The sequence below is a fragment of the Mesorhizobium sp. M0208 genome, assembly GCF_040322015.1.
Lineage (GTDB): Bacteria > Pseudomonadota > Alphaproteobacteria > Rhizobiales > Rhizobiaceae > Mesorhizobium.
Map to the genome: position 1 here is coordinate 109119 of NZ_JAMYSP010000006.1, position 115343 is coordinate 224461.

Sequence of the window (115343 nt, forward strand, 5' to 3'; positions counted from 1 at the left end):
GGCCCAGCGCCAGGACGAGAATTCGGTCATGACCGCGCCGAGCACCGGCCCGCTGAAAGCGGCGACACCCCAGATCGCCGACATGACGCCGAAAAGCTGCGGCCAGATCGCGCGGGCAAACAGCCGCTCGACCGAGACGAAGGCCAGCGACACCAGCGCGCCGCCACCGAGCCCTTCGATCAGGCGGCCGCAGAGGAACAGCGGCATCGAAGGCGCGGTGGCGCAGACCAGCGCGCCGGCGGCATAGAGCATTGCGGCGACCATCATGTTGGTACGCAGCGCGACATAGCTCACCAGCCGTCCGGCGGCCGCACCGGCAACGATGGCGCCGAGCTCGTAGATCGCCAGCGACCAGCCGACCAGTTGCACGCCGGCAAGTTCGCCGACCATGGCCGGCATGACCGTTGCTACCATGGTTTCGTTGGTGGCGTGCAGCAGAATGCCGAGGCTGATGAAGCAGAAGCGCGCCAGATCGCCGCTCGCCCACAGCGCGCGCCAATCGACCCCGTTTGTGCTTGTTTTGGTCATCCAGTCCCCCAGGCTTTCTCAGACGCTGGTCTAAAGTATTGGAGCGTTCTTCACGTCCAAATGAGTACATGCCGCAGTATGGGAGGACTTCTAGAACCTCAACCGGAGTTGAGATCAAGCGGTTTTGATCGCCGTTGACGTGGCGGATTTCAAATTGCGCGATGGGGGACGATCACGAGGCGTTGAGATTCTGGTCAGACCGAAGACAAGCAATATTGGATCGCCGCAATCTTCGGTCACGGTAACGGCATGAACACAGTTGCCATGCCGTGATCTTCGAGCGCCGCAACTTTGAACATCAGGGCGGCCCATCCTCTGCGGAGTGGGCCTGCCGGAATCTATGAACCTTCGGCAGCTATTCGCAGGCCGACACCTACGCTCCCCGCCGCTCGGGAGCCATGCCGCGCCGCTATTTGAACGAATGGATCAGGTCCAGCGAGGTGACGGCGACCGCCAGGTTGACGCCCGTCTGTGCCTGGACACTGAGCGGCTGCAGCGAAAAGGCGCTGTCGAGGCCGCCGACCAGGAGATTGGCGCCGCCACCGGTGACCACGCTGGCCTCGGCGTTCACGCCATAGTAGCTGCCGGCAAGGTCGCCTTCATCGTGATTGCGGGTCGCCGCCAGAACCGCCCATACCAGCTGGCCCTGATGCGTCCGGCCGACATCGACGCCGAGCTTGGAAATCACCCCGGTATAGACTTCGGAGGGGCCGCCACGATGTGGACGAAAGACACAGGAAACACCCTTGTTGGAGGTGACGAGATAGGCCGTGCCGCCGTCGATGGTGCAGTCGAGCACGCCGAGCTGGAGCTTGCTGGCGCTGGCGGGAGCGGCAACGACGGTCGTCGCGAAAGCGGCGGCACAAGCGAGTTTCTTGATCATGGCAGGGTCCTTTCGAAATTGCCTTGTACAAACGGCTGAGCACGCCGAGCGTTCCGCCGACAACTTGGCGCCAGCAAGGCAAGGGTAAACGCAGGGTTGTCGGGGCGCGGAAAGGGCCGCCCGATTAACCGGCCGCTCAGCCGGTGCTGGTGCGGGCCAGGCCGTCCTTGGCCGGCTGGTAGGTCGGATTGAGGTGCACGGCCTCGCGGTATGATTTCGCGGCCCTGACCTTGTCGCCGCGCCGCTCGTAGATCAGCGCCTGGTTGGACCACGCCTCGGCGTTCTTACCGTCGAGCTTGATGGCCATATTGAAGTCGGCGAAGGCATTGTCCTCGTCGTTCATGGCCAGGTAGGAGAGGCCGCGTCCATTGTAGGGCTCGGAGGCGTCCGGCGCCAGCGAAATGGCGGTCGAGAAATCCTCGATGGCAAAGGCGTGCTGGCCCTGGCTCTGGTAGATCAGGCCGCGATTGTGATAGGCGCGCGCGTCGGTCGTGTCGAGCTGGATGGCCTTCTGGAAATCGTTGAAGGCTTCCTGCACCCGGCCCGCCCTGCGGTAGAGATTGCCGCGGCCGATATAGGCGGCGTCATAGTTGGGATTGATCTGGATCGAGCGGTTGTAGTCGGCAAGCGCGCTCGCCTGGTCGCCGAGGAAGCGCTGGATGAGCGCGCGGTTCGAATAGGCCTGGTAAAAATTCGGATTGAGCTGGATGGCGGTGTTGAAGTCCTTCAGCGCCGCCTGGTACTGGCCGCCGCGGCCATAGGCCGAGCCGCGCACATTGTAGGCTTCCGGATCCTGGGGGTTGCGCTGGATCACCGCCGACAGCGAGGAGATGTTCTCGCTCGAGGCTTGCGCCTTGTCGATGTTGTTGAACTCGCCGGTCGGAACGCTCTGGCAGCTGGCAAGCGCCATCCCGGAAAGCAGGGCTGCCGTCAGGGCGAGGCCGCGCCACGCGGTTCTGCGCTCTACGGTAATTGCGTCCATGTCTGCCCTGTCCTTACTGCGCCGTCTGGTCCGTTCCCCCTCCGAACCGGCATCTCTCCCAACCGGTCCTTTCGAACCGGGTCTACATCACAACAAAAAGGTGGCGGCGATTCCGCATCGCGCCACCCTGGATATCCTTGGAAAAGGACGAAAAATTGGCGTCAGAACCGCGGCGGACGCGGGGCACCGGCACCGGCAGCACCGGCCGCGACCGGACGCGGCGTCATCGGCAGCAGGCCTTCGCGCTGGGCACGCTTGCGGGCCAGCTTGCGGGCACGGCGCACGGCTTCCGCCTTTTCACGGGCGCGCTTCTCGGAGGGCTTCTCGTAATGTCCGCGCATCTTCATTTCGCGGAAGATGCCTTCGCGCTGCATCTTTTTCTTGAGCGCGCGAAGCGCCTGATCAACATTGTTGTCGCGGACGAGTACCTGCACGGGCAATCCTGTCTTTTCGGGTTTGAAATCAATAGGCAAGCGGCCATAGCCACAAGCCTCCGCGGCGCGTTACACCACGAATTGGGGCGGCTGATAGCAGAATCAAGGCGCTCTGTCCACTGCCGATTGAGAGGCGGTGCCGACCTCGAAACGAAAAAACCCGCCTCAGCGGCGGGTCGTTGGTGTGAATCAGCACCATATTGAGATTAGTAGCATAGCTGCCGGCACAAAGCAAGAACAAAATTCGCCGTGGGCCAGATAGGCGTCGCTACACCGTGGCCAGGTGGAGCTGCTCGAAACCTTCGAAGAACTCGCCGTAGTCGCAGGTTATCTCCTCGCCGGCGGCGATGTCGCGGGTCGCAGTGGCCCCGCCATATTGCGAAAAGTCGGTGTTCGGCTTGTCGGCGTGGTTCATGAAACGGCCATTGTCGACCTCATAGACCATGAAGCCCGGCCGGTCCGGACTGGGATAGGCATATCTGTCGAGCAATTCCTTGAGGTGCGGCGGCGCCGTCTCGTATCTTTCCACCGGGATCAGCCGGTCGAAGTCCGGATCGAGCCGCCAGATCTGCGCCCCTTTCCGGATCGGCTCGGCGGCGAACACACCGACGCCTTCGATTGCGCTTGCAGCGATATAGGTCCTGATCAGCAGCATGTTTCCAACCCGTTTTCGAGGAGAAGACGGAATCGTCAAATCGCCGGGAAAAGCAAGACCGGTTTTCAGGCATTGCGGCTTGCGGGCCTAGGCCGACCGCGAAACGCTTCACGTGCGGGTGATCGAGACGCCGCCGTCGGCGAACAACGCCGTGCCGGTGGTGAAGCTCGATGCATCGGAAGCCAGATAGAGCGCCGAGCGGGCGATCTCGTCAGGCTCGGCGACGCGCTTCAAGGCATGCAGGTTTTCGACGAAGGCTCGCGATTCAGGTGTCTTGAACGTTGCCGAGGGCGTGTCGGTGCCGCCCGGCAGCAGCGCGTTGACCCGCACGCCCCTAGCGCCATATTCGGCGGCCAGCACCTGCGTCAATCCGATCAGTCCGGCCTTGCTCGCGGCATAGCTGGTCATGCCGGGCATGCCGACCGTGTGGCCGACAAAGGTGGAGGTGAAGATCAGCGATCCGCCGCCGCGGTCGACCATCGCCGGCACCTGATATTTTGCGCCGAGAAAGGCGCTGGTCAGGTTGGTGTCGAGCGTCTCGCGCCAGCCCTCCAGCGACAGCTCCGAAACCGGCCCGGTCTTGCCGACCGAACCGGCATTGTTGAAGGCGATGTCCAGCCCGCCGAATTTCTCGACCGCCAGGTCGACCAGGGCCTTCGCGTAGGCTTCGTCGCGGACATCGCCGGCAAGGGCGATGGCGGTGCCGTCGGCGTCTTCGATTTCGGCAACGAGCGCGTCAAGCTCCGCCTTGCGGCGGGCAGCGACGACCACCTTGGCGCCTTCCTCCGCAAACAGCTTGGCCGTGGCGCGGCCTATGCCGGAACTGGCGCCAGTGACGATGGCGATCTTGTTGGCAAGTGCGAGCATTTTTTTTTGCATCCTTTTTTCGCGCCGGCATTTTGCCGGCAATTGGATGCTTGGTCGCAAATGGGGTTGGTCGGAGCCACCCGATACGTGCAAGGTGCTTCAGATGTGGTTTGATCGCTCCATCACGTCGCATGCCTCTTTTTCATCACGGCGCAAAACGGCAAGCGCCGTCGCAAACAGTGCAAGGCTGGCAGCGCCGTTTCGCTAGTGATACAAGCTCGCGCGCCGGGGTTGGCTGATCTGCCCGGCCGTCATTTGCGAGGCCTGCGACGTTGAAGAAATACTCGGTATTCGCCATCGCCCGCGAGGCCATGCGCGGCCACAAGGGTTGGGAGGAACAGTGGTCCTCGCCGGAGCCGAAGAAGGAGTACGACGTCATCATCGTCGGCGCCGGCGGCCACGGCCTGGCCACCGCCTATTATCTCGCCACCGTGCACGGCATCACCAACGTCGCGGTATTGGAAAAAGGCTGGCTCGGCGGCGGCAATACCGGCCGCAACACCACCATTATCCGCTCGAACTATCTCTACGACGAGAGCGCCGGAATCTACGATCACGCGCTGAAGCTGTGGGACGGGCTCAGCCAGGAGCTCAACTACAACGTCATGTATTCGCCGCGCGGCGTCATGATGCTGGCCCATAACATCCACGACATCCAGGTGCTGCAGCGCCACGTCCATGCCAACCGGCTGAACGGCATCGACAACGAATGGCTGACGCCGGAGCAGGCCAAGGAATTCTGCCCGCCGCTCAACATTTCGCGCAATGCGCGCTATCCGGTGATGGGCGCCTCCCTGCAGCGCCGCGGCGGCACGGCGCGTCACGATGCGGTCGCCTGGGGCTATGCGCGCGGCGCCTCGGCGCGCGGCGTCCACATCATCCAGAATTGCGAGGTCACCGGCGTCAAACGGGCGCCGAACGGCGCGGTCACGGGCGTCGAGACGACGCGCGGCTTCATCGGCGCCAGGAAGATCGGCGTGGTCGCCGCCGGCCACTCCTCGGTGATCATGAACATGGCCGGCGTGCGTATGCCGCTGGAAAGCTATCCGCTGCAGGCGCTGGTGTCGGAGCCGGTCAAGCCGGTGGTGCCCTGCGTAGTCATGTCGAACACGGTGCATGCCTATATCTCGCAGTCCGACAAGGGCGAACTGGTCATCGGCGCCGGCACCGACCAGTATGTCTCCTATTCGCAGACCGGCGGGCTGCACATTTTGCAACATACGCTCGATGCGATCTGCGAGATGTTCCCGATCTTCACCCGTATGAAGATGCTGCGCTCATGGGGCGGCATCGTCGACGTGACGCCGGACCGTTCGCCGATCCTGGCCAAGACGCCAGTGCCCGGCCTCTATGTCAATTGCGGTTGGGGCACGGGCGGTTTCAAGGCGACGCCGGGTTCGGGCCATGTCTTTGCCCATACCATCGCCAGGGACGATCCGCACCCGATCAACGCGCCCTTCACCATCGAGCGCTTCCGCACCGGCCGCCTCATCGACGAGGCGGCGGCGGCAGCGGTGGCGCACTGATGATGACCGAGATGGCCGTCGCCATGCCGCTGATGCTCGCCGGCGAGCAAGGCCTGTTCCATTTTCCGTCGCCGGACGAGGTGCGCACGCAGCCGATCAGCCGCGCCGAAAACGAGACCGAATGGCCGTTTTCCGTCGACGACGGCATTCTGGCCTGCGTCTGGAGCGGCGGACAAAGGGTCGTCTCGTTTCTTGAAGGCCGGCCGGCGGATCTGGACGACGACGAGCCGTTCGAACCGCGCGTCGTCATCGTCACGGTCGATCCGGTCCTGCTGACGATCGGCAACATGGCCAACCGCGACCTCTTCAGCCCTGCGGCAAGCATCGAGGAGCGCATCCGGCTCGTCGCGCCCTTCGTGACCTTGGGCCAGAGGCTTTGCGACCAACCGGCCGGCGCCCGCCTCGGCCACGGCGAATTGTAGGACCAACCATGCTTCTCATCCGCTGCCCCTATTGCGAGGAAGAGCGTCCGGAGCTCGAGTTCCGCAACGCCGGCGAGGCGCATATTGCGCGTTCCCTTAACATCGCCGGCGAGAGCGACGACGATTTCGAAAAGTTCTTCTTCATCCGCTCAAATCCCAAAGGCATCATCTATGAGCGCTGGCGGCACATGCATGGCTGCGCGCGGTTCTTCAACGCCGTGCGCGACACCGTCAGCGACAGGTTCCTGATGACCTACAAGGCCGGCGAGCCGAAGCCCGTAAAGCTGCCGGGAGCCGCAAAATGAGCGCGACATTCCGCATTGCCGGCGCCGGACGGCTCAAACAGGCAAAGATAGCTGGCTTCAGCTTCGATGGCCGTCCCTATACCGGTATCGAGGGCGACACGCTGGCCTCGGCGCTGCTTGCCAATGGCGTCCATCTTGTCGGCCGGTCGTTCAAGTACCACCGGCCGCGCGGCTTTCTGTCGGCCGGCGCCGAAGAGCCGAACGCGCTGGTCGAGATCAAACGCGACGCGGCACGCAAGACGCCGAACGTCCGAGCTACGGTGCAAGAGCTCTATGACGGGCTGACCGCACAGTCACAGAACCGCTGGCCGTCGCTCGCCTTCGACGTCGGCGCCGTCAGCAGTATCGCCTCGCCGATGCTTTCGGCCGGCTTCTACTACAAGACCTTCATGTGGCCGAAGACTGCATGGAAAAACCTCTACGAACCCAAGATTAGGGCCGCCGCCGGCCTTGGCGTCGCTCCCGACCAGCCGGACCCCGACCATTATTCGGCGCGCTTCGCCCACTGCGAGGTGCTGGTGCTGGGCGGCGGTGCCGCGGGTATCGCCGCGGCATTGGCCGCGGCTGAAACCGGGGCGCGTGTCATCCTTGCCGACGAGCAGGCGGAATTCGGCGGCAGCCTTCATTTCGAGAGCGGCGCCAGGATCGATGGCCAGGATGGTTTTGCCTGGGCGCAGTCCGCCGTCGCCAAGTTGAAGTCGATGGACAATATGCGCGTGCTGCCGCGCACCACGGCGTTCGGCTATTACGCGCAGAATTTCGTCGGGCTGGTCGAGCGCGTCAGCGACCATCTGCAGAACCCCGGACGCGACCTGCCGCGCGAGCGGCTGTGGCAGGTTCGTGCCAAACGCGTGGTGCTGGCGACCGGCGCCATCGAGCGGCACATGGTGTTTGCCGAAAACGACCGCCCCGGCATCATGCTGGCGTCGGCGGCGCGCACCTATCTCAACCATTACGGCGTCGCCGTCGGCAGGAATGTCGGCGTCTATACGGCGAACGATTCCGCCTACGCGGCGGCGATCGATCTGAAGAAGGCCGGCATCAACGTGGCGGCGATCGTCGATCTGCGCGACAACCCGACCGGGCCGGTGATCGACGAGGCGAGGGCGCTCGGCATCGAGGTCAATTTCGGTCGCGCGGTGATCCGCGCCGGCGGCAAATTGCGGGTGTCGTCGATGACCGTGCAGCCGAAGAACGGCGGCGGCGAGCGCACCATTCCGGTCGACGCGATCCTGATGTCGGCGGGCTGGACGCCATCGGTGCATCTGTTCTCGCAATCACGCGGCAAGGTCGCCTTCAACGACGAGACCAAGCGCTTTGTGCCCGGAATTTATGCGCAGGACTGCGTCTCGGTCGGCGCCTGCAACGGCACCGACGGGCTGTCGGCGACCATCGACGAAGCTTACGCCGCCGGCGCCAAGGCGGCCAAAGATGTCGGCGGCAAGCCCGCCAAGAGCGCCAAGCCGAAGGTCGATGCCGGCGAAAGCTGGTCGCGCGGCATGCTGGGTGCAGCACCCGGTGCCGGCGCGGACACGACGGTGAAGGCGTTCGTCGACTTCCAGAACGACGTCACCGCCAAGGACATCCGCCAGGCAGTGCATGAGGGCATGCGCTCGATCGAGCACGTCAAGCGCTTCACTACCAATGGCATGGCGACCGACCAGGGCAAGACCTCCAACATGCACGGCCTGGCGATTGCCGCCGAGACGTTGGGCAAGCCGATCCCGCAGGTCGGGCTGACGACGTTCCGGGCGCCCTACACGCCGGTGACATTCGGCTCGATCGTCGGGCACGCACGGGGTCCCCTGTTCGACCCGACCCGCAAGACGGCGATCCATCCCTGGGCCGAGCGCCAGGGCGCTGTATTCGAGGATGTCGGTCAGTGGAAGCGCGCCTGGTATTTCCCGAAGCCGGGCGAGGACATACATGCCGCCGTCGACCGCGAATGCGTCACGGTGCGCAAGACAGCCGGCCTGTTCGACGCCTCGACGCTGGGCAAGATCGAGGTGGTCGGGCCGGATGCGGCCAAATTCATGGAACTGCTCTACACCAATCCATGGGAAAAGCTCGAGCCCGGCCGCTGCCGTTACGGCATCATGCTGCGCGAGGACGGCTTCATCTATGACGACGGTGTCGTCGGCAGGCTTGCACCCGACCGTTTCCACGTGACGACGACGACCGGCGGCGCGCCGCGGGTCATGAACCATATGGAAGACTATCTCCAGACCGAGTTCCCGCATCTCAATGTCTGGCTGACCTCGATTACCGAGCAATGGGCGGTAATTGCCGTGCAGGGACCGAAGTCTCGCGACATCATTGCGCCGCTGGTCGAGGGCATCGACATGTCGGATGAGGCGCTGCCGCATATGTCGGTGCGCGAAGGCCGGATTTGCGGCGTGCCGACCAGGCTGTTTCGCATGTCGTTCAGCGGTGAGCGCGGCTTCGAGGTCAACGTGCCGGCCGACTACGGCGAAGCGGTCTGGGAAGCGTTGTGGGCCGAGGGCCAGAAGCATGGCGCCTGTGCCTATGGCACAGAGTCTATGCATGTGCTGCGCGCCGAAAAGGGCTACATCATCGTCGGCCAGGATACCGACGGCACGGTGACGCCGAACGACGCCGGGCTCGACTGGGCGGTCGGCAAGAAGAAGACCGACTTCGTCGGCATCCGCGGCATGGCGCGGCCGGATCTGGTCGCCAAGGGCCGCAAGCAGCTTGTCGGCCTGAAGACCAGGGATCCCAAGGTGGTGCTGGAGGAGGGCGCACAGATCGTCGCGAACCCGAAGCAGGCAATCCCGATGAAGATGATTGGCCATGTCACGTCGAGCTATTGGTCGCAAAATTGCGGCCGCTCGATCGCGCTGGGGCTGGTCGCCGGCGGCCGCGATCGCACGGGCGAGACGCTCTATGTGCCGATGCCGAACGGGGTGATCGAGGTGGAGGTCACCGGCATGGTGTTCTTCGACGAGAAGGGGGAGCGCCTCAATGGCTAAGGCCGCCGTGAAAACCGGCGCCGCCGGACCCTCAGTCGAACGCCGTCCGGCTCTCGCCGGCCAGTCGCTTTCCGCCGCCGGCGTTACACTTGCCGTGCTGCCGCCGGCCGAGCGCATATCGCTGCGCGCGCCGGAAGCCTCGATTGCGGCACTTTCGAAAGCGCTCGGTGTCGTCCTGCCGCAAAGGCCGAAGACCTCGGCGGTAAAGGCCGGACGCACGGCCTTGTGGCTCGGGCCGGACGAATGGCTGGTCATCGACGAGAACGGAAAAGATCCGCTCGCCGACTGCGCCAGCATTTCCGTACTGCATTCGGCGGTCGGCATCTCGCACCGCAACGTCGCCATATCGGTTATCGGTCCGGCTGCCGCGGCGACGATCAATGCCGGCTGCCCGCAGGATCTGTCGCTCGACGCCTTTCCGGTCGGGGCGGCGTCGCGTAGCATTCTCGGCAAGGTCGAAATTGTGCTGTTGCGCACGGCGGCCGACGCGTTCCGCGTCGAATGCTGGCGTTCCTTTTCCGATTATGTCTTTACTTTTCTGTCCGAGGCAGCGCGCGACGCGGCAGCATAGGCATGTTCGCCGCGCCTGACCGTTCTGCGACAGCGAGCCGAGGGAGAATGCAAATGCCGCCGAACTCCGCGCCGAAGTCGCCGGTCAAGACGCCGGCCGTGCGCTCTTTTGAAGACGAGCAGCGCACTGGGACGGATATCGAAGAGGAACTCGAGGAAGGCCTCGAGGATACATTCCCGGCCAGCGATCCGGTGTCGATCACCGGAACGGCCATTCCCGGCGCACCGGCAAGACCCGGCAAGCGTAAAAACGTGGCGGGACAGAAGCGTAAGAAGTGATCTGCACGCCGCGATAAAGCAGGGCTGAAGCAGACAAGATCGGCGGCCGGAAATTCCTGCCGCCCTTTCGGTTCCTCACCGCGTATTGTCGCCCGACCGGCTCAGAAGCTGCTTGGCACGATCCACGGGTCGATGCCGATGCCGAGCCTCGGGCCCTTGCTGCCGGCCTTGTGGGCCGCGGCGTCCGCCTTTTCAAGCGATCCGGTCGGCGCGCAATCGAGCTTAGCACCGGTCTTGGTGTCGATGCAGGCCGCTTCTTGCTTGGCTGGCTGACTGCTGCCGGCAAATGCGGCGCCAGAGAGCGCCAGCAGGGCGGCGAGCGTGAGGACTGCCTTCTTCATCGTCGGTCTCCGGTTCAGCTATTGAATTTCTCGTACGTGTACGGAACTGCGTACAGATACGCCCTTGACTCCCGGTGTTCAAGCAAAATCGTACGCGTACGGAGAATTGCCGAACGCTCGGCGCCGCAGCGCAGAACGTTTGGAGAAGATCCTGCAGATCGGGAGGAGCGCCGCTCTTCAGCAGTTGACCGGCGTGAGCGGCGCAATCTCGTGCGCGGCGATGGCTTCGAGCATGATGTCGCCGATCCGTGTGATGAACGTCGTCTGGTCGCCGAACGGGTAGAACGGGAAGGTGATCAGCAGCGAGATGGCGCCGTGGCCGACCGCCCACAGCATGGTGGCGATGGCGCGTGGATCGCCTCTGAGCCTGCCGGCGGCAACGCAGGCTTCGACCCTCGCGATCAGCACTTTCATCGCCGGGTTGCCGCTCTCCATTTCGGCGAAGGTCTTTCCGGCTGGCGGCCTGACTTTTTCGGTCATGAAGACGGTGCGGTATTCGTTGGGATTTTCCAGCCCAAAGGCGGCGTATTCGACAAGCACCGCCTTGAGCGCCTCGATCGGGTCGTCGGCCGTATGGTTTGCGATGCGCCTGGCCAAGGTCTCGAAGGCATCCTCGGCCAGCGCGAACAGGATGTCCTGCTTGTCGGCGAAATAGGAATAGACCGACATCGGCGCATAGCCAACGCGCTTGGCGAGCTTGCGGATGGTGAGGCCGCCATAGCCTTCTTCCTGGACAAGCTTGTGCGCGGCGTCGACAAGTTCGGAACGCAGTTCGGCCTTTTGTTTTTCGCGGCGCTCCTGGACGCTTAGCTGCAACTTTCTACTGCCTTATGACCGATGGCTGGATGCAGCATATATACGCTGTACGGCGTCGGGCAAGGGTGGCACCAAGCAGAAGGTTGACTGTCGCAATACCCATGTAACCCGGCAATAAAGACGGCAACATCGGACTGTTACAGACAAAGACTAATTCGCGGCTCTGCAAGAATTTCGTTTCGAGAGGCGTTATGACCGGAACTGAGCTTTCGTCCGGCGTGCCGGACGTGGACCCGCTTTCCCATCGCGCCAGGATGGCGCTCAGGCGCGTCGTCATGGTCGCATGGCTGGCGATCGCGCTCGGCTTTGCCATGGAAGCTCTCATTCTGACCGTCAGATTTGCGGCAGGTGCCTACCCCGCGACGACGCAGGTTCTGATCGAACTGGCGCAAGGCGTGACCTGGTCGTTCTTCGTCTGCGCCGGCGTCAGCCTCGGCACGGCACTCACCAAGGTGCGAGCCTCGCTCGGCGGCTTGATCAGCGCGATTTCAGCGCCACTGGCGATGGGCATCGCCAAAGGGACGCAAAAGGTCATGGTCAGCGCGCTGGACGCGGCGGCAAAGCCGGCCATCCTGTCGCTCACGACCCTGGGTGTGCTGCGGGCGATCGAATACGGGCTGCTCGGCTGGACACTGGCGTCGCTGGCATCGAAGGAAGAACCGCGTCCGCTCCATTTCGCGCTGGCGGGCGCCCTGATAGGCGCGGTATTCGGCGGCGGGATCACGGTGCTGACCATCGAGACGGCCGCGGCAAACGACGCTGCTCTCGCACTGCCGCAGGCTATCGCAACCGGCCTCAACGAGATCGTGTTTCCAATCGGTTGCTCACTGGTCGTCTACATTGCGCTGCAGGTCAGCCGCCATATGAAGTATGTCGCGGCCGAAGCCAAACAGATTTAGGTCCCCAGGCGTTGGATACCTCAAACCGCTTCCGGTTGGCGTTCGATCAGCGTCAGCGTCAGCCAGCGCGCGGTCAGCGCCGGTTTTTTCGAGCCCTCGATCTCGATCGTCACGTCGTGCGCCGTCTGCACCCAGCCGGACGGCCTGACCTTGACGTCGGCCAGCACGAAACGGGTGCGGATGCGCGAGCCGGTCTTCACCGGCGCCAGGAAGCGCAGCGAATCGAAGCCATGATTGACGCCCATCTTGCTGTTTTCCAGCGGCGGCATGGTTTCGAAGGTCATCGCCGACAACAGCGAAAGCGACAGGAAGCCATGCGCGATGGTGCCGCCGAACGGCGTTTCGCGGCTGGCGCGTTCCGGATCGCAATGGATGAACTGATGATCGTCGGTGGCATCGGCGAACTGGTCGATCATGCGCTGGGTGACGACCCGCCATGGCGACACGCCGACTTCCTTGCCGACGTTGGCCAGAAGCACATCGAGACTGATCGGTTCCACGCTGATGTCCTCCATCTTCACCCCCGGCATTTCACTCGCCGGATGGCGTGCGTCTCATTCCTTGAATAATGTCAGCCCGTGTTGCACCGACTGCGCGCCATCGATCGGCAGGATAGCGCCGGTGACATAGCTGCCGGCACGGCTGCACAAATAGAGCGTTGCGCCGGCAATGTCATCCGGTGCGCCGATGCGGCCGATCGGAACATGGTTGCCGACATGTCTTGCCTGGTCTTCGGTGCCGGTGGCGAAGGCCGTCATCCGGCTCCGGAAAGGGCCAGGCGCAAAGGCGTTGACGGTGATGCGGCGGCCGGCGAATTCGATCGCCAGGATGCGCGTCAGGTGGTGAACCGCGGCCTTCGAGGCCGAGTAGGAGTAGGCATCTTCGGCCAAAGGCTGCGTGCCCATCACCGATCCGAGGTTGATCACCCGGGCCGGGTCGGCATCGCTGGCGGCGGCCTCGAGCAGAGGCAGCAATTCGCGCGTCAGGTGGAAGACCGCGGTGACATTGACGCCGAACACCTTGGCCCAGGCATGGTAGGGAAAGCTTTCCAGCGGCGCCCCCCAGGAGATGCCGGCATTGTTGACCAGGATATGCAGCCGCTCGGTCCGCGCCCTGACCTCGGCCACAAGCGCCGCAATGCCGGCCTCGCTGGAGACGTCGCCGGCAAAACCTTCCGCCCTGCTGGGCGCGCCAAGGCCGTTCAACTCGCCGGCTACCCCGACGCAATCCTCGCCCTTGCGCGAGGCGATCATCACGGTGGCGCCGGCCTTGACCAGAGCGGTCGCCGCCATGCGGCCGATGCCAGTCGCGGCGCCGGTGACCAGCGCCGTCTTGCCGGCGACTGAGAACAGCTCGTCCAGATAGCTCATCGATTTCCTCCGCGCAGTTCACCGCTGTTTGACTGATGGTTCAAGGAGCGGCTTCGCATCGACAAGGCTAGCCGAACTACGATTATCCTTGCCACGCCAAAAGTATCCGGACTGCGGCGATGGCACGGTTTGCGGCTGAAATGGTTAAGCCCGAACGGCAAGGTGGTCATTCGGCCGTGACATGGTTCGGATGAATGATGCAGCCGTCCCTCCAAGCGAGCACCTTGGCCCCAGCGGTTCATTTCGCGCGTGAAGCAAGTCGTCATTACTCCTCCGCCAAGCCGCAGGCGGGTCTTGATGACGTGGGACGGTGGTTGAGCGATAGGGCAGGACTGACATTCGTCGTCGTGGACGGGAGCTATGCTTCCCCGGGGGAGCTGTGGGTAAGAAACAACGCATCGTCCTGCTGGCAGCTGTTTTGGCGTCTGCCTTTGGCGTTTTGTTGCTGATCCTGATCCTGCAGATGGTCAGTTTTTTGGTTGACTAGGCGCGGCCAGGAGCGTGCTTTTCCAAAAGCCTGCGCTACCGCAGGCTTTCCAGCTCGCGGATGCGTTTGGCGCCGTCGGCCTCGAGCTGCCTTGTGACGGCGCCGATCAGCGCTTCGGCAACGACGAAAAGGGCGGCGGATGAGTCCCAGGCCGAAGGCACGGCGGTGCGCCCGGCGATGACATGGCGGGCAAAGCGGGCGATCGGCGACAGCCACTGGTCGGTAAACAGCACGATCTGCACGCCGCGCTGGTTGGCGGTCTCGGCAAAGCGGACGAGGCTGTCCTGATAGCGCCTGATGTCGAAGATCACCAGCACGTCGCGCTTGCCCATGTCGATCAGCCGGTCGCGCCAGACGCTTTCCTGGCCGGCGAGATGGAAGACGTTGGGTTTGATGATAGCAAGGTGGGCCGCCATGTAGCGCGCCAGCGGGTCGGTGAAGCGGCCGCCGATCAGGAATGTCTTGCCGCGCCGGTCGGCAAGCTTGGCGACGATGTCGGCAAGCTGCTTGTCCGAGAGATGCCGGAATGTCTCGCGCATATTGTCGAGCGTCGCCTCCAGCATCGGCGAGACGGCGCTGCCCTGCGATGGCGGATTGAGCGTGCGCGAGGCCGGCGACTGCAATTGCGCCGCCAGTTCGTCTTGCAGCGCCGACTGGAATTCCGGATAGTTCTGGAAGCCGAGCCGGGCGACGAAACGCAGGATCGTCGGCGACGATACGCCGGCGGCAGCCGAGAATTCGGCGACCGTCTTCAGCCCGATCAGCGGATAGCTGGCGATCAGCGTTTGCGCTGCGCGCCGCTCGCCGGCCGGCATGGTGCCGATGCGGTCGGAGATCAGTTCGGCAATGCTGGAAACCATGTTTTTCCCCACCCTGGCCGGGCCGTTACCGCATTATCGAAATCGCGTTTGACAAAGCCGGCCAAACTGTATGAAATCATCCATAGGGACGCAATGAGGCAAAATACGTAACATACGGTACAGCGCTCCCCGGGGACGGCAGACAATGGAGACAGCACGGCCCGCCAGCCTTGCATCGCCTGAAACCGTAAGGGTGACGAACCCCGGCGGATTGAGCCCTTTCGTGCTGACCTGCGACCACGCCTCCAATTTCCTGCCGCCGGAATTCGGAACGCTCGGACTTGCCGCCGAGGAGCTTTCCCGCCACATCGCCTGGGATCCCGGCGCCTTGCCGGTGGCGCGCCGCATGGCCGAGGCACTCGATGCGACGCTGGTCGAGACCTGCATTTCGCGGCTCGTCATCGACTGCAACCGCCCGCTCGATGCACCGGACCTGATAGTGACGGTCAGCGCCAGCGAAAAAACCGTGGTCCCGGCCAATCAGGGGCTTTCGGCCGATCAGCGGGAGGCGCGCATCGCGCTCGCTTGGCGGCCGTTCCACGACCGGATCGCGACGATCATCGACGAGCGCCTGGCGGCCGGACGGGAGACGCGGCTGGTCTCGGTCCATTCTTTCACCCCGGTCTACAAGGGCAGCAGCCGGCCCTGGCATATCGGCGTTATCCACGACGAGGACCGCCGGCTGGCGGCGCCGCTGATCGCGGCGCTGCAGCGGGTCGCCGGCGTCACCGTCGGCGTCAACGAACCCTATTCGCCGGCCGACCGCGTCTATTTCACGCTGGAACGCCATGCCCGCTCGCGCGGGCTGCCCTGCGCAATGATCGAAATCCGCAACGACGAGATCTCCGGCGCAGCCGGGCAGCGGAAATGGGCGGATCTGCTCGCGAGTATTTTTCTCAATCTGGAGCCCGAGGCGGCCAAGGCCTCCAGACCAAGCGCAGTCGGAAAGTCAGTTCAATCGGCCAGCTAAGAAACCAAAAGGGGACTAAAAATGGCAGCATCGGGCTACACTGAAGTTGACAAGGCGGAGGACGTAAAGGTCCTCCACAATATGGGCTATGCCCAGGAACTGGAGCGGCGCCTCAGTCGCTTTTCAAATTTCGCGGTCTCCTTTTCGATCATCTGCATCCTGTCCGGCGGCATCAACTCGCTGGCGCAGGCAACCTCCGGCTCCGGCGGTATCGGCATCGGCATTGGCTGGCTGGTCGGCTGTTTCGTTTCGCTGACCTTCGCTGTAGCGATGTCGCAGATCAGCTCGGCCTATCCGACCGCCGGCGGCCTCTATCATTGGGGCTCGATCCTCGGCAATCGCGGCACCGGCTGGGTGACGGCCTGGCTCAACCTGCTCGGGCTGATCACCGTGCTCGGCGCCATCAATGTCGGCACTTGGACGTTTTTCCTCGGCGCCTTCGGACCGGCGCTCGGCATCGAGGGTACGCTGACCAACCAGATGATCTTCCTGGTCATCATCACGGGCGCCCAGGCACTGATCAACCACCTCGGCATCAAGCTGACGGCCAAGCTGACCGACTTCTCGGGCTATCTGATCTTCTTCGGCTCGATCCTCATCGCGGTCGTCTGCCTGATCTCGGCCGAAACCTGGGATTTCAGCCGGCTGTTCACCTTCCACAATTATTCCGGCGATGCCGGCGCCGGTGTGTGGCCGTCGGTATCCAATGCCTGGGTGTTCGCGCTTGGCCTGCTGCTGCCGATCTATACGATCACCGGCTACGATGCGTCGGCGCATACTTCCGAGGAGACCATCAAGGCGGCGAGCTCCGTGCCGCGCGCCATGGTCATGTCGGTGATCTGGTCGGCCGTCTTCGGTTATCTGTTCCTCGCAGCCTTCGTGCTGATGATCCCGAACATGGACGATGCGGCCAAGCAGGGCTGGAACGTGTTCTTCTGGGCCTTCGACCAGCGCGTCAGCCCGGGCGTCAAGGAGTTCGTCTACCTCGTCGTCTTCCTGGCACAGCTGCTTTGCGGCCTCGCCACCGTCACCTCCGCTTCGCGTATGATCTTTGCCTTCTCGCGGGACGGCGGCCTGCCGGGTTCCTCGGCACTGGCCAAGGTCAGCCCGACCTACCGCACGCCGGTGGCGGCGATCTGGACGGCGTCGATCCTGTCCGTCCTGTTCGTCTGGGGCTCGACGCTGGTTTCAGTCGCAGGCACCTCGGCCTACACCATCGTCGTGTCGTGCACCGTCATCTTCCTGTTCCTCTCCTTCACCGTGCCGATCGTGCTCGGCATGCTGGCCTGGGGAACGCCGAAATGGGACAAGATGGGGCCGTGGAACATGGGGCGCGCCATTTTCATGCTGTTCGGCGTGCTTTCGATCCTGTCGATGCTCCTGATCTTCGTCATCGGCATCCAGCCGCCGAACGACTGGGCGCTCTACATCACCGTCGGCTTCTTCATCCTGACGGCGATCGTCTGGTTTGCCTTCGAGCGCAACCGCTTCCAGGGCCCGCCGCTCGGCGACATCATCGCGGCGCGCCAGGCAGCGATCAAGGCTGCGGAACAGGCCGTCGGCGAAACCGGCCACTGAGGCAAGTCCTCCAACTATGGCCGGCGCTTTGCCGGCCATAGCTTCCCACATCTTCAAAGTGGCCTTTACAGGCCCGAAACGACAAGCGCTGGAGTGCCAAAGGAATGGCCGGAAATTTCTCCTTCGATCAGTTGAAGCAAGCGGTCTCCAGCGGAGAGGTCGACACCGTGCTGGCCTGCATCGTCGACATGCAGGGGCGGCTTGCGGGAAAGCGGTTCCTGGCCCGGTATTTCGTCGATTCCGCGCATGACGAGACGCATGGCTGCAACTACCTGCTGGCCGCCGACATCGATATGGAACCGGTGCCGGGCTACAAGGCGGCGAGCTGGTCGAAGGGCTATGGCGATTTCGTCATGAAGCCGGACCTTGCGACGCTGCGGCGCGTTCCGTGGCTGGAAAAGACGGCGCTGGTGATCTGCGACGTGCTCGACCACCATACCCATGACGACCTGGCGCATTCGCCGCGCGCCATGCTGAAGAAGCAGGTCAAGCGGCTGCAGGATCGCGGCTATATCGGCTATTTCGCTTCCGAGCTCGAATTCTATCTGTTCAGTGAAACCTACGATTCGGCCCGCAAGAAGCACTGGCAGGGCCTCGAGACGGCATCGCCCTATATCGGCGATTACCAGATCGGCATCACCACCAAGGAAGAAGGCGTCATGCGCCGGCTTCGCAACGAGATGGAAGCGGCCGGCATCCCGATCGAGAATTCGAAGGGCGAGTGGGGGCCAGGCCAGGAAGAGATCAATGTCCGCTACGCCGAGGCGCTCGACATGGCCGACCGCCACGTGATCCTGAAGAACGGCGCCAAGGAAATCGCCGAGTCCGAAGGCAAGGCGATCTCGTTCATGGCCAAGTACAATTACGGGCTGGCCGGCAATTCCAGCCACATCCATAATTCGCTGTGGAGCGCCGACGGCAAGACACCATTGTTCTACGACAAAAATGCCGAGTGGACGCTGTCGACACTCGGCCAGCAATGGGCGGCCGGCCAGCTCAAATATGCCAAGGAATTCACCTGGTTCCTGGCGCCCTACATCAACTCGTACAAGCGCTTCCAGGCCGGCACGTTTGCGCCGACCAAGATCATGTGGAGCGAGGACAACCGCACCGCCGGTTTCCGTCTTTGCGGCGAGGGCACCAAGGGCATCCGCATGGAATGCCGCATCGGCGGCGCCGACCTCAATCCTTATCTCGCCTTCGCGGCACTGATCGCAGCGGGCCTTGCCGGCATCGATGAAAAGCTTGAACTGCAGAAGCCCTTCGTCGGCGACGCCTACCAGGCCTCGCAGCTGCCGGAAATTCCAAAGACACTGCGCGACGCCACCGCAACGCTGGCGGAATCGAAGATGCTGAGGCACGCGCTCGGCGACGATGTGCTGGAGCATTACATCCACACGGCACACTGGGAACAGTTCGAGTACGACCGCCGGATTACGGACTGGGAACTGCACAGGGGGTTCGAGCGGTATTGAATGGCTGGCAATGTCGGCGCCGCCCGCCCCTCACCTTTACCCTCTTGTGAAGAACGGGGAGAGGGGGTCGCCAGCGCTGGAGCTTGTCCCTTCTCCGTCACTATAGGCGGAAAGGTGCCGGCAGGCGGATGAGGGCGGCGTGACCAACGATAATTATTGTAGAATGCGAGGACCCAAGGCATGACCGAAACGGTCAAGATAAAATCCCCTGTCGACGGTTCGATCTATGCCGAACGGCCTCTTGCCACCGACCAGGCGATCGGTGCCGCGGTCGAACGTGCCAAGGCGGCGCAAGAGAAGTGGGCTGAGACGCCGGTCGTCGAGCGCGGCAAATACATGCTTGCCATGCTGGAAGCGCTGGTCGCCATGACCGGCGAGATCGTGCCGGAGATCGCCTGGCAGATGGGCAGGCCGGTGCGCTATGGCGGCGAGTTCGGCGGCGTCAGGGAACGTGTCAGCTACATGGTCGAGATCGCCGAGGCGGCCTTGAAGCCGGTCATGGCCTCCAACCCGAAGGACGGCTTTCGCCGTTATGTGAAGAAGGTGCCACTCGGCGTGGTCATGGTGATCGCGCCTTGGAACTATCCCTATCTCACCGCCGTCAACACCATCGTCCCGGCGCTGATGGCCGGAAGCGCCGTCATCCTCAAGCACGCGGCGCAGACGCTGCTGGTCGGCGAACGTTTTCAGCAGGCGTTTGACACAGCAGGCCTGCCCAAGGGCCTGTTCCAGAACCTTGTCATGAACCACGCGCAGACCGAAAGGCTGCTCGGCTCCGGCAAGATCGACCATGTCAACTTCACCGGCTCGGTCGCCGGCGGCCGCGCCATTGAAAAGGCCGCCGCGGGCACCTTCATGACGCTCGGCCTCGAACTCGGCGGCAAGGATCCGGCCTATGTGCTGCCGGACGCCAAGATGGACCATGCGGTTGCCAATCTGGTCGACGGCGCCTTCTACAATTCCGGCCAGTGCTGCTGCGGCATCGAGCGCGTCTATGTCCACGAGAAGGTCTACGATGAATTCGTCGAGGGCTTCATTGCCGAGACCAGGAACTACGTCGTCGGCAATCCGCTCGACCAGGCGACCACCATGGGGCCGATGGCGCAGGCGCGCTTCGCCGACCTGATCCGCGAGCAGAAGGCCGAGGCGTTGCGCAAGGGCGCCAGGGCACACATCAACATGAAGGTGGCCAACGACAGGCAAGGTTCGCCCTATCTGGCGCCGGAAGTGCTGACCCAGGTCGACCACCAGATGAGCGTCATGCGCGAGGAAAGCTTTGGCCCAATCGTCGGCATCATGAAGGTGCGCAACGACGAGGAAGCGATCGCGCTGATGAACGACAGCCCCTATGGGCTGACGGCCTCTATCTGGACGCGCGACATTGAGCATGCGGCGGCGATCGGCGATCGTGTCGAGACCGGCACCGTGTTCATGAACCGCTGCGACTATCTCGACCCGGCGCTGGTCTGGACCGGTGTCAAGGACACCGGCAAGGGCGCGGCACTGTCGGCCATCGGCTACGACAATCTGACCAGGCCGAAATCATACCATCTGCGCGAAGCCATCTGACTTTTCGAAAGACAAAAATGACAAAACTCGTTTCCAAATGGAATTACCCGACGACCGTCCGCTTCGGCGCCGGACGCATCAAGGAGCTGCCGGAGGTGCTGGCGGCGACCGGCATCAAGCGGCCGCTGTTCGTTACCGACCCGGGACTGGCCAAACTGCCGGTGGTGGCTTCGACGCTGAAAATACTGGACGATGCCAAGGTGCCGTATGGCGTGTTTTCCGAGGTCAAGCCGAACCCGGTCGATTCCAACCTGACCGCCGGCATCGCTGTGTTCAAGCAGGGCAAGCATGACGGCGTCATCGCCTTTGGCGGCGGCTCGGCGCTCGACCTCGGCAAGCTCATCGCCTTTCAGGCCGGCCAGACCCGGCCGGTCTGGGATTTCGAGGATGTCGGCGACTGGTGGACGCGCGCCGATGCCGATGCGATCGCGCCGATCATCGCGGTGCCGACCACCGCCGGCACCGGCTCGGAGGTCGGGCGCGCCGGCGTCATCACCAATGAGGCGACCCACACCAAAAAGGTCATCTTCCATCCCAAACTCTTGCCGGCGATCGTCATTGCCGATCCGGAGCTGTCGGTGGGCATGCCCGGTTTCATCACCGCCGGCACCGGCATGGATGCGCTTGCCCATTGCCTCGAAGCCTATTGTGCGCCGGGCTATCACCCGATGGCCGACGGCATCGCGGTGGAAGGCATCAGGCTGGTCTTCGAAAACCTGCCGAAAGCCTATGCCAACGGCAAGGATCTAGTCGCCCGCGCCAACATGATGAGCGCGGCCGCCATGGGGGCCGCCGCCTTCCAGAAAGGGCTTGGCGCGATTCATTCGCTGTCGCATCCGATCGGCGCGCTCTACGACACCCACCACGGCATGACCAACGCCGTGTTCATGCCTTATGTGCTGGCCTTCAACCGCGAGGCGATTGAGCCGCGCATAGCCCGGCTCGCCGCCTATTGCGGCATCAAGGGCGGCTTCGACGGTTTTGCGAAGGCGATCATCAAGCTGCGCAAGGAGCTCAAGGTGCCGCACGCGCTGCCCGGCCTGATCAAGGGGCTCGACATGGACAAGAAGCGCAAGGGCCTGATCGCCGACATGGCGATGGTCGACCCGACCGCCGGCGGCAACCCGGTCAAGCTGACCAAGAAGGCGGCGCTGACGCTGCTGGAAAATGCCATCGCCGGCGCCGTCTGAGACAACTTCCGCATTGGAAATCCACTTTGGAAAAGAGGCGAAGAAAGGGGGAAAGGATGAACGGCAAGGTCGAAACTAGTTAGCCGGAAAAATAGCCGCGTAGCGATTGCTACAGCCGGTTAAAAAGAGTTTACTTTTTCGTACTGCAGGGCATCGCTTTCACAAAGCTTTCATCTGGCTGTCACACGAAAACGATACCGCATCGCAGGCGTCCAACGGCGTCAGTTCAACGGAGAGAACACATGTTCAAATTCACGGGAAAACTGCTTTCCCTTACGGCCGTCGCCCTGATGGCGACCTCTGCCATCTCGTCGGCCCAGTCCATGGATGAACTGGTCGCCGCAGCCAAGGCTGAAGGCCAGCTCACCACCATCGCGCTGCCGCATGACTGGTGCGGCTACGGCGCGGTCATCGACGGCTTCAAGGCAAAATATCCGGGCATCACCGTCAACGAGCTCAATCCCGATGCCGGCTCCGGCGACGAGGTCGAAGCGATCAAGGCCAACAAGGACAACAAGGGCCCGCAGGCGCCTGACGTCATCGACGTCGGCCTGAGCTTCGGCCCGACCGCAAAGAAGGATGGCCTGATCCAGGCTTATAAAGTATCGACCTGGGACTCGATCCCGGACAGCGCCAAGGATGCCGAAGGCTTTTGGACCGGCGACTACTACGGCGTGCTTTCGTTTCTGGTGAACAAGGACCTGGTCAAGGAAGCGCCGGCCGACTGGGCCGACCTGCTGAAGCCGGAATTTGCCAATACCGTGGCGCTCGCCGGTGACCCGCGTGCTTCGAATCAGGCCATCCAGGCCGTCTATGCCGCCGGCCTTTCCAGCGGTGCGGCCGCCGGCGAAGCCGCCGGCACGGCTGGTCTCGACTTCTTCAAGAAGCTCAATGCCGCCGGCAATTTCGTGCCGGTCATTGGCAAGCCCGCGACGCTTGCCCAAGGCCAGACGCCAATCCTGGTGACCTGGGATTATAACGCGCTTGCCGGCCGCGACACGCTGAAGGGCAATCCGCCGGTCGACGTCGTCGTGCCGAAGACCGGTGTCGTCGCCGGCGTCTATGTTCAGGCGATCAGCGCCTACGCGCCGCATCCCAATGCTGCCAAGCTATGGCTGGAATATCTCTATTCCGACGAAGGCCAGATCGGCTGGCTGAAGGGCTATTGTCACCCGATCCGCTTCAACGACCTCGCCAAGAATGGCAAGCTCCCGGCTGACGTGATGGCCAAGCTGCCGCCGGCCGAGTCCTATGCAGCCGCGGTGTTCCCGACGCTCGACGAGCAGGGCAAGGCCAAGGAAGCCATCACCAAGAACTGGGATGCCGTCGTCGGCGCCAACGTCAAGTAAGACTTGAGATCAGCCGGGCGGCTTAGATCGCCGCCCGGCATACCTCCAGGACGGTAGCCGGCGCATGACCGATATCTCGTTGTCCGATCACGCTGTTGCCGGGAAGACCGCGCCTCCTGCCGACGCCCGCAGTATGAGGCTGCCGACACAATGGCTTGGCGTTGCGCCTTTCTTCATCTTCGCCATCATGTTCCTGATCCTGCCCACGCTCTATCTGATGCTGGGCGCATTCCGGAACGATGCCGGCGAATTCACTTTCGAAAACATAGCGGCCTTGGCGCAGCCGTCGATCGTTGCCGCCTACTGGATCTCAATCAAGGTCAGCCTCGCCTCGTCGCTGATCGGTGCTTTCGCGGGGCTTGCCATTGCCATCGCCATCGTGCGCGGCGGACTGCCGGAATGGATACGCTCGGCGACACTGACCTTCTCCGGCGTGGCCTCCAATTTTGCCGGCGTGCCGCTGGCCTTCGCCTTTCTCGCGACGCTCGGCCGGCTCGGGCTCGCCACGGTGCTGCTCAACGTCTTGGTCGGCTTCAACATTTATGCCCATGGTTTCAACATTCTGTCGTTCTGGGGCCTGACACTGACCTATGTCTATTTCCAGATCCCGCTGATGGTGGTGATCATCGTGCCAGCGATCGACGGGCTGAAGAAGGAATGGGGCGAAGCGGCAGCAACGCTTGGCGCGACCCAGGCGCAGTTCTGGCGTATGGTCGTCATTCCGGTGATCTGGCCAAGCTTCCTCGGCACCGTCATCCTCTTGTTCGCCAACGCCTTCGGTGCCATCGCCACCGCTTACGCTCTGACCGGCTCCTCGCTTAACATCGTCCCTATCCTGCTCTACGCGCAGATCCGCGGTGACGTGCTGCACAATGCCCATCTCGGCTATGCCATTGCCTTCGGTATGATCGTCATCACCGGGCTTGCCAATGTCTTCTACATCTGGTTCCGGACGCGCTCGGAAAGGTGGCTTAAATGAAGAGCGGACGTTTCTGGGCCTGGGTCGTCTTCGCGCTGGGCGCTGCCTACTTCTTCATTCCGCTTATCGCGACGGTGGAATTTTCCATGCGCATGCGGCGCGGCGCCTATTCCTTCGATGCGTACAAAGTCGTGTTTGGCGACCCCCGTTTCCAGGCGACCTTCGGCTATTCCGTACTCGCTGCTGTTTTCACCATCATTCTCGGCGTGCTGATCGTGGTGCCTACCGCTTATTGGATCCGCCTGCGGGTGCCGCAGCTCAGGCCCGTCGTCGAGTTCATCACGCTGCTGCCGCTGGTCATTCCCGCCATCGTCATCGTCTTCGGCTACATTAGAATGTACGGGTCGAACTCACCGCTGCCGTTCCTGGGCAGCGAGACAGGAGCCAATGCCTTGCTGGTCATCGGTTATGCGACACTAGCACTGCCCTACATGTATCGCGCCGTCGACACCGGACTTCGCACGATCGACGTGCGGACACTGACCGAGGCGGCGCAGATTCTCGGCGCCGGCTGGGGCACGATCATCACCCGGGTCATCCTGCCCAATGTGCTGATCGCGGTGCTGTCGGGCGCCTTCCTGACCTTCGCCATCGTGATAGGCGAATTCACCATGGCTAGCCTGCTCAACCGGCCTGCCTTCGGACCCTATCTGCAGAACGTCGGCGCTAACCGAGCCTACGAGCCGGCGGCGCTTGCCATCATCGCCTTCGCCATCACCTGGGGCTGCATGTCGCTGATCCAGATCCTGTCGCGTTTCGCGCCGCGATCGGCGAACCGTCCGAACTGACCCGAAGGAAAAAGCCATGACCGAGCCCTTCCTCTCAATCCAGCATGTGCGAAAATCCTTCGGCCCCATCACCGTGGTGCAGGATTTCAACCTCGACGTCGAGCCGGGCGAATTCGTCTCTTTCCTTGGGCCATCGGGCTGCGGCAAGACGACGGTGCTGCGCATGGTCGCTGGTTTCGAAGAGCCGTCCGCCGGCAAGATCGTCGTGGCCGGCAAGGACATCACCCGGCTGAAGCCCAATCAGCGCAATGTCGGCATGGTGTTCCAGGCCTATGCGCTGTTTCCGAACCTCACCGTGGCGCAGAATATCGGCTTCGGGCTGAAGGTCGCCGGCATGCCAAAGGCCGATGCCGACAGGCGCATTGCCGAAATGCTCGATATCATCAAGCTGCCGCAGATGGGCGACCGCTATCCCTACCAGCTTTCCGGCGGCCAGCAGCAGCGCATCGCGCTGGCGCGGGCGATTGCGCCGAAGCCGAAGCTGTTGCTGCTCGACGAGCCGCTGTCGGCGCTCGACGCGAAGGTGCGCGTGTCGCTGCGCGAGGAAATCCGTTCGATCCAGAAGAAGCTCGGCATCACCACCATCTTCGTCACCCACGACCAGGAAGAGGCGCTGTCGATCTCCGACCGCATTGCTGTCATGTATGGCGGCAAGGCCGAGCAAGTAGGCACGCCGTTCGAGATCTACAACCGACCGGCAACCAAATTCGTTGCCAATTTCGTCGGCACGCTGAACGTGCTTGAAGGCACGGTCACCGACGCGGCTTCGGGCAAGGTGCGCGTCAATTCGCAAGAGGTTTCGCTCAAGGGCAAGCTCAACGGCTCGAAATCCGGCGACACGCTGTCGTTGGCACTGCGTCCGGAAGCGATTTCGCTGGGGCGCCACCCCGGCCGCGACTCCAGCCTTTCGGGCGAAATCGCCGAAGTGCATTTCCTCGGCTCGGTCATCCGCGTGCGCGTCGGCATCGGCGGCGCCACGGTCTCGCTCGACACGTTCAACAGCCCGGCCACGCCGCCGCCGGCCGTCGGCGAAAAGGCCGAAATTTCGTTCTCGTCGGGCGACATGCTGGTGCTGCATTAGGGGAAGAGGGAATAGTGAATAGTGAGAATGCGCTTTACGCGCCAAATTCCTCTACACGCAGCCATTCACCATTCACGAGCAGCCAAAGCCGTTGCCGTTTTTGCAGTGCCAATCGCCCGGCTTCACCGCTACGATAAGGCATGGCGCTTTTTGAACTCACCCTTGTCCTGCTTCTCATCGCGGTCGTCCTGACCGCGCTGTCGCGGCGTCTGCAGATTCCCTATCCTTCATTGTTGGCGCTGGCCGGCGCTGGCATCGCCTTCCTGCCGTTTGCCCCGACCATCGAGATCGACCCGGAGCTGGCGCTCGCTCTGTTCATCGCGCCGGTTCTGCTCGACGCGGCCTACGACACGTCGCTGCGCGATCTCAACCGCTACAAGGTTTCGCTCATCCTGCTGGCGCTTGGCGCCGTCATCTTCACCACGGTGGCGGTCGCTCTGGTGGGCTGGACGATGGCAGGCCTGCCCGTCGCCGCCGCCATAGCGCTTGGCGCGATTGTGGCGCCGCCCGATGCGGTGGCAGCGGCGGCCGTGCTCGGGCAGTTCAAGGTACCGCACCGCATCACCGCCATCCTGGAAGGCGAGAGCCTTCTCAATGACGCGACGGCACTGCTGATCTACCGAATGTCGGTTTCCGCAGCCGCCGGCTCCATCCTGTTGAGCAGTGCCGTACCAATGATCCTGCTGTCGACGGTCGGCAGCCTTGCCGCAGGCTATGTGCTCGGCCGGTTGTCTCTCGCCATACTCGGCCGTATCGACGACCCGGCGAGCGGCACCGTGGTGCAATTCGCCTCAACCTTTGGCGTCTGGATCCTGGCCGACAGGATAGGGCTGTCCGCCATCATCACGATCGTCGTCTATGCCATGACGATCGCCCGTACATCGCCGCGCCGCATGCCGGCAAGGAATCGTGTCAGTTCCTACTCGGTCTGGGAGACGGCGGTGTTCGTGCTCAACGTCCTGGCCTTCGTCCTGATGGGCCTGCAAGCGCGATCGATTGTCGGTCGACTTGCCGAGCAAGGACAAAGCGAGGCGTTCGTCTTTGCCCTGGCGGTGCTGGCCATTGTCATCGTATCGCGGCTCGTCTGGGTGCTGGGCTGCGGCGCGATCCTCAGAGCGCTGGCACGTCTGGGCGACGAGGACAGGCGGAAGGACGCACCGACATTGCGCGGCGGCGTGCTCATCGGCTGGTGCGGCATGCGTGGCCTGGTGACGCTTGCGGCAGCCTTCGCCTTGCCGGCCGACTTTCCGGGCCGTGATCCGATCGTGCTCGCCGCCTTCACGGTCGTGCTCGGCACATTGGTGCTGCAAGGCGTCAGCCTGAAACCGTTGCTGCTTCTGCTCAATCTCGACCTCGACCGGACGGTCGACCGGGAGGTGGCGCAGGCGCGCGTCGCCATCATGCAGGCGGCGCTGGACGTGCTCAGCGGCAAGACATCGAGCGCGGCCGGGGCGGTGCGAGAGCAATATGCCGCCCAGCGCGCCATCGCCGAAAACCCGGAGGATGCCCAGGCGGCGACCGAGTATGACAGATTGCGTCTTTACGCCATCAAGAGCCAGCGTGATGCGCTGGAGCGTTTGCGCATCGACGGGACGATCGGCGACGAAGCCTACCACCGCCTTGAGGAAGAAATCGACTGGTCGGAACTGGCAGCATCCCCGCCCGGTCGGTTCCAGCCGCTGACCACTTAGCATCTGGCCCAAGCTCCCTCCGCCCGGCTGCACATTGCAAGGCTGTCAGCGAACGGCTACTGCCAGCAGGAAACTGAGCCGGATAAGCAATGAAGCTGGTCAGCTATAACATCCAGTACGGCTTCGGCAGCGATGGCCGCTACGACCTGGCGCGTTGTGCCAAGGTCGTGGCCGGCGCCGACATCGTCGCCTTGCAGGAGGTGGAACGGCACTGGTTGCGCAGCAACGAGGACGACCAGCCGGAACTTCTTTCGCAATTGCTGCCCGACTATCATTGGGTCTACGGGCCGGCCTTCGACATGGATGCCAGCCACCGGCGTGAAGGCCACATCGTCAACCGGCGGCGGCAATTCGGCACCATGGTTCTGTCGAAGCTTCCGATCGTCTGGTCGCGGCTGCATACGCTGCCGCTCAGGCGCACGCTGCGGCCGCTCAACACCCGCAATGCCGCACTCGAATGCATGATCCGCGCCCCTGCCGGTCCGGTGCGGGTGCTGTCGTTGCATCTGGCGCATATCGCGGCCGAGGAGCGGCTGGAGCAGATCGACTATTTGCTCGCCGAGCATCGCAGCGCGCCGTCCGAGGGCGGTCCATGGAGCGGCGCCGACGACGAGCCGGCGCGCAACTGGAGCAATGGCGAACAGGAGCCAGAAAACCCCGTAGCGGCGATCTGGTTGGGCGACTTCAACATGGAGCCGGATAGCGCCGAGTACCGGCGCATTGTCGGCAGCGCGCCCTATCATCGCGGTGCCGCCTATCTCGACGGTTTTGTCGATGCCGCCGCCGTCGCAATGGAACCGACAGCGGATTTCCACACCCATGTGAAGACTATCGATGGCAGGCTGGCAAAGCGCCGGCTCGACCATTGCTTCGTCGGCGGCATGTTTGCCGGGCGCGTGCGCTCGGTCAGCGCCGATATCGGCCAAATCGCTTCCGACCATTTTCCGCTCTGGGTCGATATCGACCTGGAGACGCCGATCGTCATCGGGACGGGCGGCGGATGAACCGCCGATGAGCCTGTTTGTCTTTTTCGCGGTGCTCGCCGCCGCATCCATGCATGCGATCTGGAACGCGCTGGTCAAGGTCCATCTCGACCGTTTCCTGTCGATCACACTGATGACGCTCGGCATGGGTGCCGCTGCGCTGGTGACGTTGCCTTTCGTCGAGGTGCCGAAGCCGGAAGTGTGGCCATACATCCTCGCCTCGGTTGTCTTCCACATGGGCTACAGGACGTTCCTGATCGGCGCCTACAAGGCCGGCGATTTCGCCCAGACCTATCCGCTGGCGCGCGGCACCGCGCCATTGCTGGCCGCTTTGGGGGGCGTTGTGGTGGTTGCCGAGATGCCGGCGCCGCTCGCCATTCTCGGCATCCTCTTGTTGTCGGCGGGCACGCTGGTGCTGTCGTTTCGCGGCGGCGCGCATCTGGAGAAATTGAACCTGCGCGCCGTCGGCTTCGCGCTGGGCACATCGATCTTCATCGCCAGCTACACGCTGTCGGACGGCAGCGGCGCGCGGCTGGCCGCCACCGCGTCGAGTTATGCCGCCTGGCTGTTCGTCTGCGATGCGCTGTGGGCGCTGGTGCTATGCGTCGTCTTTCGCGGACCACAGGCGCTGCCGGTGCTGGCGCGCGACTGGAAGCCCGGAATCTATACCGGCGTGCTCAGCGGCGGCGCCTACTGGATCGTGATGTGGGCGATGACCAAGGCGCCGATCGCCTCGGTGGCGTCGCTGCGCGAAACATCGATCCTGTTCGCCATGATGATCTCGGTGTTCGCGCTCGGCGAGAAGATGACGGCATGGCGAGGTGCCGCGGTGCTTAGCATCGTTGCCGGCGTCGTTGCGCTGAGAATGGGATAGTCACGCGATCTCCAGATCAAACACCATCAGCCCGTCGGTGCCGCCTTCGAGCGCCGCGACCAGTTTTGCGCCGGCTCGCTGATGCGCTTCATGCTCCAGATAGGCATCGCGTGCCGCAGCGTCGCGAAAGTCGATGGTGAAGCCGTGCGTGAATCCGCGGGCGAAGGGTTCCGGGCTGGTATTGGCGCTGAATTCGACCTTGCCCATGCCGTCGATCACCGCCCGCAACGCTTCGAGATCGGCATGGATTGCCGCGCGGTCGGCGTCGGCGACATCGTTGCGAAATCTGACGAAGACACAGTGCCTGATCATTCTTTGTCCCTCATGCCGCTTGGTTGGTGGAAAACACCGCCGGCGGCAGCGGCTCGCGGCCAAGGATCAGATCGGCGCCTTTTTCGCCAACCATGATCGTCGGGGCATTGGTGTTGGAGGAGGGGATGCGCGGCATCACCGAGGCGTCGCAGACGCGCAGGCCCTCGATACCGCGCAGCCTGAGATCTGGCGTTACCACGCTCATCGCATCGTGGCCCATGCGGCACGTGCCGACCGGGTGGTGGTCGGTCTTGGAACTGCGGCAGGCGTAGTCGAACAGCTCGTCGCCGCTCTGCAGGTCGGGTCCCGGCAATACCTCGCGCAGCACATAGGGCTGCAGCGCCTTCTGCCGCATGATCTCGCGCGCCAGCCTCAGCCCCTTGATCGACATATCGCGGTCATAGGGATCGGACCAATAGTTCGGATCGATCAACGGGCGGTCGGCCGGATCGGCGCTGTTCAGCCGCACCGTGCCGCGCGAGTGCGGACGCAGGAAGGCCGAGTTCAATGTCACGCCCGGATTGTTCAGCTTCTCGACGCCGGCCTCGATGCCGGAGCCGAGGCCGAGATGCAGCTGGATGTCGGGAGAGGCGGCGGTCGGATCGGCGTACCAGAAGCCGCCGGTCTCGAACAGGCTGGAAGCCACCGGGCCTTTCTTCAGGAGCAGATACTGCAGGCCGGCCCAAGCCGTCCAGTGCAGCTTGGCGTAGTTGTCGTAGGTGTGATCGCCGGTGCATTCGGCGATGACGAACAGGTCGAGATGATCCTGCAGGTTGGAGCCGACGCCGGGCAGATCGTGCACCGGTGTCACGCCGACCGCCTTCAGATGGTCGGCCGGGCCGATGCCCGACTGCATCAGAAGCTTCGGCGAGCCGATAGCGCCGGACGAGACGATCACCTCGCGCTCGGCGCGCAGGATCGTTGGCTGGCCGCCCGGCCTGTCGACGATCTCGACGCCGACGGCGCGGCCCTTGTCGACGACGATGCGTGTCACCAGAACGCCGGTCCTGACGGTGAGATTCTTTCGCTCGCGGATCGGCCGGAGGTAGGCGACAGAGGCGGAGGAGCGCTTCGCGTCCTTCTGCGTCAGCTGATAGTAACCGACGCCCTCCTGGGCTACCCCGTTGAAGTCGGGATTGAAGGGGATGCCCATCTCCTGTCCGGCACGGAAATAGGCCTCGCAGATCGGCAGCGGCGCGATCGGGTTCGACACGCCGAGCGGGCCCTGGTCGCCGTGAAAATCGTTGGCATAACGCTGATTGTTCTCGGCGCGTTTGAAATAGGGCAGCACGTCGCGATAGCCCCAGCCGGCAAGACCTTCTTCCTTCTCCCAGGCGTCGTAGTCGCGGGCGTTGCCGCGCGTGTAGATCTGCGCGTTGATCGACGAGCCGCCGCCGATCACCTTGGCCTGCGTGTATCGGAAGACACGGTCCTGCATGTGCTTTTGCGGCACCGTCGACCAGCCCCAGGCGGCGATGCCCTTGGTCATCTTGGCGAAACCGGCCGGCATGTGGATCAGCGGATGCCAGTCCTTGCCGCCGGCTTCGAGCAGCAGCACCTGATGCGACGGATCTTCGCTCAGCCGGTTGGCGAGTACGCAGCCGGCCGGGCCAGCGCCGACGATGATGTAGTCGGTCATGGCGTCACCTGTTCATAGCCTCGGCACCGACAGCGCGCCGTCGACATTGATGACCGAGCCGGTCGAAAAGCCGAACTTGCCACCGGCGAGTGCTGCCACGGCTGCACCGATATCTTCGCTCTTGCCCCAGCGCATCGCCGGCACCAGCCCGCCGTCGATCAGCCCGTCATATTTGGCGGTCACACCGGCGGTCATGTCGGTGCGGATGATGCCCGGGCGCACCTCGAACACGGCGATGTTTTCGGCGGCAAGCCGCAGTGCCAGGTTCTTCACCCACATCGAAAGCCCGGCCTTGGAGATGCAGTAATCAGCACGTTCCGGCGAGGCCATGGCGGCACTGACCGAGGTGATGGTGATGATCGATCTCGCACCATCGCTCGGCAGGCCGAGCATCGCTTTGGCGACGTGCTGGCTGAGGAACACCGTGCCGCGCAGATTGATGCCGAGCACCCGGTCGAAATTTTCCGGCTTGAGCTCGAGCAGATCGCCGCGCAGGACGGCGCCGATGCCGGCATTGTTGACCAGGCAGTCGATGCGGCCGAAGGCGCTTGTCGCGGCCTCGATCAGCGCTGCATGGCCGTCGAGGTCGGCGATGTCGCAACTGACATAGGCGAATTTCGCGCCGCGCCCGGTGATGTCGGCGGCGAGCCCGTCGGCGGCTTCGTCGGCAAGGTCTGAGACGAGGATGTCGAAGCCTGCATCGGCCAGCGCCTCGGCGCAAGCAAGGCCGATGCCGCGCGCGCCGCCGGTGACGATCGCTGCGGGGCGGCTCATGTTGCAAGCTCCGTCTTGCGGATATGATCGGCGACGCGCAGCGCCTGTGCGGCGATCGACAGCGCCGGATTGACGGCGGCCGAATTCGGCAGGAAGCCGGCATCGACGACGAACAAATTGCTGTGGTCGAAGGAGCGGCAGAACGGGTCGAGCGGCGAGGTCGCTGGATCGTTGCCCATCTTCACCGTGCCGCACTGATGCGAGGGCGTGCGCTTGTCAAACGGCCGCGACAGCACGATCGGATAGCCGCAGGCGCGGAAATTCTCGCGCATCACCTTGGTCAGTCCGTCGAGCGACTGCATGTTGGAGCGCCGCCACTGCATGACGATGTCCTTGCCGTCGACCATGATGCGGCTCTCGGGATCGGGCAGGTCCTCGCACATCAGATACCAGTCGACGGCGCGGCCAGCCATGAAATCGAGCGCGAATTTGGGCGCGCGCCTGACATTGGCCTTGAGGATGTTGCCGTCGATCTTGCCGAGGAGCTGGACATTGCCGAGCGGCTTGCCGCCCTTGCCGTCGGACAGATAATAATCGTTCAGCATCAGCGTCTTCTGGTAGACGGATTTGTTCCGGCGGCGTGGATCGATCGCCAGCATGGCGCTCGAATTGTGGTTCATGAAGTTGCGGCCGACCTGGTCGGAGCGGTTGGCCAGGCCTTTGCCACCGCCTCTGCCCTGAGGGGTGGGCGAGCGCAGCAGGATGGCGGCGGAATTGACTGCGCCGGCCGATAGGATGACCAGCTTCGGCGCGACTTTCTTCAGCGTACCGTTCTGTCGATAATGGACGGCGATGATCGTCCTCGCATCCGGCGATGCCTCGAGATATTCGACATGGGCGCCGGTCTCGAGCTTGATCTTCTGGTCGGTAAGGGCGGCGGCCAGCGGTCCCGTTTGGGCGTCGACCTTGCCGGTCCCGGTGTTGGGAAACGCGTCCCACGGCGTGCTGCCGTCTTTCAGCCAGGCTTCGATGTCGACGCCGAGCGGCAGCGATGCCGGGTGCAGGCCGAGGCTCCTGAGCTCGGCGCGGGCGCGCGCGATCGGCGGCTCGTCGGGTATCGGCCCGAAAGGGTAGGGCATCGAGTGGAATGGCTCGGTCGGGTCTTCGCCGAGTGCACCGCGCACGCGGAACAGCTGCTCGGCCCTGGAATACCAGGGTTCGAATTCCTCATAGGAAAACGGCCAGGCCGGCGAGATGCCGCCATAGTGCTCCATCTCCGAAAAGTCTTCCCTGCGGTAGCGGATCAGCACCGCGCCGTAGAATTTCGAATTGCCGCCGACATAGTAGTAATTGCCCGGGTTGAAAGGCGCTCCGCCGGCCTCGAGCCACAGCTCCTTCGGCCGATAATGGCCGTCGACGAAGATCGCGTGGGTGTCGCGTGTGTGCGGCGTTGCTGGCAGTGGTTCGCCGCGCTCCAGCATCAGGATCGAGGCGCCACCGCCGGCAAGGCCGGAGGCGATCGTGGCGCCGCCTATGCCGGAGCCGATGATGACGATGTCGGGATTTGTCATGGCCGTTAGACGATGCGTTTCTCGGTCGCCGGATCGAAGAACACCGCCTTAGTCAGGTTGAAGGCGAGCGGCGTAACCGTGCCGGGCTGGATTTTGGCATCGGCGCGCAGCCGCGCCACCACGGCCTTGCCGCCGAGATTGGTGACCGCGAACGTATCCGAGCCGGCCGGCTCGATGACCTCGATGTGACAGTCGGCGCGGGCGATGTTCGCGGCGTTGCGTTCGGCACCCTCGGGATCGGTCAGTGCTTCCGGGCGGACGCCGAAGATGATCGGTTTTCCCTGGAATGCCGACAGGCCGGCCGGCGCATTGCCCAGCGGCAGCGAGATCGGCTGGCGCGCCTCGCGCTCCATGACGACGGAGAAGCCGCTGCCGTTGCTGCCGATCGTCGCCGGGATCAGGTTCATCGCCGGCGAGCCCATGAAGTCGGCAACAAACAGGTTGACCGGATTGTTATAGATTTCGGCTGGCGTGCCGAACTGCTGCACCTCGCCGTCGCGCATCACCGCGATCTTGGTGGCCAGCGTCATCGCCTCGATCTGGTCGTGGGTGACGTAGACGATGGTGGTGCCGGTGGTGGCGTGCAGGCGCTTGATCTCGATGCGCATGTCGACACGCAGCTTGGCATCGAGATTGGACAAAGGCTCGTCGAACAGGAACAGCTTTGGATCGCGCACCAGCGCCCGGCCCATGGCGACGCGCTGGCGCTGGCCGCCGGAGAGCTGGCTTGGCTTGCGCTTCAGCAAATGGCCGATCTGCAGGACCTTCGCCACCTTGTCGATCGCCTTCTGGCGCTCGCCGGCCGGCACGCCGCGCATCTCCATGCCGAAGGCAATATTCCCGGCCACCGTCATGTTCGGATAGAGCGCGTAGCTCTGGAACACCATGGCGATGTCGCGCTTGGAGGGGTGAAGATCGTTGATCGTGCGTCCGTCGACGCGGATTTCCCCTTCGGTGATGGTTTCCAGGCCGGCAATGGTGTTGAGCAGCGTGGACTTGCCGCAACCGGAAGGCCCGACCAGCACGAGGAAGCCGCCCTTTTCCAGGTCGAGGTCGATGCCTTTCAGGATCTCGACCGCTCCGAAACGCTTCTTCAGCCCGTCAATTTCCAGAAAAGCCATGCGATTATCCTTTGACGGCGCCGGCCATAAGGCCGCGCACGAAATAGCGGCCGGCGAGCACATAGACGAGGAGCGTCGGCAGCGCGGCGATCATCGCAGCCGCCATATTGACGTTGTATTCGACGACGCCGGTCGAGGTGTTGACGACGTTGTTCAGCGCCACCGTCATCGGCATCACGTCGCCTGAGCCGGCATATGCGGAGGCGAAGAGGAAGTCGTTCCAGATGTTGGTGAACTGGTAGATCACCGTCACCACGATGATCGGCAGCGAGTTGGGCAGCATGATGCGCCGGAAGATCTGGAAGAAGCTGGCGCCGTCGATCTGCGCCGCCTTCACCAGCTCGTTCGGAAACGCTTCGTAATAATTGCGGAAGAACAGGGTGGTGAAGCCGATGCCGTAGACGACGTGAACGAACACCAGGTTCACGGTTGGATTGCCGAAGCCGAAGGTGAAGCCGGTCGCGTTCTGCAGCTTGACACCGAACCGGCCGAGGCTGCCGAGGATCGTTGCCATCGGCAAGAGCACGGACTGGAACGGGATGAAGCAGGCAAACAGCATCAGCCCGAACACCAGCGTCGCCCCGCGAAAGCGCCACTTCGTCAGCACATAGCCGTTGAGCGCGCCGAGCAGGGTCGAGATAATGACCGCCGGAACCACCATCTTGATCGAGTTCCAGAAATAACCCTTCATGCCGACGCAGGTGAGACCCGAGCAGACTTCGCTCCATGCCCTTATCCAAGGGGCGAAGGTCGGCGCCTGCGGCAGCGCCAGCATGTTGCCGTTCTGGATCTCGTCCATGGTCTTGAACGAGGTCACCAGCATGACGAACAGCGGCATCAGATAGAACAGCGCAAACAGCGCCAGCAGCCCGTAGATGACGATACGGTTGACCGTCCTGGCGCTGATACCGCCTGTGCTCTGGCGAGCAGGAGTGGCTATGGCGCTCATCGCGGCTTCTCCCGAAGCTCGGAATAGAGATAGGGAACGATGATCGCGGTGATAGTCATCAGCATGTTCACGGCGCTGGCCGAGCCGACGGCCATTTCGTTGCGCTTGAAGGTGTACTCATACATGAAGTTCGACGGCAGCCAGGCCGAGCCGCCCGGCCCGCCGCTGGTCAGCGCGACGACCAGATCGTAGGACTTGATGGCGAGATGCGCGAGGACGATCAAGGCGGACAGGAAGATCGGCCGCAGCAGCGGGATGACGATGCGACGGTAGAGCTGGAAGGTGGTGGCACCGTCGATCTGCGCCGCCTTCAGGATCTCGCCGTCGATGCCGCGCAGGCCGGCCAGGAACATCGCCATGATGAAGCCTGACGCCTGCCAGACACCGGCGATGACCACAGTGTAGATGACGAAGTCCTTGTTCTTGATCCAGTCGAAATGGAAGCTCGTCCAGCCCCATTGGTGCAGCGTCTGCTCGAGGCCGAGGCCGGGGTCGAGAAACCATTTCCAGGCAACGCCGGTGACGATGAAGGACAGTGCCATCGGGTAGAGATAGATCGGCCGCAACAGGCCTTCGCCGCGGATCTTCTGGTCAAGCAGGATCGCCAGGAACAGGCCGAGCGCCAGGCAGATGGAAATATAGAGGAAGCCGAAAACCCCCATATTGGTGATCGAGGTGTACCAGGAGGACGGCGGATCGCTTTCGAAAGTCCAGCGCCACAGCCGCTGATAGGCGCGTGGCCCGGTGATCGCATAGGAGGGAAAGGTCTTGGAATTGGTGAAGGACAGATAGATCGTCCACAGGATGAAGCCGTAGACGAAGACGATGGTGGCGGCGAAGCTCGGCGCCAGCACGAGCTTCGGCAGCGCATCCTGCAGGCGCGAGCGCACCGAAGCGCCCGGACGGGCACCGTGCTCCGGCGTCAGCGTGATACTGGTTTCAGCAACTATGCTCATCGATCCATTCCGTATCGCGGGTCCGGAATTCTGTCGTCGCGGCCTCTGCGGCACGAAGCGTGCCGGTCAGCGCAACCGCAAAACCCCTCCGCAGGGAATCTCCCCGGCTTGCGCCGGGGAGATCGTTCACATGGGCGCGTGCTTACTTGGCGTCTTCGATCGCACTGACCAGTTGGGTCACCGCCTCGTCCGAGGTCTTGATCTGGCCGTGGACGAACTTCGAGACGACATCCTTGTAGGCGTTGGCAACCGCCGGAGGGGCGCCGTAGCCTTGCGCCAGCGAGCCGAACAGCGTGCCGCCTTCATTGGCGGCCTTCAAATCGGCCATGCCCTTCTTGCCGCATGCGTCGAAGTCGGTGTCCGGCACGTCGGTGCGGGCCGGAACCGAACCCTTGACGACGTTGAAGGCCGACTGGAAGCTCTTCGACAGAGTGGCGGTGGCCAGGGCGACCTGGGCGGCCTTGCGGTCGTCCGGCACGTTGAACATGCCGAACATGTCGGAGTTGTAGACGACGCTGCCGTCGGTGCCCGGGAAACGGTAGCACAGGAAGTCGGTGCCCGGGACCTTCTTGGCGGCGTTGAATTCGCCCTTGGCCCAGTCGCCCATCACCTGCACCAGCGCATCGCCCTTGATGACCATGGCGGTGGCGAGGTTCCAGTCGCGGCCCGAGAAGTTCGGGTCGACATAGGTGACGAGCTTGGCGAGGTTGTCGAACGACTTTTTCATCGTGTCGGACTTGAGGGATTCCTCGTCGAGGTCGTTGAAGGCCTTCTTGTAGAACTCGGGCCCCCCGGTCGACAGCACGACCGAGTCGAACATGGTCGCTTCCTGCCAGTTCTGGCCGCCCAGCGCGAGCGGGATGACGCCCGCCGCCTTGGCCTTGTCGAGCAGCGCGATGAAGTCGTCGAAGGTCTTGGGCTCGGTGCCGCCGATCTTGTCCATCACCGCCTTGTTGATCCACAGCCAGTTGACCGAGTGGACGTTGACCGGAGCCGCGACCCACTTGCCGTCATAGACCGAGAATTTCTGCAGGGCCGCGGGAACGGACTTGTCCCAGCCTTCCTTTATCGCCGTCTCGGTCAGGTCGCCCATGACGCCGGCCGCGGCGTAGTCGAGCACGGTATAGCCGAGCATCTGCGAGGCGGTCGGGTAGTTGCCGGCCGCCACCATCGCCTTCAGCGCGGTCATGGCGGCGTCGCCGCCGCCGCCGGCCACCGGCACGTCCTTCCAGGCAAAGCCTTCCTTGGCCAGATCCTGCTTGAGCACGTTCAGAGCGGCAGCTTCGCCGCCCGACGTCCACCAATGCAGCATCTGCACTTCCTTGACGTCCTCGGCATGGGCCGCGAACGCAACGCCCGATGCGAGAGCCGTCCCGATAAGCAGTTTGCGCAACATGTACTTCCTCCCTTGTTGAACTTACACGACCGGCGGATGCCCACCGGGTTCTTCCCAACTCAGCCGACCCACCATCCGGTGCGCTGGCCGCGATGAAACTGGATTGTCTTTTCCTCGGTATAATCCTCGACGGCGCGCTTGCCGAGTTCGCGTCCGAGACCGGACTGCTTGTAGCCGCCGAAAGGCAGTTCGGGATAACCCTCCATGAACGTGTTCACCCAAACGGTTCCCGAACGCACATTCCGCGCCACCGACATGCAGGTATCGATGCTGGCGCTCCACACGCCCGCCGACAGACCATAGGGCGTGTCGTTGGCGATGTGCAACGCCCTTTCAATCGATTCAAAGGTGAGCACCGAGAGCACCGGACCGAACACTTCCTCGCGGGCAATGGCCATGTCTCCGGTGACGTCGCGAATGATGGTCGGATCAAGATACTGGCCGGCGCTCGAAGCAAGCTGCTTGCCGCCGCTGTGAATCCGGCCGCCGTCGTTTTCCGCTGCCATCACGTAGCCGGTGACCTTGGCCAGATGGTCGGCGGAGATCATCGCGCCGACCTTGGTGCGATCGTCGAGCGGGTCGCCGACGGTCACCTTGGCGGTGAGGGCCTTCACGGCTGCGAGGAACTCTTCGGCGATCGCCTCATGGACGATCAGCCGGCTGCCGGCATTGCAGCATTCGCCGGCATTGAAGAAGCCGCCGAACACCGCCGCGTCGGCGGCGGCTTCGAGGTCGGCATCGGGAAAGACGATCTGGCCGTTCTTGCCGCCGAGCTCCATCGAGACTTTCTTCAGCGAGTTGGCGGCCGACGCCATGGTCATCTTGCCGACGCGGGTGGAGCCGGTGAACGACACCATCTCCACCAGCGGATGGCTGACCATCGGTGCGCCGACATCGGCGCCCAGCCCGGCAAGGATGTTGACGACACCGTCCGGCAGGCCGGCCTGCATCAGGATCTCGCCAAGCACGAAGGTCGAGGCCGAGGTCATCTCGCTCGGCTTGACCACCGCCGTGCAGCCGGCGGCAAGCGCGAAGGGCAGTTTCTGGCTGACGATAAGGAACGGGAAGTTCCACGGCGTGATGATCGAGACGACGCCGATCGGTTCGCGCAGCACGACGCCCAGCATGGCATCGCCGAGATTGGCGTAGCTTTCGCCGTGAAGCGTGCGGGCCAGTGCCGCGGCATAGCGCCAGATGTCAACGGCGCCGCCGATCTCGCCACGCGCCTGGGCAATCGGCTTGCCGGATTCCAGCGCGTCGAGCCGGGCGATCTCCTCGAGCCGCGCCTCGATCAGGTCTGCCGCCTTGAGCAGGATCGCGGCGCGCTCGCCGGCCTTCATGCGCGGCCACGGGCCCGTCTCGAAGGCCTTGTGCGCTGCCTTTACCGCCGCCTCGATGTCCGCCGGGCCGGCCTGTGCATAGCGCGAGACGGTGAAGCCGTGGCCGGGGCTGCTGCGCTCCAGCGTGCGGCCGTCCTGGGCATCGACGAACTTGCCGTCGATCAGCAACCGATAGCTTTTCGGCGCTGCGGCTACCTCGGCCGGCATAGCAATGTTGAGGGGCGCGTTCATGTGATTTCCAGCTTCCGCTCGCATTTTATGATCTTGAGAACGCCGGCTTCTGCTTGGCTTTGAAAGCCTCGACGCCGGCCCTGAGATCGCTTGTCAGCGCAATGAAGCCGCTGGCCAGCGCTTCGGTCGCGGCAGCACTCTCTTCGCCTTCGGCAATGGCAATCATCAGCTTGGCGGCCTCGGTCGCCAGCGGCCCGCGCTCGGCGATGTTGCCGGCCCAGGCCTCGGCTTCGGCGAACGCCCCACCGGTCTCAACCACCCGGTCGACAATTCCCAGAGCAAGAGCCTCGGTAGCCAGAAACACTTCGCCGCCGAGCGCCATCCGCCGCACTGCCTGCGCACCGAAGCGGCGCACGGCGCGCTGGGTGCCGGACCAGCCGGGAACGACGCCGATCGAGGTTTCGGGGAACCCCAACTTCACCTGTGTTTCCGCCACGCGAAAGTCGCAAGCCGCCGCCAGTTCCAGCCCGCCGCCCAGCGCATGGCCGGCAAGAACGGCGATTGTGGGCTGCCGCAGCCGCGCCAGCCGATCAAAGACGCGGTGGCCGTAGCGCACCCATTGCACCTGGAAATCGGCAGCGCTCATTTCTGCCCAAGCCTCGACGTCGCCGCCGGCGCAAAAGCCCTTGCCTTCGCCGCAGACCAGCACGACGCGGACGCCGTCCGCCGCCTCGGCTTCGTCGAGTGCTGCTTCCAGCGCCCGCAGCATCGGAATATCGAGCGCGTTGAATTTCTCTGGCCGGCGCAGCGTGACAATGCCGATGGGGCCGTCGGTTTCAAAGGTTACCAGACGCTCAGCCATGTGCACCTCCAAGCGATGCGCCGCCGTTGAGCGACAGGCCGATCGGCCGGTCCCGGTAGAGCGCATCCGGCGTCACTTTCAGGTCGTTGGCGACGGCGAGCGGGATCTCGGCCTGCGCCAGCACATCGCGCTCAAGGTCGATGCCCGGCGCCAGCTCGGTCACCATCAGCCCTGCCGGCGTCAGCTTCATCACGCAGCGCTCGGTGACATAAGTGATGTCTTGTCCCTGCGCGACGGCACGCTTGCCCGAGAAGGAGATATGCTCGACCTCGTCGACGACTTTCTTGACCTTGCCCTCCTGGTCGATGCGGATGCCGCCACCGGCAAGCGACAGCTTGGCGCCGGCGTTGAAGAAACCGGAAAAGACGATCTTCTTCGCCCGCGCGGTGATGTCGACGAAGCCGCCGGCGCCGGCGGTGACATGCGGCCGCGCCGAAAGCTTCGAGACATTGACCGAGCCGTGCCGGTCGATCTGCAGGAAGGACAGCAGCGAGGCGTCGAAGCCGCCGGCCTGGAAATAGATGAACTGGTGCGGCGAAGGCATGAAGGCGTCGGCGTTCGACGAGCAGCCGAACTTGAAATCGAGCAGCGGCACGCCGCCGACCGCGCCCTGTTCGATGACCCAGGTGACCTTGCCGTGCTGGCCTTCCTCGAGCAGGATGCGCGGCACATTGGCCGAGATGCCGAAGCCGATATTGACGGCCATGCCGTCGGCAAGCTCCATGGCGACGCGGCGGGCGATGATCTTCTGGACGTTCATCTCGGCGTTGCGAAAGCTCGACAGCGGCCGGAAAATCTCGCCGGAGATGGCCGGATCGTAGGGCGTCAGCGTCGTCTGCAACTGGTCGGGCGCCACCACGATATGATCGACCAGCACGCCGGGCACGCGCACATCGTGCGGCTTCAGCGTGCCGTTCTCGACGACGCGCTTGACCTGCGCGATGACGATGCCGCCATTGTTGCGGGCGGCCAGCGCCTGTTCGAGGCCGCCGAGATAGGCACCCTCATGCTCATAGGTAAGGTTGCCGCGCTCGTCCGCCGTGGTGGCGCGGATGATCGCGACCTGCGGTACGATCGAGCGGAAATAGAGCCATTCCTCGCCGTCGAACTGCTGCACCGAAACGATCGGCTCGCTGGCGGCAGCATTCATGGCGCAACCCTGATGGCGCGGGTCGGCAAAGGTATCGAGCCCGACCTTGGTCAGCACGCCGGGGCGCTTGGCCGCGGCCTCGCGATGCATGTCGAACAGGATGCCGGACGGCACGTTATAGGCGGCGACCGAATTGTCGCCGATCATCTTCCAGATCTGCGGCGGTTCCGACGATGACGGCCCGGACGGATAGGAGCCGCACAAAGTGCGCTTCAACAGGCCGGGCTTGGCTAGATGGTCGATGCCCTTGATGCCGTACATATCGCCGGCGGCGATCGGGTGCAGCGTCGTGATGTCCTTGGGATGGCCTTCGGCGTCGAAGCGCTCGCCGATCGCGGCAAGCACCGCATCCGGGCAGCCGAGGCCGCTCGACGACGACACGGAAACGACCACGCCATCCCTGATCAGGCCGGCAGCCTCAGCCGCGGAAACGAGCTTGCTCATCCAGCACTCCCGAGCTTCGGGTCGAGGGCAACGGCCTTGCCGGACCTGGCCGACTGCAATGCCGCTTCGGCTGATGTCAGCGACCAGACGCCGTCTTCGCCGGTGGCGGAAGGCTGGCCCTCGCCACGGATCGCCGCGTGGAATTGGCGCAGCGAACGGGCATAGAGATCTTCGCGGTCGAAGCTCAATTCCTCCTCGCCCTGTGCCGTGCGCAGCAACACCGAGCCGACCGGCTTCTGCGTCATCACATCCCTGGCGATCAGCGAGCCTTCGCTGCCATGCACCTCGAAGCCGGTGCCGGCGAATCTGGTGGTGAAGCCCTCATGCGACTGGGCGATGACGCCCGATGCGAAGCGCCAGAGGCACATGGCGCCGTCTTCCAGCCCGCAGGCGGCCATGCCAGCCGATTGCGTGAACGCCGAGATCTCGACGGGATCGTCGCCGAGCACGAAGCGCAGCGTGTCGGCATCGTGGACGGTGATGTCGAGCACCACGCCGCCGCCGGCGTCCGGCCTGGTGATGCGCCAGCCCTGCAGGTTTTCCGGCAGATAGACGGAGTGGAAGACGCGCGCGGCGATCGGTCTGCCGATGCGGCCGGCAGCGATCGCTTCGCGCATCGCCCGATGCGAGCCCGCATTGCGCAGATGGTGATTGGTGCCGAGCACGACGCCGGCGGCCCTGGCCGCTGCGACCATCTTGCGGGCGTCGGCGCTGGTCAGCGCCAGCGGCTTTTCGCAAAGCACATGCTTTCCCGCCTCAATGGCGGCGAGTGCCTGTTCGAGATGCAATTCGTTGGTGGTCGAGATGTAGACGGCGTCGATGTCGGAGCCGAGCAATTCATCAAGCGTCGAGACCGCCGCCGGAATGCGGTTTTCCCGAGCATAGGCGGTAGCCCGCTCCGGGCTGGAGCTCATCACTGCGGCGATCTCGCCGTCCGGCTGCGCGCGGATGGCGCCGATCATGAACTGTCTTGCGATCGTGCTGGCGCCGATCAGCCCCCAACTGACGGTCATGCCGCGTCTCCCATTCCTGCGCAGCCATGCTCCTTGCGATCGGGACCGCAGCTTTCCCTGACCACGAGGTTGACGGCGCCGATATGATCCTCGGCGCGCGTGGTGCGCGATTGGATCATCTTCAGCACGACATGGGCGGCGCGCTCGCCGAGGCCGGCGGTGTTCACCGCGACGCTGGTCAGCGCCGGCATGTAGTGCTCGGCCTCGGCGACGTCGTCGAAGCCGACGACGGCAAAGTCCGCGCCGGGCTCAAGGCCGCGCTTGCGCAGCGCCAGCAAGACGCCGAAGGCGACCGCATCGTTGAAGCAAAGGGCCGCGGTCGGCGGTGAGGCCATGGCAAGGGCGGTTTCCAGGCAGGCAATGCCGCCCTTGCGGCTGGTTTCGCCCTCGAAGACCAGCCTGTCGGCTGGTGCGATGCCGAGCGCTTCACAGGCCTCGCGAAAGCCGCCCAGCCGCTCGTGATAGACGACGAGATCGGACGAACCGCCGAAGAAGGCCAGCCGGCGGTGGCCCTTGCCGATCAGATGGGCGGTGGCAAGATAGGCGCCGCGATGATTGTCGGGCGTGATCACCGGGATGCGGCTTTCGGGGAGGCGGCGCATGACGAAGACGACCGGAACGCCTGCGGTCTCAAGGCGGCGGAACGCGCCCGGCGTGGTGCCGCGCGCCGGCGACACGACGAGCCCGGCGACACCCTGCTCCATCAGCGATTTCAGAACCTCTTCCTGGCGCACCGGGCTCTCCGCCGTGTTGGCGATGAAAGGCACGATCCCGGCCGACTGGAAGACGCGCTCCATGCCGACCGCCATCTCGGCGAAAAACGGATTGGTAAGATCGTTGATGACCATGCCGATGACGTTGGAGTGGGCCTTGCGCAGATTGGCGGCGCCGCGGTTGTAGACATACCCGACATCCTCGATCGCCTTGCGCACCTTGAGCGCGGTCTCAGGCCGGATCAGCCGGCTGCCTTGCAACACCAGCGATACCGTCGATTTGGACACGCCCGCCTCACGGGCGATGTCGAGTATCGTTGCCTTGGCCCGGCTGGCCATCCAGATCTGTCCTCCCGGAGGTTTCTTATGCGATTTTATTGGAACGATCTAATCTCTGCGAGGCATTTGAGTCAATCGTGTTTTTGCGAACCCGAGAAAAATGCGGCTCAGTGGGCGCAATCCTCTGGCAGGCATGGCTTTCGCCTGCTGCGATGCAGCAATTTTGAGCTGCACGAGGCAGGCGGTCAAAATATCTTGATTTATTGGAACGTTCCATTTAATAGGCGCGGGCAAGGGAGAGAGCCATGGACATCACCTTGCCCGGGGAAGGCGGCGGCCGTATCCGCTACAGGCTTGTCGGCCAGCCGGTGCAGCCTGTGGCCGGCGCGCGGTTCTCGCGCATCGCCTACGCCGCCGCCCATGTCGTTGCCGATCCCCTCGCCATGACCGATCCGTGGTCGAGGCCCGCGGTCGACTGGGAGAAGACGATGGCGTTTCGCCGTCACCTTTGGCGGCTTGGCTTCCGTGTCGCCGAAGCGATGGACACCTCGCAGCGCAGTATGGGTTTCGATTGGGCAAACGCCAGGGAATTGATCCGCCGCTCGATCGCTGAGGCGCGCAGCGTCGACGGCGCCGATCTTGCGTCGGGCGCCGGCACCGACCATCTGGCGCCGGGGGCCGCCAGCACGCTCGACGATGTCATCGCGGCCTATGAAGAACAGCTCGGCTTCATCGAAGGGCTTGGCGGCAAGGCGATCATGATGGCCAGCCGCACGCTGGCGGCGATCGCCAAAGGCCCCGACGATTATGTCGGCGTCTACGACCGCATCCTGTCCCAGGCGTCCGGCAAGGTCATCCTGCACTGGCTGGGCGACATGTTCGACCCGACGCTGAAAGGCTACTGGGGCAGCAGCGATTTCGAAACCGCGCTGGAGACGGTGATCGCGATCATCGAACGCCATGCCGGCAAGGTCGAGGGCATAAAGATCTCGCTGCTCGATGCCGGCAAGGAGATTGCCCTCAGGGACCGGCTGCCCGAGGGCGTGGTGATGTTCACCGGCGACGACTTCAATTACCCCGAGCTGATCGCCGGCGACGGCGACAGACATTCGCACGCGCTGCTCGGCATCTTCGATGCGATCGCGCCGGTCGCCAATGCAGCGCTGGCAAAGCTGGCCGCCGGCGACCGCGCCGGCTATGACGCGCTGATGGCCCCGACAGTGCCGCTGTCGCGCAAAATCTTCGAGGTGCCGACCGAATATTACAAGGCCGGCATCGTCTTCATGGCATGGCTGAACGGCCACCAGGAGCATTTTTCGATGATCGGCGGCATGCAATCGGCGCGCGGCATCCGCCACTATTCCGATGTCTTTCGCCTTGCCGACCAGGCAGGGTTGCTGGCCGACCCCAAGCTTGCCATTGCCAGAATGACAAGCCTCTGCGCGGTAGCGGGCGTCTGATCGCGAGCGCTACAGCGTCCGATCCAAAGGTTGCTTCGCGTGGCTTTGCGATTTGCCTTGTCTGGGCAAATCTGTATGCGGTATGCGTCCGGCAACAGAGAAGCCGATCCGGCGCTCCGCCGGCCAACTGGCATAGCTGCCGTTCTGCATTGGGGTAAGCTGATGACCTTCGACCTTCAGGGCAAGCGCGTTTTCGTGGCCGGACATCGCGGCATGGTCGGCTCGGCCATCCTGCGCCGATTGGCCGACGAGGATTGCGAGCTCCTGACCGCCTCGCGCGCCGAGCTCGATCTTCTCGACCAGTCCGGCGTGCGGCACTGGATGGCCGACCGCAAGCCGGATGCAGTGGTGATGGCGGCGGCCAAGGTTGGCGGTATCCTGGCCAACAACAGGCTTCCGGTCGATTTTCTGCAGGACAATCTCGTCATGCAGAACAATGTCATCGACAGCGCCTTCCGCAACGAGGTGCAGAAGCTGCTGTTTCTCGGTTCATCCTGCATCTATCCCAAATTCGCGGCGCAGCCGATCTCCGAGGACGCCTTGCTGACCGGGCCGCTCGAGCCCACCAACGAATGGTATGCGATCGCCAAGATCGCCGGGCTGAAACTGTGTCAGGCCTATCGGCGCCAGTACGGCGTCGACTACATCTCGGCGATGCCGACCAATCTCTACGGTCCGGGCGACAATTTCGACCTCAATTCCAGCCATGTCGTGCCCGCTCTGATGCGCAAGGCGCACGAGGCCAAGCGCGCCGGGCGCAAGAGCCTGGAGGTGTGGGGATCAGGCACGCCTAGGCGTGAATTCCTGCATGTCGACGACGCCGCTGACGCGCTGGTCTGGCTGCTGAAGAATTATTCGGGCGACAGCCACATCAATGTCGGCTCGGGGGAAGACATCACCATTGCCGACCTTGCCCGCACCATCGTGTCGGTCGCCGGCGCCGATGCCGCAATAACATTCGATGCGACGAAGCCGGACGGCACGCCGCGCAAGCTGATGGACGTATCGCGTCTGTTCGCCACCGGCTGGCGCCCGCGCTACTCGCTGCGCAGCGGATTGGAACAGACCTATTCGTGGTTTCTCCAGCACGTCGAGACCGGCGATCTCCGCCTCGGCGCGGCCTGAAGCTGAATTGGCGAGCTCGGCATCAGGATTGGATGAGGCTGAGAACGACAGCCGATGAAAATACCGACGGCCAATCGAGGGATTGTCTGGATGGTGGGCGTGACAGGGATTGAACCTGTGACCCCTGCAATGTCAATGCAGTGCTCTCCCGCTGAGCTACACGCCCATCCGAAGCCGCGCATACACCATTTTTGGTTCGGCACGTCAATAGCGGGAAAGGGGAAAGAATGGCTGGCTTGCGGCGTCGGTCAAGACGCGACAAAAGCGCGTCAGGCGGCCTGCAGCATCTTTTCGACTTCGTTGACGAGGTCGCGCAGGTGGAACGGCTTCGATAGCACCTTGGCGTCTTTCGGCGCCTTGGAGTCAGGGTTCAGGGCGACGGCGGCGAAGCCGGTGATGAACATCACCTTGAGGTCAGGATCGATCTCGGTGGCGCGACGGGCGAGCTCGATGCCATCCATCTCGGGCATGACGATGTCGGTCAAAAGCAGCGAAAAAGGCTCCTCGCGCAGCCGCTCATAGGCACTGGCGCCATTGTCGAAATCGCTGACCTGATAACCGGCGCGCTCCAGCGCCTTGACGAGGAACCGGCGCATGTCGTCGTCGTCTTCCGCCAGCAGAATGCGTGCCATCTTGTCCCGTCCGAATCACCCAACCGACAATGCCGTGCGGCAAGCCCGTTAACCATGCTGTATATGAGGAGGTGACGGTAAACATCAAGTGAACGTTGGGCGCACAATCCTGATTTGGCTGGCGCTTCGGCGGCTGGACATGCGAGCGGCGAGGTGGCACTTTCCTATCATGATGCATTGGTATTCCCGGGTTCGTTCAAATTGAAAACGGCAGCCGAGGATTTTTCGGTCGTTCCACCCTTCGAAATCCGATCGGGCGCCGAACAGCGCGTTCCCTTCCTCTTCAACTCGCCGCATAGCGGCCGCTACTATCCGGACCGGTTCATGGCGATGGCCAAGCTGGACCGCAACGCGATCCGTCGCTCCGAGGACTGCTATGTCGAGGAATTGTTCGGCGGTGCCGTCGCGCTAGGGGCGCCGATGCTGGCGGCAAACTTCCCGCGTGCCTATCTCGACGTCAACCGGGAGCCGTGGGAACTCGACCCGCGCATGTTCGCCGAACCGGTGCCGTCATTCTGCAACATCCGCTCAGCGCGGGTGGCCGGCGGACTCGGCACCGTGCCCAAGCTTGTAGGCGAGGGGCTCGACATCTATTCCGGCCGCTTGCCGCTGGCGGAAGCCGTGGCGCGCATCGAAGCGGTCTACAAGCCCTATCACGAGACGCTGAAACGGCTCTTGACCAGAACCCATGCGCGCTTCGGCTATGCCGTGCTGATTGACTGCCACTCGATGCCGGCAAGCATAAGGGTCGGCGACAGCGGATTGCGGCCGGATTTCATCGTCGGCGACCGTTTCGGCATCTCGGCCGCGGCGGCGTTGACCGAAACCGCGATCGGCCTGCTCACCGGCATGGGCTACAGCGTCGCCCACAACAAGCCCTATGCCGGAGGCTTCATCACGGAGCACTATGGCCGCCCAGTGCGCCATCTGCATGCGCTGCAGATCGAGGTCAATCGGGGGCTCTACATGAATGAGCGGACGTTCCAGAGATCATCTGGTTTCGACGCCCTGGCGGACGATCTGGCGCGGTTTTCAGCCGAACTGATGGCGATGCCCGATCACAATTTCATGGATCTGCCTCTGGCCGCAGAATAGCGCCGGAATCGCGGCACTCGCCGCTCATGCGGCGGCACAAAAAAAGACCGCATCGTTTGCACGACACGGTCGAAGTCTAGGGAGGAAACGCCCAAGGAGGGCATGGACAGGAACCCTGTCCGAGAACAAACGTATTGTGCGCTGCACAAATGTCAAGGCGCGTTCCGGGTTTTTTAATTCACTGTGAAGTGGAAATTGCATTTCCACGATGATTGCGTTGCATTCGAGCAACAGTTAGCGTCCAGCGAAAGGCTCCGAACGCCCTTGTTTCGGCATAAAACCGAGGGCTAACGGGCATCTCAAACATGCTGGAGCGGGAGAATCAGTTGGACGTCAGCATCGAGTTCATGCGGCGCGTTGCGCATGCCGCCGCAGCCGAGACCTTGCCGCGCTTCCGCAATCAGGGCGCGGTCACCAACAAGGAGCGCGGCAGCTTCGACCCCGTCACCGAGGCCGACCGCGAGGCCGAGCGGGCCATCCGGGCGCTGATCAACGCGCAATACCCCGATCACGGCATCCTCGGCGAGGAGCATGGCAGCGAAAACATCTCCAGCCGGCATGTCTGGGTGATCGATCCGATCGATGGAACACGCGCCTTCATCTCCGGCCTGCCGGTATGGGGAACACTGGTCGGGCTGACGGTCGACGGCGATGCCGTCGCCGGCATGATGTCGCAGCCCTTCACCGGCGAGCTGTTCTACGCCAATGCCTCCGGCTCGCATTATGAAGGTCCGGGTGGCCCGCGAAAACTCGCGACGCGCAAGACGACGAATCTCGCCGAGGCGACGCTGTTCACTACCACGCCGGCGCTGTTCAAGGGAGACGCGCGCCTGCGCTATGACGTATTCGAGAAGCAGGTCCAGCTCGCCCGTTACGGCACCGACTGCTATGCCTTCGCCATGGTGGCCGCGGGCAGCGTCGATATCGTCGCCGATCCCGGATTGAAACCCTACGACATCGTCGCACTGATCCCGATCATCGAGAAGGCAGGCGGCGTCGTCACCACTTTCGAGGGCGGACCGGCGGAAAAGGGCGGCGACATCCTGGCGGCGGCGACACCGGAACTGCACGCGGCGGCGATGGCGGCGCTGCGCGGCTAGGCATCCGGTGCACCCGCGCGTCTGGTTTTGCGCAAATCCGACGGAAACCGCGGTACGGTTCCAAAGTGCGTCGCGCGTTGAATGGGGGCGCGCTCGCATTTTTTGTATGTCGTTATCGTACAACCGCTGCGCACCTTCGACATGCATTAGCTATCGGCAGGCCAAGCGTCCGAGAGACGCAGGCCCCACAAAATGAGCGCGAAAGAGATAAGGCCGGTCGGCGCGGACGAATACGCCACACCTTTGATCACAGCTTCCTGAAAGGCGCTTCCGTGGAAGGCTCCGGCCGCTAACGGCATAGTCTCGTTGCCGGCCGCGCAGGCGCTGGCGATCACGTAGGCGGCCAGGATCGCCAAAGCCGAATAGATCAGCAGCCAGAATGCAATCCGCGACGTCGCCGCGCCGAGATTGAGCCTAGACCATGTGAGGCCTAGCGCCAGCAAGAGAACGCCCTCCAGGGCGCTGAGCGTGTGCGCGGACAGTCCGAGCCGCGGTGCGGCGAGATACGGTATTGCAAACCCTTGGAATGACGAAAACAGCAGCAGCGCGACGCCAATCTGCAGTAGCCGATGCCCCTGACGTGACAGCGTGTTTGATGCGTTCATGGTCGTTTTTCTCCCGGCGAATGGCCTCCAACCTCTTTGGCAGCAAGCTAGCGCTCGATGCCTGAACGGGAATAAGGGGGCACGCTGCGCCGGACAAGCGACCCGTGCGGGCTTTGTTGGCGGGCGCCGCGAAGCGGTCAAACAGCGTCGCCGGTTCCGGGGATGAAGGCATCGAATGCCGCAAGCAACTGCTCGCGATAGAGGTCGGCTTCCTGGAGGATCTCATGGCGGGCGCCGTCGATCATCACTAGCGAGCCGACGCGCAGACGTCTCGCATAGGCTTCGACTGCCCTGGTCGAGACAACTTGGTCGGCGCCGGCGGCGATCATCAGCAAGGGCACCTGGATCTTGGCCATGAAATCCGGGTCGCTGACGATCAAGGATGCCTCCGTGGCCGCCTTCAGCCAGCGGATCGTCGGTCCGCCGAGCGCCAGCTGCGGATAGGTTTCGTAGATCAGCGTGTTGCGCCGATAGCGCGCCGGGTCGCTGGTCAGCTTGTTCATGGCGAAGGGCACCGATTCCTTCGGCCGCGGCCCCCATGCGGCATAGAGCCGGCCGAGGCCGAGAAGGCAGAACAGCGAACAGATGCGGCGAACGGTTATTACCGAAACCGGCAGGTCGGGCACTGTGAAGAACGGTGCGATCAGCACCATGCGGCGCACGCGGTTCGCCATCGAGGGCGCGGCGAGCAGCGCAATCACCGCGCCAGCCGAATGGGCCAGTATGTAGTAGGGTCCTCGGCAATCGGGCAGCACGATCTCTTCGAAGAACTGCTCCAGATCGCCGGTGTAGTCGAAGAAGCTCTGGACGTAGCCGCGCTGTCGGTTGCCGATCATCCGGTCGGAAGCGCCCTGGCCGCGCCAGTCGAGGGTTGCCACGCCAAAGCCCCGGTCGGCAAGGTTGCGAATGGTCTCGAAATACTTCTCGATGCACTCGTTGCGGCCGGTCAGGACGACGACGGTGCCCTTCATGGGGCGGGCAACCGCGGCAAACAGCCCATAGCGGATCTTCTTGCCGTCGCGCGTGGTGAAGAAGCCACCGGCTGCGTTTTCCGGCAGCGGATTGCCCGGAGTTTCATGGAAGACGGGGGTCTGGTGGAAAAGATCGGTCATACGGTGTTTGGCTGGTGTCGGGGCCGACGGGCGCAAGTCAGGCATAAACGCCCATGCGCCAAAAGCAAAGGAATTCGGGACGCCGGGGAGCTCGACAGGCAGCGAAGAAATAAGGCCGGAAGCAGCCTTGGGCGTACTCCCGGCCTCTGTCGACCCGGGAGGAAGGGACGTTGCACCCGGTTCGGCCTCGTCGTGTCGCCTTTTTCGCGACCTGTTCGTTATCTCGAGAACAGTTTTAATGCCGCTTGGCTGAACGCTCGCCGAAGCCACGGTTCATCTGCCGTTCATCGGCATCGGGACGTCGGCCGGGACCGGTCCTGTTTGGACGCGGGAAAATCTTGAAATGCCGTCGTCCGCTTCCCAAATTTGTCATTCGGTCGCCAATGTCGGGGCCGCTGGCCCATCCGGAACGCTGTTACGGGTTTCGCACCGGCCATACGCAACCTTGTTGCTCAACAGGAGAACACATCATGCGTCACGTTGATTTTTCCCCGCTCTACCGTTCGACCGTCGGTTTCGACCGGCTGTTCACCATGCTCGATTCGCTTGCGCAGCCGGAAGGCCAGACGTATCCGCCTTACAACATCGAGCGCACGGGCGAGGATGCCTATCGCATCTCGATGGCTGTGGCCGGCTTCTCGGAAGATGAGATTTCGATCGAAGCTCACCGCAATGTGCTGACCGTCAAGGGTGAGCGCAAGGAGGAAGGCAATGGCGAAGGCTCCGAACTGCTCTATCGCGGTATCGCCAGCCGAGCCTTCGAGCGCCGCTTCCAGCTTGCCGATCACGTCGAGGTTGTCGGCGCCGCGCTGAAGAACGGGCTGCTCTCCGTCGACCTCAAGCGCAACATCCCCGAAGAGCTGAAGCCGCGCAAGATCGCGATCACCTCGGCTCCGGCCAAGGCCAAGCAGATCGAGGCCAAGACTGCCGCCTAAGCCAGGCAGCTACGTTCTCCGGGGACGCCAACTCCCCGGGAAGAAAGGGCGGTGCAGCAATGCGCCGCTCTTTTTGCTGGGTAAGGCTTGCTATCCGGCGAGCAGGTAGCCGAAACGGTCGACCTCGTCGGGCGTGGTCGCGAAGCTGGTGACGAAGCGGTAGAGCGCTTCGTCCTCGCCGATGTGGCCGTCGTAGCCGAGCGGCCTGTGCCAGTCGTGGAAGGCCGCGCCTGCCGCTTGCATGCTTTCGGCCTCGGCCTTTTTCATGACCGCGAAGACCTCGTTCGCCTGCGGCAGCCAGGCCAGCCGGGCGGAAGGGGAATCTTCTATCGCCGCGGCAAGCCGTGCCGCCATCGCATTGGCGTGCCGTGCCGTATCGAGCCATAGCCCACCCCTGAAATAAGCATCGAATTGCGCGGCGATGAAACGCGATTTCGAGAACAGCTGGGCCGCGCGCTTGCGCAAAAAGGCCAATTCCTTGGCTCGCTCGAGGTCGAACAGCACGATCGCCTCGGCGCACCAACAGCCATTCTTGGTGCCGCCGAAGGAGAGGATGTCGATACCGTGCTTCCAGGTCATTTCGGCCGGCGTCGTTTCCAGCGCGACGAGCGCATTGGCAAAGCGGGCCCCGTCCATGTGCAGCGGCAGTCCATGCTGCTTTGCGATCGCCGAAATCCTGGCGATTTCGTTCAGCGTGTAGACGGTTCCGACCTCGGTCGACTGAGTGATCGAAACGGCAACCGGCCGCCCGGAATGGACGTTTTCGGGTGCGAAACGGTCCACCGCCCGTTCCAGATTGCCGGCATCGATTTTGCCGAGCGCGCCTTCGACTGTATAAAGCCGCGAACCGCCGGTGAAATATTCCGGTGCACCGCATTCGTCCTCGATGACGTGCGATTCGCGATGGCAGAAGGAAATGCCGCCTGGCTTGTTATAGGTAGTCAGCGACAGCGAATTGGCAGCGGTGCCGGTGGCGACGAAAAACACCGCGACTTCGCATTCGAAGATCTCATTGAAGCGCTGGTAAACTGCCTTGTCGAGGACGCCGTCGCCATAAGCGGTGGAGAAGCCCTCGGCATGGGCCGAGAGGCCGGCAGCGATACGGGGATGGGCGCCTGCCCAATTGTCGGAAGCGAAAATCATGCGTCTGCCTATGCTGGGGAAATCGGGGCGAGCTTGGCCGCTTTCGCATGCCGGCCGCAAGGGGCAGACACCGAAAATCCGCTAAAGCCAGCGAAACGCATGAGCGTACATGCAGCGACGAAAGGTTACGCTGATACCGCGTTCCGCGCAATTTTCTGTGGCGAAAGCTTCAAGAATTTTGTGAATCGGTCTTGTGTGCATCCAAAATTTCTGTCATAAAAATTTAGGACAGTAGTGCTGTCTTATTTTGTCGCACAAAACTGCCCGCATTGGCATTATGATTGCGCCTCTGCGGCCATTGCCGCGAGCGACAGCTAGACAGCCTGGCTCTGGCCTGTACGAATACCATATGCGAACGATGCGGAAAGCCGCACGGTCGGCAAGAATTTCGCAAGACGTGCCGCAAGATTGAAAGGGGAGCCACGCGCTTCCCGACGGAAACCAGCGCCCGAAGGGGACGGAACGGAGGACAGGACGATGACGGACATGACGCCATCTGCGACGAAGGCCGCGCAGACGAAAGCGGCAGCCGTCAAAAATCCGTCTCTGACCAATATTTGGCGAACCAACACCGGCTATGCCGCGCGCGGCCTCTACGATCCGCGCAACGAGCATGATGCCTGCGGCGTCGGCTTCATCGTCAACATGAAGGGCGTGAAGTCGCACCAGATCGTCGAGGACGGCCTTGCCGTGCTCGAAAACCTGACGCATCGCGGCGCGGTCGGCGCCGATCCGCTGATGGGCGACGGCGCCGGCGTGCTGGTGCAACTGCCGGACCGCTTCTTCCGTGAGGAGATGGCCAAGCAAGGGGTCGAACTGCCGAAGCCCGGCCACTATGCCGTCGGCCAGGTGTTCATGCCGCGCGACCCGGAGCTGCAGGCGCATATCGAAGGCATCATCGCCGAGGTGGCGCAACTCGAGGGCCAGCCGCTGCTCGGCTTTCGCGACGTGCCGGTCGACAATTCGTCGCTGTCCAAGGCGCCCGACATCGCCGCTTCCGAGCCGGTGCACCGGCAGGTGTTCCTGGGCCGCGGCGCCGAGATCGAGAACGACGACGATTACGAGCGGCGGCTCTACATCCTGCGCAAGGTCATTTCCGGACGTATCCACGAGGAGACCAAAGGCGTCGACAACGGCTTCTATGTCGTCTCGATGTCGTCGCGGACCATCGTCTACAAGGGCATGTTCCTGGCCTATCAGGTCGGAGCCTACTACAAGGACCTCACCGACCCGCGTTTCGAGACGGCGCTGATCCTGGTCCACCAGCGCTTCTCGACCAACACGTTCCCGTCGTGGAAGCTGGCGCATCCCTACCGCATGGTCGCCCACAATGGCGAGATCAACACGTTGCGCGGCAACGTCAACTGGATGGCGGCGCGCCAAGCTTCGGTCGATTCCGAACTGTTCGGCAACGACATCTCGAAACTGTGGCCGATCTCCTACGAAGGGCAGTCGGACACCGCCTGCTTCGACAATGCGCTCGAATTCCTGACGCAGGGCGGCTATTCGCTCGCCCACGCCATGATGATGCTGATCCCGGAAGCCTGGGCCGGCAACAAGCTGATGGGTCAGGACCGCAAAGCCTTCTATGAGTATCACGCAGCCCTGATGGAGCCGTGGGACGGGCCGGCGGCGGTTGCCTTCACCGACGGCCGCCAGATCGGTGCCACGCTCGACCGCAACGGGCTGCGGCCGGCGCGCTACATCGTTACCGATGACGACCGCGTCATCATGGCCTCGGAAGCCGGCGTGCTGCCGGTGCCGGAGGAAAGGATCGTCAAGAAGTGGCGGCTGCAGCCCGGCCGCATGCTGCTGATCGACCTGGACAAGGGCCGCATCGTTTCCGACGAGGAGATCAAGTCGGAGATCGCGACCAGGCACCCCTACAAGAGCTGGCTCGCCAACACCCAGCTCATCCTCGAAGATTTGAAGCCGGTCGAGCCGCGCGCCCTGCGCAGGGACGTCAGCCTGCTCGACCGCCAGCAGGCGTTCGGCTACACCCAGGAAGACACCAAGCTGCTGATGTCGCCGATGGCGACCACCGGCCAGGAAGCAGTCGGCTCGATGGGCACCGACACGCCGATTTCGGCGATGTCGGACAGATCGAAGCTGCTCTACACCTATTTCAAGCAGAATTTCGCCCAGGTCACCAACCCGCCGATCGACCCGATCCGCGAGGAACTGGTGATGAGCCTGGTGTCCTTCATCGGGCCGCGGCCCAACATCTTCGACCTGGTCGGCAATTCGCGCCGCAAGCGGCTCGAAGTGCGCCAGCCAATCCTGACCAATGGCGATCTCGAAAAGATCCGCTCCATCGGTCACACCGAGGACCGTTTCGACACCAAGACGATCGACATCACCTATGCTTCGAATGAAGGCGCGGCCGGCATGCAGGGCGCTATAGACCGGCTATGCGAGCGCGCCGAGGCGGCGGTCGCCGGCGGCTACAACATCATCATACTGTCGGACCGTCAGCTCGGCCCGGACCGCATCGCCATTCCGGCGCTGCTGGCAACGGCGGCCGTGCATCATCATTTGATCCGCAAGGGATTGCGCACCTCGGTCGGGCTCGTCGTGGAATCCGGCGAGCCGCGCGAGGTGCATCATTTCTGCTGTCTCGCCGGCTACGGCGCCGAGGCGATCAATCCCTATCTCGCTTTCGACACGCTGCTCGACATGCACAAGCGTGGCGAATTGCCAGCGGAGGTCGATGCCTACGAGGTCGTCTCCCGCTACATCAAGTCGATCGGCAAGGGCATCCTGAAGGTGATGTCCAAGATGGGCATCTCGACTTATCAGTCCTATTGCGGCGCGCAGATCTTCGATGCCATTGGGCTGAAGTCGGAGTTCGTGCACAAGTACTTCACCGGTACGGCGACGCTGATCGAAGGCGTCGGGCTGGACGAGATCGCCGCCGAAACGGTCAGCCGTCACACCGACGGCTTCGGCAACGACCCGGTGCTGCGCAACAGCCTCGAGGTCGGCGGCGAATACATGTTCCGCATGCGCGGCGAGGCCCATATCTGGTCGCCCGACGCAGTGGCGACCTTGCAGCACGCTGTGCGCCAGGGCTCGTGGGAGACGTTCAAGGACTATTCCGCCCAGATCGACAGCGAGACGGCGCAGGCGCAGACCATTCGCGGCATGTTCAAGATCAAGCTTGCGCAAGAGACCGGGCGCAAGAAGGTCGAACTCGACGAGGTGATGCCGGCGGCCGATATCGTCAAGCGCTTCTCGACCGGGGCGATGTCCTTCGGCTCGATCTCCAGGGAAGCGCACACGACGCTGGCGCGCGCCATGAACGCCATCGGCGGCAAGTCGAATACCGGCGAGGGCGGCGAAGAGGCCGACCGCTATCTGCCACTGCCGGGCGGCGGCAAGAACCCCGAACGCTCGGCGATCAAGCAGGTCGCTTCGGGACGCTTTGGCGTCACTGCCGAATATCTGGTCAATTCCGACATGATGCAGATCAAGGTCGCGCAAGGGGCAAAGCCCGGCGAGGGCGGCCAGCTGCCGGGCCACAAGGTCGACGCAACCATAGCCAAGGTCAGGCATTCGACGCCGGGCGTCGGCCTGATCTCGCCGCCGCCGCATCATGACATCTATTCGATCGAGGATCTGGCGCAGCTCATCTACGACCTGAAGAACGTCAATCCGGCGGCCGACGTATCGGTCAAGCTGGTCTCGGAAGTCGGCGTCGGCACGGTTGCGGCCGGCGTCGCCAAGGCGCGTGCCGACCACATCACCATATCAGGCTATGACGGCGGCACCGGCGCTTCGCCGCTGACCTCGCTCAAGCATGCCGGCAGCCCGTGGGAGATGGGCCTTGCCGAGACGCACCAGACGCTGGTGCTCAACGGCCTCAGGTCGCGCGTCGCGCTGCAGGTCGATGGCGGCCTGCGCACAGGGCGTGACGTCATCATCGGCGCGCTGCTCGGCGCCGACGAGTTCGGCTTCTCGACCGCGCCACTGATCGCGGCCGGCTGCATCATGATGCGCAAGTGCCATCTCAACACCTGCCCGGTCGGCGTCGCGACGCAGGACCCGGTGCTGCGCAAGCGCTTCAAGGGCACGCCCGAGCACGTCATCAACTTCTTCTTCTATGTGGCGGAAGAGGTGCGGGCGCTGCTTGCCGAGATGGGCTACACCCATCTCGACCAGATCATCGGCGACACCGACCTTCTGGAAAAGCGCGAGCTGATCCAGCACTGGAAGGCGCGCGGACTCGACTTCAGCAAGATGTTCTACAAGCCCGATGCGCCACACGAGGCGGTGCACTGGACCGAGCGGCAGAAGCATCCGATCGACGACGTGCTCGATCGCAAGCTGATCGAACTGGCAAAGCCGGCGCTTGAAGCCAGGCAGCCGGTCGGCATCGAACTGCCGATCCGCAACGTCGACCGTTCGACCGGCGCCATGCTGTCGGGCGAGGTGGCAAAGCGCTTCAAGCACAAGGGCCTGCGCGAGGACACGATCTCGGTGAAGCTCACCGGCACGGCCGGCCAATCCTTTGGGGCCTTTCTGGCGCGCGGGATTTCGTTCGAACTGGTGGGCGCTGCCAATGACTATGTCGGCAAGGGTCTGTCGGGCGGCCGCATCGTCATCCGCCCGCCGGAGAACACGAAAATCGTTGCTGCCGAGTCCATTATTGTCGGCAATACCGTGCTCTACGGCGCAACCGAGGGCCAGGCCTATTTCTGCGGCGTTGCCGGAGAGCGTTTTGCTGTGCGCAATTCGGGTGTCGCCGCGGTCGTTGAAGGCGTCGGCGACCACGGTTGCGAATACATGACCGGCGGTATCGTCGTCGTCATCGGCCAGACCGGCCGCAACTTCGCCGCCGGCATGTCGGGCGGCGTCGCCTATGTGCTCGACGAGGCGGGCGATTTCGCCGAACGCTGCAACATGGCGATGGTCGAGCTGGAGCCGGTTCCGGAAGAGGACGACCTGATGGAAAAGCTGCTCCACCATGGCGGCGATCTCGACCATAAGGGCCGTGTCGACGTATCGGGCGATATGACCAGCCACGACGAGGAGCGGCTCTACCAGCTGATCTCCAACCACGTCCACTACACGGGCTCGGTACGAGGTCGCGAAATCCTCGACGATTGGGCGACTTTCCGGCCGAAATTCCGGAAGATCATGCCGGTCGAATACCGCCGCGCGCTGATCGAGATGGAGCGGATGCGCATGAACGTGGCGGCGGAATAGATTTGGAAATTGCCGGGGGCCCATGCGTCCTGGCAACCATCTTCATCAACAATCCTGACCTCGGACTGAAGGTTGCCACGGCTGCCTTATGAGGTTAACGGGTGCGTCGCCAGGCGTACCTTCCGGACAGCAGGGACTGGACTATGGGCAAGGTAACAGGGTTTCTCGAGATCGACCGGCAGGTGCACAAGTACCAGCCGGCTTCCGACCGCATCCGGCATTTCCGTGAGTTCACGCTGCCGATGTCGGACAAGGAGGTCGAGAAACAGGCTGCGCGCTGCATGGATTGCGGCATTCCGTATTGCCATGGACCGACCGGCTGCCCGATCCACAACCAGATCCCCGACTGGAACGACCTCGTCTACAATGGCGACTGGGAAAACGCGATCCGCAACCTGCATTCGACCAACAATTTTCCGGAGTTTACCGGCCGCATCTGCCCCGCACCTTGCGAGGAAGCCTGCACGCTGAACCTCGAGGATATTCCGGTCGCCATAAAGACGATCGAGCAGGCGATTGCCGACAAAGCCTATGAAACCGGCCATATCCGGCCCTATCCGCCGGAACGGAAGACCGGCAAGCGCGTCGCGATCATCGGCTCGGGGCCGGCGGGAATGGCGGCTGCCCAGCAACTCGGCCGCGCCGGCCATGACGTTCACGTCTATGAGCGCGAGAGCCGGCCGGGCGGGCTGATGCGCTACGGTATCCCCGACTTCAAGATCGAGAAGCATTATATCGACCGGCGCATCGAGCAGATGCAGGGCGAAGGTGTCAGCTTCCATTGTGGCGTCAATGTCGGCGTCGACAAGCCGGTAGCCGAACTGCTCGCCGAATATGACGCGGTCCTCTATTGCGGCGGTTCCGAAACACCGCGTCCGGCCAACATCCCTGGCGACGATCTCGACGGCGTGCACGACGCGATGCCGTATCTGGTTCAGCAGAACAAGCGTATCGGCGGCGAGCCGATCCAGTCGGTGGCATGGCCGTCGCGCCCGATCGTCGCCGGCGGCCAGCACGTCGTCGTCGTCGGCGGCGGCGACACTGCCTCCGACTGCGTCGGTACCGCCTTCCGCCAGGGCGCGGTGCGCGTCACCCAGCTCGACATCCGGCCGCAGCCGCCGGAAAAGGAGGACAAGCTGTCGGTCTGGCCCTACTGGGCGACCAAGATGCGCACGTCGTCCTCGCAGGCCGAAGGCGCCGAGCGCGAATTCCAGGTGGCGACGCTTGAATTCATTGGCGAAGACGGCCAGCTGACCGGGGTAAAATGCTGCGAAGTCGACGAAAAGCGCAAGCCGATCGCGGGCACGGAATTCGTCATCCGCGCCGATCTCGCTTTCATCGCCATCGGCTTTGCCGGGCCAGCCGCTCGCGGGCCGGTCTCGGAACTCGACGGGCAGATGAAGATCGTCACCGACAGCCGCCGCTCGAAGAATGTCGAGGCCAATGACCGGGACTACAGGACCAGCGTCGAAAAGCTCTATGCGGCGGGCGACGTGCGGCGCGGCCAGTCGCTGGTCGTCTGGGCGATCCGCGAGGGCCGCCAGGCGGCGCGTGCAATCGACGAGGCGCTGATGGGATCGAGCGTGCTGCCGCGCTGAGCCCGTTCCGAAACTCTACAGAAAGAGGCGCCAGCTTTACTGCCGGATCGCCGTCGTCGTATCGGATGCGGCCGCCGTCGCAGGCTGTGTCTTGGGCGGCCAGGAGAAATCGTCAGCGCGGCCCGGTGAGGCGTCGGGCGCCTTGCCCTCGACGATCAGCCTTTCCCCCGGCAAATTCTTGTCAGCTTTTGCCGGCGGGGCGGCGCCGAGAAGTTCCGAACCGCCGTCCAGCGCCGGATCGCTGAGCAGCATCGGCACGGTGCGATCGACAGCTATCGGCGCGGCAGCAGGTGCCGGCGCCTCGACGGGAGCGCCGGCCGGGGCAGAAGCCGTCACCACGCTTCCCGGCGCGGCCAGCCCCAGGATCTTCATCAGCGGCTTTTCGGTATAGAAGGCGAGCTTGCGCTTGCCGGCCTTCGACATGTTGATGCCGTCGTCGGAGCGCAGGCGCACCGATTGGCCGTTGATGTCCGGTCCGCTGGTGATGAAGGCGCCGTTCTCGTCGACAAACCCGTCCCAGACGTCGACGAATTCGCCGCCGTGGCTTTCGGCGGACGAGCGGAAGATATCGTTGAAGGCCAGCATGTCGGAGGTCATTTTCGAGACCCGGAAGGCCGGCATGCCAACCCACAAATACGGCACCTTGGTTGCGGCGATGGCCTTGCCGAACGCATCGGTCCGGCGCTCGTATTCCTTGGTCCAGTTCTCGGATCGCGGCTGCTCGCGCACATCGCCGACGCGCATCTGCTGCCGGTCGTTGGATCCGAGCATGACGACGACGGCTGCCGGTTTTTCGGCAGCGATCAGCGACTTGACCTGTTCTGGCCAGTTGTAGACATCGTCACGCACGAAGCCGGACGATCCGTTGGCACGGACGACGATCCTGACGCCGGTGTTTTCGGCAAAGGCGGCGTCGAGCCCCTCAGCCAGCCCAGACGCCATGAAATCGCCGACCACCAGAACGACGCGTGCATCCGGCGCCTTCTCGGCCACTGGGGTTGTCGGCTCGGCCGGCGGCGGCCGGCGAACTGACCGGGGCTTTCTCAGCTTGGGCCTAGGCTTTGTTCTCTGGAATTCTCTCTGGAATTCGGGCGGCGGCTGCTCAAACCGCTCGCTTCTGCGCGGAAACAACAGGTCGCGCAGCGACCAGCCACGACTTTCCGGCTCCTGCGCCATGGCCGAGGTATGAAAGGCACTGGCGGCGCCGACTGCCAGAACGGCGATCGCCAGAACCAGAATCGGCACGCGACGAACAATTAACCGGATGCGCGCAGCCGAAACCAATCACCCTCTCCATCCCGTAACCGGCTCTAGTTCTGCCTGAGCCATTTGAGCACTTCCTTGCTAGGATACCCGTCCTGGGTCAAGCCGGCCTTTGCCTGGAAGGCCATGATGGCGGTTTTCGATCCGTCACCGATCTTGCCGTCGAACTTGCCGTCGTAAAAGCCGTGCTCGGAAAGTCGCTTCTGAAGCTCCTGCCTTTCCTCGAAGGAGAGCTTGGTAAACGGTCGCTTCCAGTCCTGCACAAGCCCGCCATAGCCGGCGATTTCGTCGGCAAGAAGGCCCACGGCGAGCGCATATTTGTCAGCATTGTTGTAACGCTTGATGACCGAGAAATTCGTGATCATCAGGAAAGCCGGCCCGCCGCGGCCGCCGGGCAGCTTCAACGTCGCCTTGTCGGCACCGTTCTTGAACGGCTTGCCGTTGGCACGGGTGACGCCCAGCGCCTGCCATTGCGACAGCGACTTCGAGCCTCCGGGCAGCTTCTTGCCGTCCGGAAGGCTGACTTCATAGCCCCAGGTCTTGCCTGCCTGCCAGCCGTTCTTCCGCAGCAAATTGGCGGCTGTCGCCAGTGCGTCGGGAATAGAATTCCAGATGTCGCGCTTGCCGTTGCCGTCCATATCGACCGCATAGGACAGGTAGCTGGTAGGGATGAACTGGGTATGGCCCATCGCGCCGGCCCATGAGCCGCTGAGATGGCTTTCGTCGATGTCGCCGGTTTGCAGGATCTTCAGCGCCGCGATCAGCTGGGTGCGGGCAAATTTCGCTCGCTTGGGGTCCGCATAACCAAGCGTCGCCAGCGAGCGCACGACATTGCGCATGATATCATCGCGCTTGAGGGTTTCGCCGTAGTTCGATTCCATCGACCAGATGGCCAGCAGGATGTAGCGGTCGACGCCGTATCTTGCCTCGATCCTGTCCAGCCAAGGCTTCCATTTCCTTGCCATTTGCTGGCCGACGGCGACCGACTGGTCATGGACGCGGTTGTCGAAATAATCCCAGGCGGGTGCGGTGAATTCGGGCTGAGTACGAGCCTTTTCCAGCACCACCGGGTCAGCATCGTTGATGCCCTTGAATGCCTGGTCGTAGACGGAGCCGGAAACGCCGCTCGCCACGGCGGTAGCACGGAAGCTGGCGACCCATTGGCGGAAGCCGGCATCGGCAAAAGCCGGCCCGCTGGGCATGAGCAAAGCAAGCGAGAGGCTGGCGGCCGTCAGGACGCTGGTGAAGCGCCTTGCGGCGTTGCGAACGGACATCTTTTCCTCCTTCTTCATCTCAGGAAGACTATTCATCGCCGAACCCGGTTAGCATTTGGTTTACCATAGGTGCCGTGCGGGGTGAAAAGATGCGTCAATGCTTTACCAGCTGAGATTTATGACCCACCGTTCAGTAATCCTCGATTTCGGCATGAAAATGTCTCGAATCGGGATTGCCGAACAGGCATGCAAATGGATAATTGGCACATGAAGAGAGTTCGCAAGGCAGTGTTCCCGGTTGCCGGTCTCGGCACGCGCTTTCTCCCTGCTACCAAGGCCATTCCCAAGGAAATGCTGACGGTCGTCGACAGGCCGGTCATCCAGTATGTGGTCGATGAGGCGCGCGATGCCGGGATCGAGCATTTCATCTTCGTGACCGGCCGCAACAAGGCGGTCATCGAGGATCACTTCGATGTCCAGTTCGAGCTCTACGACACGCTTGCGCAGCGCGGCAAGGACGACCAGCTCGCCCGCCTGCAGCGGCTGCAGCCGGCGCCGGGGCAGACCAGCTTCACCCGCCAGCAGGTACCACTCGGCCTTGGTCACGCCGTCTGGTGCGCGCGCGAGCTTGTCGGCGACGAGCCCTTTGCGCTGCTGTTACCCGACATGATCATGCAGTCGGAAAAAAGCTGCATGAAGGATATGGTCGAGCTTTACGCCGAGACCGGCAACAACATCGTCGCCGTGCAGGAATGCGATCCGGCCGAGGCGCACAAATACGGCATTGTCGGCCGCGGCGATGACGCACATCACGGTTTCCGCATCACCGGCATGGTGGAAAAGCCGAAGACCGGCACGGCGCCGTCGAACCTCTACATCAACGGACGCTACATCCTGCAGCCTGAGATATTCAAGATACTCGAAGGCCAGGAAAAAGGCGCCGGCAACGAGATCCAGCTCACCGATGCAATGCTGAAACTGCAGAAACAACAGCCCTTCTACGGCTATCATTATCGCGGGCGCACGTTCGACTGCGGCTCGCCCGAAGGCTTCGTCGAGGCCAACGTTGCCTTCGCGCTGTGGCGCAGCGACATGAATGCAAGCATGGCCGGTGTCATTCGCACACTTCTCGACGAACTCGCGCCGTCAGAGCGCCGCGGCCTAGCCTTATAGTGTCAGCACCGGTTGCCGCGCTGGTCGGCGAAAGCGCGCCGCGTTCGATCGGCCTCATGCGACGCGCTTAGGCTCTTGTTTTATGCCAGTCGTTATCGCAAAACCGCTGCACACCTTTGCGCGACATGCATTTAGCGCTGCAACTTCACGCCAACGAAAATGCTATTGGCCGTGTAGTCGCGCCCAACCAGGTTGCTGGTCAGTTTTTCAGTCCTGGCGCGGGTGGTTAGCCCGGTGTAGCGGTTCAGCCACCACGTCAGCCCTGCCTCGGCGCTCAGCGTCAAATCATGATCGTCGGAGCCGGTATAGTCGCGCCATTCAAGGCCGAGAGCGGCATTTCCGGTCAGGTTGGCGCGGATCTGCCGCTCGCCCGTGAGGCTGCCGGAATAGAGCATGGAGCCGCTTTCGCCCGCATTCGTCGTGTTCTCGGCGGTCGTCTGTGCGGTGAGCCCGATCGTGGTGCCGCGTTCCGGCGACCATTTGAGATCGGCATTGACCGTCGCGCCCGAAATCGCCGGCAGGGCGTCGTCGTCGATGGCTTCGCGCAGCCATCCGACCGAGAACTCGCCGGTAAGCTTCTCGCGGAGATCGAGCTCGACGCCGGCCCGTGCGCCAAGCCTGGTCGAGGAGCGCTGGAAGCCGTTTGGATCGACGCGCAAATCATAAGCGCGCCGGCCGATCTCGATTTCGGTGAACGGCGTGATGGCAGGCGAGATCTCGTAACCAGTGCGCAAAATGGCCGTGTAGAGCGTCGAGTCGCGGCCCTTCTGCGACAGTGATCCGCCCGACGAAAGCTTAGCGTCGCCAAAGATGTCGTGCTCGACCGCGCCGGTCAGCGCGAAGCGCATCTTGCCGGCATCCTTCTCGACGGCGAGACTGCCGTTCACTGTCTGGCGCACCGGCTGGCCAACGGCGCCGACGACTGCGTCCGGCGCCGAGGCCGATTCGGGCACGGCCTCATAGCCCAGCTTGGCGATGGCGCGCAGATCATTGTCGAGATCGATGTTGAGTGTGCCGTCGACGTGGCCTTGCGCCTCGTGAATGTCATAGCCGGACAAGGTTTCGCGGAAGATGCCATAGCCCTCAACCGTCGCTGAATTCTCCTGCCAATCGGAGACGGCGTTGAAGCGCAGCGTCGTTTCCGACAGCAGGGCCGGCTTGCCGAGGCTGCTCGAATCGGCGTTTGTCGAAGACGTCAGGCCTTGCTCGAGCGTCGGCCGGATCACGAACGAGCCGAGCTTGATGCCGGTGGCGGCGAACGGGTCGTCCTCGTTCTTTTTGTTCTGGCCTTCGATGGCTTCGGTGCGCTCGGCGCCGGGGTCGAGCCTGAGCCTTTCGGCGGAATCGATGGTCACCGCACGGCGGTTAGCCGTATCCTGCTCGTCTATGGCGGCGGTATCGGTGTCCTTGGTCGTCGCTGCAGTCGCGGTTCTCTTGCTCGTATGGCTGTCCGTGGTCTCGGCTTCGGCGTTGGCGGCGTTGGCGGCGCGCGTCGCGCTTGGCCGCCGTCGCGGCGGCGGAGCTGGGTTGTCGGGAAATGGGTCGCCGCTGGCCGCCGGCGGATCGAAAGTGCCGCCGGTTGCGGCCGCTTCGCCCGTGCCGTCGTCAGGCAACGCCCCCTGGCTGGTCGGACGATAGGTAGGCAGCGGCGTATTGTCGTTGGGGGTTGCAGCCGCCTGGGCGGCTTGGGTTCCAGCCATGCTCGTTTGCCTGATCTTGTACTGCTGGTCGTCCAGGTTTGGCGAATCCGAAACCTCGCCGCGCAGCTCGGTTTCCTGGGCGCAAAGCAGTGTCGGACGCGACAACGCAAAGACAGTGGTTGCCAGCAGCAATGCGCGAACCGCCTTGCCCTTTCGTCCCATTTTGTTTTGAGGCTGAAACCCGGACATCGGCACCACTGCTTGCGCGGCGCACGCGCGCCATACTTACGAAACCGTAAATGGGGATGGTTAACGGAGCGTTGAGGGATGGCCCGTCAGGGTGTTCGGAGCGGCAATTCCGTTGGACAGGCGCGTGCCGAAGCGCTAATCGCATCGTCCATGGACGTGAAATCCCCAGACAGGAAGCGGCACGACGGGCAGGCCGCGATTGCCTCGGCGCTGAGAACGGTGGCGACAGAGCAGGCCGGCGTCGCGGCATTGGCCGACGCGCTCGAAAACGGGCTGGCCGAGCCGTTCGCACGGGCCGTCGACATGGTGTCGCAGATCGATGGCCGCGTCATCGTCACCGGGGTCGGCAAAAGCGGCCATATCGGCTCGAAGATTGCCGCAACGCTCGCCTCGACCGGCACGCCGGCCTTCTTCGTTCACCCTGCCGAAGCCAATCACGGCGACCTCGGCATGATCGCCAGGAACGACGCCATCATCGCCCTGTCGTGGTCGGGGGAAAGCCTCGAGCTCAAGGGCATCATCGCCTATTCGAGGCGCTTCTCGATCCCGCTGGTCGCGGTCACCGCGGGCGAAAAATCGGCGCTGGCGCGTGCGGCCGACGTGGTGCTTCTGCTGCCGCGAGCACCGGAAGCCTGCCCGCACGGCCTTGCGCCGACGACCTCGACGCTGCTGCAAATGGTGATGGGCGATGCGCTGGCCATCGCGCTGCTCGAGGCACGCGGCTTCACCCCGGACCATTTCCGCACGTTCCATCCCGGCGGCCAGCTCGGAGCCAACCTGACTCAGATCCGCGAGATCATGCATGTCGGTGACAGGCTGCCGCTGGTGTCGTCCGGCACCGGCATGCGCGAGGCAATCCTCGAATTGTCGCGCAAGGGGTTTGGCTGCGTGGCGGTGACTGCGGCGGACGGCAAGCTGATCGGCATCATCACCGATGGCGACATCAGGCGCCATATCGGCAGCGATCTCTTGGCCATGAGCGTCGATCAGGTGATGACCAGAGAGCCAAAAATGGCCGCGCCCGACACGCTGGTGGCGACGGCGCTGCAGACGATCAACGACTCGGCCATTACCAGCCTGATGGTGGTCGAAGGCAGGCGGCCGATCGGGCTCGTCCATCTGCACGACCTGCTGCGTATCGGTGCTGCCTAGTCTGGCGAGTTTTCTAGACCGCCTCGACCGTCAGTTCCAGATCGGTATCAGCGGCACCCGTCACGCGCACCTGCGTGCCGGCCGGGAGGTCGGGGCCGGAGACACGCCACAACGTGTCGCCCAGCTTGATGCGGCCGCGCCCATTCTTGATCGGCTCGGCAAGGGTCGCCGTCCGGCCGACCATCTGTGCGCCGCGGCGGTTGAGCAGAGGCTGGTCGGTCTCATCGTGGCGTCCGCCCACCAGCCGCTTGCCGACATAAGCCGAGACCAGCGACAGCACGAGGAAGGCGACGACCTGGACCTGCCAGGTCCAGAAACCGGCGTCCCAGATGAGCAGCGAGACGACGCCGATCAACAGCGCGGCAATGCCGATCCACAGCATGAAAATGCCGGGCGCGATGACCTCCATCACCAGCAGGATGAGGCCGAGGACCATCCAGCTCCACGGGCCGAGTTCGGAAACAATGCGGTCGAACATGGCCTCAGGTCTCGCTGGGACGAACCACGGGCGGGCGGGCCTGTCGTGCTGGACCGGCGGTGCCTTCGCCCTTGAAAACTTCCCTGGCGATTTCGCCAATGCCGCCAAGCGTGCCGATCAGTGAGGAAGCCTCTATCGGCATCAGCACGAGTTTACTGTTTGTCGCGGAGCCGATCCTGGTCAGCGCTTCCGTGTATTTCAGCGCGACGAAGTAGTTGAGCGCCTGCACGTCACCCTTGGAAATCGCCTCCGACACCACCTGCGTGGCGCGTGCTTCAGCCTCGGCCGATCGCTCGCGCGCCTCGGCGTCGCGGAAGGCGGCTTCCTTGCGCCCCTCGGCCTCCAGAATCTGCGACTGCTTGAGGCCCTCGGCGGCGAGGATCTGGGCGCGCTTATTGCGCTCGGCCATCATCTGGCGGCCCATCGATTCGACGAGATTGGCCGGCGGGTTGATGTCCTTGATCTCGACACGGGTGATCTTGATGCCCCAGGGATGCGCGGCCTCGTCGACGACGCGCAGCAGGCGCTCGTTGATGGCGTCCCGGTTCGACAACAGCTCGTCGAGGTCCATCGAGCCCATGACGGTGCGGATGTTGGTCATCGTCAAATTGAGGATAGCGTTCTGCAGGCCGGCGACCTGGTAGGCGGCCTGCGCCGCGTTGAGCACCTGATAAAAGGCGACGCCGTCGACGGCAACGGTGGCGTTGTCGCGCGTGATGATCTCCTGCGTCGGGACGTCGAGCACCTGCTCCATCATGTTCATCTTGGCGCCGATACGATCGACGAAGGGCACGATGAGGTTGAGGCCCGGGCTCAATGTCTTGGTGTAACGGCCGAAGCGTTCGACGGTATAATTATAGCCTTGCGGAATTGTCCGGATGCCTTTGAAAAGCACCAGCACGACAAGGGCGACAAGAACAAGAAGCGCGATATCGAAACCACTGAAACCCATTTGGCTCTCCCCTCAAAGGCCGGCCATGCCGGACAGTTCCACGCGGCCGGCTTGATCAAACACTTAAGTGTGTTTCAGCAACGTTACAATCAGGTGATTATGGATTGCCGGTGAATAGACGGGTGATCTGTTCAGGCCCAGCCGGACAGCTCGCGCCGTACCATTGCCTCGATCACCGCCATGCCCTCGGCACTGTCGTTGAGGCAAGGGATGTGTGTGAACTTTTCACCGCCGGCATGGTGGAAGGTCTCGGCCGCTTCCCTGCCGATCTCGTCCAGCGTCTCGATGCAGTCGACGGAAAAGCCCGGGTTGACGATGGCGATCGATTTCACGCCTTCGCGCCCTAGTCTTTCGACCGTCTTGTCGGTGTAGGGCTGCAGCCATTCCTGCGCGCCGAAGCGCGACTGAAAGGTGGTGATCAGCTTCTTTTCATCCCAGCCGAGCTTTTCGCGCAGCAGCCGCGTCGTCTCGAGGCAATGGGCTTGGTAGGGATCGCCCTTGTCGGAATAGGGTTTCGGAATGCCGTGATAGGAAGCGATGACAATTTCCGGTTCGAAGTCGAGGCTCGCCAGATGCTTTTCGATCGAACGGGCGAGCGCCTCGATATAGGCCGGCTCGTTGTAATAGGGCGGCACGCTGCGAATGGCCGGGGCGCGGCGCATCTTCATTAGCGCGCGAAACAGCTGGTCGTTGGCAGTCGCAGTCGTCGTCGCCGAATATTGCGGATAGAGCGGGAAAGACAGGATGCGGTCGCAGCCTTGCTCGACCAGTCTCTCGGCCACGCTCGCGGTCGAAGGGTTGCCGTAGCGCATCGCCCAGTCGACAACGACATTGGGTAGGTCGCCGAGCGCGAGCCCGAGCTTCTCGGCCTGGGCGCGGGTGTAGGTGCGCAGCGGCGACTCGTTGCGCTCCCGGTTCCATATCCTGGCATAGTTGGCGCCCGACTTCTTCGGCCGGGTGGTGAGGACCACGCCGTAGAGGATCGGATACCAGATCGCCTTGTTTAGCTCGATGACGCGTGGATCGGACAGAAACTCCCGGAGGTAGCGCCACATCGGCTTGAAGCCGGTGCCGTCGGGGGTGCCGAGATTGATCAGCATGACACCGACCTTGCCGGTCCTGACCGGAGGGCGCCCTGCCGACGGCGAGGCGGCGGTCTTCTCGGCTTTGATTTCAGCAGGGTTGGCAAGCGTCATGAGGTTCTCCAACACCGCGAACCAACGGTGCCGCGGCGAAATTAGCGATGCCGCGCCGGTTTTCAAATGCTGCGTCTGGCCGCACCTTATCCCAGAAATGCAACACCCGCCCGGTCTGCCGGGCGGGTGCATTGCGTTCCTGCGGCCGGATTACTTCGACGCCGCCGGGATCGTCAAAGTTGCGCCGACCGGCAGCCGGCGTGGCTCGTAGGCTTTGTTGGCATCGGAAATCATTTTCCATTTGGTGCCGTCGCCATAGGCCTTCACCGCGAGATCCCAGTAGGTATCGCCGGCGACGATTACATGGCTGCCTTCGGCCGGTGCCGGCTCAGCCGGCTTGGCGGGCTCGGCAGGTTTTGCCGGCTCGGTTGGCGCCGGTTCACTTGGGGCCGGCTGACTCGGGGCCGGCGCTGTCTCGGCGGGCTCGGCCGGAGCAGGGGTCGCCGGAGCCGGTGTGACCGGAGCCGCAGGTGCCGCCGGCTGGGCCGGCTCGGCGGGTGCGGGTGCCGCCGGCGCGGTTTCCGCCGGGACGGCCGGCGGTGTCTTGGAAATGTCGCCTGAGCCGGCCGGCATTTCGGGCATTGCCGGTTCAGCAGGCTTTACCGGCGCAGCCTCAGCAGGTTTTGGCGGTTCGGCAGGCTTGGCCGGTTCCGCGGCCGGGGTCACGGTCGCGGCGATCTCGGTGATGCGGCCGTCGAGCTTGGGCGTATAGGGCCGGTGCGCGCCGAGGTAGTCGGCGACGACCTGTTCCAGCCCGGGGCCGTAATCATAGGCGTTCTTGGCCTTCTCGGCGAACACCTTATAGCCGTCGCCGCCCTGGCGGACATAGTTGTTGGTGGCGACAAGGTAATCCTTGTCCGGCTTGATCGGCGTCCAGACGCCGCCTTCCATGACCTCGACCGATTTGACGCGTCCGTTAGGCGGTGCCGATCTGTCGAACGCATATTTCAGGCCGGCAACCTGCGGGAAGCGCCCGGCGCCGTCCTCGACCTGGCTGAGGCCGCTTTCGAGGCCGGCAACCAGATCCTTGCCGGAGATATGGAAGGTCGCCAGCGTGTTCTGAAACGGCAGAACGGTGAGAATCTCACCCATAGTGACGGTGCCCTGGTCGATCGAGGCGCGCAAGCCGCCGCCATTCGAGATGACGATCTCGACACCCTGGCCCCTGACCCGGTCGAGGACGGCGTCGGAGACCAGATTGCCCATCTCGCATTCGCGGGCGCGGCAGTTTTCCCGACTGCCGTCGATCGCCTTGGTGGTCTCGGCGACTTCCTTGTTCTTCAAAGCCTCGATCGGCGCGCCGAGTTCCTTGATGCGGGCAAGCACGGCGGGGTCGGGCGTGATCGATTTGTCGAGATGTATGGGATCGCCGCTCGCCTCTTTGACAACGCCGTTGTCGTCGAACACGACCTTGAGCTCGCCGAGATATTTCGAATAGGACGCCGCCTGGACGACCGGCACTTTGTAGCCGTCCGGATTGTCGACCATCGTCGGATAAGGGCCTTCCGCCTTGGGGTCGGTGTTGGAGAGCAGCGAATGGCTGTGGCCGCCGACCACCACGTCGACGCCCGGGATCTTGGCGATCACGTCGCGCTCGCGCTTGTAGCCGATATGGGTGACCGCGATGATTTTGTTGACGCCCTCTCCCTTCAGTTTCTCGACCTCGGCGGTGATCGACTTGACGTCGTCTTCGATGGCGATGTTCGGGCCAGGCGAGGCAAGCTCCGGCGTGTCGTTGGTGACCGCACCGACGATGCCGATCTTCTGGCCGCCGACCTCGACCACGATCGATGGCTTGACGCGGTCGCCGAGCTTGGATTGCGCATTGGCCTTCACGTTGGCGCCGAGCACCGGAAACTGGATCATGTCGAGAAACGGCGCCAGCGCCGACTCGCCATCGTCGAACTCATGGTTGCCGAGAGCCTCGGCATCGAACTTCATCTGGTTGAGGAATTCGCCTTCTGTCTTGCCCTTGTAGGTCGTGTAGAAGAGTGAGCCCTGGAAATTGTCGCCGGCGCTGAGCAGCAGCACGTTCTGGCCTTCCAGCTTCTTGCGCTCCTGCGCGATCGCTGTGACGAGGCGGGCGGCGCCGCCGACGCATTCACCCTTGGTCTCCTCCTCGGCCGAGCAGGTCGATTCGTACTTGTTGTTGCTCTCGATGCGGCTGTGCCAGTCGTTGATGTGCAGGATGTTCAGCGTGTAGTCGGCAAAGGATGCCCCTGCCGACAGGCCAAGCGCCGATGCCGACAGCGCGGCGATGGCAGCGATCTTCTTCATTCTCGTCTCCCGGATGACTCGAGTACAGCGCCGCGCGTCATTTGGGACGCGCAAAGGACGCTGTACCATTTTTATTTTGCGCATGATCCTTTCCGAAAATCGACTCCGATTTTCGGGGTCATGCGCAGACGCGTTTAACGCTCTTGTTTGACTTGGATGTAACAGCCTCTCGGGCCATGTTCACATCGCGTTTCAGTCGATGCAAGCGGAAATCGGCATCAGCTTTGCCGGCGCAAGAAAACGGCGGCTTGAAGCCGCCGCCTTGTGCAAAGTCAATTCGGAATCGAACTTCAGGTGCGCCTGGTCAGCACAAAATTCTGTCCGCTCGCGCTGGTGCAATTGAGCTGGCTGGTCGAGACCATCAAGCAGTTGAAGCTGATCGGCGTCTGGCGGATCAGCGAAGTGCCATGGATCTCGACCGAGGTGCCGCCGGTCATGGTGTAGCTGCCATCGGCAAGCTTCTGACCGGTATCGGTGGCGACGGTCGCGAAGCTGCCGCCCTTGAAGGTGGATAAGCCGGTGCCCTGCGCGTCGATCCAGGAGCCTTCGACCCCTTTGGCGGTGATCACCGGTGGCTCGCCCGGGCCGGTGGTGGTGCAGGCCGCCAACGTGACGGCAGCGGCCGCGGCAATGCCAGCCGAAAGCAGTCTTTGCGCAATCGTCATCATCAAGATCCTCTCCTCTCGCATCGGCTCGAAAATCGATCCGATTTTCGGAAAGCACGATGCGCACATTCAAAGTGCTGGAGCGTACTTTGTGCGTCCAAATGGACGCACGTCGCTCTAGGCCGCCCCTCTTCAATCGCCCGATTTCCGGGCGATTGCAAGCTGGCGGAGTGTCGAGGCAACGCTGCTATCGAACGAGGATGTTGCGGAATTGCCACGGGTCTTTGGTGTCGAGGTCCTCGGGAAACAGACCAGGCCGATTGTCGAGCGGTGTCCAGTCCGTATAATAGCTCCTGACCGGCCCCAGATAGGGGTTCTGCACGTCGAGGCAGCGCTTGTAATCCATCTCGTCGGCTTCGACGATGCCGGCCTCCGGATTTTCCAGCGCCCAGACCATGCCCGCCAGCACCGCCGACGTGACCTGCATGCCGGTGGCGTTCTGATAGGGCGCCAGCTTGCGCGCCTCGGCCAGCGACAGCTGCGAGCCGTACCAGTAGGCGTTCTTGGCGTGGCCGTAGAGCAGCACGCCGAGTTCGTCGATGCCATCGACCAATTCGTTTTCGTCGAGCACGTGATGCACGGGCTGAGCCTTGCCGGCGGCACCGAACATCTCGTGCAGCGACAGCACGGCGTCGTTGCAGGGATGATAGGCGTAATGGCAGGTCGGCCGGTACTGCACCTTGCCCTTCTTGCCATGCAAGGTGAAGAAATCGGCAATCGAAATCGCCTCATTATGCGTCACCAGGAAGCCGTATTGCGGACCGGCCGTCGGGCACCATGTGCGCACGCGCGTGTTGGCGCCGGGCTGCTCCAGAAAGATAGCGGCCTTCGAGCCGTTCTTGTGCTTTTTGGCGTTCTTCGGCATCCACGCCTCGTGCGTGCCCCAACCGAGCTCGGCCGGCTGCAGGCCTTCCGAAATGAAGCCTTCGACCGACCAGGTGTTCCAGAACACGTTCATCGGCTTGGGTTTCTTGGTGCGCTGGGTGTCGCGCTCGGCGATATGGATGCCCTTGACGCCGGCCTTCTTCATCAGCTTGGCCCAGCCTTCGCGATCGTGCTGCGCGGGTTCCGCGAAGTCGAGGCCAAGATCTGTGGCGAGGTTGACCAGTGCCTGCTTGACGAACCACGAGACCATGCCGGGATTGGCGCCGCAGCATGAGATCGCCGTGGTCCCGCCCGGGTTCTTCGCGATTTCGGTACGCACCGTTTCGCGCAGCGCATAATTGGTGCGTGAGGCGTTGTCGGCCTTTTCGTCGAAATAAAAGCCGAGCCAGGGCTCGACCACCGTGTCGATGTAGAGGACGCCAAGCTTGCGGCAGAGCTTCATCAACTCGAGCGAGGAAGTGTCGACCGACAGGTTGACACAGAAGCCCTGGCCGCCGCCATTGGTCAAAAGCGGCGTCAGCAGCTTCTTGTAGTTCTTCTTGGTCACTGCATCCTGCATGAAAGTGATGCCGCGCTCGTCGAGCAATTTGCGGTCGCCGTCGCGCGGGTCGATGACGGTCATGCGCGACTTGTCGAATTTGAAATGGCGCTCGATCAGCGGCAGCGTTCCCCGTCCGATCGAGCCGAAGCCGATCATCACGACAGGGCCGGTGATCTCACCGTAAACGGGCCAGTTTTCATTCGCCATTTATCGATTACTCCCTCAAAAAACGCTTCGGAACAGCGGCTTGGCCGCGGCGCGACAAACCATAGATCATTGTCACAATAAAGCGAAAAGCGGACGGCCGGCCTCACGCCGCGCCATCCCGGCTACGGCTCGACCTGTCTTGCGAATTCAGGCTTGAAGAGGGCATGTGCCTCGGAGACCGGCAGTTCAAGCAGATCGTCGGCGCAGGCCTGGATGGCATGCGGTAGGGTCTGGAGCCCGAACACCAGAACCTGCTTGTCGCCCTCACGCCAGAGGCTGACCGCCAAATATTCGCCGATGAGATCGTCCATACCGCATTCGGCTTCGTGATCAATATCGGTCTGGTCGGTCGGTTTCTTGCGCCGCTGCTTGACCAAGGAGACGAGGGAAGGACCGGGCTTGCCATCCACCGTATCCGAGAAAATGTCCTGAAGGCCAAGCAGGACGCCGCGCCGCACATCCATGATGTAGGCGTCCGAATAGTTGGTCGGATGCGCTCCGCCGCAGAAGATGCTGCCGGACTCCCGCCAGCTCATCAGCAGCGGCGTCAGCGAGCTCACTTCGAATGTGCTGTCCGCATAGCCTCCGAGCGTGCCGTCGTTCACGCCGTCAATCGGCCCGCCTTCGTTGAAACCGGCATATTGCGCCGCCACGCAGCCCAGTGCGCCGATGTTTGCGCGCCAGTGCCTGTCTTGCAGCAGAGCATTCGCGGCCTCGATCGGAACGTTGCCGGACAGTTCGACAATGCGCGGCGTGGCGAATTTGGTGCGGGGGTCGACGACATAGCGGTAGGTCGCGTCCGGCCAGCCAGTCGTCTTGCCGTTATCAAGCTGAGTGTTCAGCCGCAGATAGTCATACGGGGACGTCTCCATGGTGATCGGCGTGTCATTGGCGAAGAACTTCATGAAGCTGAAATCGTAGAGATCGAGCGGGCTGCCGGGCTCGTTCCCGGTCACCTGCCGACTTGCGACCCGCTCCAATCTGAGCGGCAGCGCCCTCTTTCCGTTCCAACTGCCTTCAAGGGTCTTGCCGTTACTGGACGAGGCCAGGCGCCACACGGCGGCAATCGGCGCGGCCTTTCCGTCATCGCAATTGTCGGCGCCGCATGCCTCCTCCTCGGCCAGTTCGAACCTGCTGCCCTTTTGGGACCGGGCCTGCAGCGGGATGTCGACGCCCTTCGAGCGGTAGAAATAGCGGCCGGCCAGCGGGCTGCCGGGCGCCGCGGGGTCGTCGGTGAATTCGACGACGATATCGCTCTTTCCAAGCTTGCCGGCATAAGTCACCGGCTCTGCCTCGGCTGCTGTCGACAGTACCAGGATCGCGGCCATGAACGTGACCGGCCTGCTAAGATGCTGGATCATTGCTCCCCAAGCCACAAGTTAGAGTTGTCGTCCGCCAGTAGTCACGGTCGGCTGTCAGGCCCTTTTAGTCAAGTTGTGCCTCGTCCAGCACCAGACGCTGCTCAGCGAAAAAAAGCTGCGACGCCGCCCCTGGTGCGGATGCCGCATCCGCCCGTTTCAGCGGATTTTTGTCCTCGGCGCGGCTGTGGAGGCTCGAACCACCAGTTCTACCGGCAGAACGACCTGGCGGGGGGCTTCATTGTCAAGAACCATTCGGGCGGCAAGCCTGCCTTTTCCGATCACGTCTTGCGCGACAGTAGTCATCGGAGGCGTGGTGCGTGCGGATTCAGCGGTGCCGTCAAAGCCGACGACCGATACGTGGCCCGGCACGTCTATGCCGCGGCGAACCGCCTCGTCCAATATCGTGATCGCCTGCCAGTCCGACATGGTCAGGATCGCGGTTGCTTCAGGCACCCTGTCGAACACCACTGCTCCGGCAGACGGCTCGCCTGGGATCGTCTCGATGATCGGGACATTATCGATTGACAAATTCGCCTCCGCCAAACCCTGTTTGAAACCGTCGAGCCTTTCATCGTCGAGCGGGAAGCCGGCCAGAAGCGGGCGCGTTGCGTGTCCGGGCATGTGGACAATCGGCGGGCCGGGAGTCCGGCGCACCGAAAGGATGGCAAAATGCCGGTGCCCCAGCCCGGTCAAATGCCGGACTGCAGCAACCGCGCCGCTCCGGCCGTCGATCTTTATCGAGTTGATATCGGGACCTGCGTCGCTTTCGAGAATGACGAAGGGCAGACGGCGTCTCTGGACCGAAACTATGAGACCAATGTCGGCGCTGTGACCAAGGATAAAGCCGTCAACCAGGGCATCGCGGATGCTGGCGAAGCGCGTGTTGTCGGTGCCGTTTACAAGGCTGAGCGTCGTTCCAGCCTCGTCGCAGGCGAGCGAAACGCCGAGCACCAGCTCGCGGCCGTATGGGCTTCTCATCACTTCGGAGATGGCATAGGCGCCAGGCGGCATGAACCCGATGGCATTGAACTTGCCGTCCCGCAGCAATCGTCCTTTCGGATCGGGGCCGCCAAACCCGAGCGCTCGCGCGGCCGCTTCGACGCGCTCGCGCAATTCAGGCCTGACCAGCTCCGGCCGGTTGAAGACGTTGGAGACAGTCCCCCGGGAAACTCCGGCAGCCTTGCCGACATCGGCTAGGGTGGGCATTGGCGATTCACTCGTTTTCCCTGAGGTAGACCATTTTTTGGAGCGCTCCAAGAATTTTATTGACTCCAAACCGAAATAGGTGGATCGTGTCTCTTGGAGCGCTCCAAGAGCACATATTCGAAGTGTTTCTGCGACTAAGACATTGAGAATCGTCAAATGGCGTGGCCGCAGCGGCCATGCCCAAGGAGAGGATGATGGCAGAAACCAATGTTTTTCCAGCCTCGCTCGTCGGCAAGACTTTCGACTGCGTTTTCGGCCCCTTCGTGCCGCGGCTGACGTTTCTCTCGGCGCAGGAATTGCACATCCAGGCGTCGATCGGGACCACCGAAATCGACGAGGTGGTCAATGTCGGCCTGACCAGCGTACGCCAGAATCTCGTGCTCGCGAGCTGGACGGAGAAAAGCGGCAACTTCATTGTGCAGTTGCAGGACCACGAGGAGGGGATCGTTCATAATTATGCGCGGCTGGCCGATGGGCAGCTCTTCTGTGCCCAGGGCGCCATTCAAGTCGTTCCTGCATAAGGGAGGAAAATGCGATGGAACTCGCTTACGACAGTCATCTGCTTGCTCGAATTCTGCTGAGTGTCGCGACCGTGGGCTACGGTGTGGTGATGATCAAAGCCGACTTGAACGCCACCCACGCCACCAACCCGCTCTGGACTCCCCACGCCCGGTTTCACGTCGTCTGGCAGGTGTTGAGCTATACCGGAGTGGCGCTGATTGCGCTCGGACTCATCTGGATCAAGGGGCAACTCGAAGCCGAGCGGCTCTATCTCGCGGGCGGATTGGCCGCGGCCATGTATGGAGCATTCTTCGCGGCCATGCTCTCGCGGCCGATCTACGGCGGCGTGCTGTATGACGAGAACGGCTATCTGCCGTTCCGGCCGCCGTTTGGACCGGCGGGCTGGCGGTGGGATGTCAACGTCACAGTCTTTACCGCGATGTCCGCGATCCTGCTGCTGGGCGTGGCTGCGATTTAGGGAATCCCAGGAAAAGTGTGAAACGGTTTTCCGTCCGGAATTGCGCAAGAACAAGCAAGGACAAAGAGATAGAGCGGTTCGGCGCTTCCGTGAAACGACGAACTGCTCTAGCAACTGTAGTACTAGGACAGCGCCAGCGCCCCGAGCCGCTCGACCAACCGGTCACGGTCGGCGGTCATCCCCTTGTAGTCGAGCTGTGCCTCGTCCAGCGCCAGAAGTTGTTCGGCAAAGGACGCTGCGAGCGCCGCGCGGTCGCGGAGGCGCTCCAGCACGGCGAGCGGGTCGAGATGAATGCGGATGGTGAAGAGTATGTCGCCCGAGACCGGGAGCTTTCTCAGCGTCTGACGCTCGACGCGGATGAAAGCATGAGCGTCGATGTCGCCGTCCGGGAATCTCGACGGGCGATTGCTGGCGCGGTCGATGCGTTCGATGTTGGAGAGCGGATGGTAGAGTGCGTCGCCCGCCTGGATCGACCAGTTGTAGCGCTCGACGGCTTGGCCCTGGAGGCCATCGAACATGCGGTTGATGAGATCGGCCGGGCGTGTGCCTGGACCGAAACCCGGTACCGGCGCGTGGATCTGCTGCAGCGGCTTGCCGAATTTTTCGATCAGCGACCAGGACGACGGGAAGCAGAGCGAGCCGGCCGCCAGACGCCAGCCGCTCTCGTCGCGGCGCATCAGGATCAAATCCTCCTGGACGAGCAACGAGGCCGCGACAAGCGGCGCATCGCTGAAAGAAGCTGAGGTGCCTGAGCCCTCGAGATTGTCGATGCCGTCGATCACCTCGATCGCATTGTCGGTACGCCTGTGGGTCTCAGGAAAGTTCGCCGCCAGATGCACACCGAGCAGATCGAGTACTTCGCGCTGGGCGTCGCGCGTTGCTTGCTCCTCGACAAAAACCTTGTCGGGAATTTCCGTGTAAAGCCGGCGTTTCTTGGCAAGATAGGGCAGCAGATATTCGTCGACCTCGATCCAGCTATCGAGATTGAGCGGCTTCAGCCCGATGGTGAACAGTTTCGACGAGCCGTCATAGGGTGTGTGGGTCGGTGGGCGGAAACTCATGCTTCTTTGTAGACTTCCAGTGCGGCGGCGGCCATTCTCGCCGTGAATTCGGTGATTTCGTAGTCGGCGGCACCTGCCTTGGCGAAGGGATCGTCCGCCAGTCTGGCATCGAGCACTTCGCGTGGACCGCGCGCGATGATGATGCCGCCGGTCCTTGGCCGCTTTGGCCCGGAGGCGACAAAGATACCTTGCGTATAGCAGGCCTTCAGCCACTCGACATGCGCTTGCTGCAGACGGTCGATCTCGGTCAGCGGCACCTTGTAGTTCAGCGAAACCACGAACATTGTTGTCTCCCGATGCTTCAGCCCAGCCGCGCCGGGATCAATCCGCGCAGCGAGTTGCCGACGAACAGCGCCTTGGCCGATTTCAGTTCGTTCCACGTGTAGACCGCTTCACCGGCGCGGCCTTGATCCAGCAGTTCGCCGCGCAGGACGCCAGCCAGCAGGCCGCAATCGAGCCGCGGCGTGGCCAGCACGCCGCCGCCGAAATCGGCAAAGACGTTGGTGATCGTGCCCTCGCAGATTTCGCCGCGCTCATTGGCGAGCAGCACCTCGTCGGCCCGGCCGGCCAGATATTCGGCGCGGGCGCGCGTATAGGTTTGTCGGCGGCTGGTCTTGTGACGCAGCAGCGTGTCGCTCGAATCAAGCCGCACCCGTGCCAGCTGCAGGGTCCAGACCTTGTCTGCGGCGAGCGGCTCGTAGGGCTGCACCGAAACCGCTGCTTCGCCATTGCGCGACAGGACGAGGCGGGTGCGCAACGCGATGTGCTGGCGGCCGACCGCATTCATCAGCGCTTCGCCGACCCGTTGCGGATCGCAGGCGAAGCCGAGTTCGTTTGCCGAGCCGTAGAGCCGCGCGAGATGGCGGTCTAAACGGAGGAAACCCGAGCCGGGTTCCCAGCGCATTGTTTCGATCAGTTCGAAATCGGCAGTGTTCCCGTCGCGAAACGGGCTTTCAGCAGACACTCCTGGTACTCCTCTTCGGCTGTCGAATCGAAGACGACGCCACCGCCGACATTGTAGACCGCCTCGCCATCGGCAAAGAGCGAGATGGTGCGGATCGCCACCGAAAAGCGCATCCGGCCGCCGGGCGCGATCCAGCCTATGGCGCCGCAGTAGACATCGCGCGGGCCAGCTTCCAGCTCGCGCAGGATCTCCATGGCGCGGATCTTCGGCGCGCCGGTGATCGAACCGCAGGGGAACAGCGCGGCGAAAATCTGGCGGATGGTAAGGCCGGGCAAGAGTTTCGCCCGCACGCGGCTCACCATCTGGTGGACGGTCGGGTAGCTCTCGATGCGGAAAAGCTCCGGCACATCGAGCGTGCCAACCTCGCTGATCAGTGAGATGTCGTTGCGCAGGAGATCGACAATCATCCGGTTCTCGGCCTGGTTCTTCTCGTCGTTGCGCAAGAACGCTTTCAGGCGATCGTCCTCGGCTTTTGTTGCGCCGCGCGGCGCGGTGCCCTTCATCGGATGCGTCTCGATCATGCCTTCCGCGTCGACCTCGAAGAACAGTTCGGGCGAACGCGACAAGACGATCGGATCGCCGAGCGCGACCAGCGCCCCATACTTCACCGGCTGGCGTTCAGTCAGCGCGTTGAAGGCGACCAGTGGATCGCCCGACCATTGTGCGTGGACCGGAAAGGTCAGATTGCCCTGGTAGCAGTCGCCCTTGCGGATATGGTCATGCAGGCTGGCAAAGCGTTTGGCGTAGTCATCCGAAGACCAGGCTGCCTTAGCGTCGAAGATTGGGCCGTTGCTGGCCGGCAGATCGCCTGGCGCGATCGTCTCTTCGGCTGGCGCATCGAACACGCCGAGGCAGAAAAGCGGGGCGCGGCGGCCGGCCGGCAGCAGCGGAACGAGCTTGGGTTCGAGCAGGTAACCGGCCTCATAGGAGAAATAGCCGGCCAGCCATTTGCCGCCGTCATGTGCTGCCTGCGCTGCTTCCAGGACCGGCAAAAAGTCCGCCTCGCCATGCGCTGCGATTATCTCGGCCGGCCGGTCGAAAACGAGCTGACGCGCGGTCTCGTCGTTCCGGAAAATTGCAAAGGGCAGGGGCATAAGGCTCGAATGCTGCGGTCACCAGCGATCGATCTATATGGGGGCTCGACCGTGTGCAATCGAGGGAGCGGCGTCTCAAGACGCAAAGGCGCGGGGCAAAAACAAATGCGGCGCCAGTGGGCGCCGCCTTGTTCCAAAATGCCACCTCGCGATGGGTCAGGTGTTGCTGGCTTCCCCCGCGGTCGGGAAGCGGCGCGCAAATTCCTTCTCGTCACCGGCGGCAAGCAGTTTCGCCTGCTCGATCCAGCGTTCACGTTCGATGCGGCCGTCGAAATTCAACGTCGCCTCGATCCGCTTGACATCGTCGGGCGTCCAGGCGGCGATCTGGGCATAGGTCGTGACGCCAAGCCCTTTGAGCAGCCGCTCGTTGGTGGGGCCGATGCCGAGCAGGCGACGCAGATCGTTGGCTTTGCCTGCCGCGGTGGCTGTTGCCTTGCCGGTCGCGGCTTTCTTTGCAATTGGCGCAGCCTTGCTTGCCGCCGGCGCGGTCCTGGGCGCGGCGCTCGCCTTCGATACAGGCGGTTTCTGCGTTGCCGTTTTCGCGGCACTTGCGCGTGGCGCGGTGGCGGCCTTCGCCGTTGCAGATTTCTTCGGCGCCGGTTTGGCCGGTGCGGATGTCGACATCAGGGTTGACGGCGCCTGCATCGCGGCTTTGATCGCGCCGGTCCTGGCGGCTGGCGCCTTGGCTGTTGCCGCCTTCGCGGTTGGCGCCTGGGTGGTTTTCGCCTCGCCCAGCCGGCGTTCGAGATCGGCGCGGGCGCGGCCGCATGCATCCAACTCACCGGTCAGACGGTCGCTATCGGCCCGCAATCTGTCACGTTCGCTGCGCGTGCGGTCTAGATCGCCGCGCAAACTGTCGAGCTCGCCACGCAGGCGTCCCCAAATGAACCAGCCAACCAACACACCTACCAGGAACGCCAGGAGCATGTAGAAAAAAGTGCCCATTGTCTTTCTCTCTCCAGTCCCATCCGTCCGCCCTGGCCTGTAGAGCCATGACCTCGGCGAAGGACCATTCGATGGTGGTTCCGCAATTTGCAGAACAGCCGGCTTCGATCGAGCTGTCGGCGACCGGTTTGCCCCTGGCCAACAGCCATTGTCGCATCCGCCGACACGCCATGACCGGTCGGGACTTTCCGACCAGGCCCATTCGTGCCCGGCTGAGCTTGAGGGCGGACGCTATCATACAGCTTACGGGAATCTAACGGAAAACTTCCATGGAAAGTTATTTAAGAACAAATAACCAAGACAAGAATAGAACCACCGCCAATATGCATTGCAGCTAAACTGTTCTGGAAAACCCGGTCATCCGGTGTTGCGCATCACCCAGTGTTGCGCATCAATTGTCCAGTGCTTCCAGCTCGTCGATCAGTCCGCTGATCACGCCAAGCCCGATTTGCCAGAAGGCAGGGTCGGCCGCGTCGAGGCCGAACGGCGCCAGAAGCTCGGAATGATGCTTGGTGCCGCCGGCGCGCAGCATGGCAAAATATTTCTCCTGAAAACCGCGCTCGGCGTTCTGGTAGACCGCGTAGAGCGAGTTCACCAGGCAATCGCCGAATGCATAGGCATAGACGTAGAAAGGCGAGTGGATGAAATGCGGAATATAGGTCCAGAAAACCTCGTACCCCTCGCGCAGCTTGATCGCCGGCCCGAGGCTTTCCGCCTGCACTTCCAGCCAGAACTGGCCGAGCTTGTCGGAGGTCAATTCGCCGCTCTTGCGCTCGGCATGCACCTTGCGCTCGAACTCGTAGAAGGCGATCTGGCGCACGACGGTGTTGATCATGTCCTCGACCTTCTGGGCGAGCATGGCCTTGCGTTCGCGCTTGTCGGTGGTCTGCTCGAGCAGCGAGCGGAAGGTCAGCATCTCGCCGAACACCGATGCCGTTTCGGCCAGCGTCAGCGGCGTCGACGCCATCAAGGCGCCCTGGCCGCCGGCCAGCACCTGGTGCACGCCGTGGCCGAGCTCGTGCGCCAGCGTCATCACGTCGCGCGGCTTGCCCATGTAGTTGAGCAGCACATAGGGATGCGCCGAAGGCACGGTCGGATGCGCGAAGGCGCCAGGCGACTTGCCGGGTCTCACCGGTGCATCGATCCAGTTGCGGTCGAAGAAAGTTCTGGCGATCTCCGCCATGTCGGGCGAAAAGCGCTGGTAGGCGGAAAGCACGGTGTTCTTGGCCTCGTCCCAGCCGATGACCGCCTGCGGGGTCTCCGGCAGGGGCGCATTGCGGTCCCAGTGGTTCATCACCTCCATGCCGAGCCAGCGCGCCTTCATCGCATAATAGCGATGCGACAGGCGCGGATAGGCGTCGCGAACCGCGGCGGCGAGTGCATCCACCACGCTGCGTTCGACGCGGTTGGCGAGATGGCGGGAATCGGCAATATCCTCGAAGCCGCGCCAGCGGTCAGAAATCTCCTTGTCCTTGGCCAGCGTGTTGGTGACCAGCGTAAAGACGCGCAAATTCTTGCGGAAGGTCGTGGCCAGCGCCTCGGACGCCCGGCGGCGCACCTCGCTGTCTGCGTCCTGCAGGCGATTGAGCGCCGGCTCCAGCGTCAGCTCCTCGCCGTCGACGTCGAAGCGCAAATCGGTCATCGTCTCGTCGAACAGGCGGTTCCAGGCCCCGCGCCCGGTAATCGATTTTTCATGGAAGAGCTGCTCGATGCGGTCTTCGAGCTGATAGGGCTTGTCCTTGCGCAGATCGAGCACCCAGGGCCGGTAATGGGCGAAGGCCGGATCGGCGGCGAGTGCGGTTTCGATCGCGCCATCGTCGATGAGGTTCAGCTCGAGCGCGAAAAACAGCAGGTGCGCGCTGGCATCGGTCATCTTTTCCTGGATATCGCCATAGAGCTTGGCTCGCTGCGGATCCGACGTGTTGCCGGCATAGACAAGCCCGGCATAGGAGACGATGCGGCCGATCAGCTCCTCCAGCGCTTCATAGGCCTGAAGCGCCTCGCCAAGCCTGCCGGCGCTGCCACGCCCGGCCTCGGCGGCGAGCGTGCCTTTCCAACGGCTCTCGAAGGCGATGGCATCGGCGGCGGCCTTGGCGATGTCGCGCTTCAATTCGGGCGCTTCCATGCCCGAATAGAGATCGGCCAGATTCCATTCCGGCAGGTCGCCAAGCTCCGCCACGCCCTGACCGGGCGCCGCCGCCAGCTTTCGAGCAAAAACCATGCGCATTGCCGATCCTTCCAGACACAAAAATTCGAAGAAACGAGAAGCCGGTCAAATCCTAAGGAATTCATTCACCGGGTTTTTTGAAAGCTTATTTAGAACCCTGTGCCAAGATGATCCATAGGGCGCATTCTCGGGCGGGCACGGTCGGATCAGTCATGGCAGCTTCCATACTCATAGTCGATGACGATCCCGTGCAGCGCAGGCTGCTCGAGGCGGCGGTGACGAAATTCGGCCACACCGCGATCGTCGCCGATGGCGGCGAGGCGGGTCTCGAGTTAGTCGACGGACCCAATGCGCGCGACGTGTCGGTGGTCATCCTCGACCTTATGATGCCTGGGCTCGACGGCATCGGCGTGCTGAAGGCGATGTGCGAGCGTGGCATCCACATTCCCGTCATCGTGCAGACCGCGCAGGGCGGCATCGAAACCGTCGTTTCGGCAATGCGTCACGGCGCCTTCGACTTCGTCGTCAAGCCGGCCTCTCCCGACAGGCTGCAGGCGTCGATCGGCAACGCCCTCAAGGTCGAAGCGCTCGAAGGCGAAGTGAAGCGCTCGTCACGGCAGCGCGGCGGCCATCTGACGTTCAAGGACATGATCACCCACAGTCCGGCGATGGATCGGGTGATTCGGCTCGGCCGCAAGGCGGCGGCGTCCAACATTCCGATCCTGATCGAAGGTGAATCCGGCGTCGGCAAGGAACTGGTGGCGCGCGCCATCCAGGGCAGCGGCGACCGCCGCTCGAAACCTTTCGTCACCGTCAATTGCGGCGCCATCCCCGACAATCTGGTCGAATCGATTCTGTTCGGGCACGAGAAGGGTTCGTTCACCGGCGCCACCGAAAAACATACCGGCAAGTTCGTCGAAGCGCACACCGGCACGCTGTTCCTTGACGAAATCGGCGACCTGCCGCTCGACGTGCAGGTCAAGCTGTTGCGCGCGGTACAGGACGGCGAGGTCGATCCGGTTGGCGGGCGCTCGACCGTCAGGGTCGACATCAGGCTGATCTCGGCAACCCATCGCAACCTGCTGCAGCAGGTCAAGGACGGCAAGTTCCGCGAGGACCTATTCTATCGGCTGAACGTCTATCCAATCTTCGTGCCGCCATTGCGCGACCGTCGCGACGACATCCCCTATCTGGTGGAGCACTTCATGGAGAAGGTGGCGCCCGCCGATCCGCGCCACCGCCTGCGAGGCATCTCGGCTGCGGCGCTTACCATGCTGCAGGCCTATGACTGGCCGGGCAACATAAGGCAGCTCGAGAACGCCGTCTTCCGGGCCTCGGTGCTCGCCGACGGCGACATGCTGACCGAAGAGGAATTCCCGCAGATCCGGGCGCAGGTCGAGGGCACGGTCAATCTCGATTCGGGTATCGCCTTGCCCAATTCAGTGGGGCCAGCTTCAGGGTGGCCAGTTTCCGGGTTGGCTTCGGGAAGCCTGCCGCGTGATAACATATCGGCCGCTGGCGGCATCGCAGCCGCCGACGCCGATGCACCGGCCAAGCCTCGTTTCGGCACGCTGCGGGCGCTCGACGAGCGCGGCAATGTGCGTGCACTGGCCGACGTCGAACTCGAAATGATCAAGCTCGCCATCGATCACTACAACGGCCAGATGAGCGAAGTCGCCCGCCGCCTCGGCATCGGTCGGTCGACGCTCTACCGCAAGCTCAAGGAATACGGCATCGACCCGGAAACCGGCCGCGTCGAACGGCTCGCTTCCTGAGTCACAGGGCCAAGCCGGTTCGCATCCGGACATCATTCCACGCAACTGCGCCTCGAAATGATGTGCTCGCCACAGTGTTCACGTATTAAGGCGGACGGTAACAGATCGTGTTTCGAGCTGGCGCCAAAACATGATCTAAACCAGCGGTTTACCAAGATATCCGGCGCAATATTTTTGGCGGGATATCGCCACCGTGTTACCGCATTTCGGCTTCAATAAGCGATGATTAACCATTAGGATCGATATTCGGATGCACACACCACGCATCCGTTTGGTCAAATCCGGGGACAAAACGGCAGCCTGCAAGGCCTTTTGATTTGAACAGAATCGAACGACACGAAAACGGGCGGCATTATCACATGAGCGTCTGGCCGAGATGGCTGGCAGCGGTGATTGTTGCTGTCGGGTTCCTTGCAGCAGCGGCAACCGGCGCCCGCGCCGAGACACGTTCGCTGAAGCTCTATCATCTCCACACGCATGAAAAGGCGGAGATCGTCTACAAGCGCAACGGCCGCTACGATCAGGCGGGGTTGCGAAAGATCAACATCATCCTGCGCGACTGGCGTCGCAACGAGCCGACCAAGATGGATCCGCGTCTGCTGGACCTAGTCTGGGAAGCGTACCGGGAGAGCGGCGCCACCGATTACATCCAGGTCGTCTGCGGCTATCGTTCGCCGGCCACGAATTCGATGCTGCGCAGCCGCAGCAGGGGCGTCGCCGAGAAGAGCCAGCACATGCTCGGCAGGGCTATGGATTTCTACATTCCCGGTGTCCCATTGAAGAAGCTGCGAGATATCGGCCTCAGGATGCAGGGCGGCGGCGTCGGCTACTATCCCAGCTCCGGCTCGCCCTTCGTGCATATGGATGTCGGCAATGTGCGCCACTGGCCCGGCATCAGCCGCCAGGAACTGGCGCGCGTGTTCCCCAACGGCAAGACGCTGCATGTGCCGAGCGACGGCAAGCCGCTGCCTGGTTATCAACAGGCGCTCGCCTCCTACAAAGCCCGCAAGGGCGCCGGCGCGCCGGCCATTGAACTGGCCAGCGCAAGCGGCGGCAAAAAATCCCACGGGTTCCTGGCAGCCTTGTTCGGCGGTGGCGACGACGAGGCGGACGACAGCGCCGATGTGGCGATGGCCGAGCCGGCACCAAAGCCCCGTAACGTGAAGCCGGCGCCGTCCGCCAAGAGCAGCAACCTGCCTGGTATTGCCATCGTGGCGCCTCAGGATGCCAAGCGCGCCGAGATTCCGGACGTCGCCGATGCTCCGGCGCCTGAACCGGAGAACGACACGCCGGAGACGATCATCGCGGCATTGCCGGCGCGCAGCATTCCGCTGCCGGATTTTGCTCCGCGTCCGAAGACCGACGTCGGCGCTCAGCCGCCTGAAAACGTTCCGTTCGGCGTGGCGGATGCGGCTGGATCGACTGAACAGGCGGTGGCGACCGCGCAAGCGCCGGCAAGCGTGGCGCCGGCAAGTGTTCCGTTCGGCATAGCAGACCCGTCTGCCGCTGCCGGCCCGGTGCAGGTCGCGGCAAACAACATTCCCGTGCCGAGCTGGCGGCCCGATCATTCGCTGCCGGCCGATCTGTCGCCGGCGGGTCTTGCGCCGCAGGACAAGCAAGTGTTGCTGGCGCTGGCGAGTGCGGCAGAGCGGAGCAACACCGCCACCGACGCATTCTCGGTATTGCCGTCGGCGCGGCCCGACACTTCCCAGCCCGACGAGGTCAAGGCCGTTCTGGAAAGGGTCAGCGCGACCGACGAATACAAGGTCGCGTCGCTTTCCGAGCAAGCATCGGTGTTCGAGGAACCGGCTAGCGACGACCGGGCCTCGAACGACGGGGCATCGCCGCGCGAGGCCATCGTTGCCCGCCCGGCCGGCTCCGATCCGGCTGCCGTCATCGGTGCAGGCGTGAAGACCACACGCAAGGAACCCAGGGCAACCGCCCGCGACCTGAAACCCGGCCCCAAGCCGGTGGTGGTCGCCGCCGCGCCGCAGGCCGCCCGTTGGGCGCTGCACAGCGGTGAGTATGTAGCAACCGTCTCAGATGCGACAACGGCGCAGCGCTACGCCTACGACTTCGTCCGTACGGCGCCGAGCGAGGTCTATACGGTAGGCTTCCAGCCGGGCAACGAGATGGCCGACGCCAACCGGTTCACCGGCAAGGCCGTCAAGTTCATGTCGGTGGCACGCTTCAAGACCGAGTAGGCCGCACTGGGCACCTCGCGCGGCTGCCTCCACACCGGCACTGGATTCCTTCATCCCGGGATGCTAACCAGCGGTCAGCATTCTCCCGCTTCGTCTAATGGTAGGACAGCGCCCTTTGAAGGCGTGAATCGTGGTTCGAGCCCATGAGCGGGAACCAGCCGGCGAACCAGATCGGCCAAATCGGCGGCGACTTTTTGATGCAGATGATGCTAGCGCCCGAGCTTGCTTGCCGCGCGTGCCAAGGCTTCGATCTCGTCCCATTTGCCGGCCTTGACCAGATCGTCCGGCGCCACCCAGGAACCGCCGACGCAGATGACGTTGGGCAGGCTGAGATAGTCGGCGGCGTTCTTGCCGGTGATACCGCCGGTCGGGCAGAATTTCACGTCGGCAAGCGGCGAGGCGAAGGCCTTGAGCGAGGCAATGCCGCCCGACTGTTCGGCCGGGAAGAATTTCAGAAAGCGCAGGCCGGCTTCGCGCGCGGCCATGACCTCTCCCGGCGTGATGGCGCCGGGCAGCAACGGCACGTCGCTGTCCTTGGCTGCCGCGAGAAGCTCGCGGGTGATGCCGGGGCTGACGATGAACTTCGAACCGGCGGCTGCCGCCTCGCCGAACTGCCGGGCGTCCAGGATGGTGCCCGCGCCGACGACGGCGTCTTCAACCTCGCCCGCTACCCGGCGGATCGCCTCCAGTGCGTCAGCGGTGCGCAGCGTAATCTCGATCGCCGGCAGGCCGCCGCGGGCCAGCGCCCGGGCCAGCGGCACCGCGTCGGCAAGATTGGCGATCTTCAGCACCGGTATGACCGGCTGGCCGTTGAGGAGCGACAGGAGCTTTTCGGTCGTGCTGGGCATTCGTCTTCATCTCCTCTGTTGATCAAGTCGACCGGTTAGCAGAAGGCGATTTTTCTGTCCACGAAACGCGGCGTGTCGCGATGTCACGCGTGATGTTCGAAACGCACCCGCGGTCAGACCGCTCCCGGCTCTGCCTTGATCCGGCTGCCGTGAGCGTTTAGTGGCTTGGCGATGACACTGCCCAGCCAAGCCTTCCGCGTTGCCGCGCTTTACCGCTTCGCCCGGCTCGACACCTTCGAGGCGCTGCGCGCGCCGCTCGCCGCCTTCTGCTGCGCACGCGGCATCAAAGGCACGCTGCTGTTGGCGCGTGAGGGCATCAACGGCACGGTCGCCGGGAGTGAAGCGGCAATCGCCGCGCTCATCGATCACCTCGAATCGATCGACGGTCTCGCCGGCCTCGAGATCAAATACAGCAACGCTGCAACGATGCCGTTCCACCGCATGAAGGTGCGGTTGAAGCGCGAGATCGTCACCATGGGCGTGGACAATATCGATCCGGCAGCTGCAGGCACCTATGTCGCGCCGGCCGACTGGAATGCACTGATCTCGGATACGGGTACCATCGTCATCGACACGCGCAACGCCTACGAAGTGTCGCTCGGCACCTTCAAGGGCGCTGTCGATCCCGCCACCACCAGCTTCCGCGAATTCCCGGCCTGGGTCGAGCAGCATCGGCATGAGCTCGACGGGCGCAAGGTCGCCATGTTCTGCACCGGCGGCATACGCTGCGAGAAGGCGACGGCCTATGTGAAGTCGCTCGGTTTGGAGCATGTGTTCCACCTCAAGGGCGGCATTCTGAAATATCTCGAGGACGTGCCCGCCGAGCAGAGCCTCTGGCAAGGCGAATGCTTCGTCTTCGACGAGCGCGTTTCGGTATCGCACGGGCTGGTCGAAGGCGAGGCCGAACTCTGCCGCGCCTGTCGGCATCCGCTAGCCGCAGAAGACCGGCTGTCGCCGAGATATGCTACCGGCGTTTCATGCCCGCATTGCTTCGATGCCCGCTCGGACGAAGATCGCGCCCGTTACGCCGAGCGCCAGCGCCAGGTCGAGTTGGCGCAAGCACGCGGCGACCGCCACATCGGAAGTTAGCTCACGTGAAGCAACTTCACGTCAAGCAACAGAGAAGCGATCGATGACCCACAGCCATGTCCCGTCGTTCTGCCGGCGCGCCATCTCGGTGGTGATCGTGCCGTCGGGAAGCCGGGTCGAGGTGAGCGCCAGGTCGCCATTGATGACAGCCGGACGCTGATCTCCGGATTGAAATTTTCGGCCGGTTGCGGTGATCTCCGCGAACAGCGCCCGGATGGCTTCGCGGCCGAACGTCAGCTGTCCGCCACCGCTGTCGATGACTGCATGCGGCTCAAAAAGCGCGGCCATGCCGTCAATATCTCCGATCCATTGCCGTGAAATCAGCAGGCGCTCCAGTTCCTGGGGGTCGCGTGCCGGTTCGCGGTCAGTCTCATCGGTCATGCCAGGCTCCTCTCAAGCGACATGCCGCGACATTAGTCGAAGTCGAGGGTGGTTTCGACACGTCAATGTCCAACGCGCCGCCTGTTTTTTGGGCACGGAAGGAGGCTGCAGCAGTTTGATTTCCGCGTGAAATCCCAGCAGATGTCGGTGCGGGTCATGCGTGGCAGCGGGTAAAAGGATGCACCCGTCATTGTAATGTCAAACTGCGGGACCTAGGTCTTCGACGTCCAAACCTGCCCGCGCACCTTCGGCCGGGCCAATTCTGGAGGCATAGATGTTCGATCCCAAGAAGCTCCTCGACGATCTGCTCGGCTCGCAAATTCCTGGCACCGGATCGACCGTTCGCGACAAGGCTGGGCAGGCGGTGCAGATGGCCAAGGACAATCCGCTTGCCGCCGGTGCGCTGGCCGCGGTGCTGCTCGGAACCGGTCCAGGCCGTCAGGTCACCGGTGCGGCGGTGAAGCTTGGTGGGTTGGCTGCGATCGGCGGCCTCGCCTACAAGGCCTACCAGAACTACAAGAACGGCAACGCGCCGGCCGAGACGCAAGCTGCAGGCGAACCGGAATTGCTGCCGCCGCCGGCCGATACCGCCTTCCATCCGTCGCAAGCGCCGCAGGGCGAAGACGAATTCACGCTGACGCTGGTCAGGGCGATGATCTCGGCGGCGAAGGCCGACGGCCACGTCGATGACGAAGAGCGGCAGAAGATCGCCGGCAAGCTCAGCCTCGCCGGCGTCGGCGCCGAAGCGGAGAAATTCCTGATGTCGGAACTGGAGGCGCCGCTCGATCTGGATGTGCTGATCGCAGGGGCCAAGACCGATGCGCAAAAGCTGGAACTCTACACCGCCTCGCGTCTTGCCATCGATCCGGACACGCGGGCCGAACGCGGCTATCTCGACCTGCTTGCCGGCCGTCTCGGCCTGCCGGATGCACTGGTCGACCATGTCGAGGCGACGGTGACGGCGGCGAAGGTGCCGGCAGCGGGCAGCACAGCCAAGCCGGTCGCAGGCTCGCGCTGGTAGCTCGAAAGAGGAAGCCTGGGAACTCGGCGCCGTTGGCGTTAGCTTCTCGTTAACCGCGGAAGCGCATGATTTCAGGCAGTCGGATCGGCTTTCCTCCTCCCATGCCCGGTTCGGATCAGGGGCGGTCGCCAACGGCCGCCCTTTTTGTGAGCACAGGCTTTGGGCCGGCTTGCCATGGTTCTCGCCATTTGCGATGCCTCATCCCTTTCAGGGAGTACAGCCATGACCGACTATAAAACCGCCATCGTCACCGGCGCCGGCACGGGCATCGGCAAGAGCGTCGCCACAGCGCTGCTCAAGGCCGGCTGGAATACGGTCTTCTGCGGTCGCCGCAAGCCGGTGCTGGAGGATGCGATCGCCGCGGCCGGGCCGACGCGGGCCAAAGCATTGGCCTTCGCCTGCGACATCAGCAAGGCCGATCAGGTCGACGATCTGTTCGAGACTGTGGCAGCGGCTTTCGGGCGCGTCGACCTGCTCTTCAACAATGCCGGCACGAGCTACAAATCGACATTGATCGACGACATCCCGGTCGAAGTGTGGAACGACATCGTCGGGGTCAATCTCACCGGCTCGTTCCTGTGTGCTCGCGCCGCGTTCGGCGCCATGCGCAGGCAGCAGCCGATGGGCGGCCGCATCATCAACAACGGCTCGGTATCGGCCTATGCGCCACGGCCGGGCTCGGTGCCCTATACGGCGACTAAGCACGCCATCACCGGGCTGACCAAGACGCTGGCGCTGGACGGCAGGCCCTTCGACATTGCTTGCGGTCAGATCGACATCGGCAACGCGCTGACCGACATGGCGCAAGCGATGACGGTCGGCGTGCCGCAAGCCAACGGCACCATTGCCGCCGAAGCGGTGATGGATGTCGAGCGCGTCGCCGATGCGGTCCTCCATATGGCCAGCCTGCCGCTCGACGCCAACGTGCTGTTCATGACCGTGATGGCGACGAAAATGCCATTTGTCGGGCGAGGCTAAATTAGTCTCAACCCGGTCCTAAATCAGGGCCGGGTGACTGGAAGCGGCACGCCAGGTAAATATAGCGAAATCGGGCGGATTTCGTAGACGGCGGTCGGATTGACGCGGCGAAGGTCGCGCGCAATGTCGATAGCGGCGTCACGGTCGGCACAGTCGACGACATAGAGTCCCAGCAATTGTTCCTTGGTCTCGGCGAAGGGGCCGTCGATAACCATTCCGGTCCCTGGCCCGCGCAAGGTGCAGGCGTCTTGTGTCGCGCCGAGCCGGGCCGCAGGCCCAAGGGTGCCTTGACGGTAGAGCCGATCGTTGATCTGGAGAAGATCGGTCATCAGCGCCGCATCCTGCTCAGGCGTCAGCGCCGTGATCGCTTCTTCCTCGTGATAGGCAAGAATGGCATAGAACATCTGGCGTCTCCTTTCGTCGTCCTCACTTCGCCAGGAACGCCTCGATCCGCTCCAGCGCGCGCAGGATGTTCTCTTCGGAATTCGCGTAGGACAGCCTGACATAGCCTTCGCCGAGAATGCCGAAGTCGGGGCCGCCGATCAGCGCCACGCCGGCATCCTCAAGCAGCGCCGAGGCGAGCTTCTTGGCCTTCCAGCCGGTCTTGGAAACATTGGGGAAGGCATAGAAGGCGCCTTTCGGCGTGATGCATGAAACGCCCGGCAAGGCATTCAACCCCTCAACCACGACGTTCCTGCGGCGGTCGAAGGCGCGCATCATCTTGTCGACGTCGTCCTGCGGGCCGTCAATGGCGGCTATGCCGGCATACTGGCTCGGCGCGTTGACGCAGGACCAGCAATTGACCGCCAGCTTGCGCACCTTGTCATAGAGATGCGCGCCCTTGTCGCCGTTCGGCCAGATCGACCAGCCCATGCGCCAGCCGGTCATCGCCCAGGTCTTCGACCAGCCGTTGAGGACGATCAGCCGATTACGGATTTCGGGGAAGGTGAGCAGCGAACAGTGCGTCTCGCCGTCATAGCTCATCGCGTCGTAGATCTCGTCGGAGAGGATGGCGACGTCCGGGTGTGCTTCCAGGCCCCTGACCAGCCTCTCGATCTCGGCTCGGGGGGTGACGCCGCCGGTCGGGTTGGCGGGCGAGTTGAGGATCAGCAGCCTGGTCTTCGGGGTGATCAGCGCCAGTGTCTCCGCAGCCGAAAAGGCAAAGCCGTTCTCCTCGCGCATCGGCACCGGGATGGGGGCAGCGCCAGTGAACTCGATCATCGAGCGGTAGATCGGAAAGCCGGGATCGGGATGGAGAATTTCGGCGCCCGGCTCGCCGAACATCAGGATCGCCGCGAACATTGTCGGCTTGCCGCCGGGCAGGATCATCACCGCTTCCGGCGAGACTTCGACGCCGGTGGTGGCCAGCGTGCGGCGGACCACCGCTTCGCGCGTCGCCAGCAGGCCGTTGGCCGGCGTATAGCCGTGATGGCCGTCGCGCAGCGCCTTGATCGCCGCCTCGACGATATGCTGCGGCGTCTTGAAGTCGGGCTGGCCGATGCCGAGATTGACGATGTCGCGGCCTTGATGGGCAAGTGCCGTGGCGCGCGCCAGCACCGCGAACGCATTTTCCTCGCCGAGGCGGTCGAAGGCCGAAATCGTGTGGAGCATTTTTCCCGTCCGTGTGGATCTTTCAGCGAGCGTGCGTTTTTGTGAGCGTCCGCCCGAAAAAGTCAACGGATCGGAGCTTCGCGTGTCGGAAAATCTCAAGAATTGGCAACCGCGCCCGCGGCCGGAACGCAAGGTGCTGGAGGGACGAACTGTCAGGCTTGAGCCGCTTAACGCTGAAAAGCACGGCGACGGCTTGTTTGAAGCATCTTCGGTGCCCGACATAGATGGCCGCTTCGCCTGGCTGCCCGACTACCCGCCGCAGACCCGTGCCGCCTTCCAGCCCTGGCTGGACAAGGCCGAAGCCAGCGAGGACCCGCTGTTCTTCACCGTCATCGACAAGGCCAGCGGAAAAATTGCCGGACGCCAGACGCTGATGCGCATCGACGCCGCCTACGGCGTGATCGAGATCGGCAACATCTATTGGGGTCCGCTGATCTCGCGTAAGCCGGCGGCGACGGAAGCGCAGTTCCTATTCATGAAATATATCTTCGATGAGCTTGGCTATCGCCGCTACGAATGGAAATGCAACAACCGCAACGAGCCGTCGAAGCGCGCGGCGGAACGTTTCGGCTTCAAGTTCGAGGGCATTTTCCGCCAGCATCTTGTGGTCAAGGGCGAAAACCGCGATACCGCGTGGTATTCGATCATCGACAAGGAATGGCCTGATCTGCGCAGAGCCTACGAGGCGTGGCTCGATCCGGCTAATTTCGACAGCGATGGCCAGCAGAAGAGGCGGCTCGAGGATTTTCGCGCTGAGTTCGGCGCCTGACCATGATCCCGAAAAGTGGACGCCGGTTTTCGGATAAGATCATGGTCAAACAAGAAGACAGAGCCTCCGTCCCGAGTCTGCCGGGATGGATCAGGCTCTAGCAGGAGCTCATAGATGGCGCATACCCACGACCATGCTCCGCAGGGCCACGACCACAGCCATGGCGCAGGTCATGTGCACGGCTCGACCGACAAGAGGCGCGTGCTGATCGCTGCTTGCTTGACCGCCGGCTTCATGGTTGCGGAGACGCTGGGCGCCATCTTCACCGGCTCATTGGCGCTGCTGGCGGATGCCGGCCATATGCTTGCCGATTGTGTCGCGCTCGGCCTTGCCTGGTATGCCTTTCATCTCGCGAGCCGGCCGGCGACCGTGCGCCTCACCTACGGCTTCGGCCGGGTCAAGACGCTGGTCGCCTACACCAACGGCATCGCCATCTTCGCCATTGCGCTGTGGATCGTCTACGAGGCTTGGGGCCGCTTGCAAGCGCCGGCTCCGGTGCTCGGCGGGCCGATGCTGGTCGTCGCGATCGCCGGCCTGCTGGTCAATCTCGGCTCGTTCTACGTGCTGCACGGCGGCGACCGCGGCAGCCTGAATATGCGCGGCGCCATCCTGCACGTGCTCGGTGATCTGCTTGGCTCGGCGGCGGCGATCGTCGCGGCGCTGGTGATCCTGGCGACGGGCTGGACACCTATCGATCCGATCCTGTCGATCCTGGTCTCGCTGCTGATCCTGTCCACGGCCTGGTCGCTGATGCGCGAGGCTGCCCACGTCCTGCTCGAAGGCGTGCCTGCAAGCCTCGACCGCGACCTGATCGCGAGGGACATCGAAGGCTCGATCAAGGGCGTGCGCGAGGTGCATCACATGCATGTCTGGTCGCTCGACGGCTCCAGCAACATGGCGACGTTGCATGCCTGCCTCAACGACGGCGTCGACGCGCATATGGCGGTAAGCGCGATCAAGAAGCGGCTTGCGGCGGAACATGGCATAGCCCATGCCACGGTCGAACCGGAATTCGGTCAATGTGCAGACAGACATGAGCATGATGACGAGCACGAGCATGCGCATGACACGGCACCGCACCGCGGCCATTATCACTGACTTTGGGAGTTCTGGGCATTGGCAACGATCGACATGAACTCTCGCCGCCCTGGGGCCGCGTGATGGACCGCGACACCCGCAATGCGGCGATCGGCGCCGCCTGGGTTTTGCTGCTGTTCGGCATCGCAGCCTATTATCTTCCAACAGTGATGCTGGCGGTCGGCAATATCTCGACGGTTCTTGCCGGCGTCGTCGCGGCGATCTTCATGGTGGCAATCTTCGTCGTGTTCTGGCTGCGTAGCCGCAGCCAGCACAAAAAGGAAAAGTGACATGCGCATTCTGATTACCGGCGCGGCAGGCATGGTCGGCCGCAAACTCATCGCCAGGTTGGCCAAGGACGGGACGCTCGGCGGCCGCAAGATCGCCGCGCTCGATCTTCACGATATCGTGCCGCCGCAAGCGCCGGTGCTCGAAGGTGTCGGCATTACCCTCCACACCGGCGACCTTGCCGCACCGGAAGCGACCACAAATCTGGTCGCGCTGCGCCCCGACGTGATCTTTCATCTCGCCGGCGTGGTGTCGGGCGAAGCGGAGGCCAATTTCGATCTCGGCTACCGCGTCAATCTCGACGGTACAAGGGCGCTGTTCGATGCCATAAGGCTGGCGGGATTTGCGCCGCGCGTCGTCTTTACCTCGTCGATCGCCGTGTTCGGCGCACCGTTTCCCGACGTCATTCCGGACGAGTTCCACCCGACGCCGCTGACCTCCTATGGCACGCAGAAGCTGATCGGCGAGGCGCTGCTTGCCGACTATACGCGGCGCGGTTTCTTCGACGGCATCGGCATCAGGCTGCCGACCATCTGCGTCAGGCCGGGAAAGCCGAACAAGGCGGCCTCGGGGTTCTTCTCCGGCATCATCCGCGAGCCGCTGAGCGGCCATGAAGCGATCCTGCCGGTGCCGCGCTCCGTCGTCCACACACAAGCCAGCCCGCGTTCGGCGGTGAATTTCCTGATCCATGCGGCTCAGATCGACGGTGCCGCCGTCGGACCGCGCCGCAACCTGACGATGCCGGGCGTCGCCGTCAGCGTCGGCGAGCAGATCGAAGCGCTGGAGCGTGTCGCCGGCGCCAAGGCGGTGAAACTGATCCGCGAGGAACCCGACGAGACGATCTGGGCGATCGTCAAGGGCTGGCCGACACGCTTCGAGGCGCGGCGCTCGAGGGACCTTGGCTTTGCCGCCGAGACGAGCTTCGACGAGATCATACGCGTCCATATCGAGGACGAGTTGGGCGGCAATATCCCTAATTAAAGCGCCCCGATCGGACGCAACGAGGTCAGGCGCCGGTCAGGCTGGCCGAGAGCAGCAGCAGGCCGAACAGGAAGACGAAGGCGGCGCCGCCGATCTCGACGAAGGAATGGATGCGGTTGCCCATGCGGCCGTCGCCGGCGAAATACACCGCCCAGTTCTTCGCGGTCACCGCAAGCGTCGCCAGGGCCGAGACAGTGATTGCGGTGCCGAGGGCCATGGCCAGCACCGACAGGATGCCGCCGAACCATAGCCCGTTCAGCAAGGCGAAGCTCAGCACGATCAGCGCGCCGGAGCAGGGGCGGATACCTACGGCAGCGACAGCCGACCAGGCCGTGCGCCAATCGAAGCGATCGCCCGAAAGCAGCGCCGGGTCGGGCGCATGCGAGTGTCCGCAGGTCTCACAGACCTCGCCAGCCGCATGGCTGTGGTGATCGTGCGCAGCATGGGCGTGGTCGTGTGCGCCGTGGTCATGATGGTCATGCGCATGAAGCGCGTGGGAATGTGCCGCATGGGCATGCGCGGAATGTGAGTGGCCGGCATGTGAATGGCCGGCATGGGCAGCCGAGAGGCTGTAGCCGGGGCTTGCGCCGAACAGGCGAAGGATGGCCGGGCCGGCCTTGCGCCAAAGCAGCCAGGCGCCGAACAGGGTGACGAAGACATAGCTCATGATTTCAAGGAACCATGCGGCGTCGGTCATCGAGACAGCGGTGCCGCGCAGCACGAAATAGGCCACCAGCATCACCACGATCGCGGTCAGCGCCTGCAGCAGGGCCGAGACGAAGGACAGCATGATGCCGCGCTTGAGCGCCACCTCATTGGCCACCATGTAGGACGAGATCACCGCCTTGCCGTGACCGGGGCCGGCGGCGTGGAAAATGCCATAGGCAAAGGACAGGCCGATGAGCAGCCACAGCTTGCTGCCATCCTGGCGCATCGCCTTCATCGCGCCGGCAAGCGCATGATAGAATTCCTGCTGGCGCAGATTGATCCACATCAGGATGTGGGCGAACGGGCCGGTGGCGGTTGGAGCCATGCCGTCATTGGTGCCGATGCCCAGCGAACTCTGGGCGTGGGCGGAGCCGAGAAAGTGCGTCATCACAAAGGCGGCGGCCAGAACACCGAATGCCAAACGCAGGGACGGTTTCGCCACTGGATCTATCCTTCCGGCTGACAGGTCAGTTCAAGCTTGGTGGCAAAGATCTTGCTCATGTCGGTGCCTGTCGGATCGTTGAAGAAGGCCTCGGTCAGGGTCTTCTGGTTTTCGGCGATCGCCTCGTCCGGGTTGGGGCGGACAACCTTGCTGGTGCAGGCCGGTGGCAAGCCATCAACCTGCAGATTGGCATCCTCGGTGAAATCGATCGCGGTGTAGAAGGTCGGATCGTAGACGCCGATATCTATCTTGCCGCTAAGTTTGATCGGCACCTTCGGTTCGGATTCAAACAGGATGATCAGCTGGTCATTATCGAAATTGGCCATCAGATGCGGCGGCGGGGTCATTGCCACGTCCTTGCCGTCGACGGTGACGAGCTGGAAGTAGTTGAATTCGGCAAGCGAGGCATGGACGGTGTCGGCAACATCCTTCAGCTCCTTGTCGTCGAGCTTCAGGTCGGAATTCTTGTCGAACTCCATCATCACCGTGCTCGAAAACAAATCGTCGAACCGCCAGACATGGCGCAATGCCTTCACAGTTTGGTGATCCGGGCCCAGGACCACTTCGAGGCGGGCTTCGGCGAAGACGTGGGGATGCACCTCAGCCGGTCCGACGGCGGCAAACGTCGCGGTCAAGGCCGAAGCCAGCATGATGGCGTGCTGTTTCAGGTGCATTCTCGGTCGCGATTCAATCGGCTTCGGTGAATTGCCGACAGTTACCAGAAAGGGGGCGAAAATGGGACCGCAAGGCGGCTGAAAGCTCATGCGTTGTCCAGCGCCTTGAACCACTGCACCAGGAAGTCGACGAAAACGCGCACTTTCGCAGGCAGATAGCGCCGGTGCGGATAGACGGCGAAGATTCCGCCACCAGGCAGTATGCGGTCATCCAGCGCAGTCACCAGCTTGCCGCTTTCGATGTCGGGCGCGGCGATGAAATCCGGCAGGATGGAAAACCCCAAGCCCGCCACGGCCGCCGCCCTTGCCGTCATCGGGCTGTTGACCTCCATCGGGCCGGAGACCGAAACGCTAACCGTATCGCCACTGTCGCCCTTGAAAGGCCAGTTGGTCAGCCAGCGGCCATTGGTGTCGATAATGCAGGGCACACGGGCCAGATCCTGCGGCCTGACCGGCATGCCGTGCTTGGCGATCAGCTCGGGAGACGCGCAAAGCCGCACCGAAAACGGCGCCAGGCGCCTGGCGATCAACGAGGAATTTTCCAGCCGCGAAATGCGCACCGCCAGATCGAAGCCCTCCTCGACCAGATCGACGAAACGGTCGTCGAGTTGAACGTCGAGTACGATATCGGGATGCTGCTTGGCGAAGTCGATCAGCGACTGGCCGATCGGCGCGTCGGCGAAAGTGCGCGGCGCCGATAGCTTGATCCTGCCGCGCACGTCGCCGGAGGATTCGCGCACCGCATCGGCAAGGCTGTCGACCTCGCGCACGATCTCCGAGGCGCGCCGGTAATAGGTGTGGCCCGCCTCGGTCAGGGAGAACTGCCTGGTGGTCCGGTTGAGCAGCAGCGCGCCGAGTTCGTCCTCCAGTTCGCGCACATATTTTGACAGCAGCGCCTTCGAGCGGCCGATCTTGCGCGCCGCCGCCGAAAAGCCTTCGGCCTCGACGACGTCGATGAAGGCGCGCATGCGGGTCAGCGTATCCATGTCATGCGCCTCCTTGGTGGGCTGAAAGGATGCGGGCGGCCAGCGCAATCAACTGCCGGTCGCTGTTCTTCGGACCGAGCAGCGAAAGCCCGAACGGCGCCCCGTCGACCTTGCCGAGCGGCAGCGTGATCTGCGGAAAGCCGGAGAGGCCGGAAAGACACAGCAATCTCAGCGCGCGCTCGCGATAGGCCTGCAAATCGTCGAATGACGCGGCCTTGAGCGGCGCGGCACCCGGAACGGTCGGCAGCACAAGAACGCCGTCCTCGCCAAGCAGGCCGGCAAGCTCGAGGCGAAACGAAACGCGACGTTCCGTTTCACGTTGTGCGGTTGCCGCGTCGATGGTCGCGCCGTGCTCGAAACGCTCCTTGACCCCGGGTCCGAGCATGCGGCCGCCGCCGGCGATCCAGGCGCCGTGACTTTGCCAGGCTTCATAGCCTTGCAGCTTGCGGAAGCACCAATAGAGATCGTCGGCGGAATGCGACAGCGGGCCGACGGTGCGCGGCGCACCCAGCACGGACGCGACACTGCGGACCATGGCGCGATATTCCGCGGCCTCCAGCGGGCCGAGCACGAGGCCGTCCAGTGCATCGAGAGCGATGGGGCGCCTCAGTTCGTGGCGATGCGGATCGTCGCCGAGCAGCAGCGTGCCGACCTTTTCGTAGATGATGATGTCGCTTGCGAACCAGCCGAACGTGTCCAGCGAAGGCGCCAGCGGCATGGCGCCGTCGAGCGAGATGCGGCCATGCGTCGTCCTGAGGCCGATCAGGCCGCAGAAGCTTGCCGGCGCTCGGATCGAGCCGCCGGTGTCCGATCCGGTTGCAATGTCGGCCAGCCCGCCGGCAACTGCCGCGGCAGAACCGGAGGACGAGCCGCCGGTGACGCGATCGGGTGCCGCCGGATTGACCGGTGACGGGAAATGCGCGTTCAGCCCCAGCAGGGAAAATGCGAGTTCGTCGGTCTGCGTCTTGCCGACGAAGCGCGCGCCCGAATCAAGCAGCGCCTGGACGGCCGGCGCGGTCGCCATGGCCGGTGAAGCGTCCCGGTACTTCTGCGGGTTGCCGCAGCCGGTGCGGTAGCCGGCGACGTCGAAGATGTCCTTGACGGCCAGCCGCAAGCCGGCAAGCGGGCCGGATTGCGCATTGGCTACAGGGATTGGATCAAGGTCGAGAAAAGCGTTCAGCGGGCCGCGAGTGCCTGTCATGCGTTCGATATCCGGATGTGCTTGCCGCAGCATTTTTCTTCTGGTTGCCGCAGCATTGTTCGATGCCACAATTTTTACAACCTGCCATACGATTTTTATTGATTGTGAAATCTTTCGATCTTATATCGCGCTTGCCCAAAGTCGCACGTGCCTGTGGGTGTCCGCCGATCCTCGAATGGTGAGGGCAATCGGTAAGGTAACTGGAGCCAACCCCTCCAGTCGGTTTAGCGGCCAACCGCCAACCGAGGACACCTTGAAGCAACGACGGTGCGGGCCTTTCTGGTGTTCTGCCGGTCGTCCAAAGACCGGGGTTACTGAAGAGGCACACCTTCATTGCCGGCAGTGCGGACGGGTCTCCCATCCAAGCCAAGGCAGACAAAGCGAACCGAGGCCGGGCAAGGCCAAGGTTCACCGCCGCGAGACGGCGCTTCATGGTTCCGGGGTCTCCACCGGCTGGTTCCATGGATTTGACGTCCCGCCTTTGTCCACCGCGTGTTCGCGAGGCCGAGAGCCCGCGTCCGCAAGCCTTTGTGCGCGCCGAAAGGCGCTGATGGAGAGACCCGATGGCTACCCAGCGCATCCTTGACTTTCTCGCCACCCGACGTCCAAACGGCCCGTGCCTCGTCGTCGATCTCGATGTCGTGCGCGACAATTTCCGCGCCTTCGAGAAGGCGCTTCCCGATTCCAAGATCTACTATGCGGTGAAAGCAAATCCGGCGCCGGAAATCCTGCGCCTGCTTGCTGCGATGGGCTCGTCCTTCGACACCGCTTCCGTTGCCGAAGTCGAGATGGCGATGGACGCCGGTGCGCCGGCGGACCGCATCTCCTTCGGCAACACCATCAAGAAGGAGCGCGACATCCAGCGCGCCTACCAGCTCGGCATCCGGCTGTTTGCGGTGGACTGCGTCGAGGAAGTCGAGAAGATCGCACGCGCTGCTCCCGGCGCCCGTGTGTTCTGCCGCGTCCTGACCGACGGCGAGGGCGCCGAATGGCCGCTGTCGCGCAAGTTCGGCTGTGTGCCGGCGATGGCGGTCGATGTGCTGCGCCATGCCAAGGCGCTCGGCCTCGACGCCCATGGCGTGTCGTTCCATGTCGGCTCGCAGCAGACCGACCTGACTGCCTGGGATCGCGCGCTGGCCGATGCCAAGAAGGTGTTCGCGACGCTGGCCGACGAAGGCATCGTGCTGAAGATGGTCAATATGGGCGGCGGCTTCCCGACCCGCTATCTCAGGGATGTGCCGGTGGCGCAGGCCTATGGCCAGGCGATCTTCTCGGCGCTCAGGAAGCATTTCGGCAACGCCATCCCCGAGACGATCATCGAGCCGGGCCGCGGCATGGTCGGCAATGCCGGAGTGATCAAATCGGAGGTCGTGCTGATCTCGAAGAAGGCCGACAACGACAATGTGCGCTGGGTGTTCCTCGACATCGGCAAGTTCGGCGGTCTCGCCGAGACGATGGACGAGGCGATCCGCTATCCGATCGTCACCGCGCATGACGGCAGCGAGACCGCGCCTTGCGTGCTCGCCGGCCCGACCTGCGATTCGGCCGACGTGATGTATGAAAAGACGCCGTATCCGCTGCCCTTGTCACTGACCATCGGCGACGAGGTGCTGATCGAGGGCACCGGCGCCTACACGACGACCTACGCCTCGGTCGCCTTCAACGGCTTCGAGCCTCTCCGATCCTACGTGATCTGAAGGCTTCGGCCCTCAGATCACCCCGAGGTGGGCGCCTTTCGCCTGCCCGGGTTCGCCTGTGGAACAGATCTCCGCTCGTGAAGGATCGCGGAAATGGACATTGTAGATTTCATTGTTGAAGGCGCCTGGCTGGTCTCCCCCCTTGAGGGGGAGATGGCCGCGAAGCGGCCAGAGGGGGTCGGTTCGGCTGCGTCGACCTCTCTTGGACTGTGCGGGGCCAGCGCTTCACGCGCGGCAACCCCCTCTGTCGCCTGCGGCGACATCTCCCCCTCAAGGGGGGAGATAACCGGCGCTTTTGCGATCGTCGCCGAAACTGCGGCAGATATTGCATCGCGCGAGGCTTTGCTCGATCGCGCCATGGGGCCGAAGCGCCGGAAAAAGTCGTCGGAAAAGCTGCGGCGCGGCCGCCGGCCTTCGGAGGGCCTGGCCTTTGTCGCGCGCGACGCGTCGGGCACTGTTGCCGGCACGGTACGGCTGTGGGACGTGGTACTGGGCGAAGGCGGCAAGACAGCGTTGCTGCTCGGCCCGCTTGCGGTCGACCCGGCGCTCAAGAATGCCGGCATTGGCTCGGCGCTGATGCACCACGCGATCGCTGAGGCCGCGCGCCTTGGCCATGCGGCGATCCTGTTGGTCGGCGACGCGCCCTACTACAAGCGCTTCGGGTTCTCGGCCGCGAAGACCGGCCCTCTGGCCATGCCGGGACCTTACGAACGGCACCGCTTGCTGGCGCTGGAACTGGTGGAAGGCGCGCTCGACGGCGCGCAAGGCACGCTGAAGGCGGCCGGGCGCAAGCTGAAGGCACAGCGGCTGCCGCTCGCTGCGTGACGGATCAGAAACAAGCCGCCCATTGCACGGCGGCTCGTTTTCATCCCGGACCGGAGTGGATCAGCCGATCAGCTGGCTGAGCGCCATGGCGACGCTCATGTCGCCTTCGACCTTTATCTTGCCGGACATGAAAGCCATGGTCGGGTTGAGATCGCCTGAGATCAGCGAGTCCAAATCGTCGAGCGACAGCTTTATCGTGCAATCGGCCGGCGCATCGGTGGTCGAGACATCGGCGCCGTCGATGACGATGACGCCGTCGCTGCCGGTGTCGAATTTCACGGAGCGATCGAACCCGGCGCTCGCCACGCGCGACTTGATCTTGTCGGCAATCTCCTGAACGCCCATGGCGGTTCTCCTCGTCTCGTTGCGTTTGTCGCACATTGGCACTTCGATCCGCGACACTTCGATCTGGCCGAAGTCGCCGTCTTGCGCATTTCGCGATCACGGTCGCCGGCGCATATAGCTTCGGGTTGACGTTTACGTCAACGCGGCTCCCCGAGATGAAGATGGGGTTTATCGCCGCAGCATCACGCGGGCATGACACCTTGGCGGCCGGCATGTTGCCATGCGATGTTGCCGAGGGTATCAGGCACCACTCCCCCCTTGGATATCGGCGAGCCGCCCGGTGCTTTCCAGAAAAGAACCGCCCAGAAACGAACCGCAAGTCTATGCCCGCCGGTTGCGCGCGGTGCTGATCAGATCTATCCCGCTGCTCGAGGCACGCGGCATTGCCGTGGTCATTCTGGCGGCCCTGGTCGGGATGATGGCGGGTGCGCTGGTCACCGGCATGAGCGGACTGGTGCAGGTCCTGCATGGGCTCATGTTCGGCGTTCAGCCCGGCGGTCGGCTTTCGGCGATGTTTTCGCTGCAAAGGCCGGAGCAGGCGCTGATACCGGCGATCGGCGGCATCCTGCTCGGGCTGACGGTGATCTGGCTGAGAAAGCGAAAATTCCGCACGCCGGTCGATCCGATCGAAGCCAATGCACTTTACGGCGGCCGCATGTCGCTGACCGACACCTTCATCATCGCCGGGCAGACGATGATCTCGAGCGGCTTCGGCGCTTCGGTCGGGCTCGAGGCCGGCTATACGCAGGTGGGTTCGGGCCTGGCGTCGCGGCTGGCGCGCCTATTCAGGCTGCGCCGCAACGATGTCCGCATCCTGGTCGGCTGCGGTGCCGCCGGCGCGATCGCCGCCGCTTTCGACGCGCCGCTGACCGGCGCCTTCTACGGGTTCGAGCTGGTCATCGGCATCTACTCGGTCGCCAATGTCGCGCCGGTGATGGCCGCCGCGATCTCAGCCTCGCTTACCGCCGAGGTGTTCGGCGGCGTGCCGTTTCCGCTGGAACTCGCCGGTTTGCCGCAGCTCACCGTCAGCCAGTATCTGCCGTTCATGCTGCTCGGGCTTCTGGGCGGCGGCGCTTCCATCGCCATCATGCATCTGGTGAGCATGATCGAGCGCGTCTTTGCGCGGCTGTCGATCGACGCCTCGCTGCGCCCAGCCATCGGCGGCGTGATGGTCGGGCTGATGGGGCTGGTCACGCCGCAGGTCCTGTCCAGCGGCCATGGCGCGCTGCACCGCGAATTCGCAATGAATTACGGGCTGGCCGTGGTGGCCAGCGTCTTCGTGCTGAAGCTGGCGGCGTCGGCGATCTCGCTCGGCTCCGGCTTCCGTGGCGGCTTGTTCTTTGCCTCGCTGTTCCTCGGCGCGCTGCTCGGCAAGATGTTTGCCGGCGCTATGGCATTCGTCTCGCCGGCGACCGGCATCGACCCGGCCGTCGCCGCGGTCGTCGGCATGACCTCGCTCGCCGTAGGCGTCGTCGGCGGCCCGTTGACGATGACCTTCCTGGCGCTGGAATCGACCCGTGACCTGACGCTGACCGGCGTGGTGCTGGCCGCCTCGCTCATGGCGGCGATCCTGGTGCGCGAAACTTTCGGCTATTCCTTCTCGACATGGCGTTTTCACCTGCGCGGCGAAACCATCCGCAGCGCGCATGATGTCGGCTGGATGCGCAGCCTGACTGTCGGCTCGATGATGCGAAAGGATGTCCGCACCATCGACGCCTCGACGACGCTTGCGGAATTCCGCAAGCAGGTGCCGCTCGGTGCCTCGCAGCGCGTCATCGCGGTCGACGCCGACCTGCATTATGTCGGCGTGCTGATCGTCGCCGAATTGCACAGCCATTTGTCGGATGACGAGATGCCGGTGCTGTCCTTCGTCAAGTTCAAGGACGCGGTGCTGGTGCCGAGCATGAACGTGCAATCGGCCGCCGAGACTTTTCAGCGCGCCGGCGCCGAGGAATTGGCGGTGGTCGAGGATTTCACCGACCGCAAGGTGGTCGGGCTGCTGACCGAAGGCCATCTGATGCGGCGCTATGCCGAAGAACTCGACAAGGCGCGGCGCGATCTGTCGGGCGAGGGGTAGCGCACGTGACAGGCCAAGTCTTGGTCATCGATGGTAGTGAGACGGTTGTCCCGGTTTTCCCCCCTAAAGACGCGGCATCAACGCTGCCTCGACAAGGTCGGCCTTCCATGCTTCGGGTTCGCCGGTAATCATCGAAGGAGAGCATCAAGGTGAACGAAAACACCAAAAGTCCAAGGCCGCTTTCGGAAATTGTCAGCTATCACGCGCACATCTACTATGACGGGCAGGCCGAGCGGCAGCATGCCGAATGGCTGCGCCTGCGCATCGGCGAGCGTTTCCGCGTGCGCCTGGGCAATTGGCGCGACGAGCCGGTCGGCCCGCATCAGCAGGCCATGTACCAGGTCTCCTTCGCCACCGGGATTTTCGCTACGCTGGTCCCATGGCTGATGCTGAACCATGGCGGCCTGAGCATCCTCATCCACCCCAACACCACCAACCCCAAGCGCGACCATCTGGTCGACCCGATCTGGATAGGGCGGCCGTTGGGGGTGAAGGGCGAGGTGCTTGGCGAGGAGGATGAGGCGGAGGAGGCGCTGGAGGTGAATACGCAGCCGACGTTGGGGGTGTAGCAGGGCAATCGCGTAGGGCAACCAAGGTCTTCGCTCTACGAGTACCCCCACCCCTAACCCCTCCCCACAAGGGGGAGGGAAACTTCTGTTGGCGCTGACCTCGGCAAATTGCATGCCCTTTCAATGCCAAGGAGGACGTAAAGGTGCGCGGCAGCGTTCCCTCCCCCTTGTGGGGAGGGTTAGGGTGGGGTCCTCCTCGCAAGAATCTCATATGCGGTTGTCGGGGCGGGCGAAGAGTGCGGTAACTTTGGGCCGGTGTCTGCTTGACGAAGATCGGTGCTCTGTTTGAGAACGGGAGCTGCATGGGCAGACAAGCAAGCGGTGGGCAAACTGTGAGGCGCGTTCTTCGAATACTGGCCGCGCTGACCATGGCGTTCGGGGTGGCCGGCTGCACAAGCATTTCCTACTACGCGCAGTCGCTGGAGGGTCATATACGCATCATGGCGGCGCGCAAGAATATTGGAAGACTGATCCGTGATCCTTCGACGCCCACGGCATTGCGCAGCAAGCTGACGTCGGCGAGCGCCATAAGACAATTCGCGACAGATGAACTGGCCCTGCCGGACAACAGCAGCTACCGCAGCTACGTCGACATCCACCGGGACGCTGTGACCTGGGCCGTTTTTGCCGCGCCGCAATTCTCGCTCGCGCCGAAAACATGGTGCTTTCCGGTTTTCGGCTGCGTTCCGTACCGGGGTTACTTCTCCCGGAAATCCGCGACGGACAGCGCTGTCGCGCTTCAGAGACAGGGGCTGGACGTCTACGTCACAGGCATCACCGCCTATTCCACGCTGGGCTGGTCCAGCGACCCGCTGCTCAGCACCATGCTTCGTCAGGACGACACCTATCTCGCAAGCCTTGTCTTTCATGAACTGGCCCATCAGCGCCTCTATGTGGAGGGCGATTCCGCATTCAACGAGGCTTTCGCGGTTGCCGTCGAAACCACCGGCACAAGGAAATGGCTCCGCGCCGCCGGCGATCGGGCCGGATTGCGCCGCTACGAAGTCGCTCGCAAGCGCAACGCCGATTTTCTCAAACTGGTGGCGAAAACGCGCGACGAGCTGGCCCAGGTCTATGGAAGCCCCCGTACCCCGCGGCAGATGGCGGCCGCCAAGGCAGCGGCGATCGACACCCTGCGGCTGCGCTACCGGCACATGCGCGACCGGCGCTGGGCCGGATACCGGGGATACGACCGCTGGTTTGATACGCCGATCAACAACGCCAAGCTCGCCGCGACTTCCGTCTACGGCGAACAGGTTCCGGCATTCCTTCGCTTGTTCGACCTGTGTTCAGGCGACTATCCAAGGTTCTACGCGTCTGTTCGACGGATTGCGGATAAACCGTCCCGCGCCGAAGCGCTGAAGGCGGTGAATAGCTGTGAGTGACTTGAACAAGCAGCGGGCCGGACATTCTCATCCACCTCAACACCACCAACCCCAAGCGCGACCGTCTGGTCGACCCGATCTGGATCGGGCCGGCCGCCGGGGTGAAGGTGAGGTTCTCGGCGAGGACGATGAGGCGGAAGAGGCGCTGGAGGTGAATACGGAGCCGACGCTGGGGGCGTAGGGAGGCGGGGTAGCCCTTCGGTATGTGAGGTTCGGCGTCGGAAATCGCGTGTGCCTGCAGTGCAGTTCAGGCTGGCATGACCGGCCGCTTTGCGCCCATTCCAGTCACTACGACAGCGCCGTTCCTTCGCCAAAAGCGGCCATCACGAAATTCACAGGCCAAGCAACTTTACTCCCAAAGCAGAGGTCATCATCAGTGAAAGAAGTTTCGTTGACGATTGCTACCTCAGCGTAGCCAGAAGGTGCTCGGCAGCCTTAACATCCGCAGTGTCCTGGCCCTCAACGAAATGCTCCACGACTGGTTGCAAGAGCTCGCGAGCGCTATCCGCCTCCCTTCGCCCGGCCATCAGCGTCGCCATGTCGGTTGCGGTTCGCAACTCCCATGCCCGTGCGCGCTGACTTCGGCTCAACTCCAGTGCCTGCATGAGGTAGGCGGCAGCTTCATCACGGTTGCGCTCCGACTGGAGAAGGAGGCTTCCCTTCATCCGGAGCAACTCCGGGAGGTACAATTGATCGCCGTTCTGTTCGACTTGACCAAGCGACTCGTCGATCAACGCAATGGCTTCATCAACCTGACCGGTCGCGGACAGTCCCCTAACTAGCGAGAGATTGAGCGGCGTCGTGAGCAATTCATAAGGCGCCGCGTGGAGCTTCTGAAGAGATGTCTGCAGGCCCTCGACGCCGCTTTTTGCATCGCCGTGACGGATCGCGACTTCGCTTTTGAAGCCCCGACCGACCAGCAGGTAAGGAGTCATGGAATGGGATTCCGCGCGGGCGATGAGCATATCTATGTACGCCTCGGCGCTCTTCAGGTCGCCGGTCCAAAGGAAGACCGATATCGCCCAGATCAACGCGATCGCCAACGTTAGAGAATGATCCATGGCGGCAGCCTCTTCGACGGCCTGTCGGGCGTGTGCCATGGCTTGATCCGGATGGCCTTGTAGCCAAAGGTTCCTCGCCAGGATGGCCCTGGCCAGGATTTTGCCTTCGAACCCCAGATAGATCGTCGTGGTCCGCTGGGAGCGCGGCCCACGGTCGAGCGCCGCCTCCAGCTCTGCGCGGGCCTGCGCGAGGTCGCCTCGCAGGTGGAGCGAGATGCCCAGAATCGAGTGTGCCAGCGCGCTGGCGACCGAGTCGTCCAAGGTCGCGGCTGTGGCTGAACAACGCCTTGCAAACTCAAGGGCGGTTGCGAAATTGCCCGTCCGCAGATGGAACATGTTGAGCGGACCCAACAGACGCACCCGGTCCAGCGGATCGCCGCGCTCCTCGGCGATCGCCAGGCTCCTCTCCAGAGCTACGCGCGCCCTGTCGCGTCCTCCCCGCATGAACATGAAGGACACGCCGAGGGCTGCCTGAAGATGCATCTCGTCAAGTCCGCCGCGGGCGGCATCGTCGAAAGCGAATATTGCTCTTTCAGACCAGCGATGACACTCCGGCAACAAGGACATTGCCAGGAAAACCGGCGCGACAGCGGTGGCGAGTCCGAGGCCGATGTCGGCGTTTCCGCTGTCGCCGAAGCACCATTCCAAGGCAGCCCGGACATTGTTGATGGCGGCGAAGTGAGGCGCCCGCTCCTCACCGGTCGCCAGGCTTGGCCACTCGATCCCGGTCTGCTCCAGCCATCTCCGATAGTAGGCGGCGTGGCGCACTGCCAGATCGGCAGCCTCGGCGTCATCGATCGGGATGTCGAGAACGTAGGCGCGCGTCGTATCGAGGAGCCTGTAGCGCATCATTGCTCCGACCGGACGCGTCGCCACGATCGATTTGGCGACAAGACTGTCCATGGCGCCAAGGACGGTCGATCGGTCGAGGGTCGCGCTCGTCACCACCTCCAGTGCAGCATCGAGCGTGAAATGACCGACGAATACAGCGAGCCTGCGAAGCACCACGCGCTCAAGGTCGGTCAGGAGCCCCAAGCTCCAGTCTAGTGTCGCCTGCAGGGTTTGCTGACGCGGCGGCGCGGTCCGCGAACCGAGCCACAGCAGTGTCAGGCGTTGATCAAGAAGCGCGGCGGTCTGTTGCAGCCCATAGGATTCGACGCGCCTGGCCGCCAGTTCGATGGAGAGCGCCACGCCGTCGAGCTTTCGACAGATGCTTGCGATGAGCAGGGCTTCCGCATCGCTGACGTCCAAACGAGCGCCGCCTGCCACCGCTCGTTCGACGAACAGTTGGGTGGCCGGGAAGGTCTGGACAATGGCCGCCGTTAGTCCAGGTTCGTCGGGCGGATAGGCAAGCGCATCCAATCGATAGATATGCTCGCCCTCAACCCGAAGCACCTCGCGGCTCGTTGCCAGAATGTGGACCTGTGACGTCGCATCGACGATGCTTGCTGCCAAAGGCGCCACCGCATCCAAGAGATGCTCACAGGTATCGAGGATCAAGAGAATCCGCTTGTTGCGCAAGTAAGCGATTAGGTTGGGCGTGGCATCTTCTGTTTGAACGGACAGCCCAAGCATCGAGGCGACGGCTGTCGTCACCAGACCGGGATCACCGATCATTCCCAGATCGACGAACAGAACTGCCCCATAAAATGCGTCGATCAGATGATGCCCGACTGCGATCGCGACGGTGGTTTTACCGACACCGCCGGCGCCAACGATGGTGACGAACCGCGAAGCATTCAGCTGCGCCGACAGCTTGAGAACGTCCTCATCCCGCCCGACCATTCTGCTCAAGCGGTTTGGAAGATTCGCATGCGGAAACCCAGCGGCGATGAATGGGGCTTCGTCGTGTGTGCTTGATCGCGAGACCGGTGCAACGAAGCAATAGCCGCGCCCCGGAAGCGTCGCGATGTAACGCGCGCCATCCTTTCCATCGCCCAGCGCCTTGCGCAGCCCGGTCATGTGGAACCGCAGGCTGCCTTCCTCGACAACCACATCGGGCCAGACCCGCGACATCAGATCCTTCTTGCTGACGACTTCATTCGGCGCGGAAGTCAGGACGATGAGAATTTCAAGGGCGCGCGAGCCCAGCTCTACGGGAGCGCCCTCTCTTGTCAGGAGCCTTTCACCCGCAGCCAAGCAGAAAGGGCCAAACGACAATCTGTCTTTGGCCTGACTTGCCGTTATCGTCATGGCGTCTCTTCTTTTGGGAGCCGCCTGCACCCAGCGCCTCAGTTTAAGTCAAGGAACGCTCCCGCACCATAGGGAGTCTCCACTGTCTGGCCCCTCCTATCTGCTCAAAAAAGCGGCTGGCGGGCAGCGACTAACAAGAGCTCACGACGCATAACGGGCTAATCCCATCTCCCGGGGGTACGTCAAGCAGTGCAGATCGGATCCATCAACCCCAGGAGAGTCCCATGGACACGACCAGAACCTCCGAAACAATCGACCAGGATCGCCGGCGACTCTTGGGCACTGCCGCGGTCGGCATCGCCGCCGCAGGCGCCGCGAGCCTGCTCCCGTCACAAAAGGCCGCCGCATCAACCAGCGATGGCATCCGCCCTTTCACCGTTAGCTTCCCGCAGGAGGAGCTCACCGAGCTTCGCCGGCGCATCGTCGCTACGCGCTGGCCCGAGCGCGAGCTCGTCTCCGACGAGGCCTCCCGGCGGATCTGGTCGACCCCTGCGACGGTAGGGCCAACGCAGGGCGTGCAACTCGCCACGATGCAGAAGCTCATGCAGTATTGGGGAACGGAATATGATTGGAGCAAATGCGAGGCGCGGTTGAAGGCGCTGCCGAATTTCGTCACCGAGATCGACGGCCTGGACATCCACTTCATCCACGTGAAATCCAAACATCGGGGCGCACTGCCTGTCATCATCACGCATGGCTGGCCCGGTTCGGTCATCGAACTCCTAAAGATCATCGATCCGTTCACCAATCCCACTGCGCACGGCGGTACCGCGGCCGACGCGTTCGACGTGGTGATCCCGTCGATGCCGGGCTACGGCTTTTCCGGCAAGCCCACCGAAACCGGTTGGGATCCGGGGCGCATCGCGCGGGCGTGGATCGTGCTGATGAGACGCCTCGGCTACGACCGCTACGTCGCGCAGGGCGGCGATTGGGGAGCACTCATCACGGAACAGATGGCCCTGATCGCACCTCCCGAGCTGGTCGCCATCCACACGAATATGCCGGGGACCATTCCGCCGGAGATCGTGAAGGCGCTAGCCTCCGGCGGTCCGCCCCCCGCTGATCTTGGCCCCGACGAGAAGCGTGCCTACGAGCAGGTAGCGTTCTTCTACAAAAACGGCCTGGGCTACGCCAACGAGATGGCTCTTCGTCCGCAAACTCTCTACGGGATCGTCGATTCACCGGCCGGCCTGGCGGCGTGGATCCTCGATCACGATGCGGATAGTTATGCGCTGATCGCCCGTTCCTTCGATGGAGAGCCGGAGGGCCTTACCCGCGACGACATCCTCGACAACATCACGTTCTACTGGCTGACGAACACGGCGATCTCGTCGGCGCGTCTCTATTGGGAACATACGCAAACGGCGAAGGCCGGCTTCTTCGACGCCAAGGGCATCACAATTCCCGTCGGTGCGACTGCGAACCCCAGCGAAATCTACACCGCACCGAAGAGTTGGACCGAACGCGCGTTCCCGAAGCTTCTGCACTATGGCCGCACGGACAAGGGCTGCCATTTCGCCGCCTGGGAGCAGCCGAAGAGTTTCACCGATGAGGTGCGCGCAACATTCAAGACGTTGCAGACATGACGTGTTGGCGGGGGATGGCGCGCCGGACGCGCGTCATCTTCCGCCCAGCGATAGCTGCGTAGCGAACCTCCGAAGGGAGCGACTGCAATGAACCCCCTCATCAAGACGCTCGCCGCACTCGCGGCTTGCACCGTGCTCGCCACGGGCGCGTTTGCCCAGAGCACGGTCGTTCCCATCGACAACGAGCCCGCACCCAAGCTGATCGTGGAGCCGCCGCTTCCGGGTCCGCTGGTCGGCGGCGTCGTGTTCATCCCGTACCGGGTGGAGAACTTGCGCATCCTGCCTGTGGGCGGGGCGGCCGCGCGCAACGTGTCTCCGCGGGTCGGGCATCTGCACGTCACTGTCGACGACCTGCCTTGGGCGTGGGCGGACTACGGTCAGAGCAACACCATCATCTTGGTGGGCATGCCAAGCGGCCAGCACATGGTGCTGATCGAGGTGGTGGATCCAGAAGGCAAAGTCTTCACCAAACAAACGGTGACGTTCCACACTCCGGACAAGACGGTGCAGCCATGAGGCTCGACCAACTGGCGGCCGTGCTGGCATTCGGGCTTTGCATCCTTTCCGCGCCCGCCTCCGCCAACCCGGTTGAGGATCGCTCGATCCGGCCCTTCAAAGTCTATGTGCCGCAAGCGCCGCTCGATGATCTTCGCAGTCGCATTGCGCAGACACGGTGGCCCGACCGGGAGACGGTCGATGACCAGTCGCAGGGCATACAGCTCGCGAAGATCAGGCCGCTCGTCGAGTATTGGGGCACGGCCTACGACTGGCGGACAGCGGAAGCGAAGCTGAATTCCCTGCCCCAGTTCATGACCACGATCGACGGCGTGGAAATCCACTTCATTCACGTTCGCTCGAAACATCCCAATGCCCTGCCGCTGATCATGACGCATGGCTGGCCCGGCTCGGTGCTCGAACTGCTCAAGACCGTCGGCCCGCTCACCGATCCCACGGCGCATGGCGGTAGCCCGGAAGACGCGTTCGACCTCGTACTGCCGTCGTTGCCGGGTTTCGGCTTCTCCGGCAAACCCACAGATACTGGCTGGGGTACAGACCGCATTGCACGAGCCTGGGCAGAGCTGATGAAGCGCCTTGGCTACACAGATTACGTCGCCCAGGGCGGCGACTGGGGCTCTCCCGTTTCGAATGCAATGGGACGTCTGGCCCCGGCAGGCCTGCTCGGCATTCATGTCAACCTGCCGGCTGTCGTACCGCCAGAGATTGCCGCGGTGCTCGCCGCCGGCGGACCGGCGCCGTCGGGGCTCACGGACAAGGAGCGCGCGGCGTTCGATGCGCTCAGCATGGCCGCCAAGATGGGGAACAGATCCTACGCCACGATGATGGGCACCCGGCCCCAGACGATCGGTTACGCCATCAATGACTCCCCCGCAGGGCTCGCCGCTTGGATGCTCGGACATCCGGGCTTTTCGGGCTGGACCTACGACAAAAGCGACCCTGAAAAGTCGCCTGACGAAGTGCTGGACGATATCACGCTGTACTGGCTGACGAACACCGCCACCTCGTCCGGGCGAATTTACTGGGAGTACGGCGGCGGGCGCAGTCCCGTTTTTGCCGGCGCTGAAAAGACCAGCGAAGTCTCGCTGCCGGTGGCCATCACGGTCTTTCCGGGCGAAGGCTATCGGGCCCCCGAGACCTGGGCCCGGCGCGCCTACCCCAACCTGATCTACTTCCATGAGGTCGACAAAGGCGGCCACTTCGCCGCGTGGGAGCAGCCGGAGCTCTTTTCTGCCGAGTTGCGCGCCGCGTTCAGGCCGCTGCGGCAAACCAAACAACCACCTCACTCGAAAGGAACGACAAATGTCTCAAACCATGAAAACGCCCCATGACGAAAAGCGCGAAACTGCGACCGGGACCCTCAAAAAGCAGGCGCTCGACATGAAGCTCGAGGTCGTGGTCATCCCCGTCTCGGACGTCGATCGCGCCAAGAGCTTTTATAGCGGCCTGGGCTGGCGGCTCGACGGCGATTTCGTCGTCGGCGATACGTTCCGGGGTGTGCAGTTCACACCTCCGGGCTCGCCTGCCTCGATCCACTTCGGCACGGGGATCACGACGGCGGCGCCCGGCTCGGCAAGCGGACTTTATCTTGTCGTGTCGGACATCGAGGCGGCGCGCGTCGAGCTCATTGGCCACGGCGCCGAGGTCAGCGAGGCGTTTCACCGCACAGGTCCCGGCAGGCCGGCGGTCAAGGGGCGCGATCCCGAGCGGCGCAGCTACTCCTCGTTCGCGACGTTCAAGGACCCGGACGGCAACGAATGGCTGCTGCAGGAAATCACCACCCGCTTTCCCGGCCGGATCGACTCCAATGTCACGACCTACGCTTCCGGAGCGGATCTTGCTGCCGCGCTGCGACGCGCGTCGGAGGCCCACGGCGAGCACGAGAAGCGCAACGGCGGCCAGCGCGATGAGAACTGGCCGGACTGGTACGCGGAATACATGGTGGCTGAGCAGGCCGGCAAAGAGCTTCCGCTTTGAAGGATTCAGCGCGCAGCGCGCCGCCG

The 115343-nt window shown here is 63.3% G+C and carries 103 protein-coding genes and 2 tRNA genes (1 of these 105 only partly in view); 49 read left to right on the top strand and 56 right to left on the bottom strand.

Annotation, left to right across the window (positions count from 1 at the left end; all coding sequences use genetic code 11):
* From NKJ17_RS08945 to NKJ17_RS08970, 6 genes are all read right to left on the bottom strand, one after another.
* Positions 1–528, bottom strand: the beginning of a protein-coding gene (locus NKJ17_RS08945; RefSeq protein WP_352506388.1) for an MFS transporter. It extends 1005 nt beyond the left edge of the window; 528 of the gene's 1533 nt are visible here — the first part of the coding sequence; its start codon is at positions 526–528; the stop codon falls past the left edge of the window.
* A gap of 409 nt (positions 529–937) precedes the next feature.
* Positions 938–1411 (bottom strand): DUF992 domain-containing protein, encoded by a 474-nt coding sequence (locus tag NKJ17_RS08950; protein WP_352506387.1) that lies wholly within the window; start codon positions 1409–1411, stop codon positions 938–940.
* Between the two features lie 136 nt (positions 1412–1547).
* Positions 1548–2393 carry a tetratricopeptide repeat protein gene (locus NKJ17_RS08955; RefSeq protein WP_352478138.1) on the bottom strand — a complete coding sequence of 282 codons (846 nt, stop codon included), beginning with the start codon at positions 2391–2393 and terminating at the stop codon, positions 1548–1550.
* 161 nt (positions 2394–2554) lie between these two features.
* On the bottom strand, positions 2555–2827 hold the full coding sequence (gene rpsU, locus NKJ17_RS08960) for a 30S ribosomal protein S21 (RefSeq protein WP_023675331.1): 273 nt from the start codon (positions 2825–2827) through the stop codon (positions 2555–2557).
* Between the two features lie 268 nt (positions 2828–3095).
* Positions 3096–3482 (bottom strand): SET domain-containing protein, encoded by a 387-nt coding sequence (locus NKJ17_RS08965; RefSeq protein WP_352506386.1) that lies wholly within the window; start codon positions 3480–3482, stop codon positions 3096–3098.
* Between the two features lie 108 nt (positions 3483–3590).
* Entirely contained in the window at positions 3591–4349 is a 759-nt protein-coding gene (locus NKJ17_RS08970) for an SDR family oxidoreductase (RefSeq protein ID WP_352506385.1), read from the bottom strand.
* A gap of 272 nt (positions 4350–4621) precedes the next feature.
* Here NKJ17_RS08970 and NKJ17_RS08975 point away from each other — a divergent pair, with 272 nt between their 5' ends.
* From NKJ17_RS08975 to NKJ17_RS09000, 6 genes are read left to right on the top strand one after another with little or no spacing between them, the layout of a single operon-like run.
* The gene (locus NKJ17_RS08975; RefSeq protein ID WP_352506384.1) at positions 4622–5875 is read left to right on the top strand and encodes a sarcosine oxidase subunit beta; all 1254 of its coding nucleotides are present in this window, start codon (positions 4622–4624) and stop codon (positions 5873–5875) included.
* Positions 5875–6297: a hypothetical protein gene (locus tag NKJ17_RS08980; RefSeq protein ID WP_352506383.1), complete on the top strand. Its 423-nt coding sequence runs from the start codon at positions 5875–5877 to the stop codon at positions 6295–6297. The genes NKJ17_RS08975 and NKJ17_RS08980 overlap by 1 nt, the downstream gene beginning before the upstream one ends.
* Positions 6298–6305: 8 nt before the next feature.
* Positions 6306–6602 (top strand): sarcosine oxidase subunit delta, encoded by a 297-nt coding sequence (locus tag NKJ17_RS08985; RefSeq protein ID WP_352506382.1) that lies wholly within the window; start codon positions 6306–6308, stop codon positions 6600–6602.
* Entirely contained in the window at positions 6599–9592 is a 2994-nt protein-coding gene (locus tag NKJ17_RS08990; RefSeq protein WP_352506381.1) for a sarcosine oxidase subunit alpha, read from the top strand. The genes NKJ17_RS08985 and NKJ17_RS08990 overlap by 4 nt, the downstream gene beginning before the upstream one ends.
* The gene (locus NKJ17_RS08995) at positions 9585–10163 is read left to right on the top strand and encodes a sarcosine oxidase subunit gamma (protein WP_352506380.1); all 579 of its coding nucleotides are present in this window, start codon (positions 9585–9587) and stop codon (positions 10161–10163) included. Before NKJ17_RS08990 ends, NKJ17_RS08995 begins: the two co-directional genes overlap by 8 nt.
* 53 nt (positions 10164–10216) lie before the next feature.
* Positions 10217–10441: a hypothetical protein gene (locus NKJ17_RS09000; protein ID WP_352506379.1), complete on the top strand. Its 225-nt coding sequence runs from the start codon at positions 10217–10219 to the stop codon at positions 10439–10441.
* Positions 10442–10542: 101 nt separating this feature from the next.
* Here the strand turns inward: NKJ17_RS09000 and NKJ17_RS09005 are convergent, their stop codons facing one another.
* Together NKJ17_RS09005 and NKJ17_RS09010 are read right to left on the bottom strand one after the other, a co-directional pair.
* A complete protein-coding gene (locus NKJ17_RS09005) occupies positions 10543–10782 on the bottom strand; it encodes a DUF680 domain-containing protein (RefSeq protein ID WP_352506378.1) in 240 nt (79 codons plus the stop codon).
* 177 nt (positions 10783–10959) lie between these two features.
* Positions 10960–11598: a TetR/AcrR family transcriptional regulator gene (locus tag NKJ17_RS09010; RefSeq protein ID WP_352506377.1), complete on the bottom strand. Its 639-nt coding sequence runs from the start codon at positions 11596–11598 to the stop codon at positions 10960–10962.
* 191 nt (positions 11599–11789) lie between these two features.
* On the opposite strand from NKJ17_RS09010, the gene NKJ17_RS09015 reads away from it, so the two are divergent.
* The gene (locus NKJ17_RS09015; RefSeq protein ID WP_352687991.1) at positions 11790–12497 is read left to right on the top strand and encodes a hypothetical protein; all 708 of its coding nucleotides are present in this window, start codon (positions 11790–11792) and stop codon (positions 12495–12497) included.
* Positions 12498–12517: 20 nt separating this feature from the next.
* On the opposite strand, the gene NKJ17_RS09020 is transcribed toward NKJ17_RS09015, so the two are convergent.
* The 3 genes from NKJ17_RS09020 to NKJ17_RS09030 all read right to left on the bottom strand — a co-directional run bounded on the left by NKJ17_RS09020 (position 12518) and on the right by NKJ17_RS09030 (position 15214).
* Entirely contained in the window at positions 12518–13012 is a 495-nt protein-coding gene (locus NKJ17_RS09020; RefSeq protein ID WP_031211357.1) for a MaoC family dehydratase, read from the bottom strand.
* A gap of 39 nt (positions 13013–13051) precedes the next feature.
* Positions 13052–13867, bottom strand: a complete 816-nt coding sequence (locus NKJ17_RS09025) for an SDR family oxidoreductase (protein WP_352687993.1) — start codon at positions 13865–13867, stop codon at positions 13052–13054.
* A gap of 522 nt (positions 13868–14389) precedes the next feature.
* Entirely contained in the window at positions 14390–15214 is an 825-nt protein-coding gene (locus NKJ17_RS09030) for a MurR/RpiR family transcriptional regulator (RefSeq protein WP_352687995.1), read from the bottom strand.
* A gap of 145 nt (positions 15215–15359) precedes the next feature.
* Between NKJ17_RS09030 and NKJ17_RS09035 the strand changes: the two genes are divergently transcribed.
* The 12 genes from NKJ17_RS09035 (at position 15360) to NKJ17_RS09090 (ending at position 29741) form a co-directional block, all read left to right on the top strand.
* A complete protein-coding gene (locus NKJ17_RS09035) occupies positions 15360–16184 on the top strand; it encodes an N-formylglutamate amidohydrolase (protein WP_352687997.1) in 825 nt (274 codons plus the stop codon).
* Between the two features lie 21 nt (positions 16185–16205).
* Positions 16206–17762: an amino acid permease gene (locus NKJ17_RS09040; RefSeq protein ID WP_254816891.1), complete on the top strand. Its 1557-nt coding sequence runs from the start codon at positions 16206–16208 to the stop codon at positions 17760–17762.
* 104 nt (positions 17763–17866) lie between these two features.
* Positions 17867–19237: a glutamine synthetase family protein gene (locus tag NKJ17_RS09045; protein WP_352687999.1), complete on the top strand. Its 1371-nt coding sequence runs from the start codon at positions 17867–17869 to the stop codon at positions 19235–19237.
* 180 nt (positions 19238–19417) lie between these two features.
* On the top strand, positions 19418–20806 hold the full coding sequence (locus tag NKJ17_RS09050; RefSeq protein ID WP_352688001.1) for an aldehyde dehydrogenase family protein: 1389 nt from the start codon (positions 19418–19420) through the stop codon (positions 20804–20806).
* Positions 20807–20823: 17 nt separating this feature from the next.
* A complete protein-coding gene (locus NKJ17_RS09055) occupies positions 20824–21996 on the top strand; it encodes an iron-containing alcohol dehydrogenase (RefSeq protein WP_352688003.1) in 1173 nt (390 codons plus the stop codon).
* Between the two features lie 242 nt (positions 21997–22238).
* A complete protein-coding gene (locus NKJ17_RS09060; protein WP_352647657.1) occupies positions 22239–23345 on the top strand; it encodes an ABC transporter substrate-binding protein in 1107 nt (368 codons plus the stop codon).
* A 64-nt stretch (positions 23346–23409) separates the two neighbouring features.
* Positions 23410–24324 carry an ABC transporter permease gene (locus tag NKJ17_RS09065; RefSeq protein ID WP_023675356.1) on the top strand — a complete coding sequence of 305 codons (915 nt, stop codon included), beginning with the start codon at positions 23410–23412 and terminating at the stop codon, positions 24322–24324.
* Complete coding sequence (locus NKJ17_RS09070; RefSeq protein WP_352688004.1) at positions 24321–25112, top strand: ABC transporter permease; 792 nt, start codon at positions 24321–24323, stop codon at positions 25110–25112. The genes NKJ17_RS09065 and NKJ17_RS09070 overlap by 4 nt, the downstream gene beginning before the upstream one ends.
* A 16-nt stretch (positions 25113–25128) precedes the next feature.
* On the top strand, positions 25129–26193 hold the full coding sequence (locus NKJ17_RS09075; protein WP_254816897.1) for an ABC transporter ATP-binding protein: 1065 nt from the start codon (positions 25129–25131) through the stop codon (positions 26191–26193).
* Between the two features lie 140 nt (positions 26194–26333).
* Positions 26334–27884 (top strand): cation:proton antiporter, encoded by a 1551-nt coding sequence (locus NKJ17_RS09080; RefSeq protein ID WP_352506365.1) that lies wholly within the window; start codon positions 26334–26336, stop codon positions 27882–27884.
* An 89-nt stretch (positions 27885–27973) separates the two neighbouring features.
* Positions 27974–28888 (top strand): endonuclease/exonuclease/phosphatase family protein, encoded by a 915-nt coding sequence (locus tag NKJ17_RS09085; RefSeq protein WP_352506364.1) that lies wholly within the window; start codon positions 27974–27976, stop codon positions 28886–28888.
* A gap of 7 nt (positions 28889–28895) precedes the next feature.
* Complete coding sequence (locus NKJ17_RS09090) at positions 28896–29741, top strand: EamA family transporter (protein WP_352506363.1); 846 nt, start codon at positions 28896–28898, stop codon at positions 29739–29741.
* On the opposite strand, the gene NKJ17_RS09095 is transcribed toward NKJ17_RS09090, so the two are convergent.
* From NKJ17_RS09095 to NKJ17_RS09155, 13 genes are all read right to left on the bottom strand, one after another.
* Positions 29742–30053 (bottom strand): Dabb family protein, encoded by a 312-nt coding sequence (locus NKJ17_RS09095; protein ID WP_352506362.1) that lies wholly within the window; start codon positions 30051–30053, stop codon positions 29742–29744. It abuts the gene before it with no gap.
* A 10-nt stretch (positions 30054–30063) separates the two neighbouring features.
* Positions 30064–31692 (bottom strand): GMC family oxidoreductase, encoded by a 1629-nt coding sequence (locus NKJ17_RS09100; RefSeq protein ID WP_352506361.1) that lies wholly within the window; start codon positions 31690–31692, stop codon positions 30064–30066.
* A gap of 12 nt (positions 31693–31704) precedes the next feature.
* On the bottom strand, positions 31705–32466 hold the full coding sequence (locus NKJ17_RS09105) for a 3-ketoacyl-ACP reductase (RefSeq protein WP_352506360.1): 762 nt from the start codon (positions 32464–32466) through the stop codon (positions 31705–31707).
* The gene (locus NKJ17_RS09110) at positions 32463–33977 is read right to left on the bottom strand and encodes a GMC oxidoreductase (protein ID WP_352506359.1); all 1515 of its coding nucleotides are present in this window, start codon (positions 33975–33977) and stop codon (positions 32463–32465) included. The genes NKJ17_RS09105 and NKJ17_RS09110 overlap by 4 nt, the downstream gene beginning before the upstream one ends.
* A 5-nt stretch (positions 33978–33982) precedes the next feature.
* Positions 33983–35098, bottom strand: a complete 1116-nt coding sequence (locus NKJ17_RS09115; RefSeq protein ID WP_352506358.1) for an ABC transporter ATP-binding protein — start codon at positions 35096–35098, stop codon at positions 33983–33985.
* 4 nt (positions 35099–35102) lie between these two features.
* Entirely contained in the window at positions 35103–36047 is a 945-nt protein-coding gene (locus NKJ17_RS09120; RefSeq protein ID WP_254816905.1) for a carbohydrate ABC transporter permease, read from the bottom strand.
* Positions 36044–37003: a carbohydrate ABC transporter permease gene (locus tag NKJ17_RS09125; RefSeq protein WP_352688007.1), complete on the bottom strand. Its 960-nt coding sequence runs from the start codon at positions 37001–37003 to the stop codon at positions 36044–36046. The genes NKJ17_RS09120 and NKJ17_RS09125 overlap by 4 nt, the downstream gene beginning before the upstream one ends.
* A 142-nt stretch (positions 37004–37145) precedes the next feature.
* Entirely contained in the window at positions 37146–38399 is a 1254-nt protein-coding gene (locus tag NKJ17_RS09130; RefSeq protein ID WP_352688009.1) for an ABC transporter substrate-binding protein, read from the bottom strand.
* 59 nt (positions 38400–38458) lie between these two features.
* Positions 38459–39970, bottom strand: a complete 1512-nt coding sequence (locus tag NKJ17_RS09135) for an aldehyde dehydrogenase family protein (protein WP_352688011.1) — start codon at positions 39968–39970, stop codon at positions 38459–38461.
* A 25-nt stretch (positions 39971–39995) separates the two neighbouring features.
* On the bottom strand, positions 39996–40772 hold the full coding sequence (locus tag NKJ17_RS09140) for an enoyl-CoA hydratase/isomerase family protein (protein WP_352688013.1): 777 nt from the start codon (positions 40770–40772) through the stop codon (positions 39996–39998).
* Entirely contained in the window at positions 40765–42366 is a 1602-nt protein-coding gene (locus tag NKJ17_RS09145) for an acyl CoA:acetate/3-ketoacid CoA transferase (RefSeq protein WP_352688015.1), read from the bottom strand. The genes NKJ17_RS09140 and NKJ17_RS09145 overlap by 8 nt, the downstream gene beginning before the upstream one ends.
* Complete coding sequence (locus tag NKJ17_RS09150; RefSeq protein WP_352688016.1) at positions 42363–43379, bottom strand: Gfo/Idh/MocA family protein; 1017 nt, start codon at positions 43377–43379, stop codon at positions 42363–42365. The genes NKJ17_RS09145 and NKJ17_RS09150 overlap by 4 nt, the downstream gene beginning before the upstream one ends.
* Positions 43376–44431, bottom strand: coding sequence for a LacI family DNA-binding transcriptional regulator (locus NKJ17_RS09155; RefSeq protein WP_352647626.1), 1056 nt, complete (start codon positions 44429–44431; stop codon positions 43376–43378). The genes NKJ17_RS09150 and NKJ17_RS09155 overlap by 4 nt, the downstream gene beginning before the upstream one ends.
* 245 nt (positions 44432–44676) lie before the next feature.
* Between NKJ17_RS09155 and NKJ17_RS09160 the strand changes: the two genes are divergently transcribed.
* Positions 44677–45831 carry a dihydrodipicolinate synthase family protein gene (locus NKJ17_RS09160; protein WP_352688018.1) on the top strand — a complete coding sequence of 385 codons (1155 nt, stop codon included), beginning with the start codon at positions 44677–44679 and terminating at the stop codon, positions 45829–45831.
* Positions 45832–45993: 162 nt separating this feature from the next.
* Entirely contained in the window at positions 45994–46956 is a 963-nt protein-coding gene (gene fcl / locus NKJ17_RS09165) for a GDP-L-fucose synthase (protein ID WP_352688020.1), read from the top strand.
* Between the two features lie 91 nt (positions 46957–47047).
* Here fcl and NKJ17_RS09170 read toward each other — a convergent pair.
* Positions 47048–47122: transfer RNA gene (locus tag NKJ17_RS09170), tRNA-Val, on the bottom strand.
* 103 nt (positions 47123–47225) lie between these two features.
* Positions 47226–47588, bottom strand: coding sequence for a cell cycle two-component system response regulator CpdR (gene cpdR / locus NKJ17_RS09175; protein WP_006199474.1), 363 nt, complete (start codon positions 47586–47588; stop codon positions 47226–47228).
* Between the two features lie 153 nt (positions 47589–47741).
* Between cpdR and NKJ17_RS09180 the strand changes: the two genes are divergently transcribed.
* A complete protein-coding gene (locus NKJ17_RS09180) occupies positions 47742–48683 on the top strand; it encodes an N-formylglutamate amidohydrolase (RefSeq protein ID WP_254816915.1) in 942 nt (313 codons plus the stop codon).
* Positions 48684–49009: 326 nt separating this feature from the next.
* Positions 49010–49783 carry a histidinol-phosphatase gene (hisN, locus tag NKJ17_RS09185; RefSeq protein WP_352688022.1) on the top strand — a complete coding sequence of 258 codons (774 nt, stop codon included), beginning with the start codon at positions 49010–49012 and terminating at the stop codon, positions 49781–49783.
* Positions 49784–49929: 146 nt separating this feature from the next.
* On the opposite strand, the gene NKJ17_RS09190 is transcribed toward hisN, so the two are convergent.
* Together NKJ17_RS09190 and NKJ17_RS09195 are read right to left on the bottom strand one after the other, a co-directional pair.
* Positions 49930–50388, bottom strand: coding sequence for a styrene oxide isomerase (locus tag NKJ17_RS09190; protein ID WP_352688024.1), 459 nt, complete (start codon positions 50386–50388; stop codon positions 49930–49932).
* Between the two features lie 137 nt (positions 50389–50525).
* Entirely contained in the window at positions 50526–51500 is a 975-nt protein-coding gene (locus NKJ17_RS09195; RefSeq protein WP_352688026.1) for an alpha/beta fold hydrolase, read from the bottom strand.
* A 470-nt stretch (positions 51501–51970) separates the two neighbouring features.
* On the opposite strand from NKJ17_RS09195, the gene NKJ17_RS09200 reads away from it, so the two are divergent.
* Positions 51971–52435, top strand: a complete 465-nt coding sequence (locus NKJ17_RS09200) for an Hsp20 family protein (RefSeq protein ID WP_352478207.1) — start codon at positions 51971–51973, stop codon at positions 52433–52435.
* A 90-nt stretch (positions 52436–52525) separates the two neighbouring features.
* On the opposite strand, the gene NKJ17_RS09205 is transcribed toward NKJ17_RS09200, so the two are convergent.
* Positions 52526–53578, bottom strand: a complete 1053-nt coding sequence (locus NKJ17_RS09205) for a threonine aldolase family protein (RefSeq protein WP_254816920.1) — start codon at positions 53576–53578, stop codon at positions 52526–52528.
* A 477-nt stretch (positions 53579–54055) separates the two neighbouring features.
* Here NKJ17_RS09205 and gltB point away from each other — a divergent pair, with 477 nt between their 5' ends.
* Positions 54056–58786, top strand: coding sequence for a glutamate synthase large subunit (gene gltB / locus NKJ17_RS09210; protein ID WP_352688028.1), 4731 nt, complete (start codon positions 54056–54058; stop codon positions 58784–58786).
* Positions 58787–58929: 143 nt separating this feature from the next.
* Positions 58930–60384 (top strand): glutamate synthase subunit beta, encoded by a 1455-nt coding sequence (locus NKJ17_RS09215; RefSeq protein WP_254816922.1) that lies wholly within the window; start codon positions 58930–58932, stop codon positions 60382–60384.
* A gap of 36 nt (positions 60385–60420) precedes the next feature.
* Here NKJ17_RS09215 and NKJ17_RS09220 read toward each other — a convergent pair whose 3' ends face one another.
* Positions 60421–61668, bottom strand: a complete 1248-nt coding sequence (locus tag NKJ17_RS09220) for an SGNH/GDSL hydrolase family protein (protein ID WP_352688030.1) — start codon at positions 61666–61668, stop codon at positions 60421–60423.
* A 26-nt stretch (positions 61669–61694) separates the two neighbouring features.
* On the bottom strand, positions 61695–62921 hold the full coding sequence (locus tag NKJ17_RS09225; protein ID WP_254816924.1) for a lytic murein transglycosylase: 1227 nt from the start codon (positions 62919–62921) through the stop codon (positions 61695–61697).
* 207 nt (positions 62922–63128) lie between these two features.
* On the opposite strand from NKJ17_RS09225, the gene galU reads away from it, so the two are divergent.
* Entirely contained in the window at positions 63129–64034 is a 906-nt protein-coding gene (gene galU / locus NKJ17_RS09230; protein WP_352506340.1) for a UTP--glucose-1-phosphate uridylyltransferase GalU, read from the top strand.
* A 131-nt stretch (positions 64035–64165) separates the two neighbouring features.
* On the opposite strand, the gene NKJ17_RS09235 is transcribed toward galU, so the two are convergent.
* The gene (locus NKJ17_RS09235; RefSeq protein WP_352506339.1) at positions 64166–65923 is read right to left on the bottom strand and encodes an outer membrane beta-barrel protein; all 1758 of its coding nucleotides are present in this window, start codon (positions 65921–65923) and stop codon (positions 64166–64168) included.
* 150 nt (positions 65924–66073) lie between these two features.
* On the opposite strand from NKJ17_RS09235, the gene NKJ17_RS09240 reads away from it, so the two are divergent.
* Positions 66074–67075 carry a KpsF/GutQ family sugar-phosphate isomerase gene (locus tag NKJ17_RS09240; protein ID WP_254817072.1) on the top strand — a complete coding sequence of 334 codons (1002 nt, stop codon included), beginning with the start codon at positions 66074–66076 and terminating at the stop codon, positions 67073–67075.
* A 13-nt stretch (positions 67076–67088) separates the two neighbouring features.
* Here the strand turns inward: NKJ17_RS09240 and NKJ17_RS09245 are convergent, their stop codons facing one another.
* From NKJ17_RS09245 to NKJ17_RS09280, 8 genes are all read right to left on the bottom strand, one after another.
* Positions 67089–67553, bottom strand: a complete 465-nt coding sequence (locus tag NKJ17_RS09245) for an NfeD family protein (RefSeq protein WP_352506338.1) — start codon at positions 67551–67553, stop codon at positions 67089–67091.
* 4 nt (positions 67554–67557) lie between these two features.
* The gene (locus NKJ17_RS09250; protein ID WP_352688032.1) at positions 67558–68505 is read right to left on the bottom strand and encodes an SPFH domain-containing protein; all 948 of its coding nucleotides are present in this window, start codon (positions 68503–68505) and stop codon (positions 67558–67560) included.
* A 131-nt stretch (positions 68506–68636) separates the two neighbouring features.
* Complete coding sequence (hemH, locus tag NKJ17_RS09255; RefSeq protein ID WP_352688034.1) at positions 68637–69701, bottom strand: ferrochelatase; 1065 nt, start codon at positions 69699–69701, stop codon at positions 68637–68639.
* Positions 69702–69851: 150 nt separating this feature from the next.
* Positions 69852–71978 (bottom strand): 5'-nucleotidase C-terminal domain-containing protein, encoded by a 2127-nt coding sequence (locus tag NKJ17_RS09260; protein ID WP_352688035.1) that lies wholly within the window; start codon positions 71976–71978, stop codon positions 69852–69854.
* 290 nt (positions 71979–72268) lie between these two features.
* Complete coding sequence (gene omp10 / locus NKJ17_RS09265; protein WP_254817073.1) at positions 72269–72643, bottom strand: outer membrane lipoprotein Omp10; 375 nt, start codon at positions 72641–72643, stop codon at positions 72269–72271.
* A 187-nt stretch (positions 72644–72830) separates the two neighbouring features.
* Positions 72831–74276 (bottom strand): homospermidine synthase, encoded by a 1446-nt coding sequence (locus NKJ17_RS09270; protein WP_352688036.1) that lies wholly within the window; start codon positions 74274–74276, stop codon positions 72831–72833.
* Between the two features lie 122 nt (positions 74277–74398).
* Positions 74399–75637 carry a hypothetical protein gene (locus NKJ17_RS09275; protein ID WP_352688037.1) on the bottom strand — a complete coding sequence of 413 codons (1239 nt, stop codon included), beginning with the start codon at positions 75635–75637 and terminating at the stop codon, positions 74399–74401.
* A gap of 156 nt (positions 75638–75793) precedes the next feature.
* Complete coding sequence (locus NKJ17_RS09280) at positions 75794–76843, bottom strand: LacI family DNA-binding transcriptional regulator (RefSeq protein ID WP_352688039.1); 1050 nt, start codon at positions 76841–76843, stop codon at positions 75794–75796.
* A 191-nt stretch (positions 76844–77034) separates the two neighbouring features.
* Here NKJ17_RS09280 and NKJ17_RS09285 point away from each other — a divergent pair, with 191 nt between their 5' ends.
* Both NKJ17_RS09285 and NKJ17_RS09290 read left to right on the top strand, forming a co-directional pair.
* Positions 77035–77364, top strand: coding sequence for a MoaF-related domain-containing protein (locus NKJ17_RS09285; RefSeq protein ID WP_352688041.1), 330 nt, complete (start codon positions 77035–77037; stop codon positions 77362–77364).
* A gap of 14 nt (positions 77365–77378) precedes the next feature.
* The gene (locus NKJ17_RS09290; RefSeq protein WP_352688043.1) at positions 77379–77822 is read left to right on the top strand and encodes a hypothetical protein; all 444 of its coding nucleotides are present in this window, start codon (positions 77379–77381) and stop codon (positions 77820–77822) included.
* A 122-nt stretch (positions 77823–77944) separates the two neighbouring features.
* On the opposite strand, the gene NKJ17_RS09295 is transcribed toward NKJ17_RS09290, so the two are convergent.
* The 6 genes from NKJ17_RS09295 to NKJ17_RS09320 all read right to left on the bottom strand — a co-directional run bounded on the left by NKJ17_RS09295 (position 77945) and on the right by NKJ17_RS09320 (position 84113).
* Positions 77945–78883 carry a heme-dependent oxidative N-demethylase family protein gene (locus NKJ17_RS09295; protein ID WP_352688045.1) on the bottom strand — a complete coding sequence of 313 codons (939 nt, stop codon included), beginning with the start codon at positions 78881–78883 and terminating at the stop codon, positions 77945–77947.
* Positions 78880–79167, bottom strand: coding sequence for a YciI family protein (locus tag NKJ17_RS09300; RefSeq protein WP_352688047.1), 288 nt, complete (start codon positions 79165–79167; stop codon positions 78880–78882). Before NKJ17_RS09300 ends, NKJ17_RS09295 begins: the two co-directional genes overlap by 4 nt.
* A 17-nt stretch (positions 79168–79184) precedes the next feature.
* Positions 79185–79847 (bottom strand): aminotransferase class IV family protein, encoded by a 663-nt coding sequence (locus NKJ17_RS09305; RefSeq protein ID WP_352688048.1) that lies wholly within the window; start codon positions 79845–79847, stop codon positions 79185–79187.
* Positions 79796–80941: an aminodeoxychorismate synthase component I gene (locus NKJ17_RS09310; protein WP_352506327.1), complete on the bottom strand. Its 1146-nt coding sequence runs from the start codon at positions 80939–80941 to the stop codon at positions 79796–79798. The genes NKJ17_RS09305 and NKJ17_RS09310 overlap by 52 nt, the downstream gene beginning before the upstream one ends.
* Before the next feature lie 156 nt (positions 80942–81097).
* The gene (locus tag NKJ17_RS09315; protein WP_352688050.1) at positions 81098–81886 is read right to left on the bottom strand and encodes a helix-hairpin-helix domain-containing protein; all 789 of its coding nucleotides are present in this window, start codon (positions 81884–81886) and stop codon (positions 81098–81100) included.
* 391 nt (positions 81887–82277) lie between these two features.
* Positions 82278–84113 carry a M3 family oligoendopeptidase gene (locus tag NKJ17_RS09320; RefSeq protein ID WP_352688052.1) on the bottom strand — a complete coding sequence of 612 codons (1836 nt, stop codon included), beginning with the start codon at positions 84111–84113 and terminating at the stop codon, positions 82278–82280.
* Positions 84114–84265: 152 nt separating this feature from the next.
* Here NKJ17_RS09320 and NKJ17_RS09325 point away from each other — a divergent pair, with 152 nt between their 5' ends.
* From NKJ17_RS09325 to NKJ17_RS09335, 3 genes are all read left to right on the top strand, one after another.
* On the top strand, positions 84266–85828 hold the full coding sequence (locus NKJ17_RS09325; RefSeq protein ID WP_352688054.1) for a sigma-54-dependent transcriptional regulator: 1563 nt from the start codon (positions 84266–84268) through the stop codon (positions 85826–85828).
* A gap of 359 nt (positions 85829–86187) precedes the next feature.
* Entirely contained in the window at positions 86188–88032 is a 1845-nt protein-coding gene (mepK, locus tag NKJ17_RS09330) for a peptidoglycan L,D-endopeptidase MepK (RefSeq protein WP_352688056.1), read from the top strand.
* 83 nt (positions 88033–88115) lie between these two features.
* Positions 88116–88189 (top strand) — tRNA-Gln (locus tag NKJ17_RS09335).
* Between the two features lie 52 nt (positions 88190–88241).
* On the opposite strand, the gene NKJ17_RS09340 is transcribed toward NKJ17_RS09335, so the two are convergent.
* The gene (locus NKJ17_RS09340) at positions 88242–88880 is read right to left on the bottom strand and encodes a 2-dehydro-3-deoxy-phosphogluconate aldolase (RefSeq protein ID WP_254816969.1); all 639 of its coding nucleotides are present in this window, start codon (positions 88878–88880) and stop codon (positions 88242–88244) included.
* Between the two features lie 171 nt (positions 88881–89051).
* Here NKJ17_RS09340 and trhO point away from each other — a divergent pair, with 171 nt between their 5' ends.
* Positions 89052–89969 carry an oxygen-dependent tRNA uridine(34) hydroxylase TrhO gene (trhO, locus tag NKJ17_RS09345; protein ID WP_502906534.1) on the top strand — a complete coding sequence of 306 codons (918 nt, stop codon included), beginning with the start codon at positions 89052–89054 and terminating at the stop codon, positions 89967–89969.
* A gap of 21 nt (positions 89970–89990) precedes the next feature.
* On the opposite strand, the gene NKJ17_RS09350 is transcribed toward trhO, so the two are convergent.
* Positions 89991–90350, bottom strand: coding sequence for a YybH family protein (locus tag NKJ17_RS09350; RefSeq protein WP_352688060.1), 360 nt, complete (start codon positions 90348–90350; stop codon positions 89991–89993).
* Between the two features lie 274 nt (positions 90351–90624).
* On the opposite strand from NKJ17_RS09350, the gene NKJ17_RS09355 reads away from it, so the two are divergent.
* Both NKJ17_RS09355 and NKJ17_RS09360 read left to right on the top strand, forming a co-directional pair.
* Positions 90625–91371 carry a tellurite resistance TerB family protein gene (locus NKJ17_RS09355; RefSeq protein ID WP_352469546.1) on the top strand — a complete coding sequence of 249 codons (747 nt, stop codon included), beginning with the start codon at positions 90625–90627 and terminating at the stop codon, positions 91369–91371.
* 222 nt (positions 91372–91593) lie between these two features.
* A complete protein-coding gene (locus NKJ17_RS09360) occupies positions 91594–92349 on the top strand; it encodes an SDR family oxidoreductase (protein WP_352688061.1) in 756 nt (251 codons plus the stop codon).
* Between the two features lie 23 nt (positions 92350–92372).
* Here NKJ17_RS09360 and NKJ17_RS09365 read toward each other — a convergent pair whose 3' ends face one another.
* Both NKJ17_RS09365 and NKJ17_RS09370 read right to left on the bottom strand, forming a co-directional pair.
* Positions 92373–92753, bottom strand: a complete 381-nt coding sequence (locus tag NKJ17_RS09365; RefSeq protein WP_352688063.1) for a YciI family protein — start codon at positions 92751–92753, stop codon at positions 92373–92375.
* A 22-nt stretch (positions 92754–92775) separates the two neighbouring features.
* Entirely contained in the window at positions 92776–93960 is a 1185-nt protein-coding gene (locus NKJ17_RS09370; RefSeq protein WP_352688065.1) for a pyridoxal phosphate-dependent aminotransferase, read from the bottom strand.
* Positions 93961–94042: 82 nt separating this feature from the next.
* Between NKJ17_RS09370 and NKJ17_RS09375 the strand changes: the two genes are divergently transcribed.
* The 4 genes from NKJ17_RS09375 (at position 94043) to denD (ending at position 97075) form a co-directional block, all read left to right on the top strand.
* Positions 94043–94729 (top strand): GNAT family N-acetyltransferase, encoded by a 687-nt coding sequence (locus NKJ17_RS09375; RefSeq protein WP_352688067.1) that lies wholly within the window; start codon positions 94043–94045, stop codon positions 94727–94729.
* 114 nt (positions 94730–94843) lie between these two features.
* Positions 94844–95827, top strand: a complete 984-nt coding sequence (locus tag NKJ17_RS09380) for a cation diffusion facilitator family transporter (protein WP_352688069.1) — start codon at positions 94844–94846, stop codon at positions 95825–95827.
* A 62-nt stretch (positions 95828–95889) separates the two neighbouring features.
* Positions 95890–96096 carry a hypothetical protein gene (locus NKJ17_RS09385; protein WP_352688071.1) on the top strand — a complete coding sequence of 69 codons (207 nt, stop codon included), beginning with the start codon at positions 95890–95892 and terminating at the stop codon, positions 96094–96096.
* 1 nt (position 96097) lies between these two features.
* Positions 96098–97075, top strand: coding sequence for a D-erythronate dehydrogenase (gene denD / locus NKJ17_RS09390; protein ID WP_352688073.1), 978 nt, complete (start codon positions 96098–96100; stop codon positions 97073–97075).
* Between the two features lie 25 nt (positions 97076–97100).
* Here denD and NKJ17_RS09395 read toward each other — a convergent pair whose 3' ends face one another.
* The 4 genes from NKJ17_RS09395 to NKJ17_RS09410 all read right to left on the bottom strand — a co-directional run bounded on the left by NKJ17_RS09395 (position 97101) and on the right by NKJ17_RS09410 (position 101086).
* Positions 97101–98234: a nickel/cobalt transporter gene (locus NKJ17_RS09395; RefSeq protein ID WP_352688093.1), complete on the bottom strand. Its 1134-nt coding sequence runs from the start codon at positions 98232–98234 to the stop codon at positions 97101–97103.
* Positions 98231–98899 (bottom strand): DUF1007 family protein, encoded by a 669-nt coding sequence (locus NKJ17_RS09400; RefSeq protein WP_352688075.1) that lies wholly within the window; start codon positions 98897–98899, stop codon positions 98231–98233. The genes NKJ17_RS09395 and NKJ17_RS09400 overlap by 4 nt, the downstream gene beginning before the upstream one ends.
* Positions 98900–98985: 86 nt before the next feature.
* Complete coding sequence (locus NKJ17_RS09405; protein WP_352688077.1) at positions 98986–99885, bottom strand: LysR family transcriptional regulator; 900 nt, start codon at positions 99883–99885, stop codon at positions 98986–98988.
* A gap of 1 nt (position 99886) precedes the next feature.
* Positions 99887–101086 carry an amidase gene (locus tag NKJ17_RS09410; protein WP_352688079.1) on the bottom strand — a complete coding sequence of 400 codons (1200 nt, stop codon included), beginning with the start codon at positions 101084–101086 and terminating at the stop codon, positions 99887–99889.
* A gap of 563 nt (positions 101087–101649) precedes the next feature.
* Here NKJ17_RS09410 and odc2 point away from each other — a divergent pair.
* A complete protein-coding gene (gene odc2, locus NKJ17_RS09415; RefSeq protein ID WP_352506312.1) occupies positions 101650–102783 on the top strand; it encodes an ornithine/lysine decarboxylase in 1134 nt (377 codons plus the stop codon).
* Between the two features lie 261 nt (positions 102784–103044).
* Entirely contained in the window at positions 103045–103608 is a 564-nt protein-coding gene (locus NKJ17_RS09420) for a GNAT family N-acetyltransferase (RefSeq protein WP_352688095.1), read from the top strand.
* A 60-nt stretch (positions 103609–103668) separates the two neighbouring features.
* On the opposite strand, the gene NKJ17_RS09425 is transcribed toward NKJ17_RS09420, so the two are convergent.
* Entirely contained in the window at positions 103669–103953 is a 285-nt protein-coding gene (locus NKJ17_RS09425; protein WP_352688081.1) for an SCP2 sterol-binding domain-containing protein, read from the bottom strand.
* A 334-nt stretch (positions 103954–104287) separates the two neighbouring features.
* Between NKJ17_RS09425 and NKJ17_RS09430 the strand changes: the two genes are divergently transcribed.
* The 3 genes from NKJ17_RS09430 to NKJ17_RS09440 all read left to right on the top strand — a co-directional run bounded on the left by NKJ17_RS09430 (position 104288) and on the right by NKJ17_RS09440 (position 107984).
* Positions 104288–106030, top strand: a complete 1743-nt coding sequence (locus NKJ17_RS09430; protein WP_502906535.1) for a chloride channel protein — start codon at positions 104288–104290, stop codon at positions 106028–106030.
* Positions 106031–106179: 149 nt separating this feature from the next.
* On the top strand, positions 106180–106599 hold the full coding sequence (locus NKJ17_RS09435; RefSeq protein ID WP_352688085.1) for a DOPA 4,5-dioxygenase family protein: 420 nt from the start codon (positions 106180–106182) through the stop codon (positions 106597–106599).
* Positions 106600–106967: 368 nt separating this feature from the next.
* Positions 106968–107984, top strand: a complete 1017-nt coding sequence (locus tag NKJ17_RS09440; protein WP_352688096.1) for an aminopeptidase — start codon at positions 106968–106970, stop codon at positions 107982–107984.
* Positions 107985–108385: 401 nt separating this feature from the next.
* Here NKJ17_RS09440 and NKJ17_RS09445 read toward each other — a convergent pair whose 3' ends face one another.
* On the bottom strand, positions 108386–111238 hold the full coding sequence (locus NKJ17_RS09445; protein WP_352506308.1) for an ATP-binding protein: 2853 nt from the start codon (positions 111236–111238) through the stop codon (positions 108386–108388).
* Positions 111239–111462: 224 nt separating this feature from the next.
* Here NKJ17_RS09445 and NKJ17_RS09450 point away from each other — a divergent pair, with 224 nt between their 5' ends.
* The 4 genes from NKJ17_RS09450 (at position 111463) to NKJ17_RS09465 (ending at position 115317) form a co-directional block, all read left to right on the top strand.
* On the top strand, positions 111463–112824 hold the full coding sequence (locus tag NKJ17_RS09450) for an epoxide hydrolase family protein (protein ID WP_352506307.1): 1362 nt from the start codon (positions 111463–111465) through the stop codon (positions 112822–112824).
* Positions 112825–112911: 87 nt separating this feature from the next.
* Positions 112912–113340 (top strand): DUF6130 family protein, encoded by a 429-nt coding sequence (locus NKJ17_RS09455; protein WP_352506306.1) that lies wholly within the window; start codon positions 112912–112914, stop codon positions 113338–113340.
* Positions 113337–114671, top strand: coding sequence for an epoxide hydrolase family protein (locus NKJ17_RS09460; protein WP_352506305.1), 1335 nt, complete (start codon positions 113337–113339; stop codon positions 114669–114671). The genes NKJ17_RS09455 and NKJ17_RS09460 overlap by 4 nt, the downstream gene beginning before the upstream one ends.
* 49 nt (positions 114672–114720) lie before the next feature.
* Positions 114721–115317 carry a VOC family protein gene (locus NKJ17_RS09465; RefSeq protein ID WP_352478279.1) on the top strand — a complete coding sequence of 199 codons (597 nt, stop codon included), beginning with the start codon at positions 114721–114723 and terminating at the stop codon, positions 115315–115317.
* Positions 115318–115343: the final 26 nt, after the last annotated feature.

Coding starts and splice junctions, on each gene's coding strand:
- NKJ17_RS09240 (WP_254817072.1), top strand. CDS start 66,074: ATGGACGTGAAATCCCCAGACAGGAAGCGGCACGACGGGCAGGCCGCG.
- NKJ17_RS09065 (WP_023675356.1), top strand. CDS start 23,410: ATGACCGATATCTCGTTGTCCGATCACGCTGTTGCCGGGAAGACCGCG.
- NKJ17_RS09320 (WP_352688052.1), bottom strand. CDS start 84,113: ATGCGCATGGTTTTTGCTCGAAAGCTGGCGGCGGCGCCCGGTCAGGGC.
- NKJ17_RS09145 (WP_352688015.1), bottom strand. CDS start 42,366: ATGAGCAAGCTCGTTTCCGCGGCTGAGGCTGCCGGCCTGATCAGGGAT.
- NKJ17_RS09400 (WP_352688075.1), bottom strand. CDS start 98,899: ATGCACCTGAAACAGCACGCCATCATGCTGGCTTCGGCCTTGACCGCG.
- NKJ17_RS08980 (WP_352506383.1), top strand. CDS start 5,875: ATGATGACCGAGATGGCCGTCGCCATGCCGCTGATGCTCGCCGGCGAG.
- odc2 (WP_352506312.1), top strand. CDS start 101,650: ATGGCTACCCAGCGCATCCTTGACTTTCTCGCCACCCGACGTCCAAAC.
- NKJ17_RS09060 (WP_352647657.1), top strand. CDS start 22,239: ATGTTCAAATTCACGGGAAAACTGCTTTCCCTTACGGCCGTCGCCCTG.
- NKJ17_RS09360 (WP_352688061.1), top strand. CDS start 91,594: ATGACCGACTATAAAACCGCCATCGTCACCGGCGCCGGCACGGGCATC.
- hemH (WP_352688034.1), bottom strand. CDS start 69,701: ATGACGCTTGCCAACCCTGCTGAAATCAAAGCCGAGAAGACCGCCGCC.
- NKJ17_RS08955 (WP_352478138.1), bottom strand. CDS start 2,393: ATGGACGCAATTACCGTAGAGCGCAGAACCGCGTGGCGCGGCCTCGCC.
- NKJ17_RS09075 (WP_254816897.1), top strand. CDS start 25,129: ATGACCGAGCCCTTCCTCTCAATCCAGCATGTGCGAAAATCCTTCGGC.
- NKJ17_RS08985 (WP_352506382.1), top strand. CDS start 6,306: ATGCTTCTCATCCGCTGCCCCTATTGCGAGGAAGAGCGTCCGGAGCTC.
- NKJ17_RS09275 (WP_352688037.1), bottom strand. CDS start 75,637: ATGATCCAGCATCTTAGCAGGCCGGTCACGTTCATGGCCGCGATCCTG.
- omp10 (WP_254817073.1), bottom strand. CDS start 72,643: ATGACGATTGCGCAAAGACTGCTTTCGGCTGGCATTGCCGCGGCCGCT.
- NKJ17_RS09370 (WP_352688065.1), bottom strand. CDS start 93,960: ATGCTCCACACGATTTCGGCCTTCGACCGCCTCGGCGAGGAAAATGCG.
- NKJ17_RS09090 (WP_352506363.1), top strand. CDS start 28,896: ATGAGCCTGTTTGTCTTTTTCGCGGTGCTCGCCGCCGCATCCATGCAT.
- NKJ17_RS09410 (WP_352688079.1), bottom strand. CDS start 101,086: ATGACAGGCACTCGCGGCCCGCTGAACGCTTTTCTCGACCTTGATCCA.
- NKJ17_RS09250 (WP_352688032.1), bottom strand. CDS start 68,505: ATGGGTTTCAGTGGTTTCGATATCGCGCTTCTTGTTCTTGTCGCCCTT.
- NKJ17_RS09155 (WP_352647626.1), bottom strand. CDS start 44,431: ATGGCCAGCCGGGCCAAGGCAACGATACTCGACATCGCCCGTGAGGCG.
- NKJ17_RS09030 (WP_352687995.1), bottom strand. CDS start 15,214: ATGGTTTCCAGCATTGCCGAACTGATCTCCGACCGCATCGGCACCATG.
- NKJ17_RS09290 (WP_352688043.1), top strand. CDS start 77,379: ATGGAACTCGCTTACGACAGTCATCTGCTTGCTCGAATTCTGCTGAGT.
- NKJ17_RS09115 (WP_352506358.1), bottom strand. CDS start 35,098: ATGGCTTTTCTGGAAATTGACGGGCTGAAGAAGCGTTTCGGAGCGGTC.
- NKJ17_RS09205 (WP_254816920.1), bottom strand. CDS start 53,578: ATGATTTTCGCTTCCGACAATTGGGCAGGCGCCCATCCCCGTATCGCT.
- NKJ17_RS09405 (WP_352688077.1), bottom strand. CDS start 99,885: ATGGATACGCTGACCCGCATGCGCGCCTTCATCGACGTCGTCGAGGCC.
- NKJ17_RS09050 (WP_352688001.1), top strand. CDS start 19,418: ATGACCGAAACGGTCAAGATAAAATCCCCTGTCGACGGTTCGATCTAT.
- NKJ17_RS09160 (WP_352688018.1), top strand. CDS start 44,677: ATGGACATCACCTTGCCCGGGGAAGGCGGCGGCCGTATCCGCTACAGG.
- NKJ17_RS09450 (WP_352506307.1), top strand. CDS start 111,463: ATGGACACGACCAGAACCTCCGAAACAATCGACCAGGATCGCCGGCGA.
- NKJ17_RS09245 (WP_352506338.1), bottom strand. CDS start 67,553: ATGTTCGACCGCATTGTTTCCGAACTCGGCCCGTGGAGCTGGATGGTC.
- NKJ17_RS09150 (WP_352688016.1), bottom strand. CDS start 43,379: ATGACCGTCAGTTGGGGGCTGATCGGCGCCAGCACGATCGCAAGACAG.
- NKJ17_RS09465 (WP_352478279.1), top strand. CDS start 114,721: ATGAAGCTCGAGGTCGTGGTCATCCCCGTCTCGGACGTCGATCGCGCC.
- NKJ17_RS09190 (WP_352688024.1), bottom strand. CDS start 50,388: ATGAACGCATCAAACACGCTGTCACGTCAGGGGCATCGGCTACTGCAG.
- NKJ17_RS09080 (WP_352506365.1), top strand. CDS start 26,334: ATGGCGCTTTTTGAACTCACCCTTGTCCTGCTTCTCATCGCGGTCGTC.
- NKJ17_RS09340 (WP_254816969.1), bottom strand. CDS start 88,880: ATGCCCAGCACGACCGAAAAGCTCCTGTCGCTCCTCAACGGCCAGCCG.
- NKJ17_RS09100 (WP_352506361.1), bottom strand. CDS start 31,692: ATGACCGACTACATCATCGTCGGCGCTGGCCCGGCCGGCTGCGTACTC.
- NKJ17_RS09315 (WP_352688050.1), bottom strand. CDS start 81,886: ATGGGCACTTTTTTCTACATGCTCCTGGCGTTCCTGGTAGGTGTGTTG.
- NKJ17_RS09280 (WP_352688039.1), bottom strand. CDS start 76,843: ATGCCCACCCTAGCCGATGTCGGCAAGGCTGCCGGAGTTTCCCGGGGG.
- NKJ17_RS09235 (WP_352506339.1), bottom strand. CDS start 65,923: ATGTCCGGGTTTCAGCCTCAAAACAAAATGGGACGAAAGGGCAAGGCG.
- NKJ17_RS08990 (WP_352506381.1), top strand. CDS start 6,599: ATGAGCGCGACATTCCGCATTGCCGGCGCCGGACGGCTCAAACAGGCA.
- NKJ17_RS09215 (WP_254816922.1), top strand. CDS start 58,930: ATGGGCAAGGTAACAGGGTTTCTCGAGATCGACCGGCAGGTGCACAAG.
- NKJ17_RS09355 (WP_352469546.1), top strand. CDS start 90,625: ATGTTCGATCCCAAGAAGCTCCTCGACGATCTGCTCGGCTCGCAAATT.
- NKJ17_RS09135 (WP_352688011.1), bottom strand. CDS start 39,970: ATGAACGCGCCCCTCAACATTGCTATGCCGGCCGAGGTAGCCGCAGCG.
- NKJ17_RS09120 (WP_254816905.1), bottom strand. CDS start 36,047: ATGAGCGCCATAGCCACTCCTGCTCGCCAGAGCACAGGCGGTATCAGC.
- NKJ17_RS09460 (WP_352506305.1), top strand. CDS start 113,337: ATGAGGCTCGACCAACTGGCGGCCGTGCTGGCATTCGGGCTTTGCATC.
- NKJ17_RS09445 (WP_352506308.1), bottom strand. CDS start 111,238: ATGACGATAACGGCAAGTCAGGCCAAAGACAGATTGTCGTTTGGCCCT.
- NKJ17_RS09015 (WP_352687991.1), top strand. CDS start 11,790: ATGACCGGAACTGAGCTTTCGTCCGGCGTGCCGGACGTGGACCCGCTT.
- cpdR (WP_006199474.1), bottom strand. CDS start 47,588: ATGGCACGCATTCTGCTGGCGGAAGACGACGACGACATGCGCCGGTTC.
- NKJ17_RS09440 (WP_352688096.1), top strand. CDS start 106,968: ATGGCGTTCGGGGTGGCCGGCTGCACAAGCATTTCCTACTACGCGCAG.
- NKJ17_RS09085 (WP_352506364.1), top strand. CDS start 27,974: ATGAAGCTGGTCAGCTATAACATCCAGTACGGCTTCGGCAGCGATGGC.
- NKJ17_RS09110 (WP_352506359.1), bottom strand. CDS start 33,977: ATGACAAATCCCGACATCGTCATCATCGGCTCCGGCATAGGCGGCGCC.
- galU (WP_352506340.1), top strand. CDS start 63,129: ATGAAGAGAGTTCGCAAGGCAGTGTTCCCGGTTGCCGGTCTCGGCACG.
- NKJ17_RS09295 (WP_352688045.1), bottom strand. CDS start 78,883: ATGAGTTTCCGCCCACCGACCCACACACCCTATGACGGCTCGTCGAAA.
- NKJ17_RS09105 (WP_352506360.1), bottom strand. CDS start 32,466: ATGAGCCGCCCCGCAGCGATCGTCACCGGCGGCGCGCGCGGCATCGGC.
- NKJ17_RS09270 (WP_352688036.1), bottom strand. CDS start 74,276: ATGGCGAATGAAAACTGGCCCGTTTACGGTGAGATCACCGGCCCTGTC.
- NKJ17_RS09365 (WP_352688063.1), bottom strand. CDS start 92,753: ATGTTCTATGCCATTCTTGCCTATCACGAGGAAGAAGCGATCACGGCG.
- NKJ17_RS09225 (WP_254816924.1), bottom strand. CDS start 62,921: ATGTCCGTTCGCAACGCCGCAAGGCGCTTCACCAGCGTCCTGACGGCC.
- NKJ17_RS09020 (WP_031211357.1), bottom strand. CDS start 13,012: ATGGAGGACATCAGCGTGGAACCGATCAGTCTCGATGTGCTTCTGGCC.
- NKJ17_RS09350 (WP_352688060.1), bottom strand. CDS start 90,350: ATGACCGATGAGACTGACCGCGAACCGGCACGCGACCCCCAGGAACTG.
- NKJ17_RS08995 (WP_352506380.1), top strand. CDS start 9,585: ATGGCTAAGGCCGCCGTGAAAACCGGCGCCGCCGGACCCTCAGTCGAA.
- denD (WP_352688073.1), top strand. CDS start 96,098: ATGCGCATTCTGATTACCGGCGCGGCAGGCATGGTCGGCCGCAAACTC.
- NKJ17_RS09005 (WP_352506378.1), bottom strand. CDS start 10,782: ATGAAGAAGGCAGTCCTCACGCTCGCCGCCCTGCTGGCGCTCTCTGGC.
- NKJ17_RS09000 (WP_352506379.1), top strand. CDS start 10,217: ATGCCGCCGAACTCCGCGCCGAAGTCGCCGGTCAAGACGCCGGCCGTG.
- trhO (WP_502906534.1), top strand. CDS start 89,052: ATGACACTGCCCAGCCAAGCCTTCCGCGTTGCCGCGCTTTACCGCTTC.
- NKJ17_RS09385 (WP_352688071.1), top strand. CDS start 95,890: ATGGACCGCGACACCCGCAATGCGGCGATCGGCGCCGCCTGGGTTTTG.
- NKJ17_RS09095 (WP_352506362.1), bottom strand. CDS start 30,053: ATGATCAGGCACTGTGTCTTCGTCAGATTTCGCAACGATGTCGCCGAC.
- NKJ17_RS09040 (WP_254816891.1), top strand. CDS start 16,206: ATGGCAGCATCGGGCTACACTGAAGTTGACAAGGCGGAGGACGTAAAG.
- NKJ17_RS09045 (WP_352687999.1), top strand. CDS start 17,867: ATGGCCGGAAATTTCTCCTTCGATCAGTTGAAGCAAGCGGTCTCCAGC.
- NKJ17_RS08970 (WP_352506385.1), bottom strand. CDS start 4,349: ATGCTCGCACTTGCCAACAAGATCGCCATCGTCACTGGCGCCAGTTCC.
- NKJ17_RS09055 (WP_352688003.1), top strand. CDS start 20,824: ATGACAAAACTCGTTTCCAAATGGAATTACCCGACGACCGTCCGCTTC.
- NKJ17_RS09325 (WP_352688054.1), top strand. CDS start 84,266: ATGGCAGCTTCCATACTCATAGTCGATGACGATCCCGTGCAGCGCAGG.
- NKJ17_RS09070 (WP_352688004.1), top strand. CDS start 24,321: ATGAAGAGCGGACGTTTCTGGGCCTGGGTCGTCTTCGCGCTGGGCGCT.
- NKJ17_RS09285 (WP_352688041.1), top strand. CDS start 77,035: ATGATGGCAGAAACCAATGTTTTTCCAGCCTCGCTCGTCGGCAAGACT.
- NKJ17_RS09300 (WP_352688047.1), bottom strand. CDS start 79,167: ATGTTCGTGGTTTCGCTGAACTACAAGGTGCCGCTGACCGAGATCGAC.
- NKJ17_RS08950 (WP_352506387.1), bottom strand. CDS start 1,411: ATGATCAAGAAACTCGCTTGTGCCGCCGCTTTCGCGACGACCGTCGTT.
- NKJ17_RS09260 (WP_352688035.1), bottom strand. CDS start 71,978: ATGAAGAAGATCGCTGCCATCGCCGCGCTGTCGGCATCGGCGCTTGGC.
- NKJ17_RS09035 (WP_352687997.1), top strand. CDS start 15,360: ATGGAGACAGCACGGCCCGCCAGCCTTGCATCGCCTGAAACCGTAAGG.
- NKJ17_RS08965 (WP_352506386.1), bottom strand. CDS start 3,482: ATGCTGCTGATCAGGACCTATATCGCTGCAAGCGCAATCGAAGGCGTC.
- fcl (WP_352688020.1), top strand. CDS start 45,994: ATGACCTTCGACCTTCAGGGCAAGCGCGTTTTCGTGGCCGGACATCGC.
- NKJ17_RS09140 (WP_352688013.1), bottom strand. CDS start 40,772: ATGGCTGAGCGTCTGGTAACCTTTGAAACCGACGGCCCCATCGGCATT.
- NKJ17_RS09130 (WP_352688009.1), bottom strand. CDS start 38,399: ATGTTGCGCAAACTGCTTATCGGGACGGCTCTCGCATCGGGCGTTGCG.
- NKJ17_RS09380 (WP_352688069.1), top strand. CDS start 94,844: ATGGCGCATACCCACGACCATGCTCCGCAGGGCCACGACCACAGCCAT.
- NKJ17_RS09425 (WP_352688081.1), bottom strand. CDS start 103,953: ATGGGCGTTCAGGAGATTGCCGACAAGATCAAGTCGCGCGTGGCGAGC.
- NKJ17_RS09125 (WP_352688007.1), bottom strand. CDS start 37,003: ATGAGCATAGTTGCTGAAACCAGTATCACGCTGACGCCGGAGCACGGT.
- mepK (WP_352688056.1), top strand. CDS start 86,188: ATGAGCGTCTGGCCGAGATGGCTGGCAGCGGTGATTGTTGCTGTCGGG.
- NKJ17_RS09200 (WP_352478207.1), top strand. CDS start 51,971: ATGCGTCACGTTGATTTTTCCCCGCTCTACCGTTCGACCGTCGGTTTC.
- NKJ17_RS09455 (WP_352506306.1), top strand. CDS start 112,912: ATGAACCCCCTCATCAAGACGCTCGCCGCACTCGCGGCTTGCACCGTG.
- NKJ17_RS09025 (WP_352687993.1), bottom strand. CDS start 13,867: ATGAGCTATCTGGACGAGCTGTTCTCAGTCGCCGGCAAGACGGCGCTG.
- NKJ17_RS09195 (WP_352688026.1), bottom strand. CDS start 51,500: ATGACCGATCTTTTCCACCAGACCCCCGTCTTCCATGAAACTCCGGGC.
- NKJ17_RS09310 (WP_352506327.1), bottom strand. CDS start 80,941: ATGCCCCTGCCCTTTGCAATTTTCCGGAACGACGAGACCGCGCGTCAG.
- gltB (WP_352688028.1), top strand. CDS start 54,056: ATGACGGACATGACGCCATCTGCGACGAAGGCCGCGCAGACGAAAGCG.